Raw genomic sequence first — 113054 nt, 5'->3', positions numbered from 1 at the left:
CTTGTCCAGCCACGCCGGGCCGTCGATGACGGTGGTGGCATTGGGCTCGCTACTGAAGATCTTCGGGTTGCGGCTGGCCTCCAGGACGTCGGCGTGCCGGACCAGGGCCCAGTAGCCGGGGCCGGGCTTGGCGAACGGGACGGGCGGGTCGGGGTAGAACCGCGGCCCCTCCTCGGCCCGCAGCCGCGCGAACGCCGCGGCGCGCTCGGTCAGCGGGCGGCCCCAGAAGTTCAGGTCGCTCAGGTCGATGTCGTCATGGACCGCGCTCGCCGGCCGGATGGCCACGGTGCCTCACCTCCGTCGGTACGCCCCCAAGCTTGGATAAGTGCCCGATTACGGTCAATGGGCGCGGCGCTGCTGTGACCCACCACACAGCCCCGCCGCGCCCGTCCCCCGGGTCTCCCGGTCCCCGGGGCCGGCTGGTCATGCCTTCTCGTTCTCGTGCTCCTGGACCTTGGCCATGATGGCGTCGCTGGCGGCGCCGAAGAAGGCGGCGCGGTTCCGCGCGGCCCAGTCGCGGCTGGCGGCGGGCGCCTGCGCGGTGCCCTGGAAGACGGGCGCGACGTAGCGGGCGAACAGCTCGTAGGAGTGGCGGGTGCGTTCGGTGTCGGCCCATTCGTGGGCCATCAGCAGGTACGTGCCGAAGCCGCCGGACTGCTCGGCCAGCCGCCGGATCTGCGCGATCGCGTCGTCGGGGGTGCCGATGACGCCCAGGCCGGTGGCGTTGATCGCCTCGACGAGCCGGTCGGGGTCGTCGGTGTCGGGCGCGATCGGCAGCGCGGCGACCTTCTGGAAGTAGGCGACCCAGTCGGCCAGCCCGAACGCGACGTCGCGGGCGGCCTGCTCGCGCGTCTCGGCCAGGTGCATGGGCCCCACCAGCCGCCAGTCGGCCCGGACGGGGGTGGTGCCGTACTCGGCGGCGCGTTCCTCCAGGGCGCCCCAGTGGTAGCCGAGCGCGTCGAACCCGGCGGTCTGGGTGGCGCCCAGCGACAGCAGCGAGCAGCCGTACCGGCCGGCGGCGCGCGGCCCGGCCGGGGACACCATCGCGGCGACGGCGACCTCCAGCTCGCCGCCGTAGGGGCGCAGCTGCAGGCGCGCGTCGCGCAGCTCGAACCAGCCGGTCTTGCGGGTGACGGGCTCATCGCCGCGCAGCAGCGCCAGGATCGCCTCCAGGCCCTCCTCCATCATGTCGCGCTGCTCGGCGACCTCGATGCCCATCATGTACGCGTCCGACGGCAGCGCGCCGGGTCCGGCGCCGAGCATGACGCGGCCGCGGGTGAGGTGCGACAGCAGCACCATGCGGTCGGCGAGCATCAGCGGGTGGTGGTAGGGCAGCGAGGGCACGCCGGTGCCCAGCCGGATGTGGCGGGTGCGTTCGGCGGCGGTGGCGATGAACACCTCGGGCGAGGCGATGAGCTCGTGCCCGGCGGAGTGGTGCTCGCCGATCCACGCCTCGTCGAAGCCGAGCCGGTCGAGGTGGACGATCAGGTCGAGGTCGCGTTCGAGGGCGAGCGTGGGGTTCTGGCCGCAGGGATGGAAGGGGGCGAGGAAGGTGCCGAAGCGCCGGGGACCTGCCGGGGCGGGAGTGCTCATGCGTTGACCCCTGTCGGATGGACGAGGCGAACGGACTAGAACGCCGTTCGCCTCGTCCCTATCACGGCGGGCCCGGTGCCGTCAGCCGGCGTCGGGGCCGGTGCGGGCGAGCGGGAGCGTGCCGTCCAGGTACGCCTTGCGGCAGGCGGTGCGGGACACCTTGCCGCTGCTGGTGCGCGGCAGCCCGCCGGGCTCGATGAGGACCAGGTCGCCGACGCGCACGTCGTGGTGGTGCCTGACGGCGGCGCGGACGGCGTCGGCGACCTCGGCGGCGTCGAGGCGGCGGACGGGGACGCGGCGGTTGCGCTCGGCGACGACGACGAGGTCCTCGGTCTCCTCGCCGGGGACGGCGAACGCGGCGACGTACTCGCGGCGGACGCCGTCGTGGGCGTTGTAGGCGGTGTACTCGATGTCCTGGGGGTAGTGGTTGCGGCCGTCGATGATGACCAGGTCCTTGATGCGGCCGGTGACGTACAGTTCGCCGTCGTGCACGACGCCGAGGTCGCCGCTGCGCAGCCAGGGGCGCTCGGGCAGGTCGCCGCGGTCGCCGGCGAGGGCGGCCCCGTAGGTCTCGGCGGTGGCCTCGGGGCGGCCCCAGTAGCCGGCGGTGACGTTGGGCCCGTTGATCCAGATCTCGCCGACGCGGCCGTCGGGGACGCGCTCGCGGGTGGCCGGGTCGACGATGGCGATGTGCTGGCCGTAGGGGGTGCCGCAGCCGACCATGACGGTGGCGCGCTCGTCGTCGCGGTCGCAGGGCCGCGCCTCGCCGGCGTTGAGGGCGTCGCGGTCGAACGCGCGGATCGTGGGCTTCTCGTAGCGCGAGGACGAGGACACGTACACCGTCGCCTCGGCGAGGCCGTAGGCGGGGACCTGCACCTCGGGTCGCAGCCCGTGGTCGCGGTAGGCGTGCAGGTAGCGGGTGAGGGTGCCCTCGCGGATGGTCTCGGCGCCGTTCATGAAGACCTGCACGCCCGACAGGTCAAGGGCGGCCTTCTCCTCCTCGCTCACCTTGGTGGACAGGTACTCGTAGGCGAAGTTGGGCGCGCAGGTGAAGGCGTGGCTCTGCTTGCTGAGCTGCTCCAGCCACCGTACGGGGCGCATGATGAACGCGACGGGGTCCATCAGGACGGCGGGGCTGGCGTGGGCGATGGGCAGCGCGACGGCGGTGACCAGGCCCATGTCGTGGAAGAGGGGCAGCCAGTTGACGCCGGTGGACACGCGCGGGATGCCGTCGAAGGTGCCCCAGCACTGCTCGGCGTTAACGGCGATGTTGCCGTGGGTGACCATCACGCCGGCGGGGACGCGGGTGGAGCCGGAGGTGTACTGGAGGTAGGCCAGGTCGTCGGCGTCGATCGGCTCGTCCTGCCAGGTCAGGGCAGGGTCGGCCGGGTCGGCGCGGTCGGCGGCGATGACGGCCTTGGGGCGCGGCAGGGTGTTGTCGTCGAAGAACGCCTCGACGTGCGGGAGGGCCTCGGTGGTGGTGAGGACGCATTCGGGTTCGGCGTCGGCGTAGACGGCCATGAGGCGGTCGGCGTGGCCGGGCAGGTCGGGCGAGAACACCGGCACGGCGATGACGCGGGCGTACAGGGCGCCGAGGAAGGCGATGACGTAGTCGAGGTTCTGCGGGGCGAGGATGGCGGCGCGCTGGCCGGCGTCGGTGGTGCGGCGCAGGGTGGCGGCGACGGCGCGGGCGCGGGCGTCCAGTTCGCCCCAGGTGATGTCGACGTCGACGCCGGCGGGGTCGGTGGCGTAGTCGACGTAGGTGTAGGCGCGGTCGGCGGGATACAGCTGGGCCCAGCGGGCGAGCCGGGTGGTGAGGGGGGTGCGGTCGAGGCCGCCGGGGGTGGTGGTCATGGCTGCTCCAGGGGCGTGCGTGTCGCGGGCCCGGCGCTCAGGGGCGGTGCTCGGAGGCGGGTGCTCAGGGGCGGTGTCCCGGGGCCGTCGGGCGTGGTGCTCGGGGTGCCGTTCAGGGGGTGGTGATGCGGCGGGCGGCGAGGCGCTTCTCGTCGGGCCAGCGGACGTCCCAGACCCAGCCGAGCTTCTCGAACAGCCAGATGACGCGGGCGCTGATGTCGATCTGGCCCTTGAGGACGCCGTGCCGGGCGCAGGTGGGGTCGGCGTGGTGGAGGTTGTGCCAGGACTCGCCGAAGGAGGGGATGGCCAGCCACCACACGTTGCGGGACCGGTCGCGGGTCCTGAAGTGCTCCTTGCCGAAGACGTGGCAGATGGAGTTGATGGAGAAGGTGATGTGGTCGCCGGCGAACACGCGCAGCAGCCCGGCCCAGAACAGCGCGGTGACGGCGCCGTGCCAGGACCAGGTGAGCAGGGCGCCCAGGCCCATGGGGACCAGGAGGGTGGTGGCGGCGATGAGGACGTACACGTCGTTGCGGCCCAGCAGCCGCAGGTCCTTGTCGGCGAGCAGGTCGGGGGCGTACTTGCTGCGCGAGGTGCGGTGCTTGCGGAACAGCCAGCCCATGTGGGCGTGGAAGAGGCCCTTGGTCAGGCCCCACACGCCGGGGCCGAACGCCCAGGGCGAGTGGGGGTCGCCTTCCTGGTCGGCGTACTTGTGGTGGCGGCGGTGGTCGGCGACCCAGAAGATGACCGAGCCCTGCCATGCCTGGCCGCCGAGGATCGCCAGGGCGATGCGCAGCCAGCGCTTGGCCTTGAAGCCGCCGTGGGTGAAGTGGCGGTGGTAGCCGACGGTGATGCCCAGGGCGTTGAAGGGGTAGAGGAAGGCGAAGATGGCCACGTCGGTCCAGCCCAGGCCCCAGCCCCAGAAGAAGGGGACGGCGGCGAGCACGCCGGCGATGGGCGCGACGACGAAGACGACGACGCTGATCCGCTCGACGAGCGGGACGGCCTTGGGTGAGATGTCCGGTTGCGGGGCCCTGCTGCCCGCCTCGGCGACGCCCGCTGTCATGGAGGCTCCTTCTCGCGGTTCGGGAATGCGCACGACCGTACGGGCCGGGTGCCGCGGAGGGCTTCTGTGCCATCTCAACTGTTGCGCGGGACGTTGCGCAGTCGGTTGACAAGAACCGCCGCCGGAGGCGGGTGCGGGTGGGAGCGGGAGTCGGGAGCGGAGGAGTGGAGGAGGGCGGGGGCAGGCGGGGGGCGGGACAGGCGGCCGGCGCGGGCGCCGGGCGATGGATCGTTCCTCAGACGATTGATCCTGACTTGGAATCAGGTGTCGGCCCGGCGTGCCACGGCACAGTTCCCGTGGTGTCGATTGAAGTGGCCGGGGGCGCCCGCGGGCAACCCCTTTTCGCGTTCTGCCCGGACGCGGCGCGTCAGGTGGCGGCGAACAGGGAGGCGTAGACGGCGCGGTCGCCGTCGGTGACGATCTGGCCGGCCAGGTGGGGGCCGGTGACGGTCGACAGCCGCAGCCCGAGGTAGCGCTCCTCCTCGGCGGTCTGGAGGGGGCCGGCGGGCAGGTCGGCGAGCCAGCCAGCGACCTCGGCGACGCGGCCGGCGCGGTCGCGGTCGAGGGCGGCGCGCAGGCCGGCCAGGTCGCCGGCCTCGTAGGGCGCCGCCGGCCCGGCGGGCGGTGCGGGTTCGGCGCGCCAGGCGGGGACGCCGTAGGCGAAGGCGACCAGGGCGGTCCAGACCTCGGCGAAGTAGGCGGGGTCGGGGGCGATCTCCAGGCCGGCGAAGCGGCCGGCGACGAAGAACAGGGCGCCGAGCTGGCCGGGCTGGAGTTCGAGGCGGTTCTGGAACTGGGTGAGGACGGGGCGGCGGCGGGAGAGGATCTGCTCCAGGTGGCCGCGGGCGGGCAGGCCGCAGCCGCGGTTGAGGGCGGTGATGTCGTTCCAGAGCTTGGCGTGGTCGTGGACGCCGCGCAGTTCCAGGGCGCGGGCGCGCAGTTCCAGCGGGAGGACGAAGAACCACTGGTCGCGTTCGGCGAGGTAGCCGCCCTGGCTCTGCTGGACGCAGCAGGCGTCCTCGAACATCAGCGACTGGCCGGGGGCCAGGAACGCCGAGCGGCACAGGGCGTGGTTCTGGGCGGCGTCCTGGACGTAGCCGATGTGCAGGGGGACGATCGCGACGCCGCCGCCGGCGCCGGCGCCGTTGCGCAGTTCGAGGCGGCCGTACCCGGCGACGCGGGTGAGCTTGAGGCCGGTGCGGGGCGGGGCGATGCCGGGGTAGGGCGGCCCGGTGACGGGGACCATGGTGAGGGCGCCGGCGCGCTGGGGGGTGCCGAGGCGGTGCCCGGCCAGGCTGAGCGGTCCGGGCACGAGCGCGTCGAGCGCGGTGGGCTCGCTCATCGGGGGGTCCTTCCGGTTCTGGCCGCTGGGCGGCCGGTCAGGCGGCGGGGCGGTCCAGGAGCCGCGCGGCGCGCCGGTCGAGCAGGTCCAGGCGGGCGCGGAGGGTGTCGCGCAGCCAGGGGCCGCCGGCGGCGCAGTGCCCGAACATCCAGGGCAGCAGTTCGGCGAAGTCGTCCTGGTGCCAGAAGCCGCGCTGCGGGAGGGCTGGCGCGGGGCGGCGCAGGGTGAGGTCGTCGCCGCCGGTGAACATGGCGTGGCAGAAGACGACGGGGGTGGTGACGCCGGCGCGCGGGAGGGTGGCCACGACGCGGGCGAGGTCGCCGGGGAAGAGGTTCTCGTAGCCGTCGGAGACGACGGCGACCAGGTCGGGCGCGGTGCCCAGGGCGTCCAGGACGCCCATGGCCAGGTCGGTGGCGCCGCGGGGGGCGCGCTCGTCGCCGCCGACCTCGATGACCTCCAGCCGGGCGCAGACCTGCGACAGCAGCATGCGCAGGGCGGCGGCCTGCGACAGCACGGCCCATTCGCGCTCGCCGTGGCCGCGCATGGACGCCGAGGCGTCCAGGACCAGGGCGAGGGTGCCCTCGAAGCGGGGGAACGCGGCGGCGGCGGTGCCCAGGTAGCCGTTGAGGGCCACGTACAGGTCCTCGGCGGGGCCGCCGCGGTAGAGGTGGACGAGGGTGGCGGCGATGTCGCCGCGGTTGGTGGCGGTGACGGTCTGGGGGCGTTCGCGGACGGCGTCGATGGTGAGCGCGGGCTCGTGCGGGCCGGGCGCACCTGCCGTGCCGGCCGTGCCGGGGGTGCCGGGTTCGGCGGGGTCGGGGGTGGCGGCGGGGCGCGCCTGGTAGAGGGCGCGGACGCGGGGAAGGGCGGTCGCGGGGGCGGCGAGGAAGCGCAGCAGGCGGCGCTGCAGGTAGTCCGAGCCGGTGTCGCCGCCGGCGACGCGGCGGGCGCAGCCGCGGGCGGTGGCCTTGCCGAGGGCGTGCTCGAAGCAGTCGACGAGCGCGGGGCGGCGGGCGGCGATGAGGGCGTCGGCGGCGGGGTGCTCCAGGACGAAGCGCAGCGCGGCGCGGGTGGTGTGCTTGTGGTTGGCGCGCAGCCGGCGCAGGCCGAGCAGGACGGTGATGACGTGGCCGGGCGGGAGCGCGAGGGTGAGGACGCGGGCGGTCCGGGCGAGGGTGGCGCGGGTGGCGTCGTCGAGGCCGGCCTGGGAGGCGGCCAGGATCTGCAGCAGCACGCGGGCGCGCTGCCAGGGCGCCACGCCGGGGGCCAGCCCGAGCAGCGCGTAGCCCTCGGGGTCGTCGGTGTAGGCGGCGCGGTGGAAGTCCGCGTCGTCCCAGCACAGGGTGCCGCCCCTGGGCAGGGTCAGGGGTCCGGTGCCGGTCTCCAGATGGCCGAGGAGTGTGGGGGTGTCCATGATTGTCTCGCCTCCGCAATCATGGAGTCTAAGAATCGCCGCGAGTGCCCCGACACTCATTTTCCGGCGGGGCCGTCCCGGTGCGGGGCGCGGGGGCCGGGTCAGGCGGGTTTGACGGCGTAGTCGCCGATGCCGTTCTCCAGCAGGCCGTAGACGCGTTCGACGGCGGCGTACACGTCGGCGCGCATCTCCTCCAGCGACTGGCCGGCGAGCCTGCGGGCGACGATCTCCTGGATGAGGACGAACTGCGCCGACATGAGCATGGAGGCGACGGTGCGGGGGCCGAGGTCGTCGGGGTCGGCGCCGGTCTCCTCGGCGAGGATGGCGGCCAGCTCGTCCTGGGAGCGCTGGCCGATCTCGCGCTGGCGGGCGGTGAGGGCGGGGCTGTCCATGACGGTCTTGGCCCAGACCTCGCTGCCCTCGTGGAAGGCGGTCTGGTAGGCGTTGCCGTCCAGGCCCTCGACGAACATGCGGTGGAAGACCGCGACGGCCGACTCGCCGGGGCGCCGGTCGCGGAACGCCCGCGCGGCCTGCTCGGCGATCTCGTCCTGGCGGTCGAAGAACAGGTCCTCCTTGGTCTTGAAGTAGTTGAAGACCGTGTTGACCGACACGTCGGCGGCGCGGGCGACGTCGGCGATGGTGACGTTGTCGAAGCCGCGGGTGATGAACAGGCCGGTGGCGATGTCGGAGAGCCGCTGCCGGGTCTCGCGCTTCTTGCGCTCGCGCAGCCCGAGTTCCTGCCCCTGCTCCTGCCTCTGTTCCCGTTCGCGCCCGTCGCGGTCCTGGATCTCCCGTTCGGTCATGGCGGAGATTCTAGCCGGACCTGGTGCCGCACAAATTTTGGTATCACTTAAAAATTTGGGTTACTCTATCGGCGATCCGAGGGAGGCATCTGTGATCGAGGCACACGGGCTGGCCCGTACCTTCACCACCAAGCGCGGGCCGGTCGAGGCCGTGCGGGGCGTGGACCTGTCGGTCGCGCCGGGCGAGATCGTGGGGTTCCTGGGCCCCAACGGCGCGGGCAAGAGCACGACGCTGCGCATGCTGACGACGCTGCTGGCGCCGACGGCCGGGACGGCGACCGTCGCCGGGCACGACCTGCGCGCCGACCCGGCGGGCGTGCGGCGGCGCATCGGGTACGTCGGGCAGAACGGCGGCACCGACCCCGCCGTCCCGGCCGGCGAGGAGCTGCGGCTGCAGGCCGACCTGTACGGGGTCGCCGGAGCGCGCGAGCGCATCGCCGGGCTGTGCGCCCGGCTGGACCTGGCCGGGCTGGAGGCGCGCCCGGCGGGCTCGCTGTCGGGCGGGCAGCGCCGCCGGCTGGACATCGCGCTGGGGCTGGTGCACGCGCCGCCGCTGGTGTTCCTGGACGAGCCCACCACCGGCCTGGACCCGCAGTCGCGCGGCAACCTGTGGGAGCACATCCGGCGGATGCGCGCCGAGGACGGCACCACCGTCTTCCTCACCACGCACTACCTGGACGAGGCCGACGCGCTGTGCGACCGGATCCTCATCATCGACCACGGCGCGATCGTCGCCGAGGGCACGCCCGGCGACCTCAAGCGCCGCGTCTCCGGCGACGTGGTCACCCTGGAGCTGGCCGAGGAGAAGGACGCCGCCCGCGCCCGCGACGCGCTGGCCGGGAACGCCGCCGTCCGCGAGGCCGCCGTCACCGGCGGGGAGCTGCGGCTGACGGTGGAGGACGGCGACCACGCGCTGATGGGCCTGGTGCGCGCGCTGGACGCCGCCGGCGTGGAGCTGGCGTCGCTGCGCCTGGCCCGTCCCACGCTCGACGACGTGTTCCTGACCGTCACCGGCCGCTCCCTGCGCGACGCCGCCTGAACCGGGCCGTTCCCTCTTTCCTGAACCCCCCTCTCTCCTTGGAGGTCCTCGTGCAGTTCGTGCGCGACACCCGCCTGATCTTCGGCCGCTACCTGCGGCAGACGCTGCGCAGCAAGGTCGCGGTCGTCTTCGGCGCGCTGCAGCCGCTGCTCTACCTGCTGTTCTTCGGCCCGCTGCTGCGGAACATGACCGGCGTGCAAGGCTTCGGCGCCGGCGACGCCTGGCAGGTGCTGGTGCCGGGCATCCTGGTCCAGCTGTCGCTGTTCGGCGCCGGGTTCGTCGGGTTCGGCCTGATCGCCGACCTGCGCGCCGGGGTGGTGGAGCGGCTGCGCGTCACGCCGGTCAGCCGTACCGCGCTGCTGCTGGGCCGGGTGCTGCGCGACACCGCGGTGCTCTCGGTGCAGGCGGTCATGCTGCTGGCCGCCGGGCTGGCGCTGGGGCTGCGCGCGCCGCTGGCCGGGATGCTGGCGGGGCTGGCGCTGGTGGTCCTGCTGGCGGTGAGCGTCGCCTCGCTGTCGTACGTGCTGGCGATGGCGACGCGTACCGAGGACGCGTTCGCGCCGCTGCTGTCGACGGTCACGCTGCCGCTGATGCTGCTGTCGGGGGTGCTGCTGCCGATGACGATGGCGCCGGGCTGGCTGCGCGCGGTGTCGGCGTTCAACCCGTTCCGGTACGTGGTGGACGCGGTGCGCGCGGTGTTCGCCGGGGACTGGGGCGGCGCGGCGGTCGTGCGGGGCGCGGCGGTCACCGCGGTGCTGCTGGCGGTGTCGGTGGCGCTGGGCGCGCACCGGTTCCGCCGCGAGAACGCCTGACCGGCGCCGCCGCCCTCACCGGTCCCGTCCCGTCCCGCGCGGGTCAGGGCCGGTTGAGGGCGGGCGCGGGAACCGGCGGGGCCGCCACGGGCGGGTCGTGGTCGATGACGGCGCGCTGGGCGATGAACGCCCCGGCCAGCACCACGGCGCCGCCGGCGATCTGGACCGGCGCCAGCCGCTCGCCGAGCGCGGCCCAGGCGATGAGGGTGGCGGCGACCGCCTCGGTGTAGCAGATGGCGCCGGCGACCTGCGCCGACAGCCGCTGCACCCCGGCGACGCCCGCCAGGTACGCCAGGACGGTGCTGACCAGGATGATCCAGGCGGCCAGCAGCCAGCCGGGCGCGCTGCGGTCCCCGACCGGGACCGCGTCGGCGAGGACGTGCCACGGCAGCGTCCAGGGCACGGCGATCAGGGTGAGCGCGGCGGCGGCGACCACGCTGCCCACGGCGGTCATGGCCAGCGGGTCCACCTCGCCGGCCAGCCGGTCGATGATGAGGAAGTAGGCGGCCTGGCACGCGGCGGCGCCCAGCCCCGCCGCCAGGCCGAGCGCGTCCAGCGCGAGCCCGGCCCAGACCTGCACCACCATCGCCAGCCCGGCGACCGCGACGGCGACGCCGGCGACGGCGGTGCGGTGCACGCGGGCGCGGCGCACCAGCCGCAGCCACGCCAGCACCATGACCGGGCCGGTGAACTCCAGCAGGATCGCGATGCCGACCGGCAGCCGGGACGCGGCGACGAAGTAGAACGCCTGGCAGCCGGCGACGCCGGTCACCCCGTACAGCGCGAGCCGGGGCAGGTGGGGGCGCAGCGCGCGGGTGGCGGCGAGGCCGCGCAGCACCAGCACCAGCGGGACCAGCACCAGCGCGGCGCCGGCGATGCGCAGCCAGACCGCCTGCAGCGGGGTCAGGCCCGCGCCGATGAGCGCCTTGCCGAACGGGCCGGACGCGCCGAAGGCGACCGAGGAGAGCACGGCGAAGGCCAGCCCTGTGGTGCGGGTGCGCGCCGCCTGGTCCATGTCGCCGCTCCTCGCTCTCGCTCGCCCGGTCCGCCCGGTACGTCCAGTCCGCCTGGTTGCGGTGGGTGCGCCTGTCGCGTCCACTCTTGCCCGCTCCCGCCAAGATAAGGAGCATCATGGCATAACGGTCCTTACCGGTGGGCGATTCGGGCATCCCCGCAGGCGGCCGGAGTTGCCGGATCGATGCCGGGGGCGGCCCCGCGAACGACTAGCATTCGCCTGGTGAACTGGCAGGGGGCCGGGGCGGGACCCGGTACAAGCGGGGGCGGATCGGCGGGCGACCTCTTCACGGCGGTCGAAGGCAACGTCAGGGAGCTGGTCGCCTCGCCGTGGTGGGCGTCCGCGGCCCCGCAGCAGCGCGCCGAGCAGGTCGCCGCGCGGATGCTGTGGGGCGCCAGCGAATGGTGGCTGTACGGCGCGTGGGGACGCTGGTACCGCTGCGGCCTGGACGGCAACTGGCACCCGTGCCCTCCCCCGGTCGCCCCGGCCGACCGCGCCGCCGTCGTCCCGGCACCGCGCGGCGCCGGCACCCCGCCGGTGCCGCCGCAGCTGTACCCGACCGGCCCGGACCTGTCGGCCGGCCAGGTCGCCTCGCTGGGCTTCCTGGGCCCGGCGCCCGACACCTCGGTGGTCGCGCGCATCCAGCAGGCGCTGACGACGGCATGGGCGGTCAACCCCGCCCAGTTCGCCCAGCAGGACCCGATGTTCCAGCCCGGCACGCCCAGCACGGTCGCCGCCGCGTGGGGCGCGCTGCTGTGGTGCGCCGGATCCCCGGTGGTGCTGATCGAGCATCCGCTGATCGAGTCGTTCATCCCGTTCCTGACCACCCCGGCCGAGCGGCTGCACTGGATGATGCCGCCCGACTTCGGCACGCTGGCCGGCTACTACATCAACCGGCTGCTGGCCGGCGACGGCGGCGGCGCCGCCCACATCGCCCGGGTGATGTACGAGGTCGCCGCCGGCCTGCAGGGCGACGCCCGGTTCCGGCCGGGCGCCGACGCGCTGGCCGCGGTCACCGCCGCCTCGCTGCGGCTCGTCCAGCAGGACATCGCCACCGCCCGCTACGGGCCCGCGGCCGTGCTGCAGGAGTGGCGCCGCCGCTGCCCGGCCGAGTACGCCACCCCGATGGTGCGCGACGCCGCCCCCGGCGAGTACCTGCGCCTGGCCCTGTACGACCTCCAGCAGCAGCTGGCCGCGCGGACCGGCGCGCGGCAGGTCACCGGCGGCCGCCCGCACGACGAGGTGCGCCGCGCGGGCGTGGCCGCGCTGGCCGCCGACCTGCAGACCGCGCCCAACGCGCTGCCGGCCCTGCAGCGCTGGCTGGACCCCGACAGCGCCCGCACCCTGCAGGCGGTCCTCACCGACGCCCACCACCCGCTGCGCGACCTGTGGCCGCGCGACGGCCGGCTGCCCGAGACGCTCCGCACCGACGACGCCGACGCGCTCGCCGCGCTGCTGGCCACCACCTACACGCTGGGGCTGACGTGGTGCCGGCTGGCGCAGGTGCCGCCGCCGGCGACCGGGTTCGCGCTGCCGCAGGCGATCGCGGCGGAGCTGACCAGCCCCGCGATGCACACCCCGCCCTCCACCGACGAGCTCAGCGCGTGGGACATCATCAAGGCGGCCCGCGCGCACCTGGCCTCCGAGCGCGATGCGCAGGCCGCGGCCGGTCCCGACGAGCCGGTCGCGCCGCTCCCCCCGGCCCCGCCCGCGCCGCCGGGACCCTCCGAGCGCCCGCCGGGGCCTCCCCCGCAGGCGGCCCCGGCCCCGCCGCCGCAGGGCATGCCCGCCCCGCCGCCCGCCGCGGAAGGGCCGGGCCACGGCATCCCCGGCGTCCCCGAGGCAGGGGCACCGCAGGCGCAGGACGCGGGCGGCGACCCCTACGCCGCGGCATCGCCGCCCCCGCGGATCCCGCCGCCCCCCGCCCCGGCCGCGCCCCCCGCGGCCGCCGCGCCCGTGCCCCCGCCCGCGCCGCCCGCGCCCGCCGCCGACGAGGCGTACCGGCAGGCGCCCCCCGAGGCGGCCCCGCAGGGGCCGCCGGTGCCGCCCCCGTCCCCGGCCGTGCCGCCCGCGCCGCCCACGGCCCCGGTGTGGCCGGGCGCCGACGCCCCCGGCTCGGGCGGCCCGGGAGCCCCGGGAGGCGGGGAGCCGGCGTGGCCGGCCGACCCGTCGGTCACCCACATGGATCCCGGCCCTTTGGGCGCGACGCAGCTCGATCCGTCCGGTGCCGGACCGGCGCGGCCGGCCTGGCCGGGCGCGGACGTGGCGCAGGAGGGGCCGCCGGCGCCCGAGGCGTCGCTGCCGCCGCCGCCCGCGCCGGTGCCCGAGCCCCCGCCGCCCGTCCCGGCGGCGCCCGACCCGGGCCCCAGCCCGCAGGTCGCCGAGGCGTACGGCATCCGGTTCCTGTGCGGCGGCGACGACATCGAGCGGGTCGTCACCGAGGTGCGGCGGCGCGGCAAGTGGGCCAAGCGGCTGCGCGGCCAGGAGGTGTCCAGCGCCTCGGTGCCGGCGCTGCTGCTGATCGGCGGCCCGTCCAGCGGGCAGCGCCGGCTGGCGCGGATGGCGGCCCGCGCGCTGGCGGAGGTCGAGGTCTCCAGCGGCGAGGTGCGCACCATGCACGCCGACGACCTGCGCGAGCGCGGCCCGGACGGGCTGCGCGCGGCGCTGGATGAGCACGCCGGCCACGTCCTGCTCCTGGAGGGGCTGGAGACGCTGATCCTGGACCATCCGCAGGGCGCGGCGTTCGCCTCGGCGCTGTACCGGGCGCGGCTGGAGGGCGTCAGCGACACCGCGCTGCTGGGCACCTGCGAGCCCGAGCGCGTCGGCGAGCTGTCGGCGGCCTCCCCCGAGCTGGTCACCGACCTGCGCGCGGTGCGGCTGCCCGACCTCGGCGAGCCGCGGCTGCGGCGCGCGCTGCTGGCGCTGCTGGCCGAGGAACGGCGGCTGGAGCTCGGCGCCGACGCGTGGCGGGTCGTGGACCGCGACCTGCCCGGGCTGCGCCCGCTGGGCCGCCTCACCGGCGCGCGCCTGGTCGAGGCGTACCTGGACCGCGCCGCGACCCGCCACCTGGGCCGCGCGGAGGCGACGCAGGCGATCGGCGCCGCGTCCACCCTCGCCCTGACGGCCGCCGACTTCGAGGGGATCGCCGCGGAGCTGTCGTGACCCCGCCATCGCCGCCGTCCGGACGCGCGGGCCGGTGGTGTCTGTCCTGACACGGACGGTGGGCGGATAATGTCGGCGGCGCGGGTCACCATGGTGGGGTGAACCGCGTCGACCGGCTGCTGGCGCTGGTGTCGGAGCTGCGCGCAGCCGCCCCCGAGCCCCTGACCGCCGACGAGCTGGCCGAGCGCCTGCGGGTGAGCGGCCGCACGGTGCGCCGCGACCTGGAGATGCTGGTGCACGGCGGGCTGCCGGTACGGATCGAGCGCGGCCGCGGATACGTCCTGCCGCCGGCGCCGCCGCCGTCGCGGCTGTCGGAGGTGGCCTCGCTGATGGGGCCGGTCCACGACACGCTCGCCGAGGCGGTGCGGACGCGCCGGGTGGTGCGGCTCGCCTACAACGACCAGTCCGGGTCGCGCAGCTTCCGGGACGTGGAGGCGCACGGCCTGGTCGTGGCCCCGTACGCCGAGTACCTGGTGGGCTGGTGCCGGATGCGGGACGGGCCGCGGATGTTCCGCCTGGACCGCATCGGCGCGGCCTACCTGTCGGGGCGGGCGACGGGGATGCGGGATCTGGACGAGCTGCTGGCGGCGCTGCGCGTTCCGGTGCCGCGGCCGCCGTCGGATCCGGTGCCGCGCGGCCCCGCGGGCGCGGCCCGCGCGCGGGCGTGGACGCTGGATCGCCTGCAGTACGTGCGGACGCGGCTGTGGGAGGCGACCGAGGAGGTCCGCGCGGGCTCGGGCGGCGCGGCGGCGCTGCGGGGTGTGCTGGGGCATCTGGCCGAGTGGACGCGCTGGCAGCTGGCGGCGATCCGCGCGGCGGCGGGCGAGGAGCGGGTGTACGCGGGGCGCCGCCCGGAGTTCCCGCCGGAGTTCGAGGGGGATCTGCCCTATGACACGCGGGAGCGGATGATCCAGGACGCGATGGCGCTGCGGTCGCTGGGCGAGCTGGCCCGTGACCTGCAGGAGGTGCTGGAGGCGGCGGGGCACTGGTGCGCGGGGTCCGACGACGCGCTGTGGGAGGGCGCCTTCCCCGAGCCGAGCCCGTCGGGGGCGCCGGGTCCGCCGCGGCCGCTGGCCGATCTGCTGGGGGGCTGGCGCAGCCCGCTGGCGCACATCGAGTGGCATCTGGACCGTCTCACCGATGAGCCTCCGTCGGTTCCGGCGGTGCTGGAGGAGGACGAGGAGGAGGTCTGGCTGACCGACCGCTGCCCGCTGCAGACCTGATCCCGCCGGCGCGGCCTGGGTTCTTGCGGGTCCGGTGCGCGTTGCGGTGCCCGGGCGGTTGGTTCCGGCGGCCCCGCCACGGCACGCCCCCGACAGGGGCGGCCGAGGGCTGCCGTTCGCCGGGGGTGCGGCCGGGTGAGGCTGCGCGGCGGGGGCGGTCCGCGGGCGGGTCAGGGTGAGGGGGAGGTGATGGGTTCGGGGCCGGGGTCGGGACCGGCCGGAAGCGGCTGGGCCTGCGCCGGGGCCGGTGCCGTCGTGGTCGCCGGGTGGTGGTTCAGGTGGCGGGTGAACCAGACGGTCTTCCCGGGGCCTTCGGGGCGGGTGCCGAAGGCGGAGGCCAGGGCGCCGACCAGCATCAGGCCGCGGCCGTTCTCGGCCTGGTCGGACGGGCCGCGGCCGGGCGGGGCGGGGGCGGCGGGGTCGTCGTCGGCGACCTCGGCGGTGAGGTGGGCGGCGTCCAGCCGGAGCCGGAGCCGGACGGGGCCGCGGCCGTGGACGACGGCGTTGGCGACGAGTTCGTCGACCATGAGGACGACGTCGTCGCGGTCCTCGGGGGTGCCGACGTTCCAGCCGGCCAGGGCGCGTGCGGTGAGGGCGCGTGCGCGGGCGGGGCTGGCGGGGGCGGCGGGCAGTACCCAGCGGGCGGTGCGGTGGTGCGGTGGTCGCCGGCTCGCGGTCAATGCCCCGTCTCCTCACTGCTGCGGCCATCCGTGCCGGTCGCCGCGGGCCCGCGCGGCCGCCGGCGTTCGTCCCGGATCCGGGCGGGCCGGGCGCCGGCGGGCACCCTTCACCAATGTGGACGCAACGCCCGCCGCGGTGGTGCACGGGTCCAGGTCGGCCTCACCGCGGGGACAGGTGATCGGGAACGGGCGGCTAGATGTGGAATGAGCACCCCTCGGATGCCGTTATGGTGGGTGATGTCGGTGTGGCATGTGTCCCCCGGGCTCTACCCTTAGCCTTCGAGGAATACCGTCGGGCCGTACGGTCCGGGCAGGAGCCCCGTTGTGCCTTTCGCCGTGAGGCGACCACCACACCGGCCTTGACGTGCAGGCCCCGGCGAGATCGACGATCTCGCCGGGGCCTGACGTGTTTCCGCGGGTTGTCGGCGGGGCGGGGTTTCGCCGGCGCTAGGAGAAGGCGGTGACGGCGGCCGCGGCTACGGCGGTCAGCACGCCGAGCACGGCGACCGCCACGGCGGCGATGACGCGGATGCGGCGGGTGCCCGGCGGGCGCTGGGGCCGCCGCCGGCCGGTCCGGTCGGCCTTTGCGAGTTTCGAGAAACGATGGGCCAGCCGCGGGTCGTCCTCGCTGAGGTGGACCTCGATCTGCGCGAGGATCCGCCGCTCCTCCATCGACAGCGCCATGCTCTTTACCTCCGGGGGGCGTTCACGTGCCTTGTTCTTCCCCCGGCACCATGATCATTATCCCCCGGCGGCGGCGACGGTCGCGCCGCGTGCGGGGGCGCTCTCGTGGTGGAGTCTGTCGAGCGCGGTGACGTAGTAGGTGTAGGTGGTTCCGCGCTTGGCGGCGCGGTCGATGATGCCGCCGCCCTCGCGGATGTGGGCGATGAGGGTGGCGGGGTCGACGGGGGCGCAGGCGGGCTTCTGCCCTTCGGCGCGGTAGACGGCGTAGGCGTCGGCGTCCTTGGCGGGCCGCCACTGGATCTTGACGCCGTCGTCGCCGGCCTTGGCCTGGACGTTCTGGACGGGGGTGGGGGCCTTGCCGCCGCGGCCGCGCACGACGGGCGGGATCGCGGGCCGGGCGTAGTGGTCCTTGCGCAGGCGCTCGGCGAAGCGGAGCTTGTTGCCGGCGAGGCTGGCTGCGCTGAAGTAGACGTCGCCGCGGACGGCGGGGTGGCGCTTGTTGAGGTCGAGGTGGCGCGACAGCTCGCCGGCCTTCTTCCAGGGGCCGCTCTCGCCGACGCGGTAGGCGGCCTGGCCGATGGTCAGCTCGACGTCGGTGCCCTGGACCTGCCGGGCCCACCAGTCGACGAGCCGGGCGTAGTCGGCGGGCCGGTCGCCGATGGTCCAGTACAGCTGGGGGGTGACGTAGTCGATCCACCCCTCCTTGATCCATTTGCGGGTGTCGGCGTACTGGTCGTCGTAGCTCTGCAGGGCGCCGTCGGTGGGCGATCCGGCGGGGTCGTTCTTCGTGTTGCGCCAGACGCCGAACGGGCTGATGCCGAACCGCACGTGCGGCTTGGCCTTGTGGATCTCGGCGGAGAGGTCGCGGACGAGGGTGTCGACGTTGCGGCGGCGCCAGTCGGCCTTGCTCAGGCCCTTGCCGTGGGTCCTGTAGGTGGCCTGGTCGGGGTACTCGGCGCCGCCCTCGGGATAGGGGTAGAAGTAGTCGTCGAAGTGGACGGCGTCGATGTCGTACTTGCGGACGACGTCCATGACGGCGTTGGTGGCCAGCTCGCGGACCTGGGGCAGGCCCGGGTCGTACCACAGGCCCTTGCCGTATTTGCGGACCCAGTCGGGGTGCTTGCGGGCGGGGCTGCCGGGCGCGAGCTTGTTGAGGTCGGCCTGGCGGCTGATGCGGTACGGGTTGAACCAGGCGTGGAACTCCAGGCCGCGCGCGTGGGCCTCCTTGAGCATGAAGCCGAGCACGTCGTAGCCGGGGTCCTTGCCGGGGGTGCCGGTGATCCACTGCGACCACGGCTCGTACGGCGAGGGGTAGAAGGCGTCGGAGTTGGGGCGGATCTGGACGAAGACGGCGTTGAGGTTCATCGCCTGGGCGGTGTCGAGGAGCCGCCGGTAGTCGTCCTTCTGGGCCTTCTCCGTCTTGCCCTTGGGCCAGTCGATGCCGCCGACGGTGGCGATCCACATGCCGCGCAGCTGGCGCCGGCGGGAGTCGCCGGGCGCCTTGACGGCCGGGCATTCGGCCGCGGCGCCGGGCGGTACCGCGCCCGTCCCGTCGTCGTCGGTGCCGCCGCTGGCGGGCAGGCACGCGGTCAGCGCCCCCGCGGTGAGCGCCGTGAGCGCCGCGGCGGCCGTCCTGGTGATGATCCCCGTTCGTCTGGCCATAGACGTGCCATTGTTACGCACCCGTAGCGGTGCCATGGACGGAACGGTGATGTCGCCGTGCCGCGCGCGGGTCCCGGCGCTTGCACTTCTTCGAACACCAGTTCTATTGTGCGAGCGTCGAGGAGGGGGATCTTCACATGCGCTGGGACCATCTGCGGCTGGCGGGGGGCGAGGGGAACGCGGCGGCCGGGGGGACCGCGGGCGACGGCGCGGGGCCGGGGCTGCCGCTGATCGAGCGGGGCGCGGTGGCGCGCACGTTCGACACTCCGGGGTTCCGCGGGATGACGTTCTACGAGGTGCACGCCCGGTCGGTGATCAACAAGGTGCCGGAGGCGTCGCGGGTGCCGTTCCGGTGGACGGTGAACCCCTACCGGGGCTGCTCGCACGCGTGCTCGTACTGCCTGGACGGCGCCACGCCGGTGCTGCTGGCCGGCGGCCGCACCCGCCCGATCCGCGACCTGCGGCCGGGCGACCGCGTCTACGGGACGCGGCGCACGGGGCTGGGGCGGCGCTGGGTGGTGACGGAGGTGTTCGACCACTGGCGGACGGTCCGGCGCGCCTACCGGGTCACGCTGGCGGGCGGTGCCGAGCTGGTGTGCAGCGGCGACCACCGGTTCCTGAGCGTGGACGGCTGGCGCCACACCGCCGGGCACGACGCGCACGGGCGGGCGCGGCCGGCGCTGGAGGCCGGCGACCGGCTGGTGGCGGTGGGCCCGGCCCCGGCGGCGTCGGCGGTGGGGCTGCCCGGCGTGCGGGAGTGGGCGATGTCACCCGCCGCTCGGCCGGCGGGCGGCGCCGGCGAGGGCGTGCCGGCAGGGGTACGGGAGACCGCCGGGCCTGCCGGGTCTGTTCCGGCGGCGGGGGCGCTGGTGGAGGCCGGGGCGTCGGTGGCGGTGGTGTCGGTGGAGCCGCTGGGGTCCGAGCGGGAGATGTTCGACATCACGACCGGGACGGGCGATTTCGTGGCGGGCGGGGTGGTGTCGCACAACTGCTTCGCGCGCAAGTCGCACGAGTACCTGGAGCTGGACTCGGGCGCCGATTTCGACTCGCGGATCGTGGTGAAGGTGAACGCGGCCGAGCGGCTGCGGCGGGAGCTGGCGGCGCCGCGGTGGCGGGGCGAGCACATCGCGATGGGCACCAACGTGGACTGCTACCAGCGCGCCGAGGGCCGCTACCGGCTGATGCCGGGGATCATCGGGGCGCTGCGGGACACGGGGAACCCGTTCTCGATCCTGACCAAGGGCGCGCTGATCCTGAGGGACCTGCCGCTGCTGGCGGAGGCGGCCGAGCGGGCCGAGGTGGGCACGGCGGTGTCGGTGGGGGCGCTGGACCGGGACCTGGCGCGGCTGGTGGAGCCGGGCGCGCCCGCGCCGGAGCGGCGGCTGGAGGTGTGCGCGGCGCTGGCCGGGGCGGGGCTGGAGTGCGCGGTGCTGATGGGCCCGGTGCTGCCGTACCTGTCGGACTCGCCGGCGCAGCTGGAGGCGGTGGTGGCGCGGGCGGCCGAGGCGGGCGCGGCGTCGGTGTCGCCGATCGTGCTGCACCTGCGGCCGGGGGCGCGCGAGTGGTTCCTGTCGTGGCTGCGCGAGCACCGCCGGGACCTGCTGGTCCCGTACGCGCGGCTGTACCGGGGCGGCGCGTACGCGCCCCGCGAGTACCAGGACCGGATCGCCGGGCAGGTGGCCGAGCTGGCGCGCCGGTACGGCATCGGCCGCCGCGCGCGCTCGCACCGGGGCGCGCCGGCCGCGCCGGCCGTTGCGCCCGCGCCGCCGCCGGCCGAACAGCTCACGCTCCCCGTGTAAAGAAATCGTCAAGATTTTTCCGAACGCCGGGCGGCGGGCGGGTCATCTAACCGTGCATCCAGTTCTCCACGCCATGGAGTCGGCCATGAACGCCTTCGCAACGACCGCGCGCCCGGTGGCACGCCCGACGGTGACCGCGGTGGTCCCGACGCTGAACGAGGCCGACAACCTGCGCTGGCTGCTGCCGCGGCTGCACGGGGTGGACGAGGTCGTGATCGTGGACGGCGAGTCCGGTGACGGGTCGGCGGAGGTGGCGGCGGCGCTGCGTCCCGACGCGGTGATCCTGAGCCGGCCGCCGCGGGGGAAGGGCGACGCGCTGCGGGCGGGGTTCGCGGCCGCGTCCGGTGACGTGATCGTGATGCTGGACGCCGACGGCAGCATGGACCCGGCGGAGATCCCGGCGTTCGTGGCGCTGGTGGCGCGGGGCTTCGACTTCGTCAAGGGCACGCGGTACGCGTGCGGGGGCGGCTCGCGGGATCTGACGTTCGTGCGCCGCGCCGGCAACCGGTGGCTGACGCGGGCGGCGAACGTGCTGTACCGGGCGGGGTGGACGGACCTGTGCTACGGGTACGTGGCGCTGCGGCGTTCGGCGGTGCCGCGGCTGGCGCTGCGGTCGAGGGGTTTCGAGATCGAGACCGAGATGTGCGTGAACGCGGTGACGGCGGGGCTGCGGATCGCCGAGGTCGCCAGTTTCGAGGGCGACCGGCTGTTCGGGGAGTCGCATCTGAACACTTGGCGGGACGGGTGGCGGGTGCTGAGGACGCTGGTCGGCTCGCGGGTCGGCTCGCGGGTCGGCTCGCGCCTGCGGCCGGTGCGCGCGGGCGCGGATCCGGCGGAGGCGCCGGCCGTCGCGGCCCCGGCCGGCCTGGCGGCCTGACCTGCGCCCGCTCCCCCGGCCGCCCGCGCGGCGGCTTGGGCTGGGCGGGACGGCGGCCCCCCGGGGGCGGGGCGCTGTGGGCGGTGCGGCGCCGTGCCGGGGCGGGGGTGGGCTGTCCCGGTACGGCGCCGCGGCGTTCAGGGTGCGGGTGCGGGGGTGGCCGCGGTGTCGTCCCGGCCGGGTGCGGGTGCGGGTGCGGCGGTGGGCGGGGGGTGTTCGGTGAGGCCGATGCGGCGGTGCAGGCGGCGCAGCGGGGCGGGGGCCCACCAGTTGGCGTGGCCGGCCAGGCTCATGGTGGCGGGGACCAGGACGCCGCGGATGAGGGTGGCGTCGGCGAGGACGGCCAGGGCCATGCCGATGCCGAGTTGCTGGAGGAAGACGACGCTGCCGGTGGCGTAGGCGGCGAAGGAGGCGGCGAGGATGAGGGCGGCGGCGGTGACCAGCGGGCCGCTGCGGGCGATGCCGAGGGGGATGGAGCGGCGGGGGTCGCCGGTGCGGTCGTACTCGTCCTTGATGCGGGCCAGCAGGAACACCTCGTAGTCCATGGACAGGCCGTAGGCGACGCAGAACATCAGGATGGGGATGCTGGGTTCGATGGCGCCGGTGGGGGTGAAGCCGAGCAGGCCGGACAGGTGGCCGTCCTGGAAGATCCAGACCAGTGCGCCGAACATGACCGAGAGGCTGAGCAGGTTCAGGACGGTGGCTTTGAGGGGGGCGATGAGGCTGCCGGTCATCAGGAACAGCACGGCGAAGGTGACCAGGACGATGATCGCGGCGACCAGCGGGAGGCGGCGGGTGACGCCGTCGCGGTAGTCGGTGAGTTCGGCGGGGTAGCCGCCGACCAGGACGCGGTAGGGGGCGGGGACCGAGCGGACCTGGCGGACCAGGCCGACGGCGTCGGCTTCCAGGCGGCGCGAGGAGGGGACGGCCGACAGCCAGGTGCCGGTCCCGGAGGCACCGGTTCGGGCGGTGCCGGCGGGGGCGGGGACGCGGCGGCCGGCGGTGTAGGAGCCGGCGGCCGAGTCGACGCGGACGATTCCCTCGACGCGTGAGAGGCGGGCGGCGTAGCCGGCGGTCGCGGGGGTGTCGGCGGCGGTGGCGGCGGGGGCGACGATGGTGAGCGCGTCGGCCTCCTCGACGGGGAAGGAGGCGCGGACCTGGTCGTACATCTGGCGGACGGGGGCGTCGGAGCGCAGGACGCGGTCGTCGGGCAGGCCGAAGCGGACGCCGAGGAAGGGGGCGCCCATGAGCAGGACCAGGCCGAGGGCGGCGCCGCCGAGCAGCAGCGGGCGCCGCACGACGCGGGCGGCGGCGCCGTACCAGAACCCGCCGGTGCCCTCACCGGCGCCGGCGCGGGGCGTGCGGCGGCGCTGGACGCGGTGGCCGAGCAGGGCCAGGGCGGCGGGGAGCAGGACGGTGGCGCCGGTGACGGCGGCGGCCACGACGGCGACGCCGGCGTAGGCGAAGGAGGCCAGGAACGGGAAGGGGAAGGCCAGCAGGGCCGACAGGGCGGCGGCGACGGTCAGGCCGCTGAACAGCACGGTGCGGCCGGCGCCGCGGACGGTGGCGGCGACGGCGTCGGGGACGGTCAGGCCGCGGGCGAGTTCCTCGCGGAAGCGGGTGATGACGAACAGGCCGTAGTCGACACCGAGGCCGATGCCCATGACCAGGGCGATGTTGGAGGCGAAGGTGGAGATCTCGGTGAAGGCGAGGGCGCCGCGCAGCAGGGCGAGCGAGCCGGCGACGGCGAACAGGCCGGCGGCGAGGGTGACCAGGGCGGCGGCCAGGCGGCGGTAGACGGCCCACAGCAGGAGCAGGACCAGCGGCAGGACGATGAGTTCGGCGCGGACGAAGTCCTGGCGGGCCTGCTGCATGACCTGGCGGAAGACCTCGTCGCCGCCGCCGACGGAGACGGTGACCTGCGGGGTGCGGCGGGTGAGGTCGGCGGACAGGGCGGGCAGCAGGTCGCGGCGGACGCGATCGGCGTCGCCGGGCAGCCAGGCCAGGACGAGGGCGTGGCGGGCGTCGCCGCTGCGCAGGGTGGCGGGGCCGCCGCGGGTCCAGTAGGACCAGGCGTCGCCGACGCCGTCGCGGGCGGCGAGTTCGGCGGTGAGGGCGCGTCCGGCGGCGGCGACGGCGGGGTCGTCGACGGTGCCGGTGCGGGCGGTGACCAGGAGCGCCACGTTGGGGCTGCCGGTGGAGTGGCCGCGGGCCAGGGCGTCGCGGGCGGCCATCGACTCGGAGCCGGGGGCCTCGAACCGGTTGAGCGACAGGGCGTCGATGGTGCCGGCGCCGAGGGCGCCGGCCAGGACCAGCGCGGCCAGCCCGGCGGCGAGGATCCAGCGTGCCCGGCGGGCGATGAGGCCGCCGGGGCCCGGTCGTGGGTGCATGGGTGGTCTCCCCCCGGGTACGCGAACGCGAATATGCGAGCATTGACTCGTATCTCATGGGGGAGAATACGAGCGAATACTCGTGTTTGCAATACTCGGATGATCGGAGAGGGGGTGCGGGCGTGGCCGAGGAGTCCTCAGGGCGCGACGGCGCCGCGGGGCGCGGCGCGAAACCGGACGCACGGCCGGACGCCGGACCGGGCGCTGCTCCGGGCGCTGGGCAGGGCGAGGGGCGGGACGGTGCGGCGCGGCCGCGCAAGCGGCAGGCGCGCGGCGAGCGGCGGATGCGGGAGATCCTGGACGCGGCCGCGGCGGTGTTCGCCGAGTGCGGCTACGAGAAGGCCACCACCAACGCGATCGCCGCCCGGGCCGCGATCTCGCCGGGGTCGCTGTACCAGTTCTTCCCGAACAAGGAGGCGATCGCGCAGGCGCTGGCCGACCGGTTCGTGGAGCAGATGGGCGCCGCGCACCGCGAGGCGTTCGGGTCTCCCGACGTCGGGGCGCTGCCGGCGGCGGAGATGGTCGACCGGATGGTGGACCCGATCATCGCGTTCAACATCGCCAACCCGGGGTTCAAGGCGCTGTTCGCGCGGGCGGACATGCCCGCGGGGCTGGCGGCCGCGGCGCGGCCGATCCAGGCGGCGCTGCTGGGCCGGGTGGAGGGGGTGCTGGCCGAGCGGGCGCCGGGGCTGGCGCCCGAGGAGCGCACCCGCTCGGCCCGGGTGCTGATCCAGATCTTCCAGGCGATGGTGCCGATGGCGACGGCCGCGGCCGGCGCCGAGCGCGCGGCGGTGATCGCCGAGGTGAAGAAGGTGCTGCTCGGCTACCTGGAGCCGCTGGAGCGGCGGCGCCCCTGACCCGGCCGCGCGGCCGTCCTCAGCACGCCGCCGGCACGGCCGTCCCGGTCTCCCCGGCCGTCCCGCCCTCGGCCCGGGCCCCGTTCGCTCCGGCACCGCTCACCCTGGCCGGGTTCGTCTCGGCCGGGTTCGTCGCCGTTGGGGCTGTTTCGGTGCGGGCCGGCGCGGGGTCGCGGCGGGCGGGGCGGTCGCCGGTGTGGATGTGCAGGCCGGTGCGGCCGGGCTCCAGGTGGGGGCGCAGGACCAGGTCGGCGTCGTAGTCGCCGCCGGATTCGCGGCGGTACGGGATGGGTGCGTCGGTGGCCAGGCCGCGCAGCCGCTCGCGCAGGAGGGCGGCTGCGGGCTCGTACCGGCCGGGGGTGAGGCGGTCGGCGCGGGGGATCAGCAGGGGTGGCAGGACGGGCATGCCGGTGTACCACAGGGTGCCGTGCAGCAGCGGGAACAGCAGCTGCTCGGTGTCGCCGTGCAGGCCGCGGGCGCCCATGCCGGTGCCGCGGGCGCCGGCGGTGGTCACGACCAGGGCGCGCTTGCCGGCGAGGTTGCCCTCGCCGTAGCGCAGGGTGCGGTCGCGGCCGTCGGTGACGCCGAAGGCGAACCCCTGGACGAAGACGCGGTCGAACCAGCCTTTGAGGATGGCGGGCATGCCGTGCCACCACAGCGGGAACTGCAGCACGACCGCGTCCGCCCAGGCGATCTTGTCCTGCTCGGCGCGGATGCGGGGCTGAGGGCGCCGGCGGCCTGGGCGCGTTCGGACGCCGCGCCGACCAGGAACCGCTCGCGGGGGTCGTGGCCGTAGTCGGCGGCCCGCACGACCGGGTCCCAGCCCATCGCGTACAGGTCGGAGCGGCGGGTGCGGTGGCCGAGGCGGGCCAGCTCGCGCAGCCCCTCGTCGCGCAGCGCGCCGTTCAGCGAGCGCGGCTCGGGATGGGCGAAGATCCACAGCACGTTCACGGGGATCGTCCTCCTTGCGTTCGGGCGGTTTCGGCCGGGGGGTGCGTCCGGTTCCGATGCTGGCGCGCGGCGGCCGGCGGCCGAAAGTGGCCCGATGGCCATGATGTGAAAGGATCGGGCCATGGGCGAGCGGGTGGCGGTCCTGGTCCGCGACGGGGTGCTGCCGATGGAGCTGGGGCTGGTGCACCAGCTGTTCGGGGCGGCGGTGTCGGCGGGCGGGGAGCGGCTGTACGAGGTGGTGACGTGCGCGCCGGCGGCGGGGCCGGTGCGCACCGACGCCGACTTCACGATCGTGGCCGAGCACGGGCCCGAGGCGCTGGAGGGCGCGGGGACGGTGATCGTCCCGGCGTCGCACGAGCAGGACGAGCGGGACGCCGGGCTGCCCGAGCCGGTCGCGGCGGCGCTGGCGCGGATCGTTCCGGGGACGCGGATCGCCTCGATCTGCACGGGGGCGTTCGTGCTGGCGGCGGCGGGGCTGCTGGAGGGGCGGCGGGCGACCACGCACTGGCGCTCGTGCGCGCGGTTCGCCGAGCTGTTCCCGCACATCGAGCTGGATCCGGGCGTGCTGTACACCGACGGCGGGGACGTGCTGACCTCGGCGGGCGAGGCGGCGGGGATCGATCTGTGCCTGCACATGATCCGGCGCGACCACGGCGCGGGGGTGGCGGCGGAGGCGGCGCGGCGCACGGTGGTGCCGCCGCACCGCGAGGGCGGTCAGGCGCAGTACGTGCCGCGGCCGGTGGCCGAGCCGGGCGGGGCGTCGACGGGGGCGGCGCGGGCGTGGGCGCTGGCGCGGCTGGACCGGCCGGTGACGCTGGCGGAGATGGCCGCGCGGTCGTCGATGAGCGTGCGGACGTTCACCCGGCGGTTCCGGCAGGAGACGGGGATGGCGGCGGGGCGCTGGCTGGTGCTGCGGCGGGTGGAGCGGGCGCGGCAGCTGCTGGAGGAGACCGATCTGCCGGTGGACCGGGTGGCGGCGGAGGCGGGTTTCGGCACGGGGGCCTCGCTGCGGCAGCATCTGCAGGCGGAGCTGGGGGTGTCCCCCACCGCCTACCGCGCCACGTTCCGCGGCCCCGCCCTCTGACCGGCCGGCGGCCCGCGCCCGCCGGGCCGGGCCGCTCGGGCCGGGGCGCCGTCCGTGGCGGCACCCCGGCCCGGTGGCGGGTCAGGCGTTCTCGGTGTCGAGTTCGACGGGTTCGGCGATGACGTCGACCATGGCGCCGTTGCGCAGGACGGTGATGGGCAGGGGGCGCCCGATGGCCTCGGCGAACATCAGCCGCTGCAGGCTCTGGGCCTGGCTGACGGGTGCGCCGCCGGCGGTGAGGACCAGGTCGCCGCGGCGCAGCCCGGCGCGGTCGGCGGGGGCGCCGGGGACGACCTCGGCGACGCGCAGGGCGCGGTCCTGGCCGAGGCGGTCGCGCTGGGCCGCGGGGACGGGCACGGGCACGGCGGCGACGCCCAGGTAGGCGCGGCGGACGCGGCCGTCGCGCATGAGGGCGCCGATGATGCGGCGGGTGGTGGCGTTGATGGGGACGGCCAGGCCCAGGCCGATGCCGGCGACGGCGGTGTTGACGCCGACGACGCGGGCGGCGGAGTCGGCCAGGGCGCCGCCGGAGTTGCCGGGGTTGAGGGCGGCGTCGGTCTGGATGACGTCCTCGATGACGCGGGCGGCGGTGCCGCCGCGGGTGGGGACGCTGGTGGGCAGGGAGCGGCCGAGGGCCGACACGACGCCGGCGGTGACCGAGCCGGCCAGGCCGAGCGGGTTGCCGACGGCGACGACGAGCTGGCCGGTGACCAGGTCGTCGCTGTCGCCGAGGGTGGCGGGGCCGGGGGTGTCGCCGGTGGCGCGGACGACGGCCAGGTCCGACAGGGGGTCGGTGCCGACGACGGTGAACGGGGTGGTGGTGCCGTCGGCGAAGGCGGCCTGGCCGCCGCGGGCGCGGCCGACGACGTGGGCGTTGGTGAGCAGGAAGCCGTCGGCGGTGAAGGTGACCGCCGAGCCGGCGCCCTCGCGGCCGCGGTGGCGCACGCGCAGGGCGGCCACGCGCGGGGTGAGCTCGCGGGCCACGGCGGTGACCACGCGGGAGTAGGCGTCCAAGGGCTGCTCCCCGGGCCCGGCGGGTCCGGCAGGCTCTGCGGGTCCGGCGCGGCCGGCAGGGTCGGCGGGACCACCGGCGCCGGGGTTTCGAGGGTCGTCCATCGCACCTCCCGAGATGATTACATCGTTACACGGCAACGTCGGAAGGGGAAGGACGCTTCCCGATCCATCGAAACGATTGCGTACACTTTCTCCGGCCGCTAGTGTACGAAACGGTTTCGTTTCGCTTTGCGCTTCACCTCCCGGCAGACCAGTCCGTACGGCGGTTACGGCACTTACGACAGTGAGGATCGACACATGTGGCAGGCGATCGTTCTCGGGCTCCTGGGCGGCGTGATGGGCGGCAACGCCGTCCCCCACTTCGTGCGCGGCATCACGCGCCGGCGCTACCCCAACCTCATGGGCAGCGGACCCGTCCCCAACCTGGTGGCCGGCTGGGCCGGGCTGGTGATCGCCTGGCTGCTGCTGGAGCCGGCGCTCGGCGGCGGGCACCGCGGCTGGGCGCTGATCGCCGCCGCGGCGGGCGTGCTGGCGATCGGCCTGTTCCACGCCGGGCCGGGCGCGTTCGGCAGCGAGGAGCCGCGCGGGGCGGCGGCATCCTCCTGACCGTTCCCCCTCCCGGCTCGGCGCCGCCCCGCGCGCCCCGATCACGGTGTGCGGGGCGGCGCGTTCCCCCACAATCGACCCATGGAAGATCATCTGAGGCTGTGCCCGGTCCGCGAGGAGGACCTGGCGACCATGGACGCGCTGGTCGGCGATCCCGACCGCGCCGGCGCGTTCACCTGGACGGGGTTCACCGACCCGCGGTGGCGCCGCCGCGCCTGGGAGGAGAACGGCCTGCTGTCCCCCGACGAGGGCAGCCTGATGGTGGCGGCCGGCGAGGAGCGGCTCGGGTTCGTCCAGTGGCGCACGCGCCGCCATTCGCGCAACTCCCGGTGCTTCGAGCTGGGCATCGCGCTGGTGCCCGAGGCGCGCGGCCGCGGGTACGGGACGCGCGCGCAGGCGATGCTGGCCCGCTACCTGTTCGCCCACTACCCGGTGCACCGGCTCGAGGCCGACACCGAGGCCGGCAACATCGCCGAGCAGCGGGCGCTGGAGAAGGCGGGGTTCACGCGGGAGGGCGTGCTGCGCGAGTGCGCCTGGCGGGACGGGGCCTGGCGCGACGGCGTCCTCTACAGCCTGCTGCGCACCGACCCGCTCCCGCCGGGGTGAGCGGGCGGGCGCCGGTGCCCGGCGGTGATCGGTAGGCTCGGGCCATGCCGTATCGCAGTACGCCGGACGCGGCCGCCGAGCCGGTGGCGGGTGGACCGGTGGCGGGTGAGCCGGTGGTGGTCGAGCGCGCTCAGGGGCCCGGCGGCGAGCTGGTGCTGCGCGCGGCCCCCGGCGGCCACTACGAGATCATCAGCAACGGGATGTTCCTCATGGACACCCGCAACGGCGAGTCCGAGCGGCTGCTGGTGGAGGCGGCCCTCAGCGGGCTCGCGGACACCGGGGCGCCCGGGGAGGCCGGCGGGCCCGTGCGGATCCTGGTCGGCGGGCTGGGCGTCGGTTTCACCCTGGCCGAGGCGCTGCGCTACGAGCGCGTCGGCGAGGTGGCGGTCGTGGAGCGCGAGCCCGCCGTGATCGGCTGGCACCGCGAGGGCGGCCCGCTGGAGCCGTTCTCGCGCGGCGCGCTGGCCGACCCGCGCGTCCGCGTCCACCGCGCCGACCTGGTCGACCTGCTCACCGCCCCTCCCGCCGGGCCTGAGGCGGACGGCGTCGGCGGCCGGTACGACGTGGTGTGCCTGGACATCGACAACGGGCCCGACTGGACCGTCACGCCCGGCAACGCGCGCCTGTACGGCCCGGCGGGGCTGGAGGCGCTGCGCCGCGCGCTGACCGGGCGCGGCCGGCTGGCGGTGTGGAGCGCCGGCGCCTCCCCCGCCTTCGAGGAACGGCTGCGGGAGCGGTTCGCCGCCGTGGACGCGCTGCCGGTGCCGGTGCCGCGCGGCGAGCCCGACATGATCTACCTGGCCCGCGACCTGCCCTAGCCCCGCCCGCACGCCCACCCTCCGGCGGCCTGCCGCGGCGGCGCGGGCAGGGCGGACAAAGGCGGGGGCGCCGATGTTGGAGCCCCGCGCATGTCCCCCGGTCACCCCATTCGCTAGGTTTCGGCCTGACACAACCTGTTTGGAGGGACTTGTGGCTACCGTCCACGCAGCCCAGCGCCGTACCGCCGTCCTGGGCGACCTGCTGCCCGGCTCGCTGGCCCGCGACACCGCGCTGGTGGCGGGCTCGGCGCTCTTCGTCGGCCTGGCCGCCCAGATCGTCGTGCCGCTGCCCGGCACCCCCGTCCCGGTCACCGGGCAGACCTTCGCCGTGCTGCTGGCCGGCGCCGCCCTCGGCTGGGGCCGCGCCGCGCTCGGTATGGTCCTCTACCTGGCGGCCGGCATGGCCGGGATGCCGTGGTTCGTCGACGGCCAGTCCGGCACCGGCCTGCCCACGCTCGGCTACGTGATCGGCTTCGTCGCCGCCGCGGCCGTCGTCGGCCGCCTGGCCCAGTACGGCGGCGACCGCACCCCGCTGCGCACCGTCGGCACCATGCTGCTGGGCACCGCCATCATGTACGCCGCCGGCGTCCCGTACCTGATGGCCTCCCTCGGCGTGGACCTCGGCAGGGCCCTGGAACTGGGCGTGACCCCGTTCCTGGCCGGCGACGCGCTGAAGGTGCTGCTGGCCGCCGCGCTGCTGCCCGCCGCCTGGAAGCTGGCCGGCCGCCGCGACGCCTGACCCCTCACCGCCCGGGCGCCGGTGCCCCGCGGTTCATCCCCGCGAGGCGCCGGCGCCCGCGCGTGGCAGCGCCGGATGACCGGTGTACGGGCCGCATTCTGGGGCAGAACGGGCACGCGGCGCCCTTCCCGGGCCGCAGCCGGATGTGGCCGACGCCTCACCGCACCCGCCGGACCCGCGGGTTTGAACAGGTTCAACTCTCCCGTAGAGTGGCACCCGTGAACCTGGCCGTGAGCGCACCCGACCGCCTGGTCGTCCGCACCGTCCACATCCCCGACCCCGGCGACCTCATCGACCGCCTCCCGCACCCGGCCGCACTGGCCTGGATCCGGCACGGCGAGGGCATCGTCGGCTGGGGCGAGGCCGCCCGCCTCGACCTGCCCGGCGGAGAGGACCGCTTCACCGCCGCCGACCGCTGGCTGCGCGAACTGTTCGGCACCGCCTCCATCGACGACCCCGTCCAGGCGCCCGGCACCGGCCCCGTCGCCTTCGGCGGCTTCGGCTTCGACCCCAAATCACCCGACTCCGTCCTCATCGTCCCCCGCCACATCCTCGGCCGCCGCGACGGCCAGGCATGGCTCACCACCATCGGCACCGAACCCGACAACCCCCTCGCCCTCGCCCAGCGGCCCGTACCGCCCGGCCGCCTCACCTGGAGCGACGGCGCCCTCACCGCCCCCGCCTGGCAGCAGGCCGTCGCCACCGCCGTCGACCGCATCCGCGCCGGCCACCTCGGCAAGGCCGTCCTGGCCCGCGACCTGTACGCGCACGCCACCGAACCCATCGACGCCCGCGTCCTCCTGCACCGCCTCGCCGCCCGCTTCCCCGGCTGCTACACCTTCTCCTGCGCCGGCCTCGTCGGCGCCACCCCCGAACTCCTCATCCGCCGCACCGGCGGCACCCTGGCCTCCCTCGTCCTGGCCGGCACCACCGCCCGCGGCACCGGCCCCGCCGACGACACCGCCCGCGCCGCCCGCCTGTTCGCCTCCACCAAGGACCGCCAGGAACACGCCTACGCCGCCGAAATGGTCCGCGACGCCCTCGCGCCCCTGTGCACCGAACTCACCGTCCCCGACCGGCCCGAACTCCTCACCCTCCCCAACGTCATGCACCTGGCCTCCGCCGTCCACGGCCGCCTCGACGGCGACCGCTCCGTCCTGGACGTCCTGGCCGCCCTCCACCCCACCCCCGCCGTCGCCGGCACCCCCACCGACACCGCCCTCCAGCTCATCCGCGAACTCGAGGGCATGGACCGCGGCCGCTACGCCGGCCCCGTCGGCTGGGTCGACTCCCGCGGCGACGGCGAATGGGGCATCGCCCTGCGCTGCGCCCAGCTCGAAGGCACCCGCGCCCGCCTGTTCGCCGGCTGCGGCATCGTCGCCGACTCCGACCCCGCCGCCGAACTCGCCGAAGCCCAGAGCAAGTTCCGCGCCATGCAGTACGCCCTCGAAGGCTGACCGAAACCCCCCGGCACCTCGGGCAAACTGGAACAATGCGCGCGTCCCGCCTGCTGTCGCTGCTCCTGCTCCTGCAGACCCGCGGACGCATGACCGCACCCAGCCTCGCCACCGAACTCGGCGTCTCCGTCCGCACCATCTACCGCGACATCGAATCCCTCAACGACGCCGGCGTCCCCGTCTACGCCGACCGCGGCCCCGACGGCGGCTACCGGCTCCTGGACGGCTTCCGCACCCGCCTCAACGGCCTCACCACCGCCGAAGCCGAAACCCTCTTCCTCACCGGCATGCCCGGCCCCGCCACCCAACTCGGCCTCGGCGACCTCCTCACCGCCGCCGAACTCAAACTCATGGCCGCCCTCCCCCCGCCACTGCGCAGCCGCGCCGGCCACATCCGCGAACGCTTCCACCTCGACGCACCCGGCTGGTTCCGCGACCCCGACCCCGTCCCCCACCTGGCCGCCGTCGCCGACGCCGTCTGGAACCAGCACCCCATCCAGATCCACTACCAGCGCTGGAAACAGCCCCGCCACATCACCCGCACCCTCGAACCCCTCGGCGTCGTCCTCAAAGCCGGCCTCTGGTACCTCATCGCCGCCACCCACACCCCCGACGACAACGAAAGCAACAGCGCAAGCGGAAGCGCGGGCGAGGACGCCATCCGCACCTACCGCATCGCCCGCATCCACACCCTCCACACCCTCCCCCACCACTTCACCCGCCCCACCGGCTTCGACCTCGCCGCCTACTGGAACGACTGGGCCCACCGCTTCGAAACCGACAGCCACCCCGAACACGCCACCATCCGCCTCACCCCCGAAGGCCGCCGCCGCGCCCCCCACCTCCTCTCCACCCCCGCCGCCCGCGCCGTCCACGACGCCGCCCCACCCGACCCCGACGGCTGGACCACCGCCACCGTCCCCATCGAATCCATCCGCCACGCCCACGCCGACTTCCTCCGCCTCGGCACCGACCTCGAAGTCCTCCACCCCGCCGAACTCCGCACCGCCATCGCCGCCACCGCCCACGCACTCGCCCGCCGCTACCCCGCCCCCGATTCGGAAACCACCACCTGATCTGCGATCATGACCAACCGTTGACCAGGGCACCGCGGACGACGCAACGGCGGACAGCCACAGGGCGGCGCCGCCCCGGAGACCCACGCAACACCCCCGAACACGAAAGAGAGAGAACACACGTGGACGTCGAACGGACCGCGCTGCCCGGAATCGGCCTGCAGCACGTCCTCACCACCGGACGCGGCCGCCAGATCGGCATCGTCTCCCACCGCACCGGCCGCAAAGACCTCGTCATCTACGACAAGCACGACCCCGACAGCTGCGTCGTCACCGTCAAACTCACCACCGAAGAAGCCAACGCCATCGCCGAACTCCTCGGCACCGGCCGCGTCGTCGAACGCCTCAACGACCTCCACCGCCAGGTCGAAGGACTCAAAACCGAACAGTTCCCCATCACACCCGGCTCCCCCTACGCCGGCCGCGCCCTGTCCGACACCCAGGCCCGCACCCGCACCGGCGCCTCCATCGTCGCCGTCGTCCGCGACGGCCACGTCCTGGCCAGCCCACGCCCCGACTTCATCTTCGCCGAGAACGACATCATCGTCGTCGTCGGCACCGACGAGGGCACCGCCGCGGTCGCCGCCATCCTCACCCAGGGATAAGGGAGCCGATGCACGACACCGCCCTCCAACTGATCGAACTCGGCGCGATCATCCTCGCCCTCGGCATCCTCGGCGCGATCTCCAGCCGCTTCTCCATCTCCCCCATCCCCCTCTACCTCATCGCCGGCCTCGCCTTCGGCTCCGGCGGCATCCTCCCCCTCGGCGCCAGCGAGGACTTTGTCGCCATCGGCGCCGAAGTCGGCGTCATCCTCCTGCTGTTCACCCTCGGCCTCGAATACACCGCCGGCGAACTCGTCGGCAGCCTCCGCACCTCCGCCCCCGTCGGCCTCTTCGACCTCGCCCTCAACGCCGCCCCCGGCGTCATCGCCGCCCTCATCCTCGGCTGGGGACCCGTCGCCGCCGTCGCCATGGGCGGCATCACCTACGTCACCTCCTCCGGCATCACCGCCAAGGTCATCGGCGACCTCGGCTGGCTCGGCAACCGCGAAACCCCCGCCGTACTCTCGATCCTGGTCTTCGAAGACCTCGCCATGGCCGCCTACCTGCCGATCCTCACCGCACTCCTCGCCGGAGCCGGACTCATCGGCGGCGCCACCACCCTCGGCATCGCCGTCCTCACCATCGCGATCATCTTCTACATCGCGCTACGCCACGGAAACCTCGTCGAACGCTTCGTCGCCAGCCCCAGCGAGGAAGTCCTCCTCCTCAAAGTCCTCGGACTCACCCTCCTGGTCGCCGGCATCGCCCAGCAACTCCAGGTCTCCGCCGCCGTCGGCGCCTTCCTCGTCGGCATCGCCCTCTCCGGCCCCCTCGCCCACACCGCACAGAAGATCCTCACCCCCCTGCGCGACCTGTTCGCCGCCGTCTTCTTCGTCTTCTTCGGCCTCCACACCGACCCCGGCGACCTGCCCCCCGTACTCGGCATCGCCGCCCTCCTCGCCATCGCCGGCATCGCCACCAAGATGGCCAGCGGCTGGCTCGCCGCCCGCCGCGCCGGAGTCGCCCTCACCGGACAACTCCGCGCCGGCGCCGCCCTCACCCCCCGCGGCGAATTCAACATCGTCATCGCCGGACTCGCCGTCTCCGCCGGCATCAACACCCAGCTCGGCCCCCTCGCCGCCGCCTACGTCCTCATCCTCGCCGTCGCCGGCCCCCTCCTCGCCCGCACCGCCGAACCCCTCGCCCACCGCATCCGCGGCCGCAAGCACCCCCCGCACCCCCAAGCCGACGAGGACCCCGACGAGATCCCCGGCGTACCCCTCACCCCCACACCCCAGGACACCCCCGAAACCGCCCGCTGACCCACCGGCACAACCTGCCGACACGACCCACCCACACAAAAGCGCGCGCCCCGTACGACCACCGGCCGGCCGTACGGGGCGCGCGCTATCACCACACACCCGAAGACTCACTCACCCCACCGCAGGCTGACACCCCGGACACCAGAACAGATTCCGCCCCGCCACCACCTCGGCACGCACCTCACACCCGCACACCAGACACGGCAACCCCGCCCGCCGGTACACGTACACCTCACCACCATGATCATCCACCCGCGGCGGACGCCCCATCGCCTCCGGCATATGCTCCGCACGCACCGTGTCGATCCGCCCCGACCGCACCCCATCGGCCATCAGCACCCGCAGATCCGCCCAGATCCGCGACCACCGCTCCCACCCCAGATCACGGCCCAGGACCTGCGGATGCACCCCCTGCCGGAACAGCACCTCCGCCCGGTAGATGTTCCCCGGACCCGCCACCACCGACTGATCCATCAGCAGCACCGCCACACTCGCCCGCGACCGCGAGATCCGCCGCCACGCCACATCCGGATCCGTATCCGCCCGCAACGGATCGGCCCCCAGCCGATCCCGCAGCACCTTCACCTCACCCGGATCCAGCACCTCGCACGCGTTCGGCCCCCGCAGATCCGCCCACGCCCCCGGCCCCGCACCCTCGGACTCCAGCCGCAACCGCACCGCACCCACCGGATCCGGCGCCCGCCCCACCCCGAACGTGTACTTCCCGTAGATCCCCAGATGCACATGCAGGATCCGGTCCTCACCGAACCCCAGCAGCAGATGCTTCCCATGAGCATCCGCCTCCCGCAGCACCAGCCCGTCCAGCAGACGAGCCCCCTCCACGAAACGCCCCTGCGGGCTCCCCACATGAACACGCCGGCCGCCGAACATCCGCAGATGATCGGCGGCCAGCCGGTGAATCGTGTGACCTTCAGGCATGAACGATCAGCATAAGCGCCTCAGCCCGCGGCCGCCCCGACCTCGTCCATGTGCCGCAGCGCCTGCCGGTACGACTCCACCGCACCCTCCTCCGCGTACGGCAGCCCCACCGCCGCGCAGTGCTCACGCACCAGCGGCTGAAGCCTCCGCAGATTCGGCCGCGGCACGCTCGGGAACAGGTGATGCTCGATCTGGTAGTTCAGCCCGCCCAGCATCCAGTCCGTCACCACACCACCGCGCACGTTCCGCGACGTCAGCACCTGCCGCCGCAGATGATCCAGGCGCACGTCCTCGCCCGGCATCTCCATGCCCTTGTGATTCGGCGCGAACGCACACCCCAGATGCACCCCGAACAGGCCCTGGTGGATCGCGATCAGCACCAGCGCCTTCCCCGGCGACAGCAGCGTGAACACCAGCCCCAGGTAGCCCACCGCGTGCACCACCAGAAGCGCCCCCTCCAGCGCCTTCTCACGCCCCGGAAGCCGCCGCAGGTCCAGCGCCGTGCCCAGCTTCAGGTTCAGCCCCTCCAGCAGCAGCAGCGGAAAGAACAACCGCGCCTGATTCCGCGTGAACCACCGCGCGAACCGCCCCTCATGCCGCTCCGCCTGCTCGCGCGTCCACGCCAGCACGCCCTCCCCCACATCAGGGTCCTTCCCGACATGGTTCGGATTCGCGTGATGCCGGTTGTGCTTGTCGTTCCACCACCCGTAGCCCATCCCGAGCAGCGCGTTCCCCAGCAGCAGCCCCAGCCACCGATTCGCCCGGTGCGACGCCGCGATCTGCCGATGCCCCGCGTCATGCCCCAGGAACGCCGTACGCGCCGTCATCAGCGCCAGCGGAACCCCCAGCAGCACCACCCACCACGACGCCCCGAACCACCCGATCGCCGCCCAGAGCCCCGCCGTCGCCGCCAGGTTCCCGCCGATCGCCCAGGCGTAGTAGCCCCGCCTCCGCTCCAGCAGCCCGGACTCCCGCACCCGCCGCGCCAGCGGGCCGAAATCACTGCCGCCGGTCCTGCTGCGCGGCGCATCGAGGGTCACGGTCATGCGGGGGCCTCCGTTCGCGGGGGAAGGCACGGGAATCCCCGTGCCCCTCGAACGCTACGTACGGCAAGATCGACCGGTCACCCCGCACAAGAGCCATCTGCCAACTGGCTCAGAGGTCTCATGCGCACGCCCGCACCGCCCGCCGCTGCCACCATCCCGGCTGATCCTTCCAACACACCCGGCATATAAGGTCAGAAGTCATGAACGCGCGCTCACGGTGGATCGATCTGGACGGAGCGGTCAACGTCCGCGACCTCGGCGGACTCCCCACGGCCGACGGCCGGACCACACGGCGCGGCCGGGTGCTGCGCTCCGACAACCTGCAGGACCTCACCGTCACCGACATACGCATCCTGCTGGACGACTACGAACTCAAGAACATCATCGACCTGCGCAGCGACGCCGAGGTCCGCCTCGAAGGCCCCGGCCCCCTCACCCGCACCCCCTCCATCACCCTCCACAACCTGTCGCTGTTCTCCGAAGGCGGCCTCCACACCGACGTCGCCGCCGACACCGCGGACACCGTCGATGTCGACAAGGTCCTCCCCTGGCAGAACCAGCCCGACGCCGAGACCGAGAACGACCGCTCCATCGGCCACTACCTCGGCTACCTCCGCGACCGCGCCGACTCCATCGTGAGCGCCCTGCGCGTGATGACCCGCACCGACGGCTCCGCCCTCGTCCACTGCGCCGCCGGCAAGGACCGCACCGGCGTCGTCTGCGCCCTGGCGCTCGACGTCGCCGGCGTCACCCGGGAGGCGATCGTCGCCGACTACGCCCAGACCGGCGAACGCATCGAGGCCGTGCTGGACCGGCTTCGCTCCAGCGACACCTACGCGGCCGACCTGGACTCCCGCCCCGCCGACAGCCACGTCCCGCACGCCGCGATCATGGAGAAGTTCCTGACCAGGATCGACGAGGAGCACGGCGGCACGCTCGCGTGGCTCACCGCCAACGGCTGGACCGAAGAGGACACCGAGGCCCTACGCACCCGTCTCCTCGATTGAGGTTATGTTGCTTATTGCTCTAAGCTGGAGCGCTCCAGCCCAGAGCCTTTACATTGTAATTTAAGGCTTGAAGCAAGTTCCGGGCGCCCGGAGCACAGCTCCGCGCCTCCCTCTCAGGTATGAGATCCCCTCCCCCGCGAGGGCCATCCCGTCTCCCCTCCGGAGCCCGCTCCCCTCCCCTACGCAAGCGGCCGGGCGCCGCGGAGGAACTGCTCCACCGCCGCGCCTACCAGATCATCGAGGCGATCCCCTGAATCGCCCGGCGCCTTTACAATGCAATTTGAAGCTTGAACGATTTGTGGAGTGGGCGCGGGAGCGGCGGGAGCCGGGCGGGTCAGGCGAGGAACTCGCGGACGGCGCGGTGCGCGGCGGTGCGCATCTCGCCGTGCAGGGCGGCGTTGGCGTCGCGGTCCGTGCGGGCCTCGATGATCCGCAGCCCCTCCCCCGCGATCGCCTTCGGCAGGTCCGCGGCCGCCTCCAGGGTCCGGTACGGGACGCCGTGCGCCGCGGCGATCGCGCCGATGTCGGCCTGGTGCGGGGTGCCGAAGACGCGCTCGAACGGTCCCCGCAGGCCGGCCTGCGGCAGCAGCGAGAAGATCCCGCCGCCCTGGTTGTTGATCACGATCAGGGCCAGGTCGGGGCGCCGGTCCCAGGGCCCGATGATCAGGCCGTTCTGGTCGTGCAGGAACGCCAGGTCGCCCAGCAGCGCGTACGAGCGGCCGCTGTGCGCCAGGGCGGCGCCGATCGCGGTGGACACCAGGCCGTCGATGCCGCTGGCGCCCCGGCTGGCCATGATCCGCAGGCCCCGGCGCGGCCGCATCACCTGGTCCAGGTCGCGGATCGGCATGCTGGCGGCGCTGAACAGCAGGGAGCCGCCGGGCAGCCCGGCGACCAGGTCGCGGGCCAGCCGGGGCTCGGTGACCTCGGGGACGGCGTCCAGGACCGCGTCGACGGCCGCGGCGGCGGCCAGGTCGGCCGACCGCCACGACTTCAGCCAGGAGTCGTCGCCCGACACCACGGGGATCTCCACGTCCTGCGCGACCTGGGTCGCCGAGCGGACGGGGTCGGGCCAGCGCGCCAGCCCCGGCGACAGCACGATGTGCTCCTCCGCGCGCCTCAGCAGCGACAGGAGCGGCCGGGACAGGCCGGGCTTGCCGAGGGTCACCACGACCTCGGGGCGGTGCCGCTCGACGAACTCGGGGACGCCCAGCAGGAAGTGGTGCGAGGACAGCGCGTGGTCGCCGTAGCGTGCGTTGCCGTTCGGCTCGGCCAGCACGGGCCAGCCGGCCATCGACGCGGCGGCCACGTACCGCTTGACGTTGGTGGCCCCGTCGCCGACGACGAGCACGCCGCGGCGGGTCGGCGGTACGTGCAGGACCGACCCCGGCGTCGCGGCGCGGATCTTGGTCCAGGCGCCGGTGGCGTCGCCGTCCAGGGGCTCGCACCAGGTCTCGTCGCCGTCCGGCACGAGCGGTTCGCGGAACGCGGCGTTCAGGTGCACCGGGCCGGGTTCGGGGGCCTGCGCCAGCCCCCAGGCGCGGCTGACCAGGGAGCGCCAGTACGCGACCATGCCGGGCCGGTTCTCCGGTACGCCGATCTCGCAGCTCCAGCGGGCCGCGGTGCCGTACAGCTTGACCTGGTCGATGGTCTGGTTGGCGCCGGTGTCGCGCAGCTCGGGCGGCCGGTCGGCGGTGAGCAGGATCAGCGGGACGCCCGACTCGTGCGCCTCGATCACCGCGGGATGGAAGTTGGCCGCCGCAGTGCCGGAGGTGCACACCAGGGCGACCGGGCGGCCCGAGCGCTTGGCCAGGCCCAGGGCCAGGAACGACGCCGAGCGCTCGTCGATCCGCACGTGCATCCGCACCCGGCCCGACTGCTCGGCCGAGTACAGCGCCAGCGCCAGCGGCGCCGACCGGGAGCCGGGCGCCAGCACCACCTCGGTCATGCCGCAGCGCAGCAGTTCGTCGACCAGCACGGTGGCCAGCGCGGTGGCGGGGTTCATCGGCCTGCGGCTCCGATCACCGGCGGGGCCTCCAGGTGCTCCTGCGCCGCGGCCACCCGGCGGCGCCAGCCGCCGTCGGCGGCCTCGACCCGGCCCAGCGCGGCCTCGTCCACCGCGGGCCGGCGGACCGCGATCGCGCCGTCCTCGGGGACGAGCGGGTCGCCGACGACGTCGCCCTCCAGGAGCGACAGCGTCGCCAGCCCGCAGGCGAACGGCAGCTCGGGCAGCGCGGCCGCCAGCGCCAGGCCGGCGGCCAGCCCCACCGAGGTCTCCACCGCGCTGGAGACCACCACCGGCAGCCCGCACGCCTCGGCGACCCGCAGGGCGGGCCGCACCCCGCCCAGCGGCTGCACCTTGATCACCGCGACGTCGGCGGCCTCGGCGGCGCTGACCTTCAGCGGGTCCTCGGCGCGGCGGATCGACTCGTCGGCGGCGACCGGCACGTCCACCCGCCGCCGCACCCGCGCCAGCTCCTCCAGCGTCGCGCAGGGCTGCTCGACGTACTCCAGGTCGAAGCGGTCCAGGGCGCGGATCATCCGGGCGGCGGTGTCGACGTCCCAGCCGCCGTTGACGTCCACCCGGACCTTCCCGCCGGGGCCGAGCGCGTCGCGGACGGCCTCGACCCGGGCCATGTCGTCGCACTCGTCCTGGCCGCGCTCGGCGACCTTGACCTTGGCGGTGCGGCACCCGGACGCGGCCGCCAGCTCGTGCGCCCGCTCGGGCCCCACCGCCGGGACGGTCACGTTCACCGGGATCCGGTCGCGCAGCGGCTCGGGCCACTCCTCGTAGGCCGCCTCGCGCGCGGCGGCCAGCCACCGCGCGCACTCGGCCGGGCCGTACTCGGCGAACGGGGAGAACTCCCCCCAGCCGGCCGGCCCCTGGATGAGGACGCCCTCCCGCTGCGTGATACCGCGGAACCGCGTCCGCATCGGGATGGAGAAGACCCGCACCCGTTAACCCCCAGACTCACACGCGAAACATCAGTAATACCACGGGAAACGCGACCAATCGGGGTCGCGCTTCTCCAGGAAGGAGTCGCGGCCTTCGGCCGCCTCGTCGGTACCGTACGCCAGCCGGGTCGCCTCGCCCGCGAAGACCTGCTGGCCGACGAGGCCGTCGTCGACGAGGTTGAAGGCGAACTTCAGCATCCGCTGCGCGGTCGGGCTCTTGCCGTTGATCTTGCGGCCCCATTCCAGGGCGGTGCGCTCCAGCTCGGCGTGCGGGACGACGGCGTTGACCATGCCCATGCGGTGCGCGGCCTCGGCGTCGTAGGTGTCGCCCAGGAAGAAGATCTCGCGGGCGAACTTCTGCCCGACCTGGCGGGCCAGGTACGCCGACCCGAAGCCGCCGTCGAAGCTGGCCACGTCCGCGTCGGTCTGCTTGAAGCGGGCGTGCTCGCGGCTGGCCAGCGTGAGGTCGCACACCACGTGCAGGCTGTGCCCGCCGCCGGCGGCCCAGCCGGGCACCACGCAGATCACGACCTTGCCCATGGTCCGGATGAGCCGCTGCACCTCCAGGATGTGCAGCCGCCCGGCGCGGGCCGGGTCGATGGTCTCCGAGGTCTCGCCCTCGGCGTACTTGTAGCCGTCCTTGCCGCGGATGCGCTGGTCGCCGCCCGAGCAGAAGGCCCAGCCGCCGTCGCGGGGCGAGGGGCCGTTGCCGGTCAGCAGCACGCAGCCGATGTCGCTGGACATCCGCGCGTGGTCCAGCGCCCGGTACAGCTCGTCGACGGTGTGGGGCCGGAAGGCGTTGCGCACCTCCGGCCGGTCGAAGGCGATCCGCACCGTCCCGCCCTCGACGGCGCGGTGGTAGGTGATGTCGGTGAAGCCGAAGCCCTCCACCTCCTTCCACGCGTCCGCGTCGAACAGCTCCGAGACCGTTTCGACCATGTCGCTCCTTCCGCTGCTCGTAGTCCGCCGGGGCCATTCAACCGCGTTCCCGATTCGAACGCGTTCAGCGGGGTCCTCTACCCTGGTCGCGTCATGGACCGCCGCCTGCACGCCCTCGTCCTCCCGCCCGGCCCCCGGCTGTTCGCGGCGCTGGCCGCGGCGCTCGACGGCACCGGCCCCGCGATCTGCCCGATCGCGCCCGGCACTCCCCCGCCGGCGCTGGCCGCCCTGCTGGACGCGCTGGCGCCGCACGCGGTCGAGACCGAGGACGGCGTGCGCCCCCACGGCGGGCCCGCCGAGCCGGTCGCCGCCGGCACGGCCGTGCTGATCGCCACCTCCGGCTCCACCGGCACCCCCAAGATCGTCGAGCTGGGCGCCGCCGCGCTGCGGCACTCGGCCGCCGCCACCCTGGACCGGGTCGGCGCCGGTACGGGCGAGCGCTGGCTGTGCTGCCTGCCCACCAGCCACATCGCCGGGATCCAGGTGCTCGTGCGCGCGCTGGTGGGCGGCACCGAGCCGGTCATCCAGCCGCGCTTCGACGCCGGCGCCGTCGCGGCCGCGGGCGCCGCGCACATCTCGCTCGTCCCCACCCAGCTGCGGCGGCTGCTGGACGGCGGCGCGGACCTGGCCGGGTTCCGCTCCATCCTGCTGGGCGGCGCCGCCGCTCCCCCGGACCTGCTGGCCGAGGCCCGGCGGCGCGGCGCCCGCGTCCTGACCACCTACGGGATGAGCGAGACCTGCGGCGGCTGCGTCTACGACGGCGTCCCCCTGGACGGCGTGCGCGCCGAGGTCGGCGGCGACGGCCGGATCCGGCTGTCGGGGCCGGTGCTGTTCACCGGCTACCGGCGGCGGCCCGACCTGACCGCCGCCGCGCGCGACGGCGACCGGTTCGTCACCCAGGACCTCGGCGTCCTGGAGGACGGGCGGCTGCGGGTGCGCGGCCGGGTCGACGACGTGATCAACACCGGTGGCGAGAAGGTCGTCGCCGGCGAGGTCGCCGCCGTGCTGGCGGCCCACCCCGGCGTCGCGGACGCGGTCGTGGTGGGGCGCCCCGACCCCGAGTGGGGCGAGCGCGTCACCGCCGTCGTGGTCCCCGCGCCCGGCGCCGCCGCCCCCGCCCTGGACGCCCTGCGCGCCTGGGTCCGCGCGCGGATGCCCGCCGCCGCCGCGCCGCGGGAGCTGGAGCTGGTGGACGCCGTGCCGCTGCTGCCCTCCGGCAAGCCCGACCGCGAGCGCCTGCGCCACGCCCGCCGCTGACCCGTCCTCCCCCGCGGGCGCCGCGCGTGGCACCCTGGATGATCGGGGGGCCCGGATGGCTGAACAGGAGCAGGAGAGCACGCTGACGGTCGCGCTGGCGCTGGCCGCCAACCTCGGCATCGCGATCGCCAAGATCATCGCCGCGCTGGTGACCGGCTCGGCGTCGCTGGCCGCCGAGGCCGCGCACTCGGTCGCCGACACCTTCAACGAGGTGCTGCTCATGGTGGGGCTGCGGCGCAGCGGCCGCCCCGCCGACCGGCGGCACCCCCTGGGGTACGGCAAGGAACGCTACATCTGGACGCTGCTGGTCGCCGTCGCGATCTTCGGGATGGGCGCCCTGTTCGCGTTCTACCAGGGCGTGGAGACCCTCCTGGGGCGTCCGCCCGGCGAGAGCGACTACACGGTCGGCTACATCGTGCTGGCCGTGTCGTTCGTCCTGGAGGCGATCTCCTGGCAGCAGGCCGTGCGGCAGGTGCGCGCCGACGCCCGCGGCGAGGGCCTGCCGTTCCTGGCCTACATCCGCCGCACCGACGAGCCCACCTCGATCAGCGTGCTGCTGGAGGACTCGGCCGCCCTCACCGGCCTGCTGCTGGCCTTCGCCGGCCTCGGCCTGCACCAGCTGACCGGCGACGCCCTGTGGGACGGGGTCGGCTCGGTGCTGATCGGCGCGCTGCTGACCGCCGTCGCGCTGGTCCTCGGGAGGATCAACCTCAACCTGCTGATCGGCAGCCAGGCCGACCCCCGGCTGGTGCGCGACGCCCGGGCCCGGCTCGGCGCGGCGCCCGAGGTCGAGTGGGTCGCCGACATCATCACCGTCACCTTCGGCGCCGACCGGGTGCTGCTGTGCGCCCGGCTGGACTTCCGCGACTCCCTCACCGCCGGCGACGTCGAGCGCGCCTGCGTGCGGATGGCCCGCGAGCTGCGCGACGCGCACGAGGAGATCGACGAGGTGTTCCTGGCACCGGTCCCCCGCGACGATCCCGAGCTGCGCGCCCGCGTGATCGAGCGGTACGGGCGCCCAGCGCCGCCTCCCGAGCCGTCCTGACCTCCACGGCCTTATCCGGGCATTACCGCACCTTGTGGGACGCTATGGGGCGCTGTGGGACGCTTGGTGCGGGTCGCTGGGAACAAGAACCCGCCCGTGCGGCGTTCCGAATAGTGCGCGCGAATGTACCGCACACAATCTCCGCGACGCACCACACCACCGAAGGGAGGGGGGTGTCCCCATGCCGCGAACCGCCGTCGAGACTCCGCTCACGGAGACGAGCCCCGCGCTCGGCGATCTCCTCGAGCGCGGCCGTGCCCAAGGGCGCCTCTCGCTCGCCGAGGTGCGCCAGGCCTTCGAGGCCGCCGGGATCAGCCCGTCGCAGGGCCGTTCCATCCTGCGCGAGCTCTCCGAGGCCGGCATCAGCCTGGCCAGCGAGGACGAGAGCGGCCGCAAGCGCGCGGCCCGCACCCGGGACGACGCGGAGCGGGATGAAGCCGCCCCGGCGCGGCCCCGCCGCAAGACCGCCCGCAAGACCGCCGCCGCGGCCCGCGGCAAGGCCGCCGAGACCCCCGGCGACGCCCGCCCCCAGGCCGGGAGGGACAAGGCCGGGGAGACCGCCGCCGAGGACGACGCGTTCGAGGTCGCCGAGGTCGAGGCCGAGCCCACCGCCGACCTGGACGACCAGTCCACCGCGATGGGCGACTCGGTCCACACCTACCTCAAGGCCATCGGCCGCCGCCAGCTGCTGACCGCCGAGCAGGAGGTCGACCTGGCCAAGCGGATCGAGGCCGGCCTGTACGCCGAGCACAAGCTGGAGACCGCCGGGGACCTCTCCCCCGAGATGCGCCTGGACCTGGAGTGGGTGGCCGCCGACGGCCGCCGCGCCAAGTCCCACATGCTGGAGGCCAACCTCCGGCTGGTGGTGTCGGTCGCCAAGAAGTACTCCGACCGCGGCCTGTCGCTGCTGGACGTCGTCCAGGAGGGCAACCTGGGCCTGATCCGCGCGGTGGAGAAGTTCGACTACTCCAAGGGCTACAAGTTCTCCACCTACGCCATGTGGTGGATCCGCCAGGCCATCCAGCGCGGCTTCGCCGACTCGGCCCGCACGATCCGGCTGCCGGTGCACGTGCTGGAGATGCTGTCGAAGCTGAGCCGCGTGGAACGCGACATGCACCAGCGGCTGGGCCGCGAGCCCACGCCCGAGGAACTGGCCGTCGAGCTGGACAAGAGCCCCGAGCAGGTCCGCGAGCTGCTGCGCACCAGCCGCCAGCCGATCAGCCTGGACTCCACCATCGGCGAGGACGGCGAGACCCGGATCGGCGACCTCATCGAGGACACCGACAGCCCCGAGGCGTCGGAGCTGGTGGACCGCCAGCTGATGGCCGACCAGCTGCGCCGCACGCTGGACATCCTGTCCCCGCGCGAGGCCAAGATCATGGCGATGCGGTTCGGGCTGTACGACGGCACGCCCCGCACCCTCGACGAGATCGGCAAGGCGCTGGGGCTGACCCGCGAGCGGATCCGCCAGCTGGAGAAGGAGTCGCTGTCCAAGCTGCGGCACCCCAGCAACGCCCGGCCGCTGCTGGACTTCGCGGTCTGACCCGGCCTCGCGGCTCCAGCGGGCCGCCCTTCGCAACGGCGCGGAGACCATGTGCGGAAGAGGGCCCGTCCCGGCCACCGGGGCGGGCCCTCGCCATGCCCGGCCCATCCCGTGCCCCGCCGCCCCGGCCGGGTGTGACGTTCGTCTCAGGCCGCGCGGCGGAACTGCAGGACGGCCGCCCCCATCAGCGCCAGCCCCAGCGCCAGGACCAGCAGCAGCGACAGCCAGACCGGCACCACCCAGCCGCCCCAACTGATCCCCGGGTTGAACGTGCGCTCAAGGTCGGCCGGGACGTCCAGCCGCGCGAACACCGCCTGCCGCAGCGGGTCGACGGCGTACGTCAACGGGTTGAGCCTGGTGAGCACGCTCAGCCACGCCGGCAGGCCGCCCAGCGGGTACAGCGCCCCCGACAGGAAGATCATCGGCATCATCGTCATCTGCATGATCCCGAAGAACGCCTGCATGCTCGTGATCCGCGCCGCCAGCAGCACCCCGAACGCCGTCAGCGCGAACGCGCCCAGGAACATCATCCCCAGCAGCGTCAGCAGCAGCACCGGGTCGTAGGGGACGCCCGCCACCCCCGCCAGCGCCAGGATCACCGCGCCCTGCGCGGTCGCCACCAGCGCCCCGCTGAAGCACTTGCCCGCCACGATCGCGGCCCGGCTCACCGGCGCGACCAGCATCTCGCGCAGGAACCCGAACTCCCGGTCCCACACGATCGACCCGGCCGAGAACATCGCGGTCGTCATCACCGACATCGCGCACACGCCCGGGAAGATGAACGTCTTCAGGTCCACCTGCCCGCCGGACCCCGAACCGGCCGTCATCAGGTTGGACAGCCCGGTGCCCATGACCACCAGCCACAGCACCGGCTGCACCAGCCCCAGCACCATCCGCAGCCGGTCCCGCCAGAACCGGATCAGCTCCCGGTGCAGCACGATCCGCATCGCGCGCAGATCGTGCCGGACGCCGCGCGGCGGCACCGCCACCCGCACCGCCGCCGTCCCCCCGGGCCCCGCCGGATCGCGGACGGGCTCCGCCGGCCGCACCGCCTCACCCGTCCCCATCGTCAGCTCCGCCCCTTCGCGGCCAGCCGCATCCAGTCCCTGGCCGACCCCTCGGCGTCCCGGATCGTCTTGCCGGTGAACGACATGAACACGTCGTCCAGCGACGGCCGGCTCACGCTCACCGACCGGATCGGAACCCCCAGCTCCGCGAACAGCCGCGGCACGAACTCCTCCCCGGAGGCCACCGCGAACGCCACCGCGCCCTCCGACATCACCGCCTCCAGCCCGAACCGCTCCGCCAGCGCCGCGATCGCCGCCGGGTCGTCGGCGGTCTCGATCCGCACCCGGTCCTTGCCCACCCCCGCCTTCAGCGCCTCCGGCGTGTCCAGCGCGACGATCTCCCCGCGATCCATGATCGCGATCCGGCCGCAGTACTCGGCCTCGTCCATGTAGTGGGTCGTCATGAAGATCGTGATCTCCTCGGCCCGCTTCAGCTCCCGGATGTACTCCCAGATCGACGAGCGCGTCTGCGGGTCCAGCCCCACCGTCGGCTCGTCCAGGAACAGCACCCGCGGCGAGTGCAGCAGCCCCCGCGCGATCTCCAGCCGCCGCTTCATCCCGCCCGAGTAGTGCTCCACCCGGTCCCGGCGGCGGTCCCACAGCCCCACCATCTCCAGCACCTGCCGGATCCGGTCCCGGGTCACCGACCGCGGCACCCCGTACAGCTCCGCGTGGAAGCGCAGGTTCTGCTCGCCGGACAGGTAGCCGTCCAGCGTCGGGTCCTGGAACACCAGCCCGATGTTGCGGCGCACGTCGTCGCGCTCGCGCACCACGTCGTGCCCCGCCACCCGCGCCGAACCCGCCGTCGGCCGCAGCAGGGTGCACAGCATGTTGATCGTGGTCGACTTGCCGGCGCCGTTCGGCCCGAGGAACCCGAAGACCTCCCCCGGCTCGACCGCCAGCTCGATCCCCCGGACCGCCTCGACCTCGCCGAACCTCTTCACCAGGCCGTCCACCAGGACGGCGGGTCCCCCGATCGGCATGCGGACCTCCCACAGGTCGAAAGCCGCACACACCAACCTAAGTCCCGCTCCCCGGGCACGCCATCGCCAATCCGGCAGCGGCCACGAGAGGACTCAGGGACGCCGCCGGCGGCGAGCGCGGTCACGCCGCCTAACGCGGGCGCACCACCGCGAACATCCCGCCCTGCGGGTCCCGCAGCACCGCGAACCGGCCCAGCGCCGCCTCCGCCGGCAGCACCGGCACCGTGCCGCCCAGCTCCAGCGCGTCCGCCGCGGCCCCGTCGCAGTCCTCCACCGCGAAGTACACCATCCAGTGCGGCGCGACCTCGCGGGACCACCGCCCGTCCGCCTGGATCATCCCGCCCACCGGCGGCCCGCCCGGAACGCTCCACTCGGCGTACCCCGACCCCGGCCCGCCCAGGTTCTCCGCGCGCCACCCGAACACCTCGCCGTAGAACGCCTCCGCCGCAGCGGTGTCCCGGCACGCCAGCTCGCTCCAGCAGTACGTGCCCGGCTCGTCCACCACCCCGGCGCCCGCGAACTCCCGCGGCTCCCAGGCCCCCAGCACCGCGCCCAGCGGATCCGCGAAGATCGTCGCACGGCCGTGGCCCTCGATGTCCATCGGCTCCATCAGCACCCGGCCGCCCGCCCTGCCGACCGACGCCACCACCGCGTCCACGTCCTCGACGCTCACGTAGGTGCCCCACGCCACCGGCTGGCGGCCGACCACCTGCGGCATCAGCGCCGCCACCGGCAGGGACGCGCCCGGCGCCAGCATCGGGTACCCGCCGGTCGCCGGATCGGGCGAGCCGTTCCCGTGCCAGCCGAACAGGCGGCCGTAGAACTCCTGCGACGCCTCCACGTCCGGGGTCCCGAGATCGACCCAGCACGGCGTGCCCGGCGGGTACGCGGTTCTCTCCGGCATCGGACGACTCCGTCCTCCCCAGCGCGGCCGGCGGCCGGCCATGATCAGCAGCCCACCAGCAGCCTAGGGCGGACCGGGCAAAGCCCGGGTCCAGAGCCGGTCAGGCGACCGGAACGGCCGCCGCCCGCCGCATCCGCGCCTCATCGAACCGGCGCAGCACCAGCCGCGCGAGCGCGTCGTGCGCGCCGATCGGCGCGCTCACCGCGTCCGCCCCGGCCGCCGCCAGCCGCCCGTGGAAGAACCCGGGCGCCAGCACGTACGAGGCCACCAGCACCCGCCGCGCGCCCGCGGCCCGCCGCTCCGCCACCACGTCCGCCAGCACCGGCCCGCCCGCCGCCACGAACCCGTACGGCACCGGCCGCCCCAGCCGCCGCGCCAGCAGCCGCGCCGCCGCCCGCACGTCCGCCAGGCCCGCCGGATCGGACGAACCCGCCGCGCCCAGGACCACGGCGTCCCGGCGGCGCGGCGGGCGGCCCGCGATCGGCGGCGTCCCGCCGCCCGGCCACCCGGACTCCAGTTCGGCCAGCCGGCCCGCCAGGGCCGCCGCCAGCAGCGGATGCGGCCCCAGCGGGCTCGCCACCACCGCGCCCGGGCACACCCGCCCGATCCGGCCCGGAACGTCGACCAGCGCGTGGTACCCGCGGGCCAGCATCAGCGGCACCGCCACCACCGGCCCCCGGATCCCGGCCGCCGCCTCCTCCAGGGACGGCCCGGCCAGCTCGGCGTACGCCTCGGCCACCGGCAGCCACGGCCGCAGCCGCCGCACCCGCTCCAGCAGCGCCCGCACCACCGCGGGCCCCGCCGGATCACGCGTCCCGTGCGCCACCGCCAGCAGCGTCGGAACGCCTCCCCCGGCCCCCTCCAGCCCCTTCATTCACCCTCCGGATTCCACGGCCGCGATCTCCGCCACCCGCGGATCGCAGGCCAGGCGGTAGCCGCGCTTCACCACCGTCTCCACGATCCCCGAACGCCCCAGCCCGCGCCGCAGCCGGGCCACGGCCATCTCCACCGCGTGCTCGTCGGCCTGCGGCCGGCCGTCCCGCGACCACGGCACCCCGCCCACCACCAGCCGGCTCGGCAGCACCCCGCACAGCTCCGCCCGCGACACCACGTGCCCGGGCCGCCGCGCCAGCGCCCGCAGGATCGCCATCGGCGCCGGCGCGATCGGCCGCAGCTGCCCGTCCAGCACCACCGCGTGCCCGCGCAGCTCCAGCGAGACCCCGCGCACCTGCAGCAGCCGCGACCGCCGCCGCGGCAGGTCCGACACCAGCGCCCGCACCAGCGCGCCGATCCTGGCCCGCTCCGGCTGGACGGTCGGCACCCCGCGCTCCACCAGCGGCTGCGCCGTCACCGGCCCCACGCAGGCCGCCACCACATGCGTGCGCAGCGCCTCCAGCAGCGCCTCCTCGAGGCCGTCCTCGGCCGCCACCGCCAGCGTCGCGGCCACCGCGGGCGAGGAGGTGAACGTGATCGAGTCCACCGTCCCGGCCACCGCCTGCCCCACCAGCCGCCGCAGCGGCGTGGAGTCCTCGGTGCGCGACCACCGGTACACCGGGATCTCGATCACCTCGGCCCCGGCGGCGCGCAGCGCGCCGGTGAACTCCGGGAGCTCCTCCCCGTACAGCTGCACCGCCACCCGGGCCCCGGTCAGGTCCCGGTCCAGCAGGTACTTCAGCACCTCCGCGCAGCTCTCCGACTCCGGCGACCAGCGCTCCTGCAGCCCGGCCTGGCGGATCGCGCCGCGCGCCTTGGGGCCGCGGGCCAGGATCGACACCCCGCCCAGCTTGGCGATCAGCGCGTCCCGCAGCCCCCAGCCGTCCGCGGTCTCCAGCCACGCCCGGAACCCGATCCCGGTGGTGACCACCGCGTGGTCCAGGCGGCTCTCGATGCACCGCTCCGTCGCCTTCAGCAGCTCGGCGTCGTCGGACAGCGGCACCAGCCGGATCGCGGGAGCGTTGACGACCCGGGCGCCGCGCCGCTCGAGGAGCGTGGCCAGCTCCTCGTGGCGGCGCGCGGCGGTCACCCCGATGGCGAAACCGGCGAGGGGCTCACTCTCGGTGTTCATCGGGCAGCGCCACCTCCACGCGGTCTCCGGCCGGGTTCCGCCGTACCGCGAAGGTCGGCAGCGCCACCCCGGGCTCGTCCAGGCAGGACCCGGTGCGCAGGTCGAACACCTGCTTCAGCATGGGCGAGGCGACCGTGGGAGCGCCGCCGCGGGTGCCGAGGATCCCGCGCGAGATCACCTGCGCCCCGCTGAACGGGTCCAGGTTGGCCGTGGCGTACAGCTCGCCCTCGAACGTCCGGAAGATCGCCACCTGGACGCCCTCGACCATGGCGCACGCGCCGTGCTCGGGGGCCAGGTCGGCGTACGCGCAGATGTCGTGCCAGCGCGCCGCGCCGGCGGGAGCGGCCCCGCCGCGGCCGGCGGGCTCCCGGACGAGGGTGAGGTCGTGGGTCGTGGTCATGGGGCGGCCACCTCCAGCCGTGGGCCGGCCACCAGGACCGGCTTGATTTGATCGCGCTCGGATTCGAAGACGATGCTCGGGTCGGGGACGTCGGGCGCGTTGACGAACGACACGAAGCGGCTCAGCTTGGCCGGGTCGTCGAGGGTGTCGCGCCACTCGTCGGAGTAGGAGCCGACGTGCCGGTCCATCGCGGCGTCCAACTCGGCGCAGATGCCCAGCGAGTCCTCGACGATCACCTCGCGCAGGTAGTCGAGGCCGCCCTCCAGGCCCTCCAGCCAGCTCGCGGTCCGCTGCAGCCGGTCGGCGGTGCGGATGTAGAACATCAGGAACCGGTCGATGTAGCGGACCAGCGTCGCGTCGTCCAGGTCGGTGGCGAACAGGTCCGCGTGCCGGGGCCGCATCCCGCCGTTGCCGGCGACGTACAGGTTCCAGCCCTTCTCGGTCGCGATGATCCCGAAGTCCTTGCTCTGCGCCTCCGCGCACTCGCGGGCGCAGCCCGACACCGCCGACTTCAGCTTGTGCGGAGCGCGCAGCCCCCGGTACCGCAGCTCCAGCTTGATCGCCATGCCGACCGAGTCCTGGACGCCGTACCGGCACCAGGTCGACCCCACGCACGACTTCACCGTCCGCAGCGCCTTGCCGTAGGCGTGCCCGGACTCGAACCCGGCGTCCACCAGCCGCTTCCAGATCATCGGGAGCTGCTCGACCCGGGCCCCGAACAGGTCGATCCGCTGCGCCCCGGTGATCTTGGTGTAGAGACCGAACTCGCGCGCCACCTCGCCGATCACGATCAGCCGGTCCGGGGTGATCTCGCCGCCGGGCACCCGCGGCACCACCGAGTACGTGCCGTTCTTCTGCATGTTGGCCAGGTAGCGGTCGTTGGTGTCCTGCAGCGCCGCCTGCTCGCCGTCCAGGATGTGGCCGTTGCCCAGGCTCGCCAGGATCGACGCGACCACCGGCTTGCAGATGTCGCAGCCGCGGCCCCGCCCGTGCCCCTCGATCAGCGAGGTGAACGTCGTGATGCCGCGCACCCGCACGATGTCGAACAGCTCGGCCCGGCTGTGGTCGAAGTGCTCGCACAGCGCCTTGTTGACCTCGATCCCGGCCGCGGTCAGCTCCGTGTCCAGGATCTTCTTGGCCAGCGGCACGCAGCTGCCGCAGGTCGTCCCGGCGCGGGTGCAGCCCTTCACGCCCGGCAGGTCGGTCAGCCCGTGGTCGCGGATCGCGCAGCGGATCGCGTCCGCGCTGACGTTGTTGCAGCTGCAGATCACGGTCGCGCCCGGCAGGTCGCCGCCCGCGGCCTCCGTCCCGCCGAACAGCGCCTGCTCCGGCGAGCCCGGCAGCTCCGCGCCGATGTAGGCCCGCAGCGTCGGGTACGACTCGGCGTCGCCGACCAGCACGCCGCCCAAGAGCGTGCGGGCGTCGTCGCTGACCACCAGCTTCTTGTAGATCCCGGCGACCGGGTCGGTGTAGGTGACGTCCAGGGCGCCCTGCTCCGGCCCGGCGAACGGGTCGCCGAAGCTGGCCACGTCCACGCCCATCAGCTTGAGCTTGGTCGACAGGTCGGCGCCCTCGAACCGGGCCGTGCTCTCCTCGCCCGCCGCGAGCGCCAGCAGCCGGTCGGCGACCACCTCGGCCATGCTGAAGCAGGGCGCGACCAGGCCGTACACCTGGCCGCCGATGAGCGCGCACTCGCCGATCGCGTAGATCGCGGGGTCCTCGGTGCGGCACCCGCCGTCCACGACGACGCCGCCCCGCCCCCCCACCGGCAGGCCGCTGCCGCGGGCCAGCTCGTCGCGGGGCCGGATGCCGGCCGAGAAGACGACCACGCCCGCGTCGACGGACGTGCCGCCGGCGAGCGCGACCCGCGCCACGCCGCCGTCCGGGCCCGCCTCCAGGCCCTCCATCGGGGTCCCGGCGTGCACCTTCATGCCCAGCGCCTCGATGTGGCGGCGCAGCATCGCGCCGCCGCCCTCGTCGAGCTGGCGCGGCATCAGCCAGGGCGCGACCTCGACCACGTGGGTGTCCATGCCGAGGCCCTGGAGGGCGCGGGCGGCTTCGAGGCCGAGGAGCCCGCCGCCGACGACGACGCCTCCGACCCCCGCCCTTGACGTCGTAAGGTTCGCGCAGTGGGCGCGGAGCGCGTCCAGGTCGTCGATCGTGCGGTAGACGAACACGCCGGGCAACTCCCGGCCCGGCACCGGCGGCACGAACGGCGCCGAGCCGGTGGCGAGCACAAGCGCGTCGTAGCCGATCTCCCGCCCGGCCGCGGTCCGCACCGTGCGCGCGGCCCGGTCGATCACGGCCGCCGGGTCGCCGGTCAGCAGTTCGACGGCGCCGTCGTGCGGCGGGCAGGCCAGGTCGGCGTCCTCGGTCAGGTACGAGGTGAGCGCGACCCGGTCGTAGGCCGGCCGGGTCTCCTCCCCGATCACCGTGACGCGCCACGCGCCGGCCGCGTCGCGCTCGCGCAGCGCCTCGACCAGCCGGTGCCCGGCCGGGCCGTGGCCGATGACGACCAGCCGCAGGGGCGGGATGGACTCGTCTCCTCCGTCGTTCATGAGCCCGATCCTCAGCAGGGGCCGTTTCGCGGTTGCGTCCCCTTTGTCACCGGCGTGTTAAAAGACGCTCACGCCGACATCGAATCGTGGTCATCCCGCAATACCCGCGCGAGAAATTCCGGGCTCCTTTCCGGAAATGCGAAAAACCCGCGGCGCTCCCCGGTCCTTTCCGGAACGGGGAGCGCCGCGGGTTCCTCGCGGCAGGGGGCTACCCGGCCGCCACCGAGTCCTGCTCCCCCAGCCAGGCGACGATGCCCTCCACGGCGTCCCGGCAGCCGCCGCAGCCGGTGCCGGCCCGGGTCCGCGCGCACACCTCCTCGGCCGTGCGGGCGCCGTCCTCCCAGCACGCCCGGATCCTGCCCTTGGACACGCTGTTGCAGTTGCAGACCGTCGCCGCGTCCGGCATCCGCACCGGCGAGTCGGCCGGCTGCGCGCCGCCCATCCCGGGGAAGAACAGGCTCAGCCGGTCCGCCGGCAGCGGCGCCGCCCGGTCGTACAGCTGCGTCAGCGTCCCCGCGGTGCTCGTCTCGCCGAGCAGGATCGCGCCGATCACCCGGTCGGCGCGGATCGCGACCTTCTTGTACGTCCCGCGGCTGGCGTCGGCGAACCGGATGACCTCCACCTCGGGATCGTCGTCGCCGTGGTGGGTCTCCCCCATCGCGACCAGGTCGACGCTGGCCGCCTTCAGCCGGGTGATCTCCCGGGCGCCGGTGAAGCGGGCGCCGGCGTCCGCGCCGGTCAGCAGGTCGGCCAGCACGGTCGCCTGCTCCCACGCCGGCGCGACCAGCCCGTACACCGTGCCGCCGTACTGCGAGCACTCCCCGATCGCCCGGACCGCCGGGTCGGTCACCGACCGCAGCGTCTCGTCGACCACGACGCCCCGGTCGACCTCCAGCCCGGCCGCCCGCGCCAGCCCCACCTCGGGCCGCACGCCGCAGGCGACCACGACCAGGTCCGCGCCGATCGACTCGGGCGCGCCGTCCGCGCCGGCCAGCTCCACGCCGGTGACCCGGCCCGCCTCGATGCCCAGGCCCGTGACGTTGGCGTCCAGCCGCGAGCGCACCCCGAGCCGGTGCAGGGTTCGGGCCAGCACCTTCCCGGCGCCGGAATCGAGCTGGCGCTCCATCAGGTGGCCCGCCAGGTGCACGACGGTCACCTCCAGGCCGCGCCCGGCCAGGCCGCGCGCCGCCTCGATGCCCAGCAGCCCGCCGCCGATCACCACCGCCCGGCGGGCGCCCTCGGCCGCATCGATGATCGCCGAGCAGTCGTCCAGCGTGCGGAACGCGACCGCGCCCGCCGGCAGGCCGTCCTCGGTCCCCGGGAACGGCGGCACGAACGAGTTGCTCCCGGTCGCCAGCACCAGCGTCGTGTACGGGACCGCGCTGCCGTCCGAGCCGTGCACGACCCGCGCCTCCCGGTCGATCCGCACGACCTCCACGCCCAGCCGGGCGTCGACGCCGTTCGCCTCGTACCAGGCGGGGTCGACCAGCCCGATCTGATCCGGCCGCGACACCCCCGCCAGGACGTTCGACAGCAGCACGCGGTTGTACGGCTGCCGCGGCTCGGCGCCGTACACCGTCAGCGGCACGTGCGGGTCGCGGGCGCGGATCTCGGTCACCAGCCGGGACCCGGCCATGCCGTTGCCGACGATGACCGTCCCTCCCTGCCGGGACCCCGGATCTGTGTCGTTCACGCGATGGCTCCTTCGTCGACGGGGGCGGACGATTCCGCGGGCACCGGTTCCAGCCGCACGGCGCAGACCTTGAACTCCGGCATCCGCGACATCGGGTCGAGCTCCGGGTTGGTGAGGAGGTTGGCCCTTCCCTCGCCGGCCCAGTGGAAGGGGATGAAGACGGTGTCGCGGCGGATCGCGTCGGTCAGCCGGGCCCGCACGGTGGCGGCGCCGCGCCGGCTGGCCACCCGGACCCCGTCGCCGTCGGCGATGCCCAGCCGCCCGGCCAGGTCGGGGTGCAGCTCCACGAACGGCTCGGGCGCCGCGTCCGCCAGCGGCCGCACCCGGCGGGTCTGGGCGCCGCTCTGGTACTGCGCCAGCACCCGCCCCGTGGTCAGGTAGACGGGGTACTCGGCGTCGACGTCCTCGGCCGGGCCGGTGTGCTCCACCGGCGTGAAGCGGGCCCGGCCGTCGGGCGTGGCGAAGCGTTCCAGGAACGGGCGCGGCGTGCCCGGGTGGTCCTCGGACGGGCACGGCCAGAAGACGCCGCCCTCCTTCTCGATCCGCGCGTAGGTGATGCCCGAGTAGTCGGCGAGGCCGCCCGCGCTGGCCTCGCGCAGCTCCTCGAACACCTCGGCCGGCTCGGCGCTCCAGGTCCCGGGCGCGTGCAGGCGGTCGGCGAGCACGGCCAGGACCTCCAGGTCGGTGCGCACGCCCCGGGGCGGCGGCACCGCGCGGTTGCGGCGCAGCACCCGCCCCTCCAGGTTGGTCATCGTGCCCGACTCCTCCGCCCACTGCGCGGTCGGCAGCACGACGTCGGCGCGGCGCGCCGTCTCGGACGGGACGAAGTCGGCGACGGCCAGGAAGTCCAGCGCGCCGAGCCGCTCCTCCACGGCGGACGCGCGCGGCGCCGACACCACCGGGTTGGACCCGAACAGCAGCATCGCCTTGGGCCCGGCGGGCGTGCCGAGCGCCGACAGCAGCTCGTACGCCGACCGTCCCGGCCCGGGCAGCTCCTCGGGGCGCACGCCCCACACGGCCGCGACGTGCGCGCGGGCCGCCGGGTCGTCGATCCTCCGGTAGCCGGGCAGCTGGTCGGCCTTCTGGCCGTGCTCGCGGCCGCCCTGGCCGTTGCCCTGGCCGGTGAGGCAGCCGTACCCGGAGCCGGGCCGGCCCGGCAGGCCCAGCGCGAGCGCCAGGTTGATGAACGCGGTCACCATGTCGGTGCCGCGCGCGTGCTGCTCGGCGCCCCGCGCGGTGAGCACGTACGCCCGCTCGCCGCCGGCCAGCAGCCGCACGGCCTCGCGCATGTACGGCACCGGCACCCCGGTGAGGCGCTCGACGCGGTCGGGCCAGTAGCCGTTCACGACCGTGCGGACCGCCTCGAACCCGCCGGTGCGGGCGGCCAGGTAGTCCTCGTCCAGCAGCCCTTCCTGGATGGCCAGGTGCAGCAGGCCGTTCGCGAGGGCCAGGTCCGTGCCGGGCGTCGGCTGGAGGTGCAGGTTGGCCTGGCGGGCGGTGGCCGTCCGGCGCGGGTCCACGACGATCAGCGCGCCGCCGGCCTTCTGGGCGTCGGTGAGGTGCCGCATGAACGGCGGCATCGTCTCGGCGACGTTCCCGCCCGCCAGCAGGATCGCGTCGGCGCGGCCCAGGTCGGTGACCGGCCCCGGCAGCCCGCGGTCCATCCCGAACGCCCGCCCCGACGCGGCCGCGGCCGACGACATGCAGAACCGGCCGTTGTAGTCGATCTGCGACGTGCGCAGCGCGATCCGGGCGAACTTGCCGAGCTGGTACGCCTTCTCGTTGGTCAGCCCGCCGCCGCCGAAGACCGCCACCGCGTCCGGGCCGTACGCGCCCTGGAGGCGGGTGACCTCCGAGACGACGCGGTCCAGGGCCTCGTCCCACGTGCAGGTCTCCAGCGGCGCGTCCCGGGAGGCGCGCATCAGCGGGGCGGTCAGGCGGTCCGGGACGGTGAGCACCTCGGCGGCCGTCCAGCCCTTCTGGCACAGCCCGCCGCGGTTGGCCGGGACGTCCTCGCGGGGCGTGACCCGCAGCGGAGCGCCGGCGCCGTCGCCGCCCAGGGACATGCCGCACTGCAGCGCGCAGTACGGGCAGTGCGTCTGGACGTCGGGCACCGCGGTATCGGTCATGCCGTCGAGCGTGTGCGGGGGCCGTTTCGCCATTGGGTCCCGCGTGTGACCCGGGTGTTAAAAGCGGCTCACGCGGGGCCGTTCACTGAGGTCAAGAGCGGTACGGGGAAATACGGCCCGGAAGGGAGGAATCGCGCCCGCGGGACTCCCCGCCGTTCTGACGATCACATGTCAAGCGTTGTCGACCCCTGTCAATGCCCTTTCGTCGCCGCCGCACCCGTTCCCGCACGGATCGGCGGCCCGCCGCCGCACCCGCGCGCGAACCGGCCCCGGCCGTTCCGGAGCGCCCGTGGGGCCGTGCCCGCGCGGCCTAATCTCGGAGGATGCCGGACCTTGCCTACTACGCCTCGCTGCCGCGCACCCGGGGCGCCGCCGCGGCCCTGCTCCTGGACGACCTCGGCCGCGTGCTGCTGGTGAAGCCCACCTACAAGGAGGGCTGGTTCCTGCCCGGCGGGGTCATCGAGGAGGGCGAGTCCCCGCTGACCGCCTGCCGCCGCGAGTGCGAGGAGGAGCTCGGCCTGGTCCCCCGGCTGGACGGCCTGGTCTGCGTGGACTGGGGGCCGCCCCGCGACGGCGTCGACGCCGTCAACGTCTTCGTCTTCGCCGGCTCGATCACCGCCGCGCAGGTCGGCGCGATCCGGCTGCCGCCCGACGAGCTGTCCGACCACGTCCTGGTCGCCCCCGAGAAGGTGCCCGAGCTGGCCCCGCCGCACATCGCCCGGCGGATGCCGCCCAGCCTGCGCGGCATCGACGAGGGCCGCACCGTCTACCTGGAGGACGGCCGCGAGCCGGCCTTCGGCGGGCCCGCCGCACGCCGGTAACTTCGCGTCACAGCGGGTAGGGCGCCCCCGTAAGCCCGACCGGGAACGATGAACGATCGAGCGCGCCACGGGGCCGGCGACGGTCCGCGCGCGCGAAGGGGGAACGTCCGATGGCGGCCTGCGAGGTCTGCGGCAACGACTACGACATGAGCTTCGAGGTGCACGCGCAGGGGGCGGTGCACACGTTCGACTCGTTCGAATGCGCGATCACCCGGATGGCGCCCGTCTGCGAGCACTGCCAGTGCCGGATCGTCGGGCACGGCGTGGAGGTCGACGGCCACTTCTACTGCTGCGCCCACTGCGCCCGCGCCGTGGACCCGCGCGCCGCCGAACTGGTCACCGACCGCGCCTGACCGGCGCCCGGCCCACGCCCGGCCCGCGCCTGACCCGCTCGGGCCGCCGCCGGCGGCCCGGCCTCACACCGGGGACGCGACGCGGTGCAGTGGAATTATCACCGCCGCATCACCGGAAACACACCGGCGAAATCCGGGACTCCTAACTTCCGTGGCGTACCGACCACGAGGAGTCCCCGATGACCGTCACCACCGACGTCGAACGGAGAGGCCGCGGGTATCCGCTCGGCCGTCTCAGCCGTCTCCGAGGCCGCTGGATCGACGACTGGCGGCCCGAGGAGCCGGAGTTCTGGCGGACCGGCGGCGCGCGGACCGCCCGCCGCAACCTGATCTTCTCGATCTTCTCCGAGCACATCGGCTTCTCGGTGTGGACGCTGTGGTCCGTGCTGGTGCTGTTCCTCGGGCCCGCCTACGGCATCGACCCGGCGGGCAAGTTCACGCTGACCGCGGTCCCGGCCCTCATCGGGTCGGTGCTGCGGGTGCCCTACACCTTCGCCGTCGCCCGGTTCGGCGGCCGCAACTGGACCGTCTTCAGCGCCGCGCTGCTGCTGGTCCCCTCGGTGCTGGCCGCGTTCCTCATCCAGCCGGGCGTGTCGTACACCACGCTGCTGCTCCTGGCCGCCGTCGCCGGCGTCGGGGGCGGCAACTTCGCGTCCTCGATGGCCAACATCAACGCGTTCTACCCCCAGCACCTCAAGGGCTGGGCGCTCGGCCTCAACGCCGGCGGCGGCAACCTCGGCGTCGCGGTCGTCCAGCTGGTCGGGCTCGCGGTGCTCGCCACCGCCGGCAACGGCAGCCCCGGCCTGGTCGCCGGGATCTACATCCCGCTGATCGTGCTGGCCGCGCTCGGCTCGGCGCTGTACATGGACAACCTCACGCAGGCCCGCAGCGACAAGCGGGCGATGCGCGAGGTCTGCCGCGACCCGCACACCTGGATCGTCTCGGTCCTGTACATCGGCACGTTCGGGTCGTTCATCGGCTTCGGCTTCGCGTTCGGGCAGGTGCTCCAGGTGCAGTTCAAGGCCGACTTCGACACGCCGATCAAGGCCGCGTACCTGACCTTCCTCGGCCCGCTGCTCGGCTCGCTCATCCGGCCGGTCGGCGGCTGGGCGGCCGACCGGCTGGGCGGCGCCAAGGTCACGTTCTGGAACTTCGTGGCGATGGCCGCCGCGGCGGGCCTGGTGCTCGCGGCGTCCGCCCTGGAGTCGCTGCCGCTGTTCCTGACCGGCTTCGTGCTGCTGTTCGTCTTCAGCGGGCTCGGCAACGGCTCCACGTACAAGATGATCCCGGCGATCTTCCGCGCCAAGGCCGAGCTGGGCGTGGCCAACGGCGGCGACCCGGTCGCCGCCGAGCACCAGGCGCGGCGGCTGGCCGGGGCGCTGATCGGGATCGCGGGCGCGGTCGGCGCGTTCGGCGGCGTGCTGGTCAACGTCGCCTTCCGCCAGTCGTTCCAGACCGCTGGGACCGGGGAGGCCGCGTACATGGCCTTCATCGCCTTCTACGCGCTCTGCTTCGCGCTGACGTGGCTGGTCTACCTGCGCACGCACCCGAGGAAGCTGGCCGGCGTCTGACCCCGCCCGGCACGGCCCGGCGGCCGGGGCGCGCCTCCGGGAGCGGAGGGGCGCCCCGGCCGTCCGCGCGGGCCGCCCGTCCGTCGAAGGCCGCGAGCCGTCAGAGGCCGCGGCCGGCCCGTGCCGGACGGCGCGCGCCGGTCCGCCCGGTCTCGCGCGGCCAGGCCGGCGACCGGCCCGACGAGCGCAGCACGGCCTCCCACGCGTCGCCCGGCGCCAGCGGCAGGTGCGGGACGCCCCAGTGCCACGCCGAGACCAGCAGCTCCGGATCGTCCGGCCGGTAGTCGGCGCCGATGGCGCGCGCCAGGTCCCAGGCGTGCAGGTGCCACTCCACGCACGCGGCGCCCGCGTGGTCGCCGACGGTGTACTTGGTGCCCCGGTAGATCAGGTGGGTGCGGTCCCACATGTCCGGCATCAGATCGGCGTACGCGCCCGCCGACACGGTGAACGCCATGATCCGCTCGGCCCCGGGCTCCGGCGGCAGCACGGCCAGCTCGGCGGCGTTCTGCCTGGCCTGCTGGCGGATCAGCACCGCGCTCGCGGCCTCCCGGGCGAACAGCTTCGCCAGCCGGCTGTCCGGCGCGTCCTGCAGGTACTCCAGGTAGTTCTCGGCCACGCAGCGCAGGTGGCCGGCCAGGTCGACCGCCAGCCACTCGGCGCACGGGGTCGGCACGTTCCAGTCCCGCACCCGTGCCGCCAGCCCACGGATCGCCCGCACCCCGTCCTGGTAGGACTCGAGGACGCGATGCCGTTCAGGCGGCGTGCGCTCCACTTGTCTCCCCCCGCGATCCAACCACCGTGCGCCCCGGCCCCGGCCCCGGCGGCACCCCCGGGCAGGTAGATTCTCAGAGATCGGCGGCCGGTGCCACCCGGTGACGCGGTGTCATCCCCTCCAGGTGGACCGGCCCTGCCGTCCCTTTGCCGTCTCTTCCCGTACCGCGGCCCGGCGGCTCAGCGCGCCACGGCGGGAGCGGTCCGGAAGCTCAGCCGGTGCGCCTCGCGGGCGGTGCGCAGCCGGTCGACCTCGGCCGTCCACGGCCGCACCGCCGGGCGCGCCTTGGCCTTGCGCAGCGCGATCTCGGCGGCGCGGCGGGCGCCGGCGTCGGCACCGGGCGCGGCGTAGGTCCTGTGGCCCGCGGCGACGCGCTCGGCGGCCTCGGCGGCCAGCAGCGCGGCGGTCAGCGCCTCGTCGAAGGCGACCGCCTCGGCGCGCGGCCCCGCGTCGGAGGGGTCGGCCTCCTGCGCGGCCCGCAGCGCCTTCTCGGCCTCGGTGGCCTCCGCCAGCCGGTCGCGGTAGGTGCCGGCGAGCACCTCGTCGGCCTCGATCAGTTCCGCGACGTCCTTGCTCATCCGGCGGCCCAGCGGCATATCGGTGCTCCTCAAGATCCCGGGCGTTCCACAAACGATCGGTGCCAGCGTACGCTCGGCTCCGGCGAGTTGTGACGGGGGACACCCGGCCCACGGTCTTTACGTAGTAAGGTTTCCTCTCATGGTCCGGCAACCGGCGATCAACGCGAAAGACCGCACGCCCCTGTCCACCGAGCGCATCATCGAGGCCGCGCTCCAGATCGTCGATGGCCAGGGACTGAGCCGCCTGACGATGCGCCGCCTCGGCGACGCGCTCGAGGTCGAGGCGATGGCGATCTACCACCACCTCCCCCGCGGCAAGGAGCAGCTGCTCGACGGCCTCGTCGCGCACGTGGCCGCAGCCCCGGCCGACGCGGCCGGCGCGGCCGGCTGGCGGGACGCCCTGCGCGGCTGGGCCCGGTCGTACCGGGAGCGCCTGCTCGGCCACGCCGGCGTCCTGCCGCTGCTGGTCACCCGGCGCAACCCGGCCGCGCTGGCGACCACCACCGCCTCGCTGCGCGAGATCCTGCGGACCGGCCGCATCCCCGAGGCCACCGCCGCCGTCGCCGCGCACACGCTGCTGTCGTACGTCATCGGGCACGCGGCCATGGAGGTGCGCGGCCGGGCCGCCGAGGGCACCGGCGCGCAGGCCGTGGCCGAACCCGGCGGGCCGGTCGACTGGGACGCCCGGTTCCTGGCCGGCCTGGACCTCGTCCTGGCCGGCCTCAACCCCTGAACCCGGCCGCCCTGCTCTCCCGCGGACTACTCGTCGACGACGAAGACGTCCAGGGCGCGCGGGCCGTGCGGGCCCGGCACCCGCTCCAGCCCGACGTCCTCGGTCGCGGACGGCCCGCTGATCCAGGTCAGCGGGCGCGCCGGATCGAGCCGGGCGACGGCCTCCGGCACGGTGCCCACGATCTGGTCGGCGTGCACCACGCACAGGTGGTAGTCCGGGACGAGGGTGAGCGCCCGGCGGCCCTGCGCGCGCCCGCCGTCCAGCACGATCGTGCCGGTCCGCGCGACCGCCGCCGCGCAGCCGGTCACGACACCGTCCAGGCCGTCCAGCGCGGCCGGGTCCAGCAGCGGCGAGTCGGCCTGCGCGTGCACCCCCTCCAGCCCCGCCAGCCAGCCGAACGGCAGGTCCGCCGGCGCGATGATCCGCTTGGCCTCGCGCGCCCACAGCGCCGCCGCGATCGCGGTCGCCAGCCCGTCGGCGCCGACGTGCCGGACGGTGGCGCCGTTCTCGGCGACCCGCTCGGTGAACAGCGCGACCACGTCCGCGCGCGTCGGGGCCTCCTCTGCCGTCAGCCGCACCCGGTAGCCGCGCGGGACCGGGACCCGCGTACCGCGCGCCGCGCCGAGCGCCTCCCGCACCCGCGCCAGGACCGTGTCGCGGGCGCTCACCGGCGGCCGCCCGCGCCGGGCCGGCCGCGCCACCAGGCGCGGAAGCTCTCGGCGGGCGGGGCGGGGACGTCCCGCGCGTCCGTCCACTTGCCCAGCAGCCCCGGCAGCCGCCGGATCCGGCCGCCGCGCGACAGCAGCCGCGCCCAGCGGGTGCCGCGCCGCAGCGCCGCCTCGTACCGCCGCCGGTCCCCCAGCGTCCACGCCAGCGCCCGCATCATGGCCAGCTCCGGCGTCGGCACCGGCCGCCGGCGGCGCGACTCGATCACCTTGCCGCGCAGGTGGACGAGCAGGTCCGGCAGGTCGATGCGGACCGGGCACACGTCGGCGCAGGCGCCGCACAGCGTGGAGGCGTACGGCAGGGACGCGTCCGCGGCGCTCTCCACGCCGCGCATCAGCGGTGTCAGGACCGCCCCGATCGGCCCGGGATGGACGGGCCCGTACGGGTCGCCGCCGGTCCGCTCGTACACCGGGCACACGTCCAGGCAGGCCGTGCAGCGGACGCAGCGCAGCGCCAACCGGCCCGCCTCGTCCGCCAGCACCGAGGTGCGGCCGTTGTCGAGCAGCACCAGGTGGAACGCGCCGGGCCCGTCGCCCGGGGTCACGCCGGTCCAGGTGGAGACGGCGGTGCTCATCCGCCGCCCGGCGGCCGCGCGCGGCAGCAGCTGCAGGAAGACCTCCAGGTCCTCCCAGGTCGGCACGATCTCCTCGATGCCCGCCACGGTGATCAAAGTCTCCGGCAGTACGGGGCACACCCGCCCGTCCCCGCCGGAATCGAACAGGACGGCCGTGCCGGTCTCGGCGACCAGCAGGCCGGCGCCGCACACCGCGGCACGGGCGGCGAGCGCGCGGCCGCGCAGGTGGATCCGGGCGGCCTCCACCAGCGCCCCGGGGTCGTCCGGCAGGTCGGCGGGCGCGCCGGGCAGGCGGCGCGCGAACAGCTCCCTGATCTGCGCCCGGTCCCGGTGCATGGCCGGGTACAGCGGGTGCGCGGGCCGGTCGTTCCCGTCCAGGCCCACGACCAGGTCGCCGACGCCGGCCGGGCGGGCGGTGATCCCGGCCCGCGCCAGCGCCTCGTCCAGCCGGATCTCGCGGAGGACCGGCGACCGCATCGTCAGCACCTCGGCCTCCCCGGTGCCGCGGACCAGCCGGGTGACGACGCGGCGGGCCGCGGCGGCGTCGACGGCCCAGTGGACGGTGCCGCCCGCCGCGGTGACGGCCCGTTCCAGCTCCAGCAGGTGGGCGTCCAGGTTGAGCAGCGCGCCGTCCTTGATCGCCTGGCCGGCGGCGCGCAGCTCCTCCCAGTCGCCGGCCTCGGCCGCGGCGGCGGCGCGGCGCTCGCGCAGCGCCGCGGTGGCGCCCGCGAGGTTGCGCCGCAGCCGGGTGTCGGCCAGCGCGGTACGGGCGGCGGCCGCGAACTTCTCGGGCGCCACCCGCGGCATGGGCAGCGGAACCGGGCCGGGACCGGAGGAGGAGGAGGGGGTCGTCCCGGCGGAGGAGTCCCCGGGGGGCATGGTCATGTGGCCTCCGATCCCGCGAGTATCTCCGCCAGATGCATGACCCGCACGCCCGCGCGCAGCCGCGACAGGGCGCCGCCGATCTGGGCCAGGCAGGAGGTGTCCGCGGCGCAGACGACGTCGGCGGAGGTCGCGCGGATGTGCGCGACCTTGTCGGCCACCATCGCCACCGAGACGTCGGCGTTCTTCATCGCGAACGCCCCGCCGAACCCGCAGCACTCCCCCGCCGCGGGCAGTTCCACCAGGTCCAGGCCCTTGACCGCGCGCAGCAGCCGCAGCGGCCGGTCGCCCAGCTCCAGCGCGCGCAGCGAGTGGCAGGTCGGGTGGTAGGTCACCCGGTGCGGGAACACCGCGCCCACGTCGGTGACCCCGAGCACGTCGGTGAGGAACTCCGACAGCTCGTACACGGCCAGCTCCCCCGCCGCCCGGGCCAGGCCCTGGTCGCCGGCGGCGCGCGCGATCCGCGGGTAGGCGTGCCGGACGGTCGCCGCGCACGACGCGGACGGCGTCACCACCACGTCCCCGCCGCCGAACGCCGCGGCGAACCCGCGGGCCAGATCGGCGGCCTCCCGGTGGTAGCCGGTGCTCCAGTGCATCTGGCCACAACAGGTCTGCTCGGACGGGAACACCACCTCGTGCCCCAGCCGCTCGAGTAACAGCACCGAGGCGCGCGCGGTGCCGGGGAACATCGCGTCGTTGAAACAGGCGGCGAACAGCGCAACACGCATAAACGGTCCTCTTCCCCTGGTCCCCCTGGCCCGTTCCCCCTCGGTCATCGTAGAGGCGGAACGGCCGCCGTCCAGGCGGAACGATCGCTTGCGCCGGACCGGCGGCGGGCGGGCCCGGAACGGCCCGGCACCCGAATCGGGGGAAAGTTTCTTGATCGTTCGGCGTGTCGACCTTCGCCGGTTATCGCGCGCGGGGCACGCTATGCCTGGCACCCCAGGGTGAGACGGGTCACAACCGAGCGGTACTCCGGTACCACCGGACAACCGTCCCATCGGGCTATGGCAGCCCGGAGACGAACCGTTCCACACTGAGGTGCGTCAGAAAGTACGACCGTGACCAATGAATTGATCGAGACCGGAGGCACGCCGATGTGCCCGCACCAGCCGCCCTGTCCGTCGGCCGACGGCCCCAACCGCGAAGCCGCCCGCACGCTCGCGACGCACCCCGAGCAGGGGTGGAGCCTGCTGTGCAACGGCGTCGTGCTCTTCGAGGACACCGGCGAGCTGCTGCCCGACGGGGGAGTCATCGCACCGCACCGGCCGACGGACCTTCCGGAGCCGTCCGCCGCCTGACCACGCGGGACTAGCCGGGGCTAGTCCCACTGGGTGATCTTCCCTCGGGGGCCAGCCCGCCCGTCCCCTCCTCTGGACCCGGATCCGGGTCCAGAGCGAGTACGGCCTCCCCTCAGCGCCTTCTTCCGGCGTTCAGCCCTCATCCGCTAGCCCGTCTTCTCCGTCTTCTCGCCCTTCCCGGCCGCCGCCCAGCGGCGCAGCCACGGCTCCGCCGCCGCGCCCGCCGCCACGGGGTTCCGCGACAGGTCGTGCCGCTCCCCCGGCAGCACCGTCACCTCGGCGGCGTCCGCCGCGTCCGGGATGCCGAACGGGTCCTTCTCCCCGCTCACCACCAGCACCTCGGCGCCCGCGCCGCGCAGCTCGTCCACCCGCGACCTCTCCGGCCGGCCGGGCGGATGCAGCGGGAACGCCAGCGCCACCACGCCCGCCGCCCCCGCCGCCGAGGCCGTCCGGCAGGCCACCCGGGCGCCGTTGCTCCGCCCGCCCTGCACCAGCGTCACCGCGCCGAACCGCTCCCGCAGCGCCGCGATCACCTCCAGCCAGGCCGCGTCCTGCTTGCCGGCCGCGCCCGGCGCCCGCCGGCCCGCCGCCCGGAACGGCTGCAGCACCCGCGCGACCGCGCCGCCCAGCCCCAGCGCCACCGCCCGCACCGCCAGCAGGTCGGGCGCGTCCACGCCGCCGTTCGAGCCGTGCGTCAGGACCAGCAGGAACGCCGGGTTCACGGTCTCGTCCAGCGTCACCACCGCCGGGCCCTGCGCCGTAACGATCTCCACCCGGCCACGCTATCCGGCCGGCCACGCGGCCCGGCGACCGGCACGCGGTGATCACGTACGGCAGACTGCACCCATGACAGCGATGACCGACGACGAGTGGCGCGCCTTCGTCTCCGCGGGCACCCGGACCGGCAAGATCGGCGTGACCCGCAAGGACGGCGCCCCGCACGTGACCCCGATCTGGTTCGTCCTGGACGGCGACGATCTGCTGTTCAACACGGCCGCGTCGGGCCTCAAGGGCCGGGCGGTGCGCCGCGAGCCGCGGGTGTCGATCTGCGTGGACGACCAGGAGCCGCCGTTCTCGTTCGTGATGATCCAGGGCGAGGCGAGCGTCTCCGAGGACCTCGACGAGGTGCGCAGGTGGGCGACCGTGATCGGCACCCGCTACATGGGCGCCGAGCGCGGCGAGGAGTTCGGCGCCCGCAACGGCGTCCCCGGCGAGTACCTGGTCCGGGTGCGGATCACCAAGGTGGTCGCCGAGCGGAACGTGGCCGGCTGACCCGCCGGCCGGCCGCTCAGTCCCCGACCGGCTCGGTGTCGGGCCAGCCCGGCGGCAGCGCCGGGGCGGGCTCGCCCATCGCCAGCCGCAGCCGCTCGGCGAAGCTCTCGTGCAGCAGCGGGCCCCAGGCGTAGTCGCTCGGCACCCGGACCGCCTGGCCCATCACCTCGCGCGCCGCGCCGGGCCCCGTCCCGCCCGCGCCGCCGTCGTAGCCCGCGTACCGCACCGCCAGCAGCGCGTACATGTGGTCGAGCGCGCCGAACGCCTCGCCCGCCAGCGCCGGCAGGCTGCCGTCGGACACCGCCTGCTCGACCACCGGCTCCCACCACAGGTCGGCGGGATCGCCGCCCGCCGCGTCGGCCGGGTCGTCGTCGGCGAAGTCGCGCCGCAGCCGTGCCCGCACCTGGGCGGCCACGCCCGGGTCGGCCAGCCCGCGCCGCCACACCTCGCGCGCCTCGGCGCCCCGGCCGCGCAGCGGCAGCGTGCGCGCCAGCAGCTCGGTCGCCAGCGGCCCGACCTCGCCGTCGGCCGCCGCGCCGGCGTCGTTGAGCGCCGCGCCGAACGCCCCGATGGCCTGGTCGAGGTAGGCGATGCCCAGCGCGACCGCCAGCCGGGCGTGCGCGTACGGCGCCTTCTCCCGGTCGATAAGCTTGAGCCCGGCGTTCAGGATCCGCAGCGCGCGGGCCGCCTCGCCGCGCTCCAGCAGCCGCTGGGCGAGGTCGTGCGCGGCGACCGGGCCGTACTCGGCGTCCCCGGTCGCGACCGCCTCCTCCCAGTGGCCGCGGGCGGCCTCGAAGTCGCCGCCGTCGTCGGCCAGCCGGGCCAGCGCCAGCAGCGCCGGCGGCAGGTACGCCGGGTTGCCGAAGTCGACCACGACCCGCCACGCGGGCTCGGCCTCGGCGGGCTCGCCGGCCCGCTCGTGGGTGAGGGCCAGGTGGTACGCGGCGCGCGCGCCGTACTCGGGGTCGCCGGTGGCGATGGCGAGCCGGTCGGCCTCCCGGGCCGCCTCGACGTCGCCGCCGTCGTCGAGGACGACGGCCAGCCCGAGGGCGGCCTGGGCCCGGCAGGGGGTGTCGCCGAGGGCGAGCACCTCCCGGAAGAGCCCGGCGGCCCGGCCGGGGTCGCCCTCCTCGGCCAGCAGCCTGGCCTCCTCGCACAGCCGGGACGGATCGGCCGCCGCGCCGCCCGCTGCACCGGCCTTGTCCGGGGTCTCGCTCATGCTCCGCCTCTGGGGGTCGGGTCGGTGCCCCGAGCCTACCGACGGCGGGCGCGCGCGTCCCGGGGCGACACCCGGAAAGGGCCGGCATGATCATTTCTGTTCGGTCACGCCGGCCCCCGCGCGGGCGGATCAGTCCTCGAACGCCTCCGGCGGCGGGCAGGAGCAGACGAGGTTGCGGTCGCCGTGCGCCTGGTCGATCCGGCGCACCGGCGGCCAGTACTTGCCCTCCCGCAGGGCGGGCAGCGGGTAGGCCGCCTCCTCGCGGGTGTACGGGTGCTTCCAGTCCTCGGCGACCAGGCACGCGGCGGTGTGCGGCGCGTGCTTGAGCGGGTTGTCGTCGCGGTCGTAGCCGCCGTCGGCGACGCGCTGGATCTCCCGGCGGATCTCGATCATCGCGTCACAGAACCGGTCCAGCTCGGCCAGGTCCTCGCTCTCGGTCGGCTCGATCATCAGCGTGCCCGCCACCGGGAACGACAGCGTCGGCGCGTGGAAGCCGTAGTCGATCAGCCGCTTGGCGACGTCCTCGGCGGTGATCCCGGTCTCCTTGGTGATCTTCCGCAGGTCGGCGATGCACTCGTGCGCGACCAGGCCGTTCCGGCCGGTGTAGAGGATCGGGTAGTGCGGGCCGAGCCGGGCCGCCAGGTAGTTGGCGCCGATGATCGCGCCCTCGGTGGCGGCGCGCAGCCCGTCCGGGCCCATCATCGCGATGTACGCCCAGGAGATCGGCAGGATCCCCGCCGAGCCCCACGGCGCCGCCGAGATCGGCCCCACGCCGGTCTCCCCCGGCCCGGCCTCCGCGCGGAGCGGGTGGCTGGGCAGGAACGGCGCCAGGTGCTCGCGCACGCCGATCGGGCCGACGCCGGGACCGCCGCCGCCGTGCGGGATGCAGAACGTCTTGTGCAGGTTGAGGTGCGAGACGTCGGAGCCGAACTCGCCGGGCCGGGCCAGGCCGACCAGCGCGTTGAGGTTGGCGCCGTCCACGTACACCTGGCCGCCGGCCTCGTGCACGGACGCGCACACGTCCACGATCGTCTCCTCGAAGACGCCGTGCGTGGACGGGTACGTCACCATGATCGCCGACAGCGCGGCGCCGTGCTTCCCGATCTTGGCGTGCAGGTCGTCCAGGTCGATGTTGCCGCCGTCGTCGCACTTGACCACGACGACCTTCATCCCGGCCATCACGGCGCTGGCGGCGTTCGTGCCGTGCGCCGACGACGGGATCAGGCAGATGTTCCGGTGCCCCTCGCCGCGCGACTCGTGGTAGCCGCGGATGGCCAGCAGGCCGGCCAGCTCGCCCTGCGAGCCGGCGTTGGGCTGCACCGACACCTTCGCGTACCCGGTGATCTCGGCCAGCCGGTCCTCCAGCTCGCCGATCAGCTCCAGGTAGCCGGCGGCCTGCTCGACCGGCGCGAACGGGTGGACGTTCGCGAACTCCGGCCAGGTGATCGGCTCCATCTCGGCGGTGGCGTTCAGCTTCATCGTGCAGGAGCCGAGCGGGATCATCGACCGGTCCAGCGCGATGTCCTTGTCCTGGAGCCTGCGCAGGTAGCGCAGCATCGCGGTCTCGCTGCGGTGCGCGTGGAAGACCGGGTGGGTCAGGTACGGGCTCTCGCGCCGCAGCGCGTCCGGGAAGCCCTGCGGGAGCTCGCCGGCCTCGGCGGGGGCGGCGCCGAACGACTCCAGGACGGCCGCGACGTGCTCGGGCAGCGTGGTCTCGTCGCAGGCGGCGGCGACATGGTCGGCGTCGACCGGGCGCAGGTTGATCCCGCGCTCGCGGGCGGCCCGGACGATCTCGTCCGCGCGGCCCGGCACCCGGGCCAGCACCGTGTCGAAGAACGACCCGTGCACCACCTCGACCCCGGCGCCGCGCAGCCCGGCGGCGATCTCGGCGGCCCGGCGGTGCGCGCGCTGGGCGATCGCGGCCAGCCCCTCGGGGCCGTGGTAGACGGCGTACATGGCGGCCATCACCGCCAGCAGGACCTGGGCGGTGCAGATGTTGCTGGTGGCCTTCTCGCGGCGGATGTGCTGCTCGCGGGTCTGCAGCGCCAGCCGGTACGCGGCGGCGCCGTCGGCGTCGACCGAGACGCCCACCAGGCGGCCGGGCAGCTGCCGCTGGAGGCCCTCGCGGACGGCGATGTAGCCGGCGTGCGGGCCGCCGAAGCCGTACGGGACGCCGAACCGCTGCGCCGACCCCACCACGATGTCGGCGCCGGACTCGCCGGGCGGCCGCAGCAGCGTGAGGGCGAGCAGGTCCGCCGCGACGACGACCTGCGCGCCCCGCTCGTGCGCCTGGTCGCCGACGGGCGCCAGGTCGCGCACCGCGCCGGACGCGCCGGGGTACTGGAGCAGCACGCCGAAGAAGTCGCCCTCGGGCAGCCCGCCCGACAGGTCGGCGGTCACGACCTCGATGCCCAGCGGCACCGCGCGGGTCCTGATCACCTCGATGGTCTGGGGCAGCGCGTCGGCGTCGACGAGGAAGGTGCCGGGGTCCTTCCTCTTGGACGCGCGGTGCGCCAAAGTCATCGCCTCGGCGGCGGCCGTGCCCTCGTCCAGCATCGACGCGTTCGCGACCGGCAGCCCCGTCAGGTCGCTCACCACCGTCTGGAAGTTCAGCAGCGCCTCCAGCCGGCCCTGCGAGATCTCCGGCTGGTACGGGGTGTACGCGGTGTACCAGCCCGGGTTCTCCAGCACGTTGCGCAGGATCACCCCGGGCGTGATCGTCCCGTGGTAGCCCAGCCCGATCATCGACGTCAGCACGGTGTTGCGGGACGCCAGCTCGCGCAGCCGGTCCAGCGCGGCGGTCTCGCTCAGCGCGGGCGGCAGGTCCAGCGGCCGGGCGGTGCGGATCGCGGCCGGGACCGCGTCGTCGAGCAGGGCCTCGGCGCCGGAGTAGCCGATGGCCGCCAGCATCCGGGCGTGGTCGTCGGGCGCCGGGCCGATGTGCCGGTCGGCGAACGCGGACCGGGGATGCTGCGGCGACGCCACGGGGGCGAAGTACTGGGCGGTCATCTGGGGAGCCTCCTGGGCTGCTGAGGTCGCTCAGGGCCACCGGCGGCCCGTGCGGGGCCGACGGCCGGTCTCCCCCTCTGTCATCGGCACCTGAGAGATTCGCCCGCGGTACGGGGTTTCCCCTTCGGTGAGGCCCGCCCCCTCCGCGAGGGGGACCGCGCCTGCTTTCCAGAGGTGCCTCGCCCGAGCGGTCCTTTTGCCTGAGAGGTTCCGGGGAGGGTTGCCCCTTCGGCGCCCCGCGCTGGTTTGCGCGGGAACTCTCCCGCCCAGGGTCGACGGCGTTCCTTGTGGAACTCTATCCAATCCGCCGCGGAAACGATCGCCGCGGGGGCGCGGGAGGACCGCGCACGCCGATCACCCGCGCGCCGACCTGTGATCGCGCGGGCGTGCCCGGCCAGTACGATACCCAAAGCCCGCGGGAATACCGGGGGGAATGGGGGCCGACGGGGGCCGGAAGGGTACGGATGTCGGTGAGCGTGCGATTCTCCGCGAACGTGCTATCGGGCCGGCCGGGCGCCGCACCCGGCGGCGCGCCGGCGGTCCTGGGACGCTGATCGAAGTGACGGATCCGGACGGTGGCGAGGGCGTGACGCAGACTCGCGACGAGCGGACGCGGCCCGGCACGGCCGCGCCGGCCGCCGTGCCCGTCGACGAGCCCGACCGGCCCGACCGGATCCGGCGGCCCTCGGACGCGATCCGGTTCGCCGCCTCGGTGGCCGGGCTGGCCGCGGTGATGCTGCTGGTCTCGTTCGCCCAGCAGACCACGCACGGGCTGCAGAACGACGTGTTCGAGGTCACCGCGCACGCCCCGCACCTCCTGCTGACGCTGGCCACGCTGGTCTCCAGCTTCGGGGTGCTGGCCGTCCCGGTCGCGTTCGCCGTGGAGCGGCTGTTCCGCAAGGACGGGACGCGCGTGGCGATCGCGCTGCTGGCCGCGGTGATCGCGTTCGTGATCACCGTGCTGCTGGACGACCTGCGGGTGGCGACGGCGCCCGGCGGGGTGCTGGACTCGCTGATCTGGGGCGGCACCGACACCGCCCCGGTGCACACCGACATCGCGCCGGTGATCGCGTTCGTCAGCGCGGTCGGGATGGCCGGCCGGACCCGCTGGCAGGCCGCCACCTGGACGATGATCGGGATGGTCGCGCTGACCGGCCTCGCCGCCGCGTACGCCTCGGTGTCGGCGCTGGCGGCCACCTACTTCCTGGGGCGCGCCATCGGCCACGGCACGCTCTACGCGGTCGGCACGCCCAACCCGCGGCCGCCCGGGCCGGCCGTGATGGCCGCGCTGGAACGGCTCGGGCTGCGGCCCGTGCGCGCCCGGCAGCTGCCCGGCGAGGCCGACGAGGTCCGCCGGTACGGGGTCGAGATCGCCCGGGCCCCCGGCGCCGTACCCACCGACGGCACCGGGACGGCGCTGCCGGACGGCGGCTGGCAGCTGGAGGTCGGCGTCCTGGACCGCGACCTGCAGACCGCCGGGCTGCTGTACCGGGTGTGGCGGCTGGTCCGGCTGCGCGAGGCGTCGCCCCGCCGCCCGGTCCGCTCGCTGCGCCGCTCGCTGGAGCAGGAGTCGCTGATGGCGTACGCCGTCGACGCGGCGGGCGTGCGCACCCCCCGGCTGGTGGGGACCTGCGAGGTCGGCACCGAGGCCGCCCTGATGGCGTACGAGCACGTCCCCGGGACCCGGCTGGACGACCTGCCCGACGAGCAGCTCACCGACGGCCTGCTCACCGCCGTCTGGGAGCAGCTGAAGCGGCTCCAGTCGGGCCGGCTGGCGCACCGCAGGCTCGAAGGCAAGGCGATCCTCGTCTCGGACGGCGGGCGGCCGTACCTGACCGGGCTGAGCTCGGGCGAGATCGCGGTCGGCGACCTGGCGCTGCGCCTGGACCTGGCCCAGCTGCTCACCACGCTGGCGCTGCGGGTCGGCCCCGAGCGCGCGGTGCGCACCGCCGCGGACGTCCTCGGCGAGCAGGCGCTGGCGAGCGCGGTGCCGCTGCTGCAGCGGGTGGCGCTCTCCCGCGACACCCGCGCGATGCTGCGCCACCACCGCGACCTGCTCACCCGCATCCGCGAGCAGATCGTCGGGCTGAAGCCGGAGAGCGAGGCGCCGCCGCCGGTCCGGCTGGAGCGGTTCCGGCCCCGCACGATCTTCAGCATCGTCGCGCTGAGCATCGCCGCCTACATCGTCATCCCGCAGCTGAGCAGCGTCGACCCGGTCCAGCTGGTGGCCGGGGCCGAGTGGTGGTGGGTCGGGCTCGCGCTGGCGGCGGCCGCGCTCACGTACCTGGCCGCCGCGTTCATGCTGATGGGCTTCGTGCCGGAACGGCTGCCGCTGGGCCGCACCGTGCTGGTCCAGGTCGCCGCCTCGTTCGTGAAACTGGTGGCGCCCGCGGCGGTCAGCGGGGTGGCGCTGAACACCCGCTACCTGCAGCGCTCGGGCGTGCGGCCCGGGCCGGCGGTGGCGAGCGTGGGCGCGTCCCAGCTGATGGGCATGGTGATGCACATCCTGCTGCTGATCGTCTTCGGGTTCGTCACCGGGTCGACCGGCAACGCCACCCGCGACCTGGCGCCGTCCAGGACCGTGGTGATCGTGCTGCTGGCGCTGGCGGTGCTGGCCGGGGTCGCGCTGACGATCCCGCGGGTCCGCCGGATCGTCACCGGCCGGCTCAAGAGCATGTTCTCCGGGGTCGTCCCGCGGCTGGTGGACGTGCTCCAGTCGCCCCGCAAGATCCTCACCGGGCTGGGCGGGACGCTGCTGCTCACCGTCGGCTTCGTGGTCTGCCTGGACGCCTCGATCCGGGCGTTCGGCGGCTCGCTGCCGTGGACGGCGGTCGTGGTCGTCTTCCTGACCGCCAACGCGGTGGGCTCGGCCGCGCCGACCCCCGGCGGGCTGGGCGCCGTCGAGACGGCCCTGACGGTGGCGCTGACGATCTCCGGCCTGACCGCCGAGACCGCGACCTCGGCGGTGCTGCTGTTCCGGCTGCTGACGCTGTGGCTGCCGGTGCTCCCGGGCTGGGGGGCGTTCGCCTACCTCCAGCGCAAGGAAGCGATCTAGCCGGCGCCTAGGCGCGCTTCCCGCTCCCGCCGTCCCCGCTGTCGGGCGGGTCAGCCCGTCTTGCGGGCGCGGCGCCGGTGCGCGAGCTCGTCGTGCGGGTGCTCACCGGAGTCGTCCTCGTCGTCGGTGGCCGCGCGTTCAGCGGGGAGCTCGGCAAGGCTCCCCTCCACCTCCTGCCAGACACGGCCCAGCGCGATGCCGAAGACCCCCTGGCCGCCCTGCAGCAGATCCACGACCTCGTCGGCCGAGGTGCACTCGTACACGCTCACGCCGTCGCTCATCAACGTGATCTGCGCGAGGTCCCGGACGCCGCGGTCGCGCAGGTGGCTGACCGCGGTCCGGATCTGCTGGAGGGAGACACCGGTGTCGAGTAGGCGCTTGACGACCTTGAGGACGAGGATGTCGCGGAAGCTGTAGAGGCGCTGGCTGCCCGAGCCGTGCGCGGCGCGGACGCTGGGCTCCACCAGCCCGGTGCGGGCCCAGTAGTCCAGCTGGCGGTAGGTGATCCCCGCGGCGGCGCAGGCCGTGGGCCCGCGGTAGCCGACGTTCTCGGGCGGTGCGGACACCTCGGTGTCGAAGAGCAGGCCCTGCTCCCCGGCACGCCGAGACGCCACCTGCCTCTCGGGGGTCGCCTTGCCCTCGCCGCTGCTCACCGCCACGCGGACCTCCGGCTTCTATCAGCCCGCGGGGCTTCGTCAAGGGGGTTTGACGAATTACACCACGGGTGTTCCACCAGCACGGTAGGTGCCGGTCAGGGTGTGGTCAACGTTCACCGTCGGCGCGTCGCATGCCCGGATGAACCGGCTTCACGTGGGCAAACTGCGCACCAGACGCCCACTTGGACTCCTTTCCCCCGGGGACGTCCCGGAAACGGCCGCGCGGCCGGTGCCGGAAGTTCACCGGCGGACCTGCGCCGATCCCGGCCGATCCGGGCCGATCCGGGCCGATCCCGGCCGATCCGGGCGGCCCACCGCGCCCCGGCCCGTCCGGGAGCGCCGTCCGCGGCGGCTCAGCCGGCCCGGCCGAAGTCCTCCGGCGAGATCGTGTCGAGGAACTCGCGGAACTTCTCGACCTCGTCCTCCTGCTCGTCGGGGATCGCGACCCCGGCCTCCTCCAGCACGTCCTCGCTGGCGAAGATGCTGGCGCCGGTGCGCAGCGCCAGGGCGATCGAGTCCGACGGCCGGGCGCTCACCTCCACGCCGTTGGAGAACACCAGATCGGCGAAGAAGATCCCCTCGCGCAGCGCGGTGATGTTGACCGTGCGCAGCTGCACCCCGAGGGCGTCCAGCACGTCGCGGAACAGATCGTGGGTGAGCGGGCGGGCCGGCAGCACCCCCTGCTGGGCGAAGGCGATCGCGGTGGCCTCCACCGCCCCGATCCAGATCGGGAGGTAGCGGTCGCCCTCCGTCTCCTTCAACAGGACGATCGGCTGATTGGAGGGCATCTCGACCCGTACGCCGACGACCTCCATCTGCTTCACTGCGGCTCCCTGCTGCTGGTCCTCGCTCGTCTGGTCACCGTGCCGGATCGATCCCCGACCGAACCTTCTAGCCAAACTACACCCAGGCTCGGATTCCGCGTCGAGGCGGGAGCGCGCCGTTTCTCCGGCGGCGGCCGGGCGGGGCGCCGGATCAGGGGCCGAGGCTGTCGCGCAGGCCGGCCGAGACGAGGGTCGCGTGCAGCCGGATCGCCAGCGCCGCGATCTCCCGCGCGGTCTCGGCGGCCCGCTCGTGGGCGCCCGGGTCGCGGCGGCGCAGCTGCGGCGCCACCACCTGGTCGATCAGCCCGACCTGCCGGTCGGCCGCGGCCTTGACGGCGCGCAGGTGCCGGACCTCGAACCCGAACGCGCCCAGCGCGGCGGCGGTGCGCGCCACCGTCAGGTCCTCGCCGGTGTAGTACCCGCTGGTGCGGCGCACCAGGCCGTACTCCTCCAGGCGGGCGAGCATCTCCTCGTCGATCCCGGCGCCGTCGATGAGCTGGCGCCGGGTGAGCCGCACCGCGGCCGTCTCCCCCGCGGTGCCGTCGGCCGCCACGAGCGTGCGGGGGCGCCGCGCGGCCGCCTCGGCGCGCGGGGCCGGAACCGCGCCCGCCGCGGCGCCCTGGGACGCGGCCGGGCCTGCGGCCGGAGCGGGGGCCGGGACCGGCTCGCCGCGGTCGCGCGCCTCCAATTGCTGCCTGATCACCCGCAGCGGCAGGTAGTGGTCGCGCTGCGAGGTCAGGATGAAGCGCAGCCGCTCGACGTCGGCGTCGCAGAACTTGCGGTAGCCCGCGGGGCTGCGCTGGGGCTCGATGAGCCCCTCCGCCTCCAGGAAACGGATCTTGGAGATGGTGATGTCGGGGAAGTCGGGCCGCAGCAGCCCCAGCACGTCCCCGATCGTCATCGGGGCCGGTGCCGCCTGTGCGCTCATGGCCCCTCCCCTCGCCGCGGTCCCGCGGTGCTCCCCGTCTGCCGCACGCTCGCGCCTCCGGACGGATCCGGTCAGCCGTGCTGCGGGTTGGTCAGGAACACCAGACGGAACTTGCCGATCTGGACCTCGTCCCCGCCCGACAGCCCGGCCTGGTCGATCCGCTGCCGGTTGACGTAGGTGCCGTTCAGGCTGCCGACGTCCCGCACGGAGAACGCGCCGCCCTCGCGGGCGAACTCGGCGTGGTGCCGGGAGACGGTGATGTCGTCGAGGAAGATGTGGCTCTCGGGGTGGCGGCCCGCCGAGGTGCGGTCGCGGTCGAGCAGGAAGCGGCTGCCGGCGTTCGGCCCGCGCTTGACCACCAGCAGGGCCGTGCCCGGCGGCAGCGCCTCCACGGCCACCTGGTCGGCGCCGACCGGCTCCTCACCGCCCTGGTCGACGTCCAGCGCCTCGATCCCGCCGATGGAGATGGTGGAGGTCGACTCGCCGGGAGACTCCCTGTACGGCGTGGGCGCGGGGGCGCTCCGCGTCAGCGGAGTGCCGCAGTTCGAGCAGAAGCGGGCATCATCCGGGTTGGCGTGACCGCACTGCGTGCAGTAGACGCTCGGCATCGATCGGCTCGGCCTCCTACCATCGGCGCGGCGCCCGCGCCCCCCGCTGCCGCGGAGACCGCCTGCGCCACGCGCATCCTGTACCAACCCACGCCGGGGACCCGTCCCCCGACCACGGTCCAACTCGCCGCCCACCAACACGACGGTTGCCGCAACTTACGCGGGTAGTGCCCGAGGGGTCAACCGGAACGGTGAGCCGGCTGCCCCTCAAGCTACCTCCGTCAATGATCGCAGGTCTACGGCGCCGCGCGGACCACGGCCGAACACCGGGACCGGCCCCGGCCGGGCGCCGGGTCCCCGACCTGCGGGATCATGATCTCGTCCGGGCCGGGCCCGCCCGGTCAGCCGGGCCGGGTCACCCGGATCTCGATCTTCGGCCGGGCCTCGACGGCGACCCGTGCCCCGGCCCCCTCCAGGGTCTTGGTCACGCCCCCCGGGATGTCGAGTGCCGTGGTCATGGTGTGCGCGTCGCCGATCACCAGGAACCGGTACGGCGCGCGCAGGAACCGGCCGTCCGCCACCACGCCGCCGGCCGCGTCCACGAAGTACGTGCCCGTCCCCGCCCGGACGTCGTTGATCTGGACGACCTCGGCGCCCGCGTCGCGCAGCTCCTGGAGGGCGTCGAGCAGGTGCACCGCCCGGACCCGGCCGGCCGGGTCCTCGACGGTGACCTCGATGCCCGGCCCCTCGGCCGGGAGCGTGCCCGCCAGCAGCCCGTACGCGGCGGCCCGCTCCCGGGCGTCGGCCAGCGCCGTCGTGCCCTCCCCGTCGCGCTCCAGCCGCGCCCTGGTGTCCTCCAGCTCGCGCAGGTCGCCGCGCAGCCGCTCGGAGCGCTGCGACAGGTCCGACAGGACGCCGACCAGCTCGTCCTGGCGGGCGGCGGCGAACGTGGTGTCCCGCTTGGTGGTCTCGACCTGCGCCACCACCGCGAAGCCGAGCAGCAGGCACAGCAGGCCGCCCGCGAGCTGGCCGCGGCTCAGCCGGGGCCGCAGCAGCTCCCGCACCCCTGCGCGTCCCTCCTGCTTCTCCGGCTCCCGCCGGTCCTTCTGGTCGCCGCTCATGCGCCGAACAGCTTCCGGCGGATGGCGGCGGCGTTGGAGAAGATGCGAATGCCCAGGACGACCACGACGCCGGTGGACAGCTGGGAGCCCACCCCGAGCTGGTCGCCGAAGAAGACGATCAGCGCGGCGATGACGGCGTTGCCGACGAACGACACCACGAACACCTTGTCGTCGAAGACGCCCTCCAGCCGGGCCCGGACGCCGCCGAACATCGCGTCCAGCGCGGCGACGATCGCGATCGGCAGGTACGGCTGGAGCCACAGCGGCACGTCGGGTTCGAGGAGCAGGCCGAGCCCGATGCCGGCCAGCAGCCCGATCAGGGCGATCACGGCCGCTCCCCCTCCCGCGCGTACCTGGGCCGCGGCGTGCCGCCCGCGGGCAGCTCGGCCCGGTCCGGGGCGCGGACGCCGTACCGGATGCCGTAGCGGTCGTGCAGGAGCCGCGCGCGGCGTCCCGCCTCCGAGCCCTCGAACGCCGCGCGCAGGCGCGCCCGCGCGTCCCGGCCGGCGGCCAGCGCGGTGATCTCGTACGGGGCGCTCAGCGGCCGGTAGTCCACCAGGATCGCCTCTCCGGCGGTGCGGATCGCCGTGGTCGGGGTGAGCCGCCGCCCGTTGACGCCGATGGCGGTGGCGCCGGCCGCCCAGAGCCCGTTCACCAGGACCTGGAGGTCCTGATCATAGACCCGGGCCTCCTCCGGGCGGGGCGCGCGGGCGCCCTCGCGCGGCGCGTCGTCCAGGGTCAGGACCAGGGCGGGGCCGGACACCGCGGCGGCGGCCGCGGCGTCGGCGGCGGCGGCCAGGCCCTGCCGGGCCCGCTCCCCGGCGGCGCTGCGGGCCAGCGCGGCCGCGCGCCGCCGCTGGGTCTCGTCCCGCAGCGCGTCCACGCGGCGCTGGAGGTCGTCGGTGCCGGCGGTGCGCAGGCGGATCTCCTCGATCAGCCGGGAGCGCCGCTCGGCCGCCACCGGCTCGCTGCGCCGCACCTCGGCGCCGGCGACCGCGATGAGCAGGCCGACCAGGATCAGCGCCAGCGGGACGCCGGCCCGGGCCAGCGGCCCGCGCCGCGCCGCGCCCTGCTCTCCCGCCGCCGCGCGCCGGGCGGCGGCCGCGGCGTAGCCGGGGTCGGCCACCCTGCCGGCGATCAGGTCCGCCAGCAGCGACATGGAGGCGTCCGGGCGCCGCCGCCCCGGCCGCTCCCGCTCCTCCGGTCCCTCGGGTCCCTCTGTCACGCGCCCATCATGGCAAGCCGCGCCAAATCCCGGCGCAGGTCAGGGCCCGCCGCGATGGTGCGGGCGGCTGCTCGTCAGGGGACGGGCGCGGCGGCGGCGCGGGAGCGGTCGAGGCCGAGGTGCAGGGCCATCCCGGCCAGGACCGAGCCCATCAGCCAGCGCTGGGCGCGCTGCCAGAGGGGGCGCTCGGCCAGGAACGCGGCGATCGTCCCGGCGCCCATGGCGATCAGGCCGTTGATGGTGACCGCGATCGCGACCTGGGTGAGGCCCAGCAGGAGGCTCTGGAGCGCGACGGCGCCACGCTCGGGCTCGACGAACTGCGGCAGCAGCGACACGTACAGGACCGCGATCTTGGGGTTGAGCAGGCTGGTGACCAGCCCCATCGTGTACAGCCGGCGCGGCGGGTCGGCGGGCAGCTCCCGCGGGGCGAACGCCGCCCGCCCGCCGGGCCGCAGCGCCTGCCAGGCCAGCCAGAGGAGGTAGCCGGCGCCGGCCAGCTTGAGGGCGGTGTAGACGGCCGGGACCAGCGCGAAGACGGCGGTGAGCCCGGCGGTGGCGGCGACGACGTACACCGCGAAGCCGGTCGCGACGCCCGCCAGCGAGATGAGCCCGGCCCGGCGGCCCTGGGTGATCGTCCGGGACACCAGGTAGATCATGTTGGGCCCCGGGGTGAGGACGAGTCCCAGCGCGATGACGGCGATGCCGGCGACGGCGGTCAGCGAAACCATGCGGATCACCGTAAGGCGCCCGCTATTCTCGGTGCAATACAGCGAATTGATCTCGGTGCAATGTCGGAGGGCGTGGACGATGGACGACTTCCGGCGGGTCGCCGACGCGGTGGCCGCCGACATCGCGGCGGGGCGGCTGCGGCCGGGCGAGCGGCTGCCGCCGCAGCGGGCCTTCGCGCGCCGGCACGGCATCGCCAATTCCACCGCCATCCGCGTCTACGGCGAGCTGGCGCGGCGCGGGCTGGTCGTCGGCGAGGTCGGCCGCGGCACCTTCGTCCGCGCCGCCGCCCCCGCCGCCGCGCCCGCGCTGACCGAGCCGGCCGGGACGAGGATCGACCTGGAGCTCCAGCATCCGGTGGCCGGCGGGCCGGCGGAGCGGATGGCCGCGTCGCTCGGCCGGCTGCTGCGCCCCGACGTGCTGGACGCCGCCCTGCGCCCGGTGGGCGCCGCCGGCACGCCCGCGGCCCGTACCGCTGCCGCCGCACTGCTCGCCCGCCCCGGCTGGGAGCCCGACCCCGGCCAGGTCCTCTTCACCGGGAACGGGCGGCAGGCGATCGCCGGCGCGGTGTCGGCGCTGGTCCCCGCCGGCGGCCGGCTGGCCGTCGAGGAGCTCACCTACCCGCTCGCCGCGTCGGTCGCCGCGCGCCTCGGCATCACGCTCGTCCCCGTCGCCACCGACGCGCACGGGCTGGTCCCGGAAGCGCTCGCCGCCGCGCACCGGCGCGCGCCGTTCCAGGCGGTGTACGTCCAGCCGACCGTCCACAACCCGTGCGGCGCGACCATGCCGGCCGGCCGCCGCGCCGAGCTGGCCGCCGTCCTGGCGGACCTGCGCGTGCACGCGGTCGAGGACGCCGTCTGGGCGTTCCTGGACGCCGCCGCGCCCCCGCCGCTGGCGGCCTGGGCCCCGGACCGCACGATCGTCGTCGACGGCCTCTCCAAGCGGCTGGCGCCCGGACTGGCCGTGGGCTTCGCGGTGGCGCCCCCGGCGCTGCTCGGCCGGGTCGGCACCGCGCTGCGCACCGGCGCCTGGACGCCCGCCGGGTACGCCCTGGAGGCCGCCGCCGGCTGGATCTCCGACGGCACGGCCGCCGCCCTCGGCGAGGCCAAGCGCGCCGACGCCGCCCGCCGGCAGGAGATCGCCGCGCGGGAGCTCGCGGGTGTCCGGGACGCCCGGACGCGCACGCACCCGCACTCCTACTTCTGCTGGTGGGAGCTGCCTCCGCCGTGGCGCGCCGAGACGTTCACCGCGGCCGCCGCGCGGCGCGGCATCGCCGTCACGCCCGCCGCCGCGTTCACGGCCGGCTCCGCGAGCGCGCCGCCCGCGGTACGGATCGGCCTGGGCACTCCCCCGCCCGGGGTCCTCGCCGATGCCCTGCGCACCCTCGCCGCCGTCGCGGCCGCCGGGCCGGACGCCGAACCCGGCTGAGCCGCCACCCGGGCCGCCCGGGCCGCCCGGGCCGCCCGTGCCGGGTCAGGACTCGGCGCGCTCGACGACCGCCGCCCACTCCTCCAGCAGCTCCTGCGCCGCGTCGGCGTCCGGGCCCTCGGCCCACAGGTGCGTCACCGCGTCGGACGGGTCGGGCAGCACCAGCACCCACCGGCCGTCCTCCTCCACCACCCGCACCCCGTCGGTGGTGTCGATCGTCCGGTCGCCGGCCGCCTCCACGACATGCCGCATCACCCCGCCCTTGGCCGCCCACGGCGTCGGCACGGAGCGGCGCAGCAGGTGCGCCTCGGGGATGCGGCGGTCGATCTGGGACAGCGTCAGCCGCGTCCGCGCGACCAGCCCCACCAGCCGGACGAACGCCGCGATGCCGTCGACCGTGCGGCTGAACTCGGGCATCAGGAAGCCGCCCCGGCCGTCCCCCGCGAAGATCACCTCGGGCCGGGCGGCGGCCTTGGTCAGCACGTCCTGCGAGGTCGAGGTCCACTCCACCTGGACGCCGTGGAACCGGCACACCTGCTCGGCCACCCGCGTCGTCGTCACCGGCAGCGCCACCCGGCCGCCGCGCCGCTCCGCCGCGACCAGGTCCAGCATCACCAGCAGCGCCCGGTCGTCGCCGATCAGCTGGCCGCTCTCGTCCACCAGCGAGATCCGCTCCCCGACCGGGTCGAACCGCACCCCGAACGCCGCCCGCGACGACGACACCAGCTCGCCGAGCCGCTGCAGGTCGCGCATCCGCTCGGCGAGCGTCTCGGTCGGGCTGGCCTCGTCCAGCCGGTTGTTGCGGGTCAGCACGTCCACGCCGACCCGGCCCAGCAGCGTCGGCAGCACCAGCGACGCGGTGCCGCCGGCGCAGTCCAGCACGATCTTCAGCCCGGCCTCGCGGACCCCCGTCATGTCGACCCGGCGCAGCAGGTCGCGGGCGTAGGTCTCGGTCGTCCGCGCCGGGTACGTCAGCTCGGCGATCTCGCCGGGGAACGCCCGCCGGAACTCCTGCCGCCCGAACACCCGCTCCAGCTTGCGCTGCGCCGCCTGCGACAGGTCGGCGCCGTCGGGCGCCAGGAACATGATGTCGACGCCCTGCGGGTCGCCCGGCGTGGTCCGCAGGTACAGGCCGCCCGCGCAGTCCTCCCGCGCCGTCTCGAACCGCGCCACCGGCAGCGGGCACGCCTCCAGGTCCTGGACGTCGATCGCGCTGGACGTCAGCGCGCTGATCACCGCCCGCTTCAGCGTCCGGGCCGCGCGCGAGGCGTCCCGGCCGGTCACCACCGCCGTGCCCTTCTTCAGCGTCGTCGCGTACGCGCTGGCCAGCCGCACCGCCAGCTCCGGGGTGATCTCCACGTTGATCAGCCCGGACACCCCGCGCGGGCCGAACAGGTTCCGCTGGCCGCGCGACTCCCAGATCACGCTGGTGTTGACGACCGCGCCGGCCTCGATGGTCTTGAACGGGTAGACCTTGACCTGGCTGGAGACGTACGCCTCGGCCTCGATCACGCACTCGTCCCCGACGACCGCGCCCTCCTCCACCCGGGCGCCCGCCATGATGTCGGTGTTCTTGCCGATCACGCAGCCGCGCAGGTTGGTGGACGGCGCGATGAACACGTTGTCGTGCACGATCGCGCGGTGCAGGAACGCGCCCTCCTTCACCACCACGTTGCTGCCCAGCACGGTGAACTCGCGCAGTTCCACGCCCGCCTCGACCTTGGCGTAGTCGCCGACGTACAGCGGGCCCTTCAGCACCGCCTCGGCGTCCACCTCGGCGCCCTCGGCCACCCACACGCCCGGTGACAGCTCGAAGCCCTGGAGGTCGACGTCGACGAGGCCCGACAGCATGTCGGCCTGGGCCTTCATGTAGCTGGCGTGGGTGCCGACGTCCTCCCAGTAGCAGTCGGCGACGTACCCGTACAGCGGCGCGCCCTCCGCCAGCAGCTTGGGGAACACCTCCCCGGACCAGTCGACCGAGCGGCCCTTCTCGACATGGTCGAGGACCTCCGGCTCCATGATGTAGATGCCGGTGTTGACGGTGTCGGAGAACACCTGGCCCCAGGTCGGCTTCTCCAGGAAGCGCTGGATGCGGCCCTCGTCGTCGACGATGATGATCCCGAACTCCAGCGGGTTGGGGACCCGCTTGAGCCCGATGGTGACCAGCGCCCCGTTCTCGCGGTGGAAGCGCACCATGTCGGTCAGGTCGATGTCGGTCAGCGCGTCCCCGGAGATCACCAGGAAGCGGTCGTCGCGCAGCGCCTCCGCCGCGTTCTTGACGCTGCCCGCCGTCCCCAGCGGGATCTCCTCGGTGGCGTAGCTCAGCGACATGCCGAGTTCCTCGCCGTCCCCGAAGTAGTTGCGGATCAGCGCGGCCAGGAACTGGACGGTCACCACGGTCTCGTCGAACCCGTGCCGCTTGAGCAGGCGCAGCACATGTTCCATGATCGGCCGGTTGACGAGCGGGAGCAGGGGCTTCGGCTGGTTGGCGGTCATCGGACGCAGCCGCGTCCCCTCACCGCCCGCCATCACAACGGCCTTCATCGCGGTGTCTCCGCTCCCTTCTGGTCGCCGGCCGACGGGTCGGGATCGGGGTGGGGGCCGCGGGGCGGATCGGGCGGCGGCTCCGGCGGCCCGGCGCGGTGCGCCAGGACGAGCCGGCGGGTCTGCGCCCAGTACAGGAGCGCCGCCCACCAGTACAGGGCCGTGCCCCAGATGGCGAACGACCAGCCGATGACCCGGGCGCCGGTGGCCACCGGGCCGTCGTGCCCGCCGAGCAGCAGCAGCGGGAACGCGTACAGCAGGCACAGCGTGGCCGCCTTGCCGATGAAGTGCACCGGCAGGGTCCCCCCGTACCCGAGCCGGCGCATGATCGGCACGATCGGCGTGATCGCGACCTCCCGGCCAACCAGCAGCACCACCAGCCACAGCGGGATGATGTCCCGGACCGTCAGGCCGACCAGCGTCGCCAGGATGTAGAGCCGGTCGGCCGCCGGGTCCAGCACCACGCCGAGCCGGCTGGTCTGGTTCAGCATCCGGGCGAGCTTGCCGTCCAGCCAGTCCGACAGCCCCGCCGCCACCAGCAGGCCGAGCGCCCACCAGTCGGCCTCGACCAGCACCAGCCACAGGAAGAGCGGAACCCCCAGCAGCCGCGCGAAACTCAGCGCGTTCGGCACCGTCCAGATCCGGCCGGACACCCCGGCCGGGCCGGGCTCCGGTGACCTGTCGACATCAGGGCTCACTGACGCGATCGCCTCCCCTATCCCCCAATGACCATGACCCTATCGTCAGGGTTGGTAAAGCCCGCCGATAGCCTGCGGGCCATGCGATGGACCCTGCACGGCGAGCGGTACGTCTACCGGAGCCCCTGGATGGACCTGTGCCTGGCCGACGTCGAGCTGCCCGACGGGCGCCGCTTCGACCACCATCTCCTGCGGGTCCGTAACGCCGCCGGCGTGGTCGCCGTCGACGGCCGCGGCCGCGCGCTGCTGATCTGGCGGCACCGCTTCATCACCGACCGGTGGGGCTGGGAGATCCCCGGCGGCCGCGTCGAGGAGGGCGAGGACCCGGCCGCGGCCGCGGCCCGCGAGCTGCTGGAGGAGACCGGCTGGCGGGCCGGCGCGCTGGAGCACCTGCTGGACGTGCGCGCCTCCCCCGGCGTGCACGACGGCGTCCACCACCTCTACCGCGCCGACGGCGCCGAGCACGTGGGCGACCCCACCGACGTGGAGGCCGAGCGGATCGAGTGGGTGCCGCTGGCCGGCGTCCCGGAGCTGGCCGCGCGCGGCGAGATCGGCTCCTCGTCCAGCCTGGCCGCCCTGCTCTACCTGGCGTCCGCGCGCTGACCGGCGCCCAGCGGCAGCACGGCCGCCACCGTGAAACCGCCGCGCGCGCCCGGGCCCGCCTCGACCGTCCCCCCGACGCTGCGGGCGCGTTCGGTCATCCCGACGATCCCGAACCCGCCGTCCCCGCCCGCGGGGCCGCGGCCGTTATCGGCCACCGTGACCCGCAGGCCGCCGTCCGCCCGCACCAGTGACACCTCGACGGCCGTCGCGCGGGCGTGCTTGACCACGTTGGTCAGCGCCTCCTGGACGATCCGGTACGCCACGATCCCGGCCTCGGGCGACTCGCGGCCCTCGCCGCGCTCGGTGAGCACCGCGTCCAGCCCGGCCGCCCGCGCCGCCTCCACCAGCTCGGCGATCCCGGCCGCGCCCGGCGGCACCGCGCGCGGCCCGGGCTCCGGCCCCGCCTCGCGCAGCACCTGGAGCGTGGCCCGCAGCTCGGTGCGGGCGTCGCGGCAGGTGGCGGCGATGCCGTCCAGGGTGTCCGCCAGCTCCGCCCGGTCCACCGGGCCGTCCCGCCGCACCAGGTGCGCCGCCGCGCCCGCCCGCACGCCGACGACCGTGATGCTGTGCGCGAGCAGGTCGTGCAGGTCCCGCGCGATCCGCAGCCGCTCCTCGGCGACCCGGCGCCTGGCCTCCTCCTCGCGCGTCCGCTCGGCCCGTTCCGCCCGGTCGGTGATCGCCGCCATCCGTGCCTTGTGGACGCGCCAGCCCTGCACGCCGACCACCACCGCGACGATGGCCTCGACCACGCCGATCTGCTCGAGCCCGCTCCGCCCGCTCGCCCCCATCGCGAAGATCACCGCGCAGGCGGCCAGCAGCGCCGCGGTGCCGAGCAGGACCGTCAGCACCCGCCGTCCCAGCACCGCGAACGAGAACAGCGCGAACACCTCGGCCGGCGCCACGGCGTGGTGCTGGTACTGGAGCAGGTGGAACGGCAGCGCCAGCGCCACCACGAACGCCAGCGCGACCCCGGGGCGGCGCCGCCGCCACGCCAGCGGCACGTGCGCCACCACGAGCATCAGCGCCCCGGCGGGGTCCAGCGCCCGCACGCCCGGCCACCGCGCCGCCGCCCCCACCGCGACCGCCGCCAGCCCCGCGGCGGCCAGGGCGTCCAGCCCCCGGCCTCTGGTCATCACCCGCCCCAGTCTGCCGCAGCCCCGCCCGGCCCGGGGACACACCCTCCCCCGAGGTCTCCGAGGACCGGCACGCCCTCCGCCGCGACGACCTGCTCGCCGACGTGACCGCCGGGCGGCTGAACGCCGCGCTGCTGCTGGACACCGGCGACGCCCTGGGAGACCTCGCCACCGTCCCCGTCCGGCCGGGGACGGGGAGCGGATCAGCGGTCGGGCCCGCCGGTGACGGCGCGGCCTCGCGGCACCCTGGATGGACGGCGCCGGCCGGTACGGGTTACGTTGATCAAGACAGATCGCGGGGGCCCGGCGAACCGGGCTGAGATAGCGGCTGGGACGGCCGCTGACCGCTGGAACCTGACCGGGTAATGCCGGCGTAGGGAGAGATCAGGTCACATGGGAAAGACCGTGGTTTCACATGCCCGCAAGACCTACCTGCAGGGGTCCGCGCCCGATGTGCGGGTGCCGATGCGGGAGGTGCCGCTGACGGACGGCGGCGCGGTGGTGCTGTACGACACGTCCGGGCCGTACACCGACCCCGCCTACGAGGCGGACGTGCGGCGCGGGCTGCCGGCGCTGCGCGGGGCGTGGATCGCCGGGCGCGGGGACACCGAGGAGTACGAGGGCCGCGCGGTGCGGCCGGAGGACGACGGCCGATCCGGGCGCGGGGCGGCCGATCCGATGCGGGAGCGGGCGGCGTTCGCGGAGCGCCGGCCGCGCCGGGCGGCGTCCGGAGAGCCGGTGACGCAGCGGGCGTACGCGCGGCGCGGCGAGATCACGCCGGAGATGGAGTTCGCGGCGCTGCGCGAGGGCGTCGAGCCGGAGTTCGTGCGGGCCGAGCTGGCCGCCGGGCGGGCGGTGCTGCCAGCGAACGTGAACCATCCCGAGATCGAGCCGATGGTCATCGGGCGCAACTTCCTGGTGAAGGTCAACGCGAACATCGGGAACAGCGCGGTGGCCTCGTCGATCGAGGACGAGGTCGAGAAGATGACGTGGGCGACCCGGTGGGGCGCCGACACGATCATGGATCTGTCGACCGGGAGGGACATCCACACGACGCGGGAGTGGATCCTGCGGAACTCGCCCGTCCCGGTCGGGACGGTCCCGCTGTACCAGGCGGTGGAGAAGGTCGGCGGGGACCCGGCGGAGCTGACGTACGAGGTCTTCCGCGACACCGTGGTCGAGCAGGCCGAGCAGGGCGTGGACTACATGACCGTGCACGCCGGGGTGCTGCTGCGGTACGTGCCGCTGACGGCGCGCCGCAAGACCGGGATCGTGTCGCGGGGCGGATCGATCATGGCGGCCTGGTGCCTGGCGCACCATGAGGAGAACTTCCTCTACACGCACTTCCGGGAGCTGTGCGAGATCTTCGCCGCGTACGACATCACCTGGTCGCTCGGCGACGGGCTGCGGCCTGGGTCGATCGCCGACGCCAACGACGAGGCGCAGTTCGCGGAGCTGCGCACGCAGGGCGAGCTGACGCGGATCGCGGCGGAGTACGGCAACCAGGTGATGAACGAGGGTCCCGGCCACGTCCCGATGCACAAGATCAAGGAGAACGTGGACCTGCAGCAGGAGCTGTGCGGCGGGGCGCCGTTCTACACGCTCGGGCCGCTGACCACCGACATCGCGCCGGGGTACGACCACATCACCTCGGCGATCGGCGCCGCGATGATCGGCTGGCACGGCACCGCGATGCTCTGCTACGTCACGCCGAAGGAGCATCTGGGGCTGCCGGACCGCGAGGACGTGAAGGCGGGCATGATCGCGTACAAGATCGCCGCGCATGCCGCCGACCTGGCCAAGGGGCATCCGGGGGCGCAGGCGTGGGACGACGCGCTGTCGGACGCGCGGTTCGAGTTCCGCTGGGAGGACCAGTTCAACCTGGCGCTGGACCCGGAGACGGCGCGCTCGTTCCATGACGAGACGCTGCCGGCCGCGCCGGCCAAGACCGCGCACTTCTGCTCGATGTGCGGGCCGCACTTCTGCGCGATGAAGATCACGCAGGACGTCCGCCGCTACGCCGGCGAGCGCGGGCTGGCGGAGGAGGCGGCACTGGAGGCGGGGATGCGCGACAAGGCGGCCGAGTTCACCGGCTCGGGCGGCCGGATCTACCTTCCGGTGACCGGTTCCGGCGACTGACCGGTTTTCTGGGACCCCTCACAAAAGGACCGCTCACCGGCGGTGATGCCGTAACGGGCGGCGCCGCTCCCCGGACCGTCTCGCGGGACGCCTACGCGAACGGGCGCGATCGGGAGAAGATGGGGCGGCGCCGCCCGGTGCGGCGCGCGGACCGGCGGACGGTCAGGACGGGTGGTGGTGCCGGTGGACGCGCCTGGACCTGCGCTCGCCCGCGACCGGGAGCTGCGCGCCCGGCTCGCCGCCGGCGACGAGGGCGCGCTGGGCGAGGCGTACGACCTGTACTCCCCGCTGGTGTACGGGCTGGCCCGGCGGGTGACCGGCGACGCCGACGCCGCCGGGGACGTGACGCAGGAGGTCTTCGTCTCGCTGTGGGAGCGGCCGCTGGCGTTCGATCCGGAGCGCGGCACGCTGCGCACCTGGCTGGCGACGCTGGCGCACCGGCGGGCGGTCGACTGGGTGCGCAAGGAGAGCCGGCACCGGCGGCCGCCGCCGATCGTGGAGCGGGAGGGCAACGGGCGGCCCTCGATCGAGGAGCACGTGATCGAGGGAGAGCTGGCGAGCGGGGTGCGGCGCGGGCTGCACGCGCTGCCGCCGCCGCTGCGGGAGGTCCTGGAGCTCGCCTACTACCAGGGCCTCACGTACCGCGAGGTGGCGGTGGCGCTGGGCATCCCGGAGGGCACCGCGAAGTCCCGGATCCGCAGCGCGCTGGCGCGGCTGGCGCGGGATCTGGAACGCGAAGGGCTCACCTCGTGAACGCTGGCGGTGCGGGCGCGCGCGGCGTACTTTCGGGAGGAGGCCGGGCATGAGCGAGGGAGGACATCCCGACATGGACACGGCACTCGCCGCCTGGGCCGTCGGCGCCTGCCCCGCGGACGAGGCCGCCCGGATCGGCGAGCACGTGGCGTCGTGCGCGGCCTGCGCCCGGGCGGCCGACCGGTTGAACGCCACCGCCGGCACGCTCGCGGAGGCCGTCCGGGAGGCTCCGCCGCCCGCGCTGCGCGCGGCGGTGCTGGCCGCCGCGCGGCGGCGCCGGCCGGGGCTCCCGGCCCGGCTCACCGAGGCGTACGCGCGGCAGGTCGCCGGCATGGACGCGCTGCTCTCCTCCCTCACGCCCGCCGAGTGGCGGGCGCCCGTGCCCGCGCTCGGGCCGGTGCCGAAGTACGGCTCCGTCCGCGAGGTCGTGGGGCATCTGGCGCGCAACGACGCGGCGTTCGCCGGGGACCTCGGCCTCGCCCGGGGCGAGCGCGCCGCGGCGGGCGCGCGCGCCGGGTGGCACGCGCAGGCCGACGCCCTCGTGCGGGGCGTCACCGCGGACGCGGGCCTGCTCGACCGGGAGACGTCGCTGGCGGGCGCGGCCCCGGTCCCGGCCACCGGGCGCACGGCGCTGGTGCAGCGGGCGTTCGAGACGTGGACGCACGCCGACGACATCCGCGCGGTGGTGGGGCGGCCGCCCGAGCCGCCGCCGGGCGAGCATCTGCGGCTGATCGTCGAGATGGCCGTGCCGCTGCTGCCGCGGGCGCTGCGCGCGGCCGGCCGGGCGCGTCCGGGGCGCACCGCCCGGCTCCGCCTCACCGGCGCGGTCTCCGGCGAGTGGACGGTCCCGCTCGCGCCGGGCGCCGCTCCGGCCGCGGGCCGTCCCGGCGTGACCGTCACCGCGGACGCCGAGGAGTTCTGCCGGCTGCTGGCCAACCGCCGCCGCCCGGAGGCGTTCCCGCACGTCGCCGACGGTGATCCGGCGCTGGCCGCGGACCTCCTCCGCGCCGCCGCCACGCTCGGCTGCGACTGAGACGCGCGCCGGGCGCGCCGGGTTGGATAGTGGCCCCATGCGGCCAGGGGTCCATCCGTGCCGCCGTGCCGTTCCGAAGGCGAGACGGATGCGGTGCCGAGCAGGGGCACCGCCGACCCGCACGAAGGACGCAGCGATGTCACGATCATCCCCGGGGCGGTTCAGGACCGCGGCGCTGGTACTCGCCGGCGCCGCCCTGGCCGCCGGCGGGCTCTCGGGCCTCCCGCCCGGAGCCGCCACGGCCTCCAGCCACCGCGAAGCGCCGCTCATCTCCGGGCAGCCGCAGTACGACAACACCGACGTGTACGCGTTCCAGAGCCCGGACAAGCCCGGCACGACCACGCTCATGGCCAACTTCCTGCCGTTCGAGGAGCCGGCGGGCGGGCCGAACTTCTACAAGTTCGCCCAGGACGCCCGGTACGAGATCAACGTCGACAACGACGGCGACTCGCTGCCGGAGTGGACGTTCCGGTGGGAGTTCGAGGACAGCACCCGCAACGGCGACACGTTCCTGTACAACACCGGCCCGGTCACCGGCCTCGACGACCCCGACCTCAACTTCCGGCAGTTCTACGACCTGTGGGTGATCGGCCGGGAGAACGGCACGGTCAAGAGCGTGCGGACGCTGGCCGAGGACGTCCCGGTGGCGCCGTCCAACGTGGGCAAGGCGTCCATGCCGAACTACCGGACGCTGCGGCAGCAGGCGGTCAAGTCGCTGTCCGGCGGGGCGCAGATCTTCGCGGGCCAGGCGGACGACCCGTTCTTCCTGGACCTGCGGATCTTCGACCTGCTGTACGGCGGCGACCTGTCGGAGGTCGGCAACGACACCGTCCGCGGGTACAACGTGCAGAACGTCGCGATCCAGGTGCCGACCTCGGCGCTGACGCGGACCGGCGGCGGCCAGCCCACCATCGGCGTCTACTCGGCGGTGCAGCGCAAGAACGCGAGCGGCGAGTGGTCGCAGGTGTCGCGCCTCGGCATGCCGCTGGTGAACGAGGTCGTCATCCCGATGAAGGACAAGGACAGGTTCAACGCCTCCGTCCCGTGGAACGACGCGCAGTTCGCCCGGTACGTCACCAACCCCGAGGTGCCGCGGCTGATCCAGCAGCTGTACAAGATCCCGGCGCCGGCGACGCCGCGCAACGACCTGGTGCAGGTGTTCCTCACCGGGGTGCCGGGGCTCAACCAGCCGCCGGGCGTGCGGCCGGCCGAGCAGATCAGGCTCAACACCTCCATCCCGCCGACCGCCGATCCCAAGCGGCTGGGCGTGCTGGACGGCGACAGGGCCGGGTACCCGAACGGGCGGCGGCTGACCGACGACACCCTGGACATCACGCTCCAGGTGGCCGAGGGCGAGCTGGTGGGCCAGAAGAACGACCTCGGCGACGGCGTCAACGCCAACGACGTGCCGCTGGAGAAGGCGTTCCCCTACGTCGCGCTGCCCACCTCGGGCTCCACGGTGCGGGGCGCGGTCACCGGCGCGCGGACGTCGGAGCGCACCGGCACCACGATGATCAACGGCGGCAACGTGTCCAGCAACGAGCCCGTCGAGGACGAGTCGCCGGTCGTGGCGCTGCTGGCCCTCGGCGCGGGCGCGGCGTTCCTCACCGGCGGCGGGGCGCTGTGGCTCCGCCGGCGGCGCGGGCCCGGCCCCGTCGTCTGATCCGCCCGACCGAACCCTGACGGATACGGATCCATACCGGGCCGGGCCGCGCACGCCGTGCGGCCCGGCTCCATGGAGGGGACCCATGACCCGCACCGCAACGGTGCGCCTGCTGACCCTCGGCCTCATCCTCGCGATGATCGTCGGGCTGACGCTGGGCGCCACCATCCGGACCCGCGAGGACGGCGCGGGGCCGCGGACCACCGCCGTGACCGTGGACCAGGTCTCGGCGTCGACGCTCAGCGCGAGCATCGGCCGGCTGCAGCGGCACCTGCGCGAGCAGCCCCGCGACGGCCGCGGCTGGGCGGCGCTCGGCATCGCCTACGTCGAGCGGGCGCGGCTCACCGCCGACGCCTCGTACTACCCCAAGGCCGAGGGCGTGCTGCGCAGGTCGCTGCGCGAGACGCCGGACGGCAACGACGCCGCGCACGCCGGGCTGGCCGCCCTGGCCGCCGCGCGGCACGACTTCGCCGCGGCGCTGAGGGAGGCGGACCGGGCGCTGGCCGTCAACGCGTACGGGCCGCGCGCGCTGGCGTCCCGCGTGGACGCGCTCGTCGAGCTGGGACGCTACCGCGAGGCGATGGCGGCCGCCCGGCTGGCGGACTCGCGGGCGCCGGGCGTTCCGGCGTTCACCCGGCTGGCCTACCTGCACGAGCTGCACGGCCGTACCGGCGAGGCGCGGCGCGTGCTGAGGCTGGCGGCCGCGTCGGCGACCGACCCCGGGGACGTGGCGTACGTGCGGACGCGGCTCGGCGAGCTGGCGCGGGCCGAGGGCGACCGCGCGGCGGCCGGGCGGGAGTTCGCGGCGGCGCTGAAGGCCGATCCCGCCGACCTGGCGGCGCTGGCCGGCCGGGCGCGGCTGCGGGCGGCGGCCGGCGACCTGGCCGGCGCCGTCCGCGACCAGGAGGCCGTGGTGGCGCGCGCGCCGCTGCCGGGGCACGTGACCGCGCTCGGCGAGATGTACGACGCGCAGGGCCGCGCGGACAGGGCCCGCGGGCAGTACGCGATCGCCGGGACGTGGGAGAGGCTCGCGCAGGCCAACGGCGTCACCCCCGATCTGGAGACGGCCCTGTACGCCGCCGACCACGGCGACAGGGCGGCGGCGCTGCGCGCGGCGCGGGCCGAGTGGAAGCGGCGGCGCAGCGTGCACGTCGCCGACGCGCTCGCCTGGGCGCTGCACGTCAACGGGCGCGACGAGGAGGCCCTGGGGTACGCCCGCGAGGCGGCCGCCACCGGGTTCCGCGACGCCTCGTTCCGCTACCACCTCGGCATGATCGAGAAGGCGCTGGGCCGGGACGCCGCGGCGCGCCGCGACCTCGCGGCGGCGCTGCGGCTCGACCCCGGGTTCTCGGTGCTGCACGCGCCGCGGGCGCGGGCCGCGCTGGCGGAGCTGGGAGGCGGACCGTGATCCGGGTCCTGGCGGTGGCGGGCGCGCTGGCGCTGGCGCATCCGCTCGGCGACTTCACCGTCAGCCGGTACGACGGCCTGGTCGTCGCGCCGCACGAGCTGCGCGTCGACCACGTCCAGGACCATGCCGAGATCCCGGCGGCGCAGGTGCTGCGGGACACGTCCGACCTGCCGCGGTGGGCGGCGGCCGAGTGCGCGGAGGCGGCGGCGTCGTTCCGGATCACGGTGGACGGGCGGCCGGCCGCCGCGGCCGTCCGCACCGCGTCGGCGCGGCGGGTGCCGGGCCAGGCGGGGCTGCCGACGCTGCGGCTGGAGTGCTCGATCGCCGCGCCCGCCGAGATCGGCGGCGGGTCCCGGATCGGCTTCCGGGACGCCGGGAGCGACGGCGCGCCCGGCTGGCACGAGGTCACGGCGGCGGGCGACCGGATGACGCTCGCCGCGTCCGACGTGCCCCGGGCGTCGTCGAGCGCGCGGCTCACCGCGTACCCGGAGGACCTGCTCGACTCCCCGCCCGACCGGCGGGGCGCCCTGCTGGCCGTCGAGGAGGGCGGCCCTCCCCTGACCTCGCGGGGCGGCGGGGCGGCGGACCGGATCCTGCCGAACGACGCGTTCTTCACCGACCTGGTGAGCCGGCGCGCGCTGACGCCCGGCTTCGCGCTGCTGGCGCTGCTGGTCGCGCTGGGCCTGGGCGCGCTGCACGCCCTGGCGCCCGGCCACGGCAAGACGATCATGGCGGCGCAGGCGGCCGGGCGGGGGCGGCGCTCCAAGCGGGAGGTGCTGGCGCTCGGGATGACCGTCACCGCGACGCACACGGCCGGGGTGCTGGCCCTGGGGCTGCTCGCGGCGAGCGGCTCGGCGCTGGCGGGGCCCGCGCTGTTCCCCTGGCTGGGCGCGGCGTGCGGGGTGATCGTCGCGATCGCCGGGATCGCGCTGCTGCGCCGCGCCCTCCAGGGCCGGCACCTCCACCATCACGGCCACGGACATGGGCACGGCCACGGCCACGGCCACGGCCACGGCCACGGTCACGGGCATGGGCACGGCCTCGGGCATTCGCACGAGCCTCCGGGGGCGCGGCGGCGGAACGTGCTGCTCATGGGTTTCGCGGGCGGACTCATGCCGAGCCCGTCGGCGGTCGTGGTGCTGCTGGGCGCGAGCGCGCTCGGGCACGCCTGGTTCGGGCTGCTGCTCGTGCTCGCGTACGGCGCGGGCCTGGCGCTCACGCTCGTCGCGGTCGGGACGCTGGTGACCGGGACGGGCCGGCTGCTGGCCCGCCGGATCCCCGCGCTCGCCCGGCGGGTCCGCCGCGTGCCCGCGCTGGTCCCGGCGGGCACGGCGGCGATGGTCATCCTGCTGGGGCTGGGGCTGGCCGCGCGCAGCCTGGCCACGCTCGCCTCCTGAACGCGCGGGCGGCGCGGGCGGCGTCCTCCGCCGTCCGCGCCACCCGCGCTCTCCGTGCCTTCCGCGCTTTCCGGGCCTTCCGCGCCCCGGGTCAGCGGGGGCGGCCCCACACGCCGGTGGCGGCGGTGTCGCGGGCGAACTCGGCGAAGTCCCTGGGCTCGCGGCCCAGGGCACGCCGCACCCCGTCGGCCGGGACCGCGTTGCGCCCGTCCATGACCGTGGTGAACAGGTGGACGAGCAGATCGATCACGTCGCCCCGTACGCCGTGCTCCTTGAGCGCGGCGGCGTACCCGGCGGCGGGCACGGAGGCGAACGCGACCTCGCGGCCGGCCGCCGCGGCGACCTCCGCGACCGCCTCGGCGAAGGTCAGCGCGCGGGCACCGGTGATCTCGTACGTGCGGCCCGCGTGGCCGTCCCCGGTCAGCGCCGCGACCGCCACATCCGCGATGTCGTCGGCGTCGGCGAACGGCTCGGGCACCTCCCCGACGGGCAGCGCCACCTCGCCCGACAGCACCGCGTCCAGCAGGAAGCCCTCGCTGAAGTTCTGCGCGAACCAGCCGCAGCGCAGCACGGTCCATTCGGCGCCGGAGTCCTTGAGCGCGTTCTCGCCGGCCGCGGCCTCGGGCTCGTTCCGGATCGACAGCAGCACGATCCGGCCGACGCCGGCCGCCACCGCCGCCCTGCCGAACGCGCCGATGTCCTCGGCCGCGCCGGGGACGGTCACGTCCGGGTAGTAGGCGATGTAGACCGCGTCCACACCCTCCAGCACCGCGCCCCAGGTCGACCGGTCCTTCCAGTCGAACCGCGGCTCGCCCGACCGCGAGCCCACCCGCACCGGAACGCCGCGCTCCTCCAGCCGCGCCACGATGCGCCCGCCCGTCTTGCCCGTCCCGCCCAGGATCAGCTTCTTCGCTTCGTTCGTCATGCCCATGAGTCAACCGGCGCGGAGACCGCGCGGACATCGTCGAGAGACCGGACCCCATACGCGAGCGTCTACGCTTGCGGCATGGACGCGCTGAACGACCTCCTGGACGGCCCCCGAGCCCGCGGCGCGTTCCTGCTGCGGGCCACGATGAGCCCGCCGTGGTCGCTGCTGTGCGCGGACGAGGCGCCGCTGAGCGTGGTCGCGATGATGCGCGAGCACGCCTGGGTCGCCCACGAGGACGACGCGCCGGTGCGGATCGGGCCCGGGGACATCGTCCTCGCGCGCGGCCCCGACGCCTACACCGTCGCCGACGCCCCGGACACGCCCGTGCAGATCGTCATCAATCCGGGGCAGCGCTGCACGGCGCCGGACGGTCGCAGCCTGACCGAGGAGCTGTCGCACGGCGTGCGCAGCTGGGGCAACGACCCGGACGGCCCGACCGTCATGCTGATCGGCACGTACCAGATGCGCGGCGCCGTCGGGCAGCGGGTGCTGGCGGCGCTGCCGCCGCTGGTCGTGCTGCCGGCGGACGCGCTGGACTCGCCGCTGGTGGCGCTGCTCGGCCAGGAGATCGTCAAGGACGAGCCGGGCCAGGACGTCGTGCTCGACCGGCTGCTGGACCTGCTGCTGATCGCGGTGCTGCGGGCGTGGTTCTCCCGCCCGGAGGCGGAGGCGCCGGGCTGGTACCGCGCCAACAGCGACCCGGTCGTCGGCCCGGCGCTGCGGCTCCTGCACGAGGACCTCGCGCACCCGTGGACGGTGGCGTCGCTCGCCGAGAAGGTCGGCGCCGCGCGCGCCACCCTGGCCCAGCGGTTCGGCCGGCTCGTCGGCGAGCCGCCGATGGGCTACCTGACCGGGCTGCGGCTGGCGCTGGCCGCCGACCTGCTCCGCGAGTCCGACGCCACGCTGGAGGCGGTGGCCCGCAGGGTGGGCTACGGCACCGCGTTCGCGCTCAGCACGGCGTTCAAGCGCGAACACGGTGTCAGCCCGCAGGACTACCGCCTCCACCGCCCGGCCTCCTGACCGGGCCGCGACCCGGCCGGCTACTCGCGGCCGGGTACGTACAGCCGCACGTCGTCGACCCGCGCGCCGCCCTCGTAGAAGTTCATGTGCGGGTCGCCGATCATGAACGTGTCGGGGTAGGCGGACCCGGCCGGCCAGACGTCGCGGTCGGTGTAGGTGCCGCCCGCGCCGGTGTAGGTCCAGTCGGTGTTGAAGCGCCCGTCGTACTCCGACGGCTTCTGGTTGTAGTGCCAGATCGGCTCGCCGTCCTGCACGAACGCGCGCGTGTAGCGGAACGTCGCCTGCCCGACGTGCGCGAACACCCCGGACATCTCCATCGTGTACGCGCCGTCGCGGCGCTCGACCGCGAACCGGTAGCTCTCCCGCGGCAGAAGCTCGGGGCGCAGGTCGACCTGGGAGACGATGGCGCCGCCCTTGGCGAACCCGCACTCGCTCGGCATGAGGTACTCGGTGCCGGGCTGGCCGGTGTACCGGCGGTCGTCGGTCATGAAGATGGCGTTGACGCCGTTGCCCGTGCTCGCGCCGTACGGCTCGTACTGCCCGGTCTTCGGGTTGCAGACCCGCAGCCCGGAGCCGGTGTACTTGTAGCGGTTGTAGGAGTCCATCGCGACCTTGCGGTGCGTGTGGACGAAGACGTTGTTGTGCGGCGCGGGCCGGGCGTAGTCCATGATGCCCAGGTAGTAGAACCCGTTGGAGTCGGTGCGCACGTTCGCCCACTCGCATTCGGGGCGGGCGAAGTCGCCGCCGGACGCCCACGGGTGGTTGGTCTTGCAGCCCTCGGGCGAGTAGCCGTTGATCCGCCCGTCCGGGTAGTCCCACGACCCGTTCCGCTGGCCGCCGAAGTCGAGCCCGCGCAGCGTCATCTCCACGCGGTACTCGGCGGGCAGCGCGCCGGTGGAGCGGATCAGCACGCCGCCGTGGTGGCTGGGCTCGTCCATGTGCGCGACGCCCTTGCGCGCGGTCAGCGACGGCGGCGCGTCGGGCCGGCCGTCCTTGTCGGAGTCGCGCGCGGCCAGCTCGGCGGTCAGCCAGCCGCCCGCGCCGAACCGCCACGACTTGCGGTAGGTGTCGAACTTCGCGAGCTGCTCCTTGAACGCCGGCCCGCCCATCGTCTGGAAGAACTCGCCGTCGTCGTCGTAGCCGTCGACGTGGTACGGGCTGCCGGGCCCGCCGCCGTCGCGGACCCACCTGGCCCGCTCCTCGCCCAGCGACCGGTCGAAGGTCTCGGCCCGCACCAGCCGCCAGTCACCGCCCGGGCCGCCGTCGCCGGGCCCGCCCGCGTCCGCCCGCGCCGGTGCCGCCATGAGCGCCGCCGGGAGGACCAGGGGCAGGGCCAGCGCCACCGCTCCCCGCACGTACTTCCTCATCTCGCCGCCTTCCGTTGCCCGCGCGCCGCACGCGCGCCGCCGTCCGGTCCGAGCGAGATTAGACCGATCCAACCCGGGACGCCATGGCAAAGTTGCACAAGATTGGTATTGACCACTCCTGACCATGGCCGGAGGCAGCCGCTCGTCTGCTCGTCAGGACCCCAGCACTGCTCTCCAGAGGTATTTACCACTTGGGTGACCGATCTCTCGGTACGTCCCCGGTATGCCCTCCCGGGGAGCGGGCATGGGGATCCGCATGACCGAGAAGCATGAGAAGAGCGAGAAGAACGAACAGGTACGGCGGGACGACAGCGAGCGCGGCGCGGACGGTCCCGACTACACCGACGAGTTCCGTCCCGAGCCGGTGAAGCAGCGCGAATCCGAAGGTCAGGCGGGTCCCGGGGAGGCTCCTCAGGTCACCCCGGAGAAGCCGTGATCTGGCCGTTTCCGGCACGTTCCGCCAGCGTTCGCCCGTAGCGGGAACCAGGCCGCGTACGGCGGCGTTTCACACCGGAAAGGGCCCTGCGCATATGACATGATGCGGGGCACCATCGACCGAAACAAGGAGTGATATGACCACGAAACCGACCGGGGGCGACCTCCATTCCGTGTTCGCGCGGTCCGACCTCGGCGGTGACGACAGGCTCGACCTGATGGAGTTCGGGATGGTGCTCGACAGCCTCGGGCTGTCGTGGACGCGCGCCGAGGTCCAGGACAGGTTCGAACGGGCGGACACCAATCGCGACGGCTTCATCAGCCTCCCCGAGCTGCGCGCCCTGCTCGAGACCCAGGGATGGGCCGAGGGCGTCGGCACGGCGCGCGCCTGACCGCGCGCCCCGCCCCCGGCCGCCCGGGCGGGGTGCTCGCCCGCCCGGGCGGGGTGGTCAGACCGCGCGGCCCCGGCGCCGCCGGTAGAGCCGCACCAGCGCCGCGGTCGACGGGTCGGGCGCCCCGTCGACCGGCTCGGCCGAGGTCAGCGCCGGGACCAGGTCCTGGGCCAGCGCCTTGCCCAGCTCGACGCCCCACTGGTCGAACGAGTCGATCCCCCAGACCGTCCCCTGCACGAACACGATGTGCTCGTACAGGGCGATGAGCTGCCCCAGCACCGCCGGCGTCAGCCGAGGCGCGATGATCGTGCTGGTCGGCCGGTTGCCCGGCATCACCTTGTGCGGGACGATCTCCGCCGGGGTGCCCTCGTTCGCGATCTCCTCGGCGGTCTTGCCGAACGCCAGCGCCGAGGTCTGCGCCAGCATGTTCGCGGTGAGCAGGTCGTGCATGCCGCCGCCGTCGGCCTGGACGTCCTCGAACGGCTCGGCGAACCCGATGAAGTCCGCCGGCACCAGCCGGGTGCCCTGGTGCAGCAGCTGGTAGAAGGCGTGCTGCCCGTTCGTGCCGGGCTCGCCCCAGAAGATCTCCCCGGTCTGCGCCACGACCGGCGCCCCGTCCGCGCGCACGGACTTGCCGTTGGACTCCATGGTCAGCTGCTGGAGGTAGGCCGGGAACCGGGACAGCCGCTGGCTGTAGGGCAGCACGGCGTGCGTCTGCGCGCCGAAGAAGTCGGTGTACCAGACGCCCAGCATCCCCATGATCACGGGCAGGTTCTGCTCGAACGGCGCCCGCCGGAAGTGGTCGTCCATGGCGTGGAACCCGCCGAGCATCTCGCGGAACCGCTCCGGCCCGATCGCGATCATCAGCGAGAGGCCGATCGCGCCGTCCATCGAGTAGCGGCCGCCGACCCAGTCCCAGAACCCGAACATGTTGGCGGTGTCGATCCCGAACGCCGCGACCCGCTCGGCGTTGGTGGAGACCGCCACGAAGTGCCGCGACACGGCCTTCTCGTCGCCGAGCCGGTCCACCAGCCAGGCCCGCGCGGCGCGCGCGTTGGCGAGGGTCTCCAGGGTGCCGAACGTCTTGGAGCTGACGATCACCAGCGTCTGCTCGGGATCGAGGTCGGCGAGCGTCCCGGCGATGTCGGCGGGGTCGATGTTGGACACGAACCGGCAGGCGATCCCGGCGTCGGCGTAGTCGCGGAGCGCCTCGTACGCCATCGCGGGGCCGAGGTCGGAGCCCCCGATGCCGATGTTGACCACGGTGCGGATGGGCTTGCCGGTGAACCCGGTCCACTGCCCTGAACGCACCTTGCCGGAGAAGTCCGACATGCGGTCCAGGACCTCGTGCACGTCGGCGACCACGTCCCGGCCGTCCACCGTCAGGGACGCGTCCCGGGGCAGCCGCAGGGCCGTGTGCAGGACGGCGCGGTCCTCGCTGACGTTGATGTGCTCGCCGGCGAACATGGCCTCGGTGCGCTCCCGCAGCCCGGCCCGCTCCGCCAGCGCCACCAGCAGCCGGATCGTCTCCCCGGTCGCCCGGTGCTTGGAGTAGTCCAGGTAGAGGTCGCCGCCCGTGGCCGACATCCGCTCGGCGCGTCCCGGGTCCTCGGCGAACAGGTCGCGCAGGTGCCGCCCGGCCGGGCCCTCCTGGTGGTGCGCGGCCAGCGCCGCCCACTCGGAGCTCTCGGTGATATCGGCCATTCCCCTCATCTCCTCAACCAGCCGGCCGGGCCGTCCCCGGACGCGGCTCCCCTGTCCTTCCCCGCATCGCGGCCCCATGCCACAGGTGATCATAGGGTCGCGCCCGTTCCGGCGCCCCGGCTCCCCCGGGATCGGTGTGTCAGAGCCCGGACGCCCCGGCCACCGTGCGGTGGCCGGGGCGTTCTGGATTGTCGGGCGGGTCGGGCCGGTTCCGCTCCGCTACGGGGCCGCCGCGGCCGCCGCGGGGGCGGGCACGGGAACGGGGCCGTGCGCCGGAGCCGGGACCGGGGCGGGGGCCGGGACCTGGACCGAGGCGGGAGCCGGAACCGGGGTGGCTGCCGGGACTGGGGCGGCGACCGGGACTGAGGTGACGGCCGGGGCCGGGGTGGCGGCCGGGACCGGGGTGGGGACGCCGCCGGCGGCGGCCTCTCCGGCGGGCTCGGGGACGGCGCGGGTCCGGCCGAACAGGGAGATCCTGCCCATCCGCCACAGCGCGACGGCGGCGGCGAGCGCGGCCGCCAGGCTGATCGCGCCGGCCAGCGACAGCGCGGCACGGGGGCCGAGGGCGTCGCTCATGGCGCCCAGCAGCGGGCCGCCCACCGCGCCGGAGGCGGCGCCGACCATGCCCTGCGCGGCGATCACGCGGCCGCGCAGGCGCTCGGGGCTGTCCAGCTGCACCCGGGTGCTGACGGTCGTGTCGATCACCACCGCGCCCGCCGCGATCGGCAGCAGGACGGCGCCGAAGAGCAGCACGTTCGGAGAGGCGCCGCTGGCCAGCTGGCCGATCGAGCACAGCGCCGCCATGACCAGCAGCAGCGCCGGCGTCAGCCGGGCGCGGGCGGCGGCGTAGAAGCCGCCGATGACGGTGCCGATCGCGAAGGCGACCGACAGCGCGCCGTACGCGGAGGCGCCGCCGTCCAGCGGGCCCTCGCTCATGGCGGCCATCGTCACCTGGTAGTTGCGGCCCAGGCTGCCCAGGACGAACGCCAGGCCGAGGGTGGCCAGCATCCACGGGGTGCGCAGGACGTACTTCAGGCCCGGCACGATGCCGCGCTCGCCCTTCTCGGCGCGGGGCATGCGGTGCAGCTCGCGGGCGCGCATCAGCGCCAGGGCGACGATCACCGCGCCGAAGCTGGCGGCGTTCGCCGCGAAGGCGCCGGCCGTGCCCACGGCCGCGATGACCACGCCGGCCAGGCTCATGCCCAGGATCCGCCCGGCGGAGCTGAGCATCGAGCCCAGCGCCAGCGCGTTCGACAGGTCCTCGCGGCCCACGACCTCGGCGCCGAACCGCCCGAGCGACGGGCCGGTAAGGGCCGTGACGGCGCCGGAGACGAACGAGATCGCGTACAGCGGCGCCGTCGAGCCCGGCTCGCCCGCCGCCATGAACGCCAGCGCGGCCGACAGCCCGGCCTGGAGGACCTGGCCGGTCATGACGACGAAGCGGGCCGGCAGCCGGTCGGCGAGCACGCCTCCCCACGGCGACAGCAGCAGGGTGGGGACGGTCTGCAGGAGCAGGCCGACGCCGACGCTGGTCGCCGAGCCCGTGATCGAGAGGATCAGCCAGTTGAGGGCCAGCACCTGCATCCAGGTCCCGGTGACCGAAATCAGGTCCGCGGTGGCCCACATGCGATAGTTATGGTGGCGCAGAGAGCGCAACATGGCAGGCAGTGCCAAGGTAATCATCCTTCGTGGAGAGGCACAGGAACCTTCAACCACTGGCGCCTAAACCCATGTTCCGGTCAAACCCTTTTGTGGGCCGGATCACGTTTGATCATGGCGGTTTCCGGTAGCGCGCCTCGGGCACCACCCGGGCATGGGCATCGCGACGACCAATCCCGCCACGGGCCGGGTGGAGCGCACCTTCGACGCGCTCAACGGCAAGGAGATCGACGAGCGGCTGGACCGTTCGGCGGAGGCGTTCGCGGGGATGCGGAGGACCGGCCTCGACGAGCGCGCGCGGTGGATGGAGGCGGCCGCCGGGATCCTGGAGGAGGAGTCCGGGCCGATCGCGGCCATGATGACGACCGAGATGGGCAAGACGATCGGGGCGGCCCGCGCCGAGGCGCTCAAGTGCGCCAAGGCGTGCCGGTTCTACGCCGCCAACGCCGGGTCGTTCCTGGCCGACCGGCCCGCCGACGCCGCCGCCGTGGACGCCGAGCGGGCGTTCATCCGCTTCCTGCCGATCGGGCCGGTGCTGGCCGTGATGCCGTGGAACTTCCCGCTCTGGCAGGTGATCAGGTTCGCCGCGCCGGCCCTGATGGCGGGCAACACCGGGCTGCTGAAGCACGCCTCGAACGTCCCGCAGACCGCGCTCTTCCTGGAGGACCTGTTCCGCCGCGCCGGGTTCCCCGAAGGCGCGTTCCAGACGCTGCTCGTCGGCTCGGACCGGGTCGAGGAGATCATCCGAGACCGCCGGGTGCGGGGCGCCACGCTCACCGGCAGCGAGCCCGCCGGCCGGTCGGTCGGGGCGGCCGCCGGGTCGGAGGTCAAGCCGAGCGTGCTGGAACTGGGCGGCAGCGACCCGTTCGTGGTGATGCCGTCGGCCGACCTCGCCCGCGCCGCCGAGACCGCCGCCACGTCGCGCTGCCTCAACAACGGGCAGAGCTGCATCTCCGCCAAGCGCTTCATCGTCCACGCGGACGTCTACGACGAGTTCGAGCGGCGCTTCGTCGAGCACATGAGCGCCCGGCGCGTGGGCGACCCCATGGACGAGTCGACCGACGTGGGGCCGCTGGCCACCGAGAAGGGCCGCTCGGACGTCGAGGAGCAGGTCGCCGACGCCGTGGCGGCCGGCGCCACCGTCCTGTGCGGCGGCGAGCGCCCGGACGGTCCCGGCTGGTTCTACCCGCCGACCGTGATCACCGGGGTCGCGCCGGGCATGCGGATGTACCGGGAGGAGGTCTTCGGCCCCGTCGCCTCGCTCTTCCGCGTGGAGAGCCTCGACGAGGCCGTCGCGCTGGCCAACGCCACCGACTTCGGCCTGGGCGCCAACGCCTGGACCGAGGACCCGGCCGAGCGCGAGCGGTTCGCGAACGAGCTGGAGTCCGGCCAGGTCTTCGTCAACGGCGCCGTCACGTCCTACCCCGAGCTGCCGTTCGGCGGCGTCAAGAACTCCGGCTACGGCCGCGAGCTGTCAGAGCAGGGCATGCACGCGTTCTGCAACACCAAGACGATCTGGGTCGGCGCCTAGTCCGCCCGGCGGCGCACCTCGTCCATGTCGAGCGCCTCGGCCTGGGAGATCAGGTCCTCCAGCGCGTTCTCGGGCAGGGCGCCCGCCTGCGCGAACAGGACCATCCGGTCGCGCACGATCGCCAGCGTCGGGATCGAGGTCACCTCGAACGCGGCCGCCAGCTCCGGCTCGGACTCGGTGTCGACCTTGGCGAACACCACGTCCGGGTGCTTCTCCGACACCCGCTCGTATACCGGCGCGAACGACCGGCACGGTGCGCACCAGCCCGCCCAGAAGTCGATCAGCACGAGCCCGTCCCCGTCGACCGTCTCGTCGAAGCGGTCCTTGGTCAGCTCGACGGTGGCCATGGCGCATTCCCCCTTGAACAGCCCCTCGAATAGGCCCTCACTTCGTCAACCCCCGCGCACCTCCGGGGCATTCCGCTCCCGCAGCGCCTCCAGCATGCGCGCCAGCGCGGCCCAGACGTCCTCCAGGCCGGCGGGCTCCGCCGAGGTGGCCAGCCACAGCGCGGCCTCGTTCATGGCGCCCGACAGCAGGTGCGCCAGCGGCGCGACCGGCTGCCGGACGATCACGCCCTCGGCGACGAGCTCGGCCAGCGCCTCGGCCAGGTGCCGGGCGGAGGCGGCCTCGTCCATCGCGCGCCACTCCGCCCAGCCGAGCACGGCCGGGCCGTCGATCAGGAGGATCCGCTGGACGCCCGGGTCCGTGCCGGCGGCCAGGAACGCCCGGCAGCCGGCCGTGAGCCGCGTCCAGGAGTCCTCGTGCGCGTCGGCCGCCCGTGCCACGGCGTCGCCCACCTCCCGCTGCACCTCCTCCAGGACGGCGCGGAAGAGCGCGGCCTTGCCGTCGAAGTGGTGGTAGAGCGCCCCCTTGGTGACCCCGGCGGCCTGGACGATCTCCGCCAGCCCGACGTCGCCGTACCCGCGCGCCGCGAAGAGGCTCCTGCCGACCCGCAGCAGCGTCCGCCTCGTCCGCTCGCGCTGCTCCGTCCTGGTGACCGGCGGCATCGCACCTCCCGTTTGACATACCAGCGGTATGCGAAATAGCGTCATTGACATACCGATGGTACGCGAAAGGACGAGACCATGCAGCTGACCAGCTTCTACCCGGTGGTCTGCACCGCCCGGATCCAGGAGTCCCGCGACTTCTACACCGGCCTGCTGGGCTTCGAGACGACGTTCGAGGCCGACTGGTACGTGAGCCTGCGCCGCCCCGGCCCGCCGGCGTACGAGCTCGCCCTGCTCGACCACACTCACCCGACGCTGCCCGCCCCGTACCGCACCCCGGTCGCGGGCCTCCTCCTCAACTTCGAGGTCGAGGACGTCGACGCCGAGTGGGACCGCCTGGTCCTCCGGGCGGGCCTGAAGCCCGAACTGGAGATCCGCAGCGAGGACTTCGGCCAGCGCCACTTCATCGTCGCCGACCCGGACGGCGTCCTGATCGACGTCATCACCCCCATCGCCCCCGCCGCCGAGTACGCCGGCCGGTACGTCGGCTGAACCGATCGGGGCCGGAGGCGGCCACGGCCCTCTACGGCGGGCGCGTCCGGAGGCGATGATCCCAGGGGGCGGCGCCGGACGATCGAAGGGGCCTCGATGGGGCGCGACGAGCACGCGTACGACACGAGCCGGCGGGATTTCCTGCGCTGGCTGTCACTGGCGGGCGGGGCCGGGGTGGCCGGGGCCCTGCCCGCCGTCCTGGCTGCGGACGCGCGGGCGGCGTCCCCGGTCATCGTGGTGACCGGGGGCACGCTGATCGACGGCACCGGCGCTCCCCCGCGCCGCGACGCGACCGTGGTCCTGGTGGGCGACCGGATCGCCTGGACCGGCCACCGGCGCGAGATGCCGGCGCCCGCCGGGGCGCGGGTGGTGGACGCGCGCGGCCGGTACGTGATCCCGGGGCTGTGGGACATGCACACCCACTGGACCGAGCTGGAGAAGATCAGCCCGCCGCTGTACCTGGCGAACGGCGTCACCGGGATCCGCGAGATGTGGGGCTACGCCGAGGCCCGCGAGATCCGCCGGCGGATGGATTCCGGCGAGGTGCTCGGGCCCCGGATGGTGCTGGCCGGCAACATCATCGACGGCCCGGTCTCCCTGCTGGGCCCGCCCGCGGCGCTGGTGCGCACGCCGGACGAGGCGCGCGCCGCCGTCCGCGAGGACGCGCGCAACGGCGCCGACTTCGTCAAGATCTACTCGTATCTCGACCGGGAGCTCCTGGACGCCATCGCGGCCGAGGCGCGCGCCGCCGGCCTGCCTCTCGCCGGGCACCACGTGTACCGCCTCGGCGTCGGCGAGGTCACCGGCGCGGGCATGCGCAGCTTCGAGCACCTGCACGGCATGCCGATCCCGCTGTCCTCCCGCGAGGAGGAGTTCCGCCGCGCCATCGCCGCCACGCCGCTGGACCCCGCCGACCCCCGCGCGTTCTTCAGGACGATGCGGGAGCTGGAACGGCGGGCCGCCGCCACCTACAGCCCGGCGAAGGCGCGGTCGGTGTACGGCCACTGGCGCCGCGCCGGCACCTGGCAGTCGCCGACGCTGACGGTGAACCGTGTGATGACCTCGCCTCCCGACACCTACGCCGGCGACCCGCGGCTGAAGTACATCCCCGAGGCGCTGCACCCGGTCTGGGCGAACGCCGTCCGGCTGAACGCCCCGTCGACCCCCGAGGACGTCGCGCGGCAGGCCGCGTACTTCCGCTTCCAGGTGCGCCTGGTCGGCGAGATGTACGAGGCGGGCGTGGGCGTCCTCGGCGGGACGGACTGCGGCAACCCGTACTGCTTCCCCGGCTTCGGCGTCCACGACGAGCTGGAGCTGCTGGCCGAGGCGGGCCTGACCCCGATGCAGGCGCTCCAGACGATGACCCGCGACGCCGCCCGCTACCTGGGCCGCGGCGGCACGATGGGAACGGTCACCCCCGGGAAGGCCGCCGACCTCGTCGTCCTGGACGCCGACCCGCTGGCCGACATCCGCAACACCCGGCGGGTCGGCGAGGTGGTGACCAGGGGCCGCCTCATCACCCGCGCCGGACGCGAGCGGATGCTCGCCGCCGTCGAGGCCGCCGCGAAGGAGCCCCTCGCCGCCGCCACCCGGCTCCGCACCCCGCCCTGCGGCTGCCTCCCGGCCCGCTGACCTCCGCGGCCTCCCGGGCCGGCCCGGGAGGTTGCGGCGCACTCAGGTAACCAGTATAAACGGTTACATGGCACTGAGCTGGAAACTCGTCATCGACAGCGGCGACGCGCGCGTGCTCGCCGACTTCTGGGCGGGGGCGCTGGGGTACGAGATCGAGGACCCCACCGCCCTCGTCGAGCGGCTGCTGGCCGCCGGCCACATCGGCGCGGACGCGGTCGCCGGGCACGGGGACCGCCGGACCTTCCGCGGGTACGCCGCGATCCGGCACCCGGACGACCCGTTCGACGAGACCAGCGGGGTCGGGCAGGGGCGGCGGCTGCTCTTCCAGGACGTCCCGGAGGGCAAGTCCGGCAAGAACCGCCTGCACATCGACGTCCACGCCGGCCCCGGCGGCCTCGACGAGCTGGTGGAACGGCTGGAGTCGCTGGGCGCGACCCGCGTCCGCGAGGTCGACCGGGGCCCGGCGGGCCGCTGGTGGGTCATGCTCGACCCCGAGGGCAACGAGTTCTGCGCCGCCTGACCCGCCCGCCGCGTCAGGCCGTGTCGATGTTGGCCAGGTAGGAGTCGTGGGCCTGCCGCCCGGCCACCGCGCCCGGGGGGACGATCTCCTCCAGGCGCGCGAAGGCGGAGTCGTCCAGGGACAGGTCCGCGGCGGCCGCGTTGGCGCGGGCGTTGGCGGCGCGGCGGGTGCCCGGGATCGGGACGGCGCCGCGGCGCATCAGCCACGCCAGCGCGAGCTGGGCGCCGGTGACGCCGTGCTCGGCCGCGAGCCCGGCGACGCGGTCGGCGAGCGAGACGTTGTGGTCCAGGTTCTCCGCCTGGAAGCGCGGGTTGTTCCGGCGCCAGTCGTCCCGGTCGAGGTCGGCGGCGGCGCGCACGTTACCGCCGATGATCCCGCGGCCCAGCGGGCTGTACGCGACGAACGCGACGCCCAGTTCCGCGCAGGCCGGCAGGACCTCGGCCTCGGGGTCCCGGTGGAACGGCGAGTACTCGGTCTGCAGGGCCGTGACCGGGTGGACGGCGTGGGCCCGGCGCAGGGTCCGCGCCGACACCTCCGACAGGCCGTACCCGCCGATCTTGCCTTCCGCGACCAGCTCGCCGAGCGCGCCGGCGGTCTCCTCGACCGGCGTCGTCGGATCCAGCCGGTGCAGGTAGTAGAGGTCGACGCGGTCGGTGCCGAGCCGGGCCAGGCTGGCGTCCAGGGCGCGGCGGACGTACTCGGGACGCCCCATGCCCGGGACGAGCCCGCCGTCCGCGCCCTCGTTCCCGCCGAACTTGGTCGCGAGGACGATCTCGTCGCGGCGCCCGGCGAGGACGCGGCCGATCATGCGCTCGCTGTAGCCGTCCTCGCCGTAGATGTCGGCGGTGTCGACGAGCGTGACGCCGGCGGCCAGCGCGGCCAGCAGCGCGGCGGCGGCGCCGTCCTCGTCGACGGCGCCGTACAGGGCCCGGCGCCAGGGTCATCGCGCCGAAGCCGAGGGCCGACACGCGCGGCCCGTTCTCTCCAAGGGTGCGGTAGCGCATTCCCAACCTCTTCTCTCGTGGTCGGTCTCCACCCTGGCCCGGCCGCGCGGCGGCAGACAGTGCACGCCGATGCCTAGTACTCCGGGTACCAGTCAGACTGGAGGGCATGGCGACACGTGAGCTGGCGGCGTTCCTGCGGTCCCGGCGGGACCGGATCAAGCCCTCGGACGTGGGGCTGCCCGGCGGCGGGCGCAGGCGGGCGCCGGGGCTGCGCCGGGCGGAGGTGGCGCTGCTCGCCGGGATCAGTCCCGACTACTACATGCGGCTGGAGCAGGCCCGGACGATCCGCCCCTCCCCGTCGGTGCTGGACGCGCTGGCGCGGGCGCTGGGGCTCAACGACGACGAGCGCGGCCACCTCTACCGGCTGGCGGGCGACGAGCCGTCGCCGCGGCAGCCCGCGCCCGAGCGGGTGAACCCCAGCGTGGAGCGGCTGCTGGAGGTGATCGGCCCGACGCCCGCGTGGGTGACCAACGGCCGGCTGGACGTCCTGGCGTGGAACCCGATGGCCGCGGCGCTCTTCTGCGACATCGCCGAGCTGCCGGAGGGGCGGCGCAACATGCTGCGGTACGCCCTCTGCGACCCGCGCGCGAGGACGTTCAACGTGCACTGGGAGGAGGTCAGCCGGCACGGCGTCGCGCAGCTGCGCACGGCGACCGGCCGCGACCCGGGCGACCCCGCGACGCGGGCGCTGGTCCGCGAGCTGGCGGAGAGCAGCCCGGAGTTCCGCGACTGGTGGGAGCGGCAGGACGTGAAGGGGCCGGGGATCGGCCGCAAGGAGTACCTGCATCCGGTCGTCGGCAGGCTCTCGCTCGACTACATCGGGATGGTCCTGCCCGGGACCGTGGACCACCAGTTCGTCACGGTGACGGCCGAGGAGGGCAGCCCGTCGGAGACGGCCCTGGCGAAGCTGGCGGCGCAGCTCGGCTGAGGGGGCCGGCGGCGGGCCGGCCCCCTCGGCCGGCCGTCAGTTGAGCAGCTGCGGGACCTTCCACGGGTTGTCGTCGCGCAGCGGCGGCGGCAGGAGGTCCTGCGGCCAGTTCTGGTACGTGACCGGGCGCAGGAACCGCTCGGCGGCCGCCGTGCCGACCGACGTGGTCGCCGGGGTGGTGGTGGCCGGGAACGGGCCGCCGTGCTGCATGGCGTGGGTGACCGAGACGCCGGTGGGCCACTGGTTCCACAGCACGCGGCCGCTGCGCTCGGCCAGCACGCCGGCCAGGTCGGCCAGCTCGCCGGTCTCGTCCGCCTCGGCGTGCAGGGACGTGGTGAGCTGGCCGGGGAGCTTGGCCAGCACCTCGGCGACCGCGCGGAGGTCCTCGTAGGCGACGACGAGGCCGAGCGGGCCGAAGCACTCCTGCGCGGCGGCCTGGTAGTCCGCGGCGAACGCGGCCAGGTCCATCGCCAGCAGGCGCGGCGCGGCCGAGCCGTCCGCCGGCCAGACCAGGCGCCGGACGCCGGGCCGCTCGCCGAGGGCGTCCGCCGCCGACAGGAAGCCCGCCTCGATCCGGTCGTTCAGCATCGGGGCCGCCGCGACCTCGCCGATCAGCGCCGCGATGCGGTCCACCAGGCCGTCGCCCGCGGGGACGAAGAGGATGCCCGGGTTGGTGCAGAACTGGCCGGCGCCCTGGGTGACCGACCCCACGTACCCCTTGGCGATCTCCTCGGCGCGCGCCCTGGCCGCGCCGGCGGTGACCACGACCGGGTTGGTGCTGCCGAGCTCGCCGTAGAACGGGATGGGCTCGGGACGCTCGGCGGCGATCTTCGCCAGGGCGAGCCCGCCGCGCTCGGAGCCGGTGAACGCCGCGGCCTTGATGCCGGGGTTCCGGAGCGCGTCCACGCCCTCCTGCTCGCCCTCGACCAGGCCGAACACGCCGGCGGGCGCCCCGGCGCCCTCGAGGGCGGCGGCGACGATCGCGGCCGTCCGGCGGGACAGCTCCGGGTGGCCGGGGTGGGCCTTGACCACCACGGGGCACCCGGCGGCCAGCGCGGAGGCGGTGTCGCCGCCCGCGACGCTGAACGCGAACGGGAAGTTGCTCGCCGCGAACACCAGCACCGGGCCCACCGCCGTGCGGTAGCGGCGCAGGTCGGGGCGGGGGCCGGTGGGCCAGTCGGGGTCGGGGCGGTCGATGCGGGCGTCGTACAGGCCGCCCGCGCGCACCTGCTCGGCGAACAGCCGGAGCTGGAACGTGGTGCGCGTCAGCTCGCCGTTCAGCCGGGCGTCGCCGAGGTGGGACTCGGAGTCGGCCAGCGGGACGAGCTCGGCGCGCGCCGCCTCCAGCGCGTCCGCGGCCGCCTCCAGCGCCCGTGCCCGGTCCCCGGGCGGCGCGGCCGCCCACGCGTCCGCCGCGGCTACGGCGGCCGCGACCGCCTGGTCCGTCGCGCTGGTCATGCGCTGCTCCCTTCGTCGATGCCCCGGCGGTTCTCCACCGAGTTGCGGTAGCCGTACAGGCCGTAAACGATCAGTCCGAGCGCCATCCAGCCGGCGAACCGCGCCCAGGTCACCCAGTCGAGGTTGGAGATCAGCCACACCGAGAAGCCGATCCCGACCAGCGGCACCAGGGGCACCAGCGGGGTGCGGAACGAGCGCGGCAGGTCCGGCCTGGTCCTGCGCATCACCATGATGGCCGCGGCGACCACGATGAAGGCCGACAGGATGCCGATGTTGGTCAGGTCGGCGACCTCGCGGATCGGCAGCAGGCCGGCGATGACCGCCGAGCCGATGCCGACGAGCCAGATCACCCGGGTGGGGACGGCGCGGCGCGGGTGGTTCTTCGCGAAGTACTCCGGCAGCAGCCCGTCCCGGCTCATCGAGAACCAGACGCGGGTGACCGCGAGCATGTTCGCCATCGCCGAGGTCGCCACGCCCAGCACGGCGCCGACCGCGACGATGGTGCCGAGCCAGGCCAGGCCGACCGAGGCGAGACCGCTGGAGAACGGGCTCTTGACGTCGATCTCCCGGTAGTCCTGCATGCCGATCATGACGACGCAGACCAAGATGTAGATCACCGCGGCGATGCCGAGCGAGATCAGGATGGCCTTGGGCAGCACCTTCTTGGCCTCGGCGCTCTCCTCGGCCGCCGCGCTCATCGCGTCGTAGCCGTACACGGCGAAGAACGTGGTCGCCGCGCCGGTGATGGCGCCGCCGAGGCCGAACGGCAGGAACGGCGTGTAGTTCCCGCCCGAGATGTGGAAGGCGCCGGCGATGATCACTAGTGCCACGATACCCAGCTTGACCACGACCAGGATGGTCTCGAAGCGGGCCGACTCCTTCGTCCCGCGCGACAGCACGAAGGCCAGCAGCAGGCACAGCGCCGCCGCGAACAGGTCGACCTTGTGGCCGGCGCCGGTGCCGGGCGCGCCGAGCGCCCACGTGGGCAGGTCAAGGCCGATCTGATCGCACAGGTACGACAGGTAGCCGGAGATCGCGATGGCGACGACCGCGACGATCGCGGTGTACTCCAGCAGGAGGTCCCAGCCGATCGCCCAGCCGACCAGCTCGCCGAGGGTGGCGTAGGAGTAGGTGTAGGCGGAGCCGGCCTTCGGGATCATCCCGGCGAACTCGGCGTAGCAGAGGGCGGCCGCGCTGCTGGCGATGATCGCGATCAGGAACGAGATCATCACGCCGGGCCCGGCGTCCTCGTGCGCGACGACGCCGGCGAGCGAGAAGACGCCCGCGCCGACCAGGCCGCCAAGGCTGAGGGCGACCAGCTGCCACAGGCCCATCGTGCGGCGCAGGCCGCCCTCGGTCTCCTCCTCCGAGGAGTCGATGGGCTTGAGTCGGAACAGTTTGGCTCGGGTGAACAGTCCCCCTGGCGGGGCCTGCGGGGGACGCTTTTCTGGCATGACTCGGGACAAGGGGGGTCCCTCCTGCACAGGTGAGGAGTAACGGAGAAGGGTGACGGCGGCCTCGGCCGCCGCGCGAGCGCGTCGCCCGTCCGGTGAGGCGGCGCAGGAAGCGGGCCTCACCGGACGGATCGCGAAGCTCTGCCGCGCTCGATCGGGCCCGCTGTCAAAGCGTGAAGCCCTCGGGGAAGGGGTCGGCCGGGTCGAGGAGGTAGCCGGCCGTTCCCGTGATCCAGGCGCGCCCGGTGAACTCCGGCAGGACGGCGGGGAGCCCGCCGACCTCGGCGGTGCCGACGAGCCGGCCGGTGAAGCGGGTGCCGATGAACGACTCGTTCACGAACTCGGCGTGCAGCGGCAGCTCGCCGCGCGCGTGCAGCTGCGCCATCCGCGCCGACGTGCCGGTGCCGCAGGGCGACCGGTCGAACCAGCCGGGATGGATCGCCATCGCGTTGCGCGAGTGCTTCGCGTCCGAGCCGGGCGCCAGGAACTGGACGTGCTTGCAGCCGCCGATCCCGGGCTCCTCGGGATGGGCCGGCCGGTTCCGCTCGTTGATCGCGGCCATGATGTCGAGCCCGGCCCGCAGGATGTCGTCCTTGCGGGCCCGGTCGAACGGGAGCCCGAGCGCGGCCAGCTCGGTGATGGCGTAGAAGTTGCCGCCGTACGCCATGTCGTAGCGCACCTCGCCGAGCCCCGGGACGGTCACGGCCGCATCCCGTTCGAGCGTGAACGAGGCGACGTTGCGCAGCGTGACGTGCTCGGCGGCGCCGTCGCGGACCGCCACCCGGGCCTCGACCAGGCCCGCGGGCGTGTCCA

The 113054-nt window shown here is 74.8% G+C and carries 100 protein-coding genes, 1 pseudogene and 2 riboswitches (2 of these 103 cut by a window edge); of the genes and pseudogenes, 43 read left to right on the top strand and 58 right to left on the bottom strand.

Features of this window, described 5'->3' with window-relative positions:
- The 7 genes from ACA361_RS24160 to ACA361_RS24130 all read right to left on the bottom strand — a co-directional run.
- Positions 1–285 carry the beginning of a cytochrome P450 gene (locus ACA361_RS24160; RefSeq protein WP_375015284.1) on the bottom strand. 1005 nt of this gene lie to the left of the window's left edge, so 285 of the gene's 1290 nt are visible here — the first part of the coding sequence; it begins with the start codon at positions 283–285; the stop codon falls past the left edge of the window.
- Between the two features lie 138 nt (positions 286–423).
- A complete protein-coding gene (locus ACA361_RS24155) occupies positions 424–1593 on the bottom strand; it encodes an LLM class flavin-dependent oxidoreductase (RefSeq protein WP_375015282.1) in 1170 nt (389 codons plus the stop codon).
- Positions 1594–1674: 81 nt separating this feature from the next.
- Positions 1675–3447, bottom strand: coding sequence for a fatty acyl-AMP ligase (locus ACA361_RS24150; RefSeq protein WP_375015280.1), 1773 nt, complete (start codon positions 3445–3447; stop codon positions 1675–1677).
- 112 nt (positions 3448–3559) lie between these two features.
- On the bottom strand, positions 3560–4513 hold the full coding sequence (locus ACA361_RS24145; protein ID WP_375015278.1) for an acyl-CoA desaturase: 954 nt from the start codon (positions 4511–4513) through the stop codon (positions 3560–3562).
- 367 nt (positions 4514–4880) lie between these two features.
- Positions 4881–5855, bottom strand: a complete 975-nt coding sequence (locus ACA361_RS24140; RefSeq protein ID WP_375015276.1) for an ARPP-1 family domain-containing protein — start codon at positions 5853–5855, stop codon at positions 4881–4883.
- A 37-nt stretch (positions 5856–5892) separates the two neighbouring features.
- Positions 5893–7269, bottom strand: coding sequence for a hypothetical protein (locus tag ACA361_RS24135; RefSeq protein WP_375015274.1), 1377 nt, complete (start codon positions 7267–7269; stop codon positions 5893–5895).
- A 101-nt stretch (positions 7270–7370) separates the two neighbouring features.
- Positions 7371–8072 (bottom strand): TetR/AcrR family transcriptional regulator, encoded by a 702-nt coding sequence (locus tag ACA361_RS24130; protein WP_375015272.1) that lies wholly within the window; start codon positions 8070–8072, stop codon positions 7371–7373.
- A 91-nt stretch (positions 8073–8163) separates the two neighbouring features.
- Here ACA361_RS24130 and ACA361_RS24125 point away from each other — a divergent pair, with 91 nt between their 5' ends.
- Entirely contained in the window at positions 8164–9111 is a 948-nt protein-coding gene (locus ACA361_RS24125; RefSeq protein ID WP_375015270.1) for an ATP-binding cassette domain-containing protein, read from the top strand.
- A gap of 50 nt (positions 9112–9161) precedes the next feature.
- A complete protein-coding gene (locus ACA361_RS24120) occupies positions 9162–9923 on the top strand; it encodes an ABC transporter permease (protein WP_375015268.1) in 762 nt (253 codons plus the stop codon).
- A gap of 43 nt (positions 9924–9966) precedes the next feature.
- On the opposite strand, the gene ACA361_RS24115 is transcribed toward ACA361_RS24120, so the two are convergent.
- Entirely contained in the window at positions 9967–10938 is a 972-nt protein-coding gene (locus ACA361_RS24115; RefSeq protein ID WP_375015266.1) for a DMT family transporter, read from the bottom strand.
- Positions 10939–11160: 222 nt separating this feature from the next.
- On the opposite strand from ACA361_RS24115, the gene ACA361_RS24110 reads away from it, so the two are divergent.
- Entirely contained in the window at positions 11161–14100 is a 2940-nt protein-coding gene (locus ACA361_RS24110; RefSeq protein WP_375015265.1) for a hypothetical protein, read from the top strand.
- Positions 14101–14198: 98 nt separating this feature from the next.
- Entirely contained in the window at positions 14199–15323 is a 1125-nt protein-coding gene (locus tag ACA361_RS24105; RefSeq protein ID WP_375015263.1) for a helix-turn-helix transcriptional regulator, read from the top strand.
- A gap of 170 nt (positions 15324–15493) precedes the next feature.
- Here ACA361_RS24105 and ACA361_RS24100 read toward each other — a convergent pair whose 3' ends face one another.
- The 3 genes from ACA361_RS24100 to ACA361_RS24090 all read right to left on the bottom strand — a co-directional run bounded on the left by ACA361_RS24100 (position 15494) and on the right by ACA361_RS24090 (position 18349).
- On the bottom strand, positions 15494–16003 hold the full coding sequence (locus ACA361_RS24100; protein ID WP_375015261.1) for an ATP-binding protein: 510 nt from the start codon (positions 16001–16003) through the stop codon (positions 15494–15496).
- Between the two features lie 447 nt (positions 16004–16450).
- A complete protein-coding gene (locus ACA361_RS24095; RefSeq protein WP_375015259.1) occupies positions 16451–16687 on the bottom strand; it encodes a DUF3040 domain-containing protein in 237 nt (78 codons plus the stop codon).
- Positions 16688–16744: 57 nt separating this feature from the next.
- Positions 16745–18349, bottom strand: coding sequence for a glycoside hydrolase family 10 protein (locus ACA361_RS24090; RefSeq protein WP_375015257.1), 1605 nt, complete (start codon positions 18347–18349; stop codon positions 16745–16747).
- A gap of 137 nt (positions 18350–18486) precedes the next feature.
- On the opposite strand from ACA361_RS24090, the gene ACA361_RS24085 reads away from it, so the two are divergent.
- Both ACA361_RS24085 and ACA361_RS24080 read left to right on the top strand, forming a co-directional pair.
- On the top strand, positions 18487–20148 hold the full coding sequence (locus tag ACA361_RS24085; RefSeq protein ID WP_375015255.1) for an Rv2578c family radical SAM protein: 1662 nt from the start codon (positions 18487–18489) through the stop codon (positions 20146–20148).
- An 85-nt stretch (positions 20149–20233) separates the two neighbouring features.
- Positions 20234–21025 (top strand): glycosyltransferase family 2 protein, encoded by a 792-nt coding sequence (locus ACA361_RS24080; protein ID WP_375015253.1) that lies wholly within the window; start codon positions 20234–20236, stop codon positions 21023–21025.
- 137 nt (positions 21026–21162) lie between these two features.
- On the opposite strand, the gene ACA361_RS24075 is transcribed toward ACA361_RS24080, so the two are convergent.
- The gene (locus ACA361_RS24075; RefSeq protein WP_375015251.1) at positions 21163–23415 is read right to left on the bottom strand and encodes an MMPL family transporter; all 2253 of its coding nucleotides are present in this window, start codon (positions 23413–23415) and stop codon (positions 21163–21165) included.
- A gap of 122 nt (positions 23416–23537) precedes the next feature.
- On the opposite strand from ACA361_RS24075, the gene ACA361_RS24070 reads away from it, so the two are divergent.
- On the top strand, positions 23538–24272 hold the full coding sequence (locus ACA361_RS24070) for a TetR/AcrR family transcriptional regulator (protein ID WP_375015249.1): 735 nt from the start codon (positions 23538–23540) through the stop codon (positions 24270–24272).
- A 19-nt stretch (positions 24273–24291) separates the two neighbouring features.
- On the opposite strand, the gene ACA361_RS24065 is transcribed toward ACA361_RS24070, so the two are convergent.
- Positions 24292–24945, bottom strand: a complete 654-nt coding sequence (locus ACA361_RS24065; protein ID WP_375015247.1) for an NAD(P)H-dependent oxidoreductase — start codon at positions 24943–24945, stop codon at positions 24292–24294.
- 158 nt (positions 24946–25103) lie between these two features.
- Positions 25104–25325, bottom strand: a pseudogene (locus ACA361_RS24060) (hypothetical protein); the annotation flags it as partial.
- A gap of 19 nt (positions 25326–25344) precedes the next feature.
- Here ACA361_RS24060 and ACA361_RS24055 point away from each other — a divergent pair.
- A complete protein-coding gene (locus tag ACA361_RS24055) occupies positions 25345–26307 on the top strand; it encodes a GlxA family transcriptional regulator (protein WP_375015245.1) in 963 nt (320 codons plus the stop codon).
- Between the two features lie 81 nt (positions 26308–26388).
- On the opposite strand, the gene ACA361_RS24050 is transcribed toward ACA361_RS24055, so the two are convergent.
- Positions 26389–27321, bottom strand: a complete 933-nt coding sequence (locus ACA361_RS24050; protein WP_375015243.1) for a S1C family serine protease — start codon at positions 27319–27321, stop codon at positions 26389–26391.
- A 297-nt stretch (positions 27322–27618) separates the two neighbouring features.
- On the opposite strand from ACA361_RS24050, the gene ACA361_RS24045 reads away from it, so the two are divergent.
- From ACA361_RS24045 to ACA361_RS24010, 8 genes are all read left to right on the top strand, one after another.
- Positions 27619–27927, top strand: a complete 309-nt coding sequence (locus ACA361_RS24045; RefSeq protein ID WP_375015241.1) for a hypothetical protein — start codon at positions 27619–27621, stop codon at positions 27925–27927.
- 81 nt (positions 27928–28008) lie between these two features.
- Positions 28009–28533, top strand: a complete 525-nt coding sequence (locus ACA361_RS24040; protein WP_375015240.1) for a GNAT family N-acetyltransferase — start codon at positions 28009–28011, stop codon at positions 28531–28533.
- A 44-nt stretch (positions 28534–28577) separates the two neighbouring features.
- Positions 28578–29351 (top strand): spermidine synthase, encoded by a 774-nt coding sequence (locus ACA361_RS24035; RefSeq protein ID WP_375015238.1) that lies wholly within the window; start codon positions 28578–28580, stop codon positions 29349–29351.
- A 151-nt stretch (positions 29352–29502) separates the two neighbouring features.
- Positions 29503–30090, top strand: a complete 588-nt coding sequence (locus ACA361_RS24030) for a biotin transporter BioY (RefSeq protein ID WP_375015236.1) — start codon at positions 29503–29505, stop codon at positions 30088–30090.
- 218 nt (positions 30091–30308) lie between these two features.
- A complete protein-coding gene (locus tag ACA361_RS24025) occupies positions 30309–31547 on the top strand; it encodes an isochorismate synthase MenF (protein WP_375015234.1) in 1239 nt (412 codons plus the stop codon).
- A 35-nt stretch (positions 31548–31582) separates the two neighbouring features.
- Positions 31583–32623, top strand: a complete 1041-nt coding sequence (locus ACA361_RS24020; RefSeq protein ID WP_375015232.1) for a helix-turn-helix transcriptional regulator — start codon at positions 31583–31585, stop codon at positions 32621–32623.
- Positions 32624–32745: 122 nt separating this feature from the next.
- Positions 32746–33228: a cation:proton antiporter regulatory subunit gene (locus tag ACA361_RS24015; protein ID WP_375015231.1), complete on the top strand. Its 483-nt coding sequence runs from the start codon at positions 32746–32748 to the stop codon at positions 33226–33228.
- Between the two features lie 8 nt (positions 33229–33236).
- Positions 33237–34490 (top strand): cation:proton antiporter, encoded by a 1254-nt coding sequence (locus tag ACA361_RS24010; RefSeq protein ID WP_375015229.1) that lies wholly within the window; start codon positions 33237–33239, stop codon positions 34488–34490.
- A 111-nt stretch (positions 34491–34601) separates the two neighbouring features.
- Here the strand turns inward: ACA361_RS24010 and ACA361_RS24005 are convergent, their stop codons facing one another.
- Positions 34602–35429, bottom strand: a complete 828-nt coding sequence (locus tag ACA361_RS24005; protein ID WP_375015227.1) for an Fpg/Nei family DNA glycosylase — start codon at positions 35427–35429, stop codon at positions 34602–34604.
- Positions 35430–35449: 20 nt separating this feature from the next.
- On the bottom strand, positions 35450–36475 hold the full coding sequence (locus tag ACA361_RS24000; RefSeq protein WP_375015225.1) for a fatty acid desaturase family protein: 1026 nt from the start codon (positions 36473–36475) through the stop codon (positions 35450–35452).
- 200 nt (positions 36476–36675) lie between these two features.
- On the opposite strand from ACA361_RS24000, the gene ACA361_RS23995 reads away from it, so the two are divergent.
- Positions 36676–37482: a tyrosine-protein phosphatase gene (locus ACA361_RS23995; RefSeq protein ID WP_375015223.1), complete on the top strand. Its 807-nt coding sequence runs from the start codon at positions 36676–36678 to the stop codon at positions 37480–37482.
- 334 nt (positions 37483–37816) lie between these two features.
- On the opposite strand, the gene menD is transcribed toward ACA361_RS23995, so the two are convergent.
- Genes menD through ACA361_RS23980 form a run of 3 tightly spaced genes read right to left on the bottom strand, consistent with a single transcriptional unit; the run spans position 37817 to position 41373 of the window.
- Positions 37817–39484 (bottom strand): 2-succinyl-5-enolpyruvyl-6-hydroxy-3-cyclohexene-1-carboxylic-acid synthase, encoded by a 1668-nt coding sequence (menD, locus tag ACA361_RS23990; RefSeq protein WP_375015221.1) that lies wholly within the window; start codon positions 39482–39484, stop codon positions 37817–37819.
- Positions 39481–40434, bottom strand: coding sequence for an o-succinylbenzoate synthase (locus tag ACA361_RS23985; protein ID WP_375015219.1), 954 nt, complete (start codon positions 40432–40434; stop codon positions 39481–39483). The genes menD and ACA361_RS23985 overlap by 4 nt, the downstream gene beginning before the upstream one ends.
- Before the next feature lie 30 nt (positions 40435–40464).
- Complete coding sequence (locus ACA361_RS23980) at positions 40465–41373, bottom strand: 1,4-dihydroxy-2-naphthoyl-CoA synthase (protein WP_375015217.1); 909 nt, start codon at positions 41371–41373, stop codon at positions 40465–40467.
- A 93-nt stretch (positions 41374–41466) separates the two neighbouring features.
- Between ACA361_RS23980 and ACA361_RS23975 the strand changes: the two genes are divergently transcribed.
- From ACA361_RS23975 to ACA361_RS23965, 3 genes are all read left to right on the top strand, one after another.
- Positions 41467–42630 carry an AMP-binding protein gene (locus ACA361_RS23975; RefSeq protein ID WP_375015215.1) on the top strand — a complete coding sequence of 388 codons (1164 nt, stop codon included), beginning with the start codon at positions 41467–41469 and terminating at the stop codon, positions 42628–42630.
- Between the two features lie 55 nt (positions 42631–42685).
- Complete coding sequence (locus ACA361_RS23970; RefSeq protein WP_375015213.1) at positions 42686–43675, top strand: cation diffusion facilitator family transporter; 990 nt, start codon at positions 42686–42688, stop codon at positions 43673–43675.
- Between the two features lie 181 nt (positions 43676–43856).
- A complete protein-coding gene (locus ACA361_RS23965; protein ID WP_375015211.1) occupies positions 43857–45218 on the top strand; it encodes an RNA polymerase sigma factor in 1362 nt (453 codons plus the stop codon).
- A gap of 146 nt (positions 45219–45364) precedes the next feature.
- On the opposite strand, the gene ACA361_RS23960 is transcribed toward ACA361_RS23965, so the two are convergent.
- From ACA361_RS23960 to ACA361_RS23920, 9 genes are all read right to left on the bottom strand, one after another.
- Positions 45365–46285 (bottom strand): ABC transporter permease, encoded by a 921-nt coding sequence (locus ACA361_RS23960; RefSeq protein ID WP_375015208.1) that lies wholly within the window; start codon positions 46283–46285, stop codon positions 45365–45367.
- Between the two features lie 2 nt (positions 46286–46287).
- A complete protein-coding gene (locus tag ACA361_RS23955) occupies positions 46288–47268 on the bottom strand; it encodes an ATP-binding cassette domain-containing protein (RefSeq protein WP_375015206.1) in 981 nt (326 codons plus the stop codon).
- 130 nt (positions 47269–47398) lie between these two features.
- Entirely contained in the window at positions 47399–48172 is a 774-nt protein-coding gene (locus ACA361_RS23950; protein WP_375015204.1) for a VOC family protein, read from the bottom strand.
- A 100-nt stretch (positions 48173–48272) separates the two neighbouring features.
- Positions 48273–49046, bottom strand: coding sequence for a sirohydrochlorin chelatase (locus ACA361_RS23945; protein ID WP_375015202.1), 774 nt, complete (start codon positions 49044–49046; stop codon positions 48273–48275).
- Positions 49047–50237 (bottom strand): uroporphyrinogen-III synthase, encoded by a 1191-nt coding sequence (locus tag ACA361_RS23940; RefSeq protein ID WP_375015200.1) that lies wholly within the window; start codon positions 50235–50237, stop codon positions 49047–49049.
- Positions 50221–50637 (bottom strand): nitrite reductase small subunit NirD, encoded by a 417-nt coding sequence (gene nirD, locus ACA361_RS23935; protein ID WP_375015198.1) that lies wholly within the window; start codon positions 50635–50637, stop codon positions 50221–50223. Before nirD ends, ACA361_RS23940 begins: the two co-directional genes overlap by 17 nt.
- On the bottom strand, positions 50634–53195 hold the full coding sequence (gene nirB, locus ACA361_RS23930) for a nitrite reductase large subunit NirB (protein ID WP_375015196.1): 2562 nt from the start codon (positions 53193–53195) through the stop codon (positions 50634–50636). The genes nirD and nirB overlap by 4 nt, the downstream gene beginning before the upstream one ends.
- A 208-nt stretch (positions 53196–53403) precedes the next feature.
- Positions 53404–54888 carry an FAD-dependent oxidoreductase gene (locus ACA361_RS23925; protein ID WP_375015194.1) on the bottom strand — a complete coding sequence of 495 codons (1485 nt, stop codon included), beginning with the start codon at positions 54886–54888 and terminating at the stop codon, positions 53404–53406.
- Positions 54885–57017, bottom strand: a complete 2133-nt coding sequence (locus ACA361_RS23920) for a molybdopterin oxidoreductase family protein (RefSeq protein ID WP_375015192.1) — start codon at positions 57015–57017, stop codon at positions 54885–54887. The genes ACA361_RS23925 and ACA361_RS23920 overlap by 4 nt, the downstream gene beginning before the upstream one ends.
- A 323-nt stretch (positions 57018–57340) precedes the next feature.
- On the opposite strand from ACA361_RS23920, the gene ACA361_RS23915 reads away from it, so the two are divergent.
- The 3 genes from ACA361_RS23915 (at position 57341) to ACA361_RS23905 (ending at position 59762) form a co-directional block, all read left to right on the top strand.
- Positions 57341–57838: an NUDIX domain-containing protein gene (locus tag ACA361_RS23915; protein ID WP_375015190.1), complete on the top strand. Its 498-nt coding sequence runs from the start codon at positions 57341–57343 to the stop codon at positions 57836–57838.
- Between the two features lie 110 nt (positions 57839–57948).
- Entirely contained in the window at positions 57949–58191 is a 243-nt protein-coding gene (locus ACA361_RS23910; protein WP_375015187.1) for a hypothetical protein, read from the top strand.
- A gap of 179 nt (positions 58192–58370) precedes the next feature.
- Positions 58371–59762: a nitrate/nitrite transporter gene (locus tag ACA361_RS23905; RefSeq protein WP_375015185.1), complete on the top strand. Its 1392-nt coding sequence runs from the start codon at positions 58371–58373 to the stop codon at positions 59760–59762.
- Between the two features lie 100 nt (positions 59763–59862).
- Here ACA361_RS23905 and ACA361_RS23900 read toward each other — a convergent pair whose 3' ends face one another.
- Both ACA361_RS23900 and ACA361_RS23895 read right to left on the bottom strand, forming a co-directional pair.
- The gene (locus tag ACA361_RS23900) at positions 59863–60480 is read right to left on the bottom strand and encodes a maleylpyruvate isomerase N-terminal domain-containing protein (RefSeq protein ID WP_375015183.1); all 618 of its coding nucleotides are present in this window, start codon (positions 60478–60480) and stop codon (positions 59863–59865) included.
- 233 nt (positions 60481–60713) lie between these two features.
- Positions 60714–61130: a plectin gene (locus ACA361_RS23895; RefSeq protein WP_375015182.1), complete on the bottom strand. Its 417-nt coding sequence runs from the start codon at positions 61128–61130 to the stop codon at positions 60714–60716.
- Between the two features lie 121 nt (positions 61131–61251).
- Here ACA361_RS23895 and ACA361_RS23890 point away from each other — a divergent pair, with 121 nt between their 5' ends.
- Positions 61252–61845, top strand: coding sequence for a TetR/AcrR family transcriptional regulator (locus ACA361_RS23890; protein WP_375015180.1), 594 nt, complete (start codon positions 61252–61254; stop codon positions 61843–61845).
- 26 nt (positions 61846–61871) lie between these two features.
- Here ACA361_RS23890 and ACA361_RS23885 read toward each other — a convergent pair whose 3' ends face one another.
- The 3 genes from ACA361_RS23885 to ACA361_RS23875 are packed head-to-tail and all read right to left on the bottom strand — an operon-like array spanning position 61872 to position 64755.
- Positions 61872–62513, bottom strand: coding sequence for a lactate utilization protein C (locus tag ACA361_RS23885; RefSeq protein ID WP_375015179.1), 642 nt, complete (start codon positions 62511–62513; stop codon positions 61872–61874).
- A complete protein-coding gene (locus tag ACA361_RS23880) occupies positions 62510–64030 on the bottom strand; it encodes an LUD domain-containing protein (protein ID WP_375015177.1) in 1521 nt (506 codons plus the stop codon). Before ACA361_RS23880 ends, ACA361_RS23885 begins: the two co-directional genes overlap by 4 nt.
- Entirely contained in the window at positions 64027–64755 is a 729-nt protein-coding gene (locus ACA361_RS23875) for a (Fe-S)-binding protein (protein WP_375015175.1), read from the bottom strand. The genes ACA361_RS23880 and ACA361_RS23875 overlap by 4 nt, the downstream gene beginning before the upstream one ends.
- A gap of 369 nt (positions 64756–65124) precedes the next feature.
- On the opposite strand from ACA361_RS23875, the gene ACA361_RS23870 reads away from it, so the two are divergent.
- The gene (locus ACA361_RS23870) at positions 65125–65328 is read left to right on the top strand and encodes a DUF5999 family protein (RefSeq protein WP_366623155.1); all 204 of its coding nucleotides are present in this window, start codon (positions 65125–65127) and stop codon (positions 65326–65328) included.
- Between the two features lie 146 nt (positions 65329–65474).
- On the opposite strand, the gene ACA361_RS23865 is transcribed toward ACA361_RS23870, so the two are convergent.
- Positions 65475–66101: an alpha/beta family hydrolase gene (locus tag ACA361_RS23865; RefSeq protein WP_375015173.1), complete on the bottom strand. Its 627-nt coding sequence runs from the start codon at positions 66099–66101 to the stop codon at positions 65475–65477.
- A gap of 73 nt (positions 66102–66174) precedes the next feature.
- Here ACA361_RS23865 and ACA361_RS23860 point away from each other — a divergent pair, with 73 nt between their 5' ends.
- Positions 66175–66600, top strand: coding sequence for a PPOX class F420-dependent oxidoreductase (locus ACA361_RS23860; protein WP_375015171.1), 426 nt, complete (start codon positions 66175–66177; stop codon positions 66598–66600).
- A gap of 16 nt (positions 66601–66616) precedes the next feature.
- Here the strand turns inward: ACA361_RS23860 and ACA361_RS23855 are convergent, their stop codons facing one another.
- Positions 66617–67819, bottom strand: a complete 1203-nt coding sequence (locus ACA361_RS23855) for a tetratricopeptide repeat protein (protein WP_375015169.1) — start codon at positions 67817–67819, stop codon at positions 66617–66619.
- Positions 67820–67948: 129 nt separating this feature from the next.
- A complete protein-coding gene (gene gcvP / locus ACA361_RS23850) occupies positions 67949–70828 on the bottom strand; it encodes an aminomethyl-transferring glycine dehydrogenase (RefSeq protein WP_375015167.1) in 2880 nt (959 codons plus the stop codon).
- 178 nt (positions 70829–71006) lie between these two features.
- Positions 71007–71103, bottom strand: a riboswitch (glycine riboswitch).
- Positions 71104–71414: 311 nt separating this feature from the next.
- Here gcvP and ACA361_RS23845 point away from each other — a divergent pair.
- A complete protein-coding gene (locus ACA361_RS23845) occupies positions 71415–73883 on the top strand; it encodes a flippase-like domain-containing protein (protein WP_375015165.1) in 2469 nt (822 codons plus the stop codon).
- A gap of 50 nt (positions 73884–73933) precedes the next feature.
- Here ACA361_RS23845 and ACA361_RS23840 read toward each other — a convergent pair whose 3' ends face one another.
- From ACA361_RS23840 to ACA361_RS23805, 8 genes are all read right to left on the bottom strand, one after another.
- Entirely contained in the window at positions 73934–74542 is a 609-nt protein-coding gene (locus ACA361_RS23840; RefSeq protein WP_375015163.1) for a MerR family transcriptional regulator, read from the bottom strand.
- Positions 74543–74892: 350 nt separating this feature from the next.
- Complete coding sequence (locus ACA361_RS23835) at positions 74893–75363, bottom strand: bifunctional nuclease family protein (protein ID WP_375015161.1); 471 nt, start codon at positions 75361–75363, stop codon at positions 74893–74895.
- 151 nt (positions 75364–75514) lie between these two features.
- Entirely contained in the window at positions 75515–76291 is a 777-nt protein-coding gene (locus ACA361_RS23830; protein ID WP_375015159.1) for a MerR family transcriptional regulator, read from the bottom strand.
- 71 nt (positions 76292–76362) lie between these two features.
- Positions 76363–76899: an FHA domain-containing protein gene (locus ACA361_RS23825; RefSeq protein ID WP_375015157.1), complete on the bottom strand. Its 537-nt coding sequence runs from the start codon at positions 76897–76899 to the stop codon at positions 76363–76365.
- Between the two features lie 341 nt (positions 76900–77240).
- A complete protein-coding gene (locus tag ACA361_RS23820) occupies positions 77241–77960 on the bottom strand; it encodes a DUF881 domain-containing protein (RefSeq protein WP_375015155.1) in 720 nt (239 codons plus the stop codon).
- Positions 77957–78289 (bottom strand): small basic family protein, encoded by a 333-nt coding sequence (locus ACA361_RS23815; protein WP_375015153.1) that lies wholly within the window; start codon positions 78287–78289, stop codon positions 77957–77959. The genes ACA361_RS23820 and ACA361_RS23815 overlap by 4 nt, the downstream gene beginning before the upstream one ends.
- Positions 78286–79185 carry a DUF881 domain-containing protein gene (locus tag ACA361_RS23810; protein ID WP_375015151.1) on the bottom strand — a complete coding sequence of 300 codons (900 nt, stop codon included), beginning with the start codon at positions 79183–79185 and terminating at the stop codon, positions 78286–78288. The genes ACA361_RS23815 and ACA361_RS23810 overlap by 4 nt, the downstream gene beginning before the upstream one ends.
- Positions 79186–79259: 74 nt before the next feature.
- Positions 79260–79913, bottom strand: a complete 654-nt coding sequence (locus tag ACA361_RS23805; RefSeq protein WP_375015149.1) for a LysE family translocator — start codon at positions 79911–79913, stop codon at positions 79260–79262.
- Positions 79914–79992: 79 nt separating this feature from the next.
- Here ACA361_RS23805 and ACA361_RS23800 point away from each other — a divergent pair, with 79 nt between their 5' ends.
- Positions 79993–81339, top strand: coding sequence for a PLP-dependent aminotransferase family protein (locus ACA361_RS23800; protein ID WP_375015147.1), 1347 nt, complete (start codon positions 79993–79995; stop codon positions 81337–81339).
- A gap of 45 nt (positions 81340–81384) precedes the next feature.
- Here the strand turns inward: ACA361_RS23800 and ACA361_RS23795 are convergent, their stop codons facing one another.
- A complete protein-coding gene (locus tag ACA361_RS23795; RefSeq protein WP_375015146.1) occupies positions 81385–83883 on the bottom strand; it encodes a sugar phosphate nucleotidyltransferase in 2499 nt (832 codons plus the stop codon).
- Positions 83880–84581, bottom strand: coding sequence for a CDP-alcohol phosphatidyltransferase family protein (locus ACA361_RS23790; RefSeq protein WP_375015145.1), 702 nt, complete (start codon positions 84579–84581; stop codon positions 83880–83882). The genes ACA361_RS23795 and ACA361_RS23790 overlap by 4 nt, the downstream gene beginning before the upstream one ends.
- Before the next feature lie 81 nt (positions 84582–84662).
- Between ACA361_RS23790 and ACA361_RS23785 the strand changes: the two genes are divergently transcribed.
- Positions 84663–85184 carry an NUDIX hydrolase gene (locus ACA361_RS23785; protein WP_375015143.1) on the top strand — a complete coding sequence of 174 codons (522 nt, stop codon included), beginning with the start codon at positions 84663–84665 and terminating at the stop codon, positions 85182–85184.
- Here ACA361_RS23785 and ACA361_RS23780 read toward each other — a convergent pair.
- Entirely contained in the window at positions 85163–86317 is a 1155-nt protein-coding gene (locus ACA361_RS23780) for a sensor histidine kinase (protein WP_375015141.1), read from the bottom strand. The two genes, ACA361_RS23785 and ACA361_RS23780, sit on opposite strands and share 22 nt — an antisense overlap.
- Positions 86318–86602: 285 nt before the next feature.
- A riboswitch (TPP riboswitch) is annotated at positions 86603–86716 on the top strand.
- Between ACA361_RS23780 and thiC the strand changes: the two genes are divergently transcribed.
- The 6 genes from thiC to ACA361_RS23750 all read left to right on the top strand — a co-directional run bounded on the left by thiC (position 86711) and on the right by ACA361_RS23750 (position 94710).
- Positions 86711–88456 (top strand): phosphomethylpyrimidine synthase ThiC, encoded by a 1746-nt coding sequence (gene thiC, locus ACA361_RS23775; protein WP_375015140.1) that lies wholly within the window; start codon positions 86711–86713, stop codon positions 88454–88456. It overlaps the preceding riboswitch by 6 nt.
- Positions 88457–88639: 183 nt before the next feature.
- Positions 88640–89209: an RNA polymerase sigma factor gene (locus tag ACA361_RS23770; RefSeq protein WP_375015138.1), complete on the top strand. Its 570-nt coding sequence runs from the start codon at positions 88640–88642 to the stop codon at positions 89207–89209.
- Positions 89210–89258: 49 nt separating this feature from the next.
- A complete protein-coding gene (locus ACA361_RS23765; protein ID WP_375015136.1) occupies positions 89259–90242 on the top strand; it encodes a maleylpyruvate isomerase family mycothiol-dependent enzyme in 984 nt (327 codons plus the stop codon).
- Between the two features lie 136 nt (positions 90243–90378).
- Positions 90379–91905: a DUF4331 domain-containing protein gene (locus ACA361_RS23760; protein ID WP_375015134.1), complete on the top strand. Its 1527-nt coding sequence runs from the start codon at positions 90379–90381 to the stop codon at positions 91903–91905.
- An 85-nt stretch (positions 91906–91990) separates the two neighbouring features.
- The gene (locus ACA361_RS23755) at positions 91991–93313 is read left to right on the top strand and encodes a hypothetical protein (protein ID WP_375015132.1); all 1323 of its coding nucleotides are present in this window, start codon (positions 91991–91993) and stop codon (positions 93311–93313) included.
- A complete protein-coding gene (locus ACA361_RS23750) occupies positions 93310–94710 on the top strand; it encodes a nickel/cobalt transporter (RefSeq protein WP_375015130.1) in 1401 nt (466 codons plus the stop codon). The genes ACA361_RS23755 and ACA361_RS23750 overlap by 4 nt, the downstream gene beginning before the upstream one ends.
- Before the next feature lie 91 nt (positions 94711–94801).
- Here ACA361_RS23750 and ACA361_RS23745 read toward each other — a convergent pair whose 3' ends face one another.
- Positions 94802–95635, bottom strand: a complete 834-nt coding sequence (locus ACA361_RS23745) for an NmrA family transcriptional regulator (RefSeq protein WP_375015128.1) — start codon at positions 95633–95635, stop codon at positions 94802–94804.
- Between the two features lie 81 nt (positions 95636–95716).
- Here ACA361_RS23745 and ACA361_RS23740 point away from each other — a divergent pair, with 81 nt between their 5' ends.
- Entirely contained in the window at positions 95717–96658 is a 942-nt protein-coding gene (locus tag ACA361_RS23740; protein WP_375015126.1) for a cupin domain-containing protein, read from the top strand.
- A gap of 20 nt (positions 96659–96678) precedes the next feature.
- Here ACA361_RS23740 and ACA361_RS23735 read toward each other — a convergent pair whose 3' ends face one another.
- A complete protein-coding gene (locus tag ACA361_RS23735) occupies positions 96679–98025 on the bottom strand; it encodes a hypothetical protein (protein WP_375015124.1) in 1347 nt (448 codons plus the stop codon).
- A gap of 256 nt (positions 98026–98281) precedes the next feature.
- On the opposite strand from ACA361_RS23735, the gene ACA361_RS23730 reads away from it, so the two are divergent.
- Both ACA361_RS23730 and ACA361_RS23725 read left to right on the top strand, forming a co-directional pair.
- Complete coding sequence (locus ACA361_RS23730; protein WP_375015122.1) at positions 98282–98461, top strand: hypothetical protein; 180 nt, start codon at positions 98282–98284, stop codon at positions 98459–98461.
- Positions 98462–98597: 136 nt separating this feature from the next.
- Positions 98598–98852, top strand: coding sequence for an EF-hand domain-containing protein (locus ACA361_RS23725; RefSeq protein WP_375015120.1), 255 nt, complete (start codon positions 98598–98600; stop codon positions 98850–98852).
- A gap of 57 nt (positions 98853–98909) precedes the next feature.
- Here the strand turns inward: ACA361_RS23725 and pgi are convergent, their stop codons facing one another.
- On the bottom strand, positions 98910–100556 hold the full coding sequence (gene pgi, locus ACA361_RS23720; RefSeq protein ID WP_375015118.1) for a glucose-6-phosphate isomerase: 1647 nt from the start codon (positions 100554–100556) through the stop codon (positions 98910–98912).
- 219 nt (positions 100557–100775) lie between these two features.
- On the bottom strand, positions 100776–102215 hold the full coding sequence (locus ACA361_RS23715) for an MFS transporter (RefSeq protein ID WP_375015116.1): 1440 nt from the start codon (positions 102213–102215) through the stop codon (positions 100776–100778).
- A 154-nt stretch (positions 102216–102369) separates the two neighbouring features.
- Here ACA361_RS23715 and ACA361_RS23710 point away from each other — a divergent pair, with 154 nt between their 5' ends.
- The gene (locus tag ACA361_RS23710; RefSeq protein ID WP_375015114.1) at positions 102370–103746 is read left to right on the top strand and encodes an NADP-dependent succinic semialdehyde dehydrogenase; all 1377 of its coding nucleotides are present in this window, start codon (positions 102370–102372) and stop codon (positions 103744–103746) included.
- Here ACA361_RS23710 and ACA361_RS23705 read toward each other — a convergent pair.
- Both ACA361_RS23705 and ACA361_RS23700 read right to left on the bottom strand, forming a co-directional pair.
- Positions 103743–104093, bottom strand: a complete 351-nt coding sequence (locus ACA361_RS23705; protein ID WP_375015112.1) for a thioredoxin family protein — start codon at positions 104091–104093, stop codon at positions 103743–103745. The genes ACA361_RS23710 and ACA361_RS23705 overlap by 4 nt on opposite strands.
- Before the next feature lie 45 nt (positions 104094–104138).
- Entirely contained in the window at positions 104139–104753 is a 615-nt protein-coding gene (locus tag ACA361_RS23700; protein ID WP_375015110.1) for a TetR/AcrR family transcriptional regulator, read from the bottom strand.
- Positions 104754–104831: 78 nt separating this feature from the next.
- Here ACA361_RS23700 and ACA361_RS23695 point away from each other — a divergent pair, with 78 nt between their 5' ends.
- The 3 genes from ACA361_RS23695 to ACA361_RS23685 all read left to right on the top strand — a co-directional run bounded on the left by ACA361_RS23695 (position 104832) and on the right by ACA361_RS23685 (position 107397).
- Entirely contained in the window at positions 104832–105245 is a 414-nt protein-coding gene (locus ACA361_RS23695; protein ID WP_375015108.1) for a VOC family protein, read from the top strand.
- Positions 105246–105341: 96 nt separating this feature from the next.
- Positions 105342–106877 carry an amidohydrolase family protein gene (locus tag ACA361_RS23690; RefSeq protein WP_375015107.1) on the top strand — a complete coding sequence of 512 codons (1536 nt, stop codon included), beginning with the start codon at positions 105342–105344 and terminating at the stop codon, positions 106875–106877.
- A gap of 67 nt (positions 106878–106944) precedes the next feature.
- Entirely contained in the window at positions 106945–107397 is a 453-nt protein-coding gene (locus tag ACA361_RS23685) for a VOC family protein (RefSeq protein WP_375015105.1), read from the top strand.
- Positions 107398–107410: 13 nt separating this feature from the next.
- Here the strand turns inward: ACA361_RS23685 and ACA361_RS23680 are convergent, their stop codons facing one another.
- Positions 107411–108271, bottom strand: coding sequence for an aldo/keto reductase (locus tag ACA361_RS23680; protein ID WP_375015513.1), 861 nt, complete (start codon positions 108269–108271; stop codon positions 107411–107413).
- A 236-nt stretch (positions 108272–108507) separates the two neighbouring features.
- Between ACA361_RS23680 and ACA361_RS23675 the strand changes: the two genes are divergently transcribed.
- On the top strand, positions 108508–109329 hold the full coding sequence (locus tag ACA361_RS23675; RefSeq protein WP_375015103.1) for a helix-turn-helix transcriptional regulator: 822 nt from the start codon (positions 108508–108510) through the stop codon (positions 109327–109329).
- 36 nt (positions 109330–109365) lie between these two features.
- Here the strand turns inward: ACA361_RS23675 and ACA361_RS23670 are convergent, their stop codons facing one another.
- From ACA361_RS23670 to ACA361_RS23660, 3 genes are all read right to left on the bottom strand, one after another.
- Complete coding sequence (locus ACA361_RS23670) at positions 109366–110787, bottom strand: aldehyde dehydrogenase (NADP(+)) (RefSeq protein ID WP_375015101.1); 1422 nt, start codon at positions 110785–110787, stop codon at positions 109366–109368.
- A complete protein-coding gene (locus ACA361_RS23665) occupies positions 110784–112241 on the bottom strand; it encodes an amino acid permease (RefSeq protein ID WP_375015099.1) in 1458 nt (485 codons plus the stop codon). Before ACA361_RS23665 ends, ACA361_RS23670 begins: the two co-directional genes overlap by 4 nt.
- 166 nt (positions 112242–112407) lie before the next feature.
- Positions 112408–113054, bottom strand: partial view of a proline racemase family protein gene (locus ACA361_RS23660; protein ID WP_375015097.1) — the 3' portion only. Its footprint extends 355 nt past the window's final position; the window shows 647 of its 1002 coding nt (coding positions 356–1002); its start codon lies off the right edge, out of view; it ends in the stop codon at positions 112408–112410.

The sequence above is a fragment of the Actinomadura sp. 21ATH genome, from assembly GCF_041951345.1.
Taxonomy (GTDB): domain Bacteria; phylum Actinomycetota; class Actinomycetes; order Streptosporangiales; family Streptosporangiaceae; genus Spirillospora.
Note: the sequence above shows the minus strand (reverse complement) of the source record. Positions and strands in the feature narration are given on the sequence as shown.

Bases quoted from the DNA above. Each gene is read 5' to 3' on its own strand.
- ACA361_RS24095 (WP_375015259.1), bottom strand. From the start codon at position 16,687: ATGGCGCTGTCGATGGAGGAGCGGCGGATCCTCGCGCAGATCGAGGTC.
- ACA361_RS24045 (WP_375015241.1), top strand. From the start codon at position 27,619: ATGTGGCAGGCGATCGTTCTCGGGCTCCTGGGCGGCGTGATGGGCGGC.
- gcvP (WP_375015167.1), bottom strand. From the start codon at position 70,828: ATGACCGCCCAGTACTTCGCCCCCGTGGCGTCGCCGCAGCATCCCCGG.
- ACA361_RS23955 (WP_375015206.1), bottom strand. From the start codon at position 47,268: ATGCCGATCGGGGGACCCGCCGTCCTGGTGGACGGCCTGGTGAAGAGG.
- nirD (WP_375015198.1), bottom strand. From the start codon at position 50,637: ATGACCACGACCCACGACCTCACCCTCGTCCGGGAGCCCGCCGGCCGC.
- ACA361_RS23855 (WP_375015169.1), bottom strand. From the start codon at position 67,819: ATGAGCGAGACCCCGGACAAGGCCGGTGCAGCGGGCGGCGCGGCGGCC.
- ACA361_RS23895 (WP_375015182.1), bottom strand. From the start codon at position 61,130: ATGCCGCTGGGCCGCCGGATGAGCAAGGACGTCGCGGAACTGATCGAG.
- ACA361_RS24035 (WP_375015238.1), top strand. From the start codon at position 28,578: ATGCCGTATCGCAGTACGCCGGACGCGGCCGCCGAGCCGGTGGCGGGT.
- ACA361_RS23710 (WP_375015114.1), top strand. From the start codon at position 102,370: ATGGGCATCGCGACGACCAATCCCGCCACGGGCCGGGTGGAGCGCACC.
- ACA361_RS23995 (WP_375015223.1), top strand. From the start codon at position 36,676: ATGAACGCGCGCTCACGGTGGATCGATCTGGACGGAGCGGTCAACGTC.
- ACA361_RS24005 (WP_375015227.1), bottom strand. From the start codon at position 35,429: ATGCCTGAAGGTCACACGATTCACCGGCTGGCCGCCGATCATCTGCGG.
- ACA361_RS23830 (WP_375015159.1), bottom strand. From the start codon at position 76,291: ATGAGCGCACAGGCGGCACCGGCCCCGATGACGATCGGGGACGTGCTG.
- ACA361_RS23950 (WP_375015204.1), bottom strand. From the start codon at position 48,172: ATGCCGGAGAGAACCGCGTACCCGCCGGGCACGCCGTGCTGGGTCGAT.
- ACA361_RS23740 (WP_375015126.1), top strand. From the start codon at position 95,717: ATGGACGCGCTGAACGACCTCCTGGACGGCCCCCGAGCCCGCGGCGCG.
- ACA361_RS23860 (WP_375015171.1), top strand. From the start codon at position 66,175: ATGACAGCGATGACCGACGACGAGTGGCGCGCCTTCGTCTCCGCGGGC.
- ACA361_RS24040 (WP_375015240.1), top strand. From the start codon at position 28,009: ATGGAAGATCATCTGAGGCTGTGCCCGGTCCGCGAGGAGGACCTGGCG.
- ACA361_RS23875 (WP_375015175.1), bottom strand. From the start codon at position 64,755: ATGCGTGTTGCGCTGTTCGCCGCCTGTTTCAACGACGCGATGTTCCCC.
- ACA361_RS23765 (WP_375015136.1), top strand. From the start codon at position 89,259: ATGAGCGAGGGAGGACATCCCGACATGGACACGGCACTCGCCGCCTGG.
- nirB (WP_375015196.1), bottom strand. From the start codon at position 53,195: ATGAACGACGGAGGAGACGAGTCCATCCCGCCCCTGCGGCTGGTCGTC.
- ACA361_RS24010 (WP_375015229.1), top strand. From the start codon at position 33,237: ATGCACGACACCGCCCTCCAACTGATCGAACTCGGCGCGATCATCCTC.
- ACA361_RS23690 (WP_375015107.1), top strand. From the start codon at position 105,342: ATGGGGCGCGACGAGCACGCGTACGACACGAGCCGGCGGGATTTCCTG.
- ACA361_RS23785 (WP_375015143.1), top strand. From the start codon at position 84,663: ATGCGATGGACCCTGCACGGCGAGCGGTACGTCTACCGGAGCCCCTGG.
- ACA361_RS23715 (WP_375015116.1), bottom strand. From the start codon at position 102,215: ATGTTGCGCTCTCTGCGCCACCATAACTATCGCATGTGGGCCACCGCG.
- ACA361_RS24000 (WP_375015225.1), bottom strand. From the start codon at position 36,475: ATGACCGTGACCCTCGATGCGCCGCGCAGCAGGACCGGCGGCAGTGAT.
- ACA361_RS23730 (WP_375015122.1), top strand. From the start codon at position 98,282: ATGACCGAGAAGCATGAGAAGAGCGAGAAGAACGAACAGGTACGGCGG.
- ACA361_RS23800 (WP_375015147.1), top strand. From the start codon at position 79,993: ATGGACGACTTCCGGCGGGTCGCCGACGCGGTGGCCGCCGACATCGCG.
- ACA361_RS23675 (WP_375015103.1), top strand. From the start codon at position 108,508: ATGGCGACACGTGAGCTGGCGGCGTTCCTGCGGTCCCGGCGGGACCGG.
- ACA361_RS23705 (WP_375015112.1), bottom strand. From the start codon at position 104,093: ATGGCCACCGTCGAGCTGACCAAGGACCGCTTCGACGAGACGGTCGAC.
- ACA361_RS24135 (WP_375015274.1), bottom strand. From the start codon at position 7,269: ATGGACACCCCCACACTCCTCGGCCATCTGGAGACCGGCACCGGACCC.
- pgi (WP_375015118.1), bottom strand. From the start codon at position 100,556: ATGGCCGATATCACCGAGAGCTCCGAGTGGGCGGCGCTGGCCGCGCAC.
- ACA361_RS23755 (WP_375015132.1), top strand. From the start codon at position 91,991: ATGACCCGCACCGCAACGGTGCGCCTGCTGACCCTCGGCCTCATCCTC.
- thiC (WP_375015140.1), top strand. From the start codon at position 86,711: ATGGGAAAGACCGTGGTTTCACATGCCCGCAAGACCTACCTGCAGGGG.
- ACA361_RS23975 (WP_375015215.1), top strand. From the start codon at position 41,467: ATGGACCGCCGCCTGCACGCCCTCGTCCTCCCGCCCGGCCCCCGGCTG.
- ACA361_RS23910 (WP_375015187.1), top strand. From the start codon at position 57,949: ATGGCGGCCTGCGAGGTCTGCGGCAACGACTACGACATGAGCTTCGAG.
- ACA361_RS23880 (WP_375015177.1), bottom strand. From the start codon at position 64,030: ATGACCATGCCCCCCGGGGACTCCTCCGCCGGGACGACCCCCTCCTCC.
- ACA361_RS24140 (WP_375015276.1), bottom strand. From the start codon at position 5,855: ATGAGCGAGCCCACCGCGCTCGACGCGCTCGTGCCCGGACCGCTCAGC.
- ACA361_RS23905 (WP_375015185.1), top strand. From the start codon at position 58,371: ATGACCGTCACCACCGACGTCGAACGGAGAGGCCGCGGGTATCCGCTC.
- ACA361_RS24150 (WP_375015280.1), bottom strand. From the start codon at position 3,447: ATGACCACCACCCCCGGCGGCCTCGACCGCACCCCCCTCACCACCCGG.
- ACA361_RS23685 (WP_375015105.1), top strand. From the start codon at position 106,945: ATGGCACTGAGCTGGAAACTCGTCATCGACAGCGGCGACGCGCGCGTG.
- ACA361_RS23820 (WP_375015155.1), bottom strand. From the start codon at position 77,960: ATGAGCGGCGACCAGAAGGACCGGCGGGAGCCGGAGAAGCAGGAGGGA.
- ACA361_RS23725 (WP_375015120.1), top strand. From the start codon at position 98,598: ATGACCACGAAACCGACCGGGGGCGACCTCCATTCCGTGTTCGCGCGG.
- ACA361_RS23980 (WP_375015217.1), bottom strand. From the start codon at position 41,373: ATGGTCGAAACGGTCTCGGAGCTGTTCGACGCGGACGCGTGGAAGGAG.
- ACA361_RS23665 (WP_375015099.1), bottom strand. From the start codon at position 112,241: ATGCCAGAAAAGCGTCCCCCGCAGGCCCCGCCAGGGGGACTGTTCACC.
- ACA361_RS23760 (WP_375015134.1), top strand. From the start codon at position 90,379: ATGTCACGATCATCCCCGGGGCGGTTCAGGACCGCGGCGCTGGTACTC.
- ACA361_RS23795 (WP_375015146.1), bottom strand. From the start codon at position 83,883: ATGAAGGCCGTTGTGATGGCGGGCGGTGAGGGGACGCGGCTGCGTCCG.
- ACA361_RS24075 (WP_375015251.1), bottom strand. From the start codon at position 23,415: ATGCACCCACGACCGGGCCCCGGCGGCCTCATCGCCCGCCGGGCACGC.
- ACA361_RS23940 (WP_375015200.1), bottom strand. From the start codon at position 50,237: ATGAACACCGAGAGTGAGCCCCTCGCCGGTTTCGCCATCGGGGTGACC.
- ACA361_RS23670 (WP_375015101.1), bottom strand. From the start codon at position 110,787: ATGACCAGCGCGACGGACCAGGCGGTCGCGGCCGCCGTAGCCGCGGCG.
- ACA361_RS23960 (WP_375015208.1), bottom strand. From the start codon at position 46,285: ATGGGGACGGGTGAGGCGGTGCGGCCGGCGGAGCCCGTCCGCGATCCG.
- ACA361_RS23915 (WP_375015190.1), top strand. From the start codon at position 57,341: ATGCCGGACCTTGCCTACTACGCCTCGCTGCCGCGCACCCGGGGCGCC.
- ACA361_RS23780 (WP_375015141.1), bottom strand. From the start codon at position 86,317: ATGACCAGAGGCCGGGGGCTGGACGCCCTGGCCGCCGCGGGGCTGGCG.
- ACA361_RS23965 (WP_375015211.1), top strand. From the start codon at position 43,857: ATGCCGCGAACCGCCGTCGAGACTCCGCTCACGGAGACGAGCCCCGCG.
- ACA361_RS23870 (WP_366623155.1), top strand. From the start codon at position 65,125: ATGTGCCCGCACCAGCCGCCCTGTCCGTCGGCCGACGGCCCCAACCGC.
- ACA361_RS24090 (WP_375015257.1), bottom strand. From the start codon at position 18,349: ATGGCCAGACGAACGGGGATCATCACCAGGACGGCCGCCGCGGCGCTC.
- ACA361_RS24155 (WP_375015282.1), bottom strand. From the start codon at position 1,593: ATGAGCACTCCCGCCCCGGCAGGTCCCCGGCGCTTCGGCACCTTCCTC.
- ACA361_RS23970 (WP_375015213.1), top strand. From the start codon at position 42,686: ATGGCTGAACAGGAGCAGGAGAGCACGCTGACGGTCGCGCTGGCGCTG.
- ACA361_RS23805 (WP_375015149.1), bottom strand. From the start codon at position 79,913: ATGGTTTCGCTGACCGCCGTCGCCGGCATCGCCGTCATCGCGCTGGGA.
- ACA361_RS24130 (WP_375015272.1), bottom strand. From the start codon at position 8,072: ATGACCGAACGGGAGATCCAGGACCGCGACGGGCGCGAACGGGAACAG.
- ACA361_RS23825 (WP_375015157.1), bottom strand. From the start codon at position 76,899: ATGCCGAGCGTCTACTGCACGCAGTGCGGTCACGCCAACCCGGATGAT.
- ACA361_RS24085 (WP_375015255.1), top strand. From the start codon at position 18,487: ATGCGCTGGGACCATCTGCGGCTGGCGGGGGGCGAGGGGAACGCGGCG.
- ACA361_RS23695 (WP_375015108.1), top strand. From the start codon at position 104,832: ATGCAGCTGACCAGCTTCTACCCGGTGGTCTGCACCGCCCGGATCCAG.
- ACA361_RS24145 (WP_375015278.1), bottom strand. From the start codon at position 4,513: ATGACAGCGGGCGTCGCCGAGGCGGGCAGCAGGGCCCCGCAACCGGAC.
- menD (WP_375015221.1), bottom strand. From the start codon at position 39,484: ATGAACCCCGCCACCGCGCTGGCCACCGTGCTGGTCGACGAACTGCTG.
- ACA361_RS23700 (WP_375015110.1), bottom strand. From the start codon at position 104,753: ATGCCGCCGGTCACCAGGACGGAGCAGCGCGAGCGGACGAGGCGGACG.
- ACA361_RS24115 (WP_375015266.1), bottom strand. From the start codon at position 10,938: ATGGACCAGGCGGCGCGCACCCGCACCACAGGGCTGGCCTTCGCCGTG.
- ACA361_RS24055 (WP_375015245.1), top strand. From the start codon at position 25,345: ATGGGCGAGCGGGTGGCGGTCCTGGTCCGCGACGGGGTGCTGCCGATG.
- ACA361_RS23920 (WP_375015192.1), bottom strand. From the start codon at position 57,017: ATGACCGATACCGCGGTGCCCGACGTCCAGACGCACTGCCCGTACTGC.
- ACA361_RS23735 (WP_375015124.1), bottom strand. From the start codon at position 98,025: ATGAGGAAGTACGTGCGGGGAGCGGTGGCGCTGGCCCTGCCCCTGGTC.
- ACA361_RS24020 (WP_375015232.1), top strand. From the start codon at position 31,583: ATGCGCGCGTCCCGCCTGCTGTCGCTGCTCCTGCTCCTGCAGACCCGC.
- ACA361_RS23745 (WP_375015128.1), bottom strand. From the start codon at position 95,635: ATGACGAACGAAGCGAAGAAGCTGATCCTGGGCGGGACGGGCAAGACG.
- ACA361_RS23890 (WP_375015180.1), top strand. From the start codon at position 61,252: ATGGTCCGGCAACCGGCGATCAACGCGAAAGACCGCACGCCCCTGTCC.
- ACA361_RS24080 (WP_375015253.1), top strand. From the start codon at position 20,234: ATGAACGCCTTCGCAACGACCGCGCGCCCGGTGGCACGCCCGACGGTG.
- ACA361_RS23945 (WP_375015202.1), bottom strand. From the start codon at position 49,046: ATGAAGGGGCTGGAGGGGGCCGGGGGAGGCGTTCCGACGCTGCTGGCG.